Origin of the sequence: Photobacterium marinum (assembly GCF_000331515.1) — a bacterium.
GTDB classification, from domain to species: domain Bacteria; phylum Pseudomonadota; class Gammaproteobacteria; order Enterobacterales; family Vibrionaceae; genus Photobacterium; species Photobacterium marinum.
Genome location: NZ_AMZO01000013.1, coordinates 1 through 98,658, shown reverse-complemented (window position 1 = coordinate 98,658; position 98,658 = coordinate 1). Strand labels below are relative to the sequence as shown.

Here is a 98,658-nt window from a genome sequence, read left to right as displayed (position 1 = left end):
CAACTTATCTCAGGACGGGACAAGGAGTATAAAAAAGCCTGATAATGAATCATCAGGCTTTTTGTTCGCTTAACTGTCTAGGAAGGAAGTTAATCGCGATTATTCTGGCCTCTCGCTCAGGTTAGCTTTTTGCCTGGCGACGCTTCGACACATCTTCAGCAAGCTGGCGCAATACTTTTTCAGTATCTTCCCAACCGATGCAAGCGTCTGTGATGCTCTGACCATACGTTGCGGCTTTACCGTCAACAATATCCTGACGGCCTTCAACCAGGTGGCTTTCTATCATCACACCAAAAATTGCGTCATTTCCGGCAGCAATTTGCTGGCCTACATCTTCAGCTACTAACATCTGACGCTTGAACTGCTTAAGGCTATTCGCATGGCTGAAGTCAATCATCACTTTCTGGCGCAAACTGGCCTTTTCAAGTTGCTGGGTGATCGCATCGACATGCTCAGCGCTATAATTTGGCTCTTTACCACCACGAAGAATGATATGACAGTCATCGTTACCCTCAGTCGAGACAATAGCTGAATGACCAAACTTGGTAACAGACAAAAAGTGGTGTGACGCGCTGGAAGAACCAATGGCATCGGTGGCAATTTTAATATTACCGTCCGTACCATTTTTAAATCCGACCGGGCAAGACAGGCCAGATGCCAGCTCACGGTGAACCTGAGATTCAGTAGTACGGGCACCGATAGCCCCCCAGCTGATCAGATCAGCTGTGTACTGAGGAGAAATCATATCCAGAAACTCAACCGCAGTCGGTACCCCCATATCTGTCAGATCCAGCAACAATTTGCGACCAATTCGCAAACCATCATTCAACTGAAAGCTTCCATCCATGTACGGGTCGTTGATCAGGCCTTTCCAGCCAACGGTGGTACGCGGTTTTTCAAAGTAAACCCGCATCACCACTTCCAGATCCCCTTTCAACTCCTCCCTTAATGCTTTCAGTCGCTTACCGTAATCAAGCGCTGCAACAGGATCGTGAATAGAACAAGGGCCGACAATCACTAATAAGCGATCATCTTCATCATTCAGAATCTTATGAATTGACTGACGAGCTTTATATACTGTTTCAGAAGCAGTTTCTGTTGCCGGGTACTTTTCCAGTACAGCTACTGGTGGCAATAACTCTTTGATTTCGCGAATGCGTACGTCATCTGTTTTGTGCATGCTTATTACTTCCCGTGTTACTCCGCTGGCAACCGTAAATAATTATTTACAAGCTTGGTTGACAGTAAATTTCATATCCAATTGACTTTAACCTACCTCTTAATTTAGGCATGTGCAAACGGTATTTGTAATTTAACTACATATTTTTTCTTCAGAATTCACTTGCGAATCCAAAATCTCTAATAAATTTCACCAAAGTAGTTAACCAATCGCACAATAAAATCCTACAACAGATAGCTATCCATGCATAAATAATGAGCAACAAATTGCACCTTTTGCTCTTTTGTGGGTTGTCGCTTTGAAATACCCCCACGAAAGCAATAACATAAGTTCAACAAGTTATACCTAACGAGGTCAGTATAGTGTCTGACAATGATGTCATTTCATTTAGAAATGTAGATAAATGGTACGGTGAATTCCATGCCCTAAAAAACATAAACCTGACCATAAAGCGTGGAGAACGCCTTGTCATATGTGGCCCTTCCGGCTCTGGCAAGTCCACTTTGATTCGCTGTATTAACGGGCTGGAGAAATACAATACAGGCCAACTTTCTGTTTCCGGCCAACTGCTTGATGATAAGCACCTGCGCACTATTCGCGGCAAAGTCGGCATGGTTTTTCAACATTTCAATCTTTTCCCTCACATGACCGTTCTGGAAAACCTGACTCTTGCTCCCCGCCGTGCGTTAAAAATGCCAGAAGCCGAGGCCGAAAAAATGGCCCGAGAGTTTCTTGATCGTGTCCATATAGGTCATCAGGCCGATAAATATCCAGCACAGCTTTCCGGCGGACAGCAACAACGCGTCGCCATTGCCCGCTCACTCTGTATGAAACCTGATATTTTGCTGTTTGATGAACCGACTTCAGCATTGGATCCAGAAATGATCCGTGAAGTTCTGGATGTGATGAAAGAACTGGCTAACGAAGGCATGACCATGGTGTGCGTAACCCACGAAATGGGGTTTGCCCGTCAGGTTGCCGATCGGGTGGTATTTATGGACGAAGGAGAAATTGTCGAAACCGCCCCACCTGCGCAGCTTTTTGACGCCCCAGAACACCCTCGCACTCGTCAATTCCTAGAACAAATACTGAGCTATTAATTCTGATGTCGAATAAAACTCACTTTCTAAGTTCCGGCACCAAAATTCTCAGGCCTGTTCTATCCGGACTTTTCCAGGTTGGTCTCGTCGGACTCGGTTTGTTCTGGCTGCTGAACAGCGGTGCTGAAGCCATGAACTACCGCTGGCAATGGTATCGGATACCTCAATATCTGTGGTTTGTTGAAGACGGAGAATGGTTTCCGGCCGAACTGCTCGAAGGTCTTATGGTCACCCTACAGATATCAGCTGTTGGCCTGATTTGTACCTTAGCGATTGGCCAGACTACTGCCCTGCTGCGCCTCTCAGATTCTGTTGTCGGTCGATCCCTTGCCCGTGGTTACATCGAGCTGATCCGTAATACACCACTACTAGTACAAATTTACCTGTTGTATTTCGTATTTGGCCCGGTACTTGGTTTAGAGCGATTTACCACTGCGGTTCTGGCACTGTCACTTTTTCAGGGTGCCTACACCGCTGAAATTTTCCGTGCCGGGCTCAATAGCATCGCCAAAGGACAATTCGAAGCCGGGCAAAGCCTGGGGCTGACAAAAACTGACTGCTATCGCTTTGTCATCCTCCCACAGGTAATTCGGCGCATTCTGCCGCCATTGACCAATGAAGCCGTATCACTGGTTAAGAACTCCTCGATCGTCAGTGTAATGGCGATTTTCGACTTAACCACTGAAGGCAGAAACATTGTTGCCGACACTGCCATGCCATTCGAAGTTTGGTTTACTGTTGCCGGCATTTATTTATGCGTAACCCTGGTACTTTCAGGCTTTGCTGCATGGCTTGAGCACAGGCTCAATGTTTCGTCGCATTGATCAAGAATTCATAAATTAAAAACAACACATTACTAATAAGGAGAAAGGACACATGAAACGCCTTTTAGCTACATGCTTGGCTTTACTGTCGTTAGTCATGGGCTCCTCAGCCATCGCCGGAGATACAACCGCTCTTACAGCTATTAAAGAACGCGGCACTTTACGTGTCGGCCTGTCCACTTTCGTCCCATGGGCAATGCGTGATAAACAGGGTGAACTGATTGGTTTTGAGGTTGATGTTGCCCGTCGCCTTGCCGATGATGCGGGCCTGAAAGTTGAGTTCATTCCAACCGCATGGGACGGCATTATTCCAGCCCTGCTGGCGAATAAATTCGACGTGATTATCGGTGGAATGACTATAACAGAACGACGTAAAAAAAGCGTGTTGTTTTCTATACCTTACTCTCACAGCGGTATTCAGCTAGCCGCAAATAAAAAGTTAGCAAAAGATTTAACTACAATTGAGAGCTATAACAGTCGTAGAGTTAAGATTGCTGTTAGACGCGGTGCAACAACTGCAACACTAGCGAAGAAGCTTTTTCCTAGAGCTAAAATTTACCAGTTTGATGATGACAACATGGCCTTCCAAGAAGTGCTAAATGGCAATGCTCATGCTGTTATCGCAAGCACCCCTAAACCTGAACACGAAACACTAAGACATTCATACCTCCTATATATGCCTTTCAAAGATCCACTAGCAAATGGAGATGAGGGATTCGTAATGCGTCTAGGTGATGACGAACTGAAAGCATACTTCGATGGATGGATCGCTGCTCGAACAAATGATGGGTTCTTGCAAGAGCGGTATGATTACTGGTTTAAGACCCTTGAGTGGGAAGACATAGTTGCTGACTATTAACAAAAATTCAACTACCGATATAGTGGATCGCTCTAAGAGCAAATAAAAAAACCGCCTACGGCGGTTTTTTTATTTGCTCTTCATCAGCATCAATTATAACAGTCTCACTTCAGTTCCGAACTTACTGACAGTATCCCGAAGAACAACACCTACATCACAATTTTGAACTACAGCACAGTGATATGCTACCAGCCACCTACGCACCAGCAAGCAAAGCAATAATTGTCAAAGAAGGAATAGTTATGAAATATGGTTATGGCTGGGAAAAACTACACACAGCGGTTCACTCGCTAGCTGCTTCACAAACTCAAAAAGAACGACTGGTTAACGCACTTGTTTTTAACCTCACACATATCACACCTGAAAATGATTTACCTGAACCTATGCATGAAGATTTCAAAAACTTCATATCTGAGATGACTTCTGTTGAGCCGAAAAGTGATGAAGGTAGTTATCAAGCTACTGTGAATACACTTGACCAAATTGGTGTTGATCGAGCTATAGCAAAGATAATTGGTTTCTATGATACTGTATGCCGATACAGTGAACCGTTCTAAGCACAATTGTGAATAGCCTAAAAAAAATCCTGACTACACAAATAGCCAGGATTTAATCTAATCGTTTGAAGCACTGCGCGTAGCTCATCCCTTATCTAACAATTTATCTATCTTGTCACATAAACGATCAACGGTTTGTGTTAGGTGTTTCAAATCGTTTGAAACATCCCGCGCTTCTAATTTTTGTAATTGTAATTCGTTTTCGAACTCATCGGCCTGTAGTTCTAACTTTTCAATAGATGCCATAACTTGATTAATTAGCCAGCCAATAACACTACATCCAACCGTTAGACCAAACAGAATAAAATCACTAACGTCTATATTCATTCTGCCCCCTACTCTTTTGGAAACATAGCTTTTACTGGTTCAACTAAATCTGTTTTCCATGCTTCTATACCGTAGTGATACAGATAATCTAACTGATCTCGAACATCAGGATACGACCACTTACGCATTAATTGACAATGCTCTATCTTCCATTCATCAATACTAAACTCATACGATGGTGGTTTGGGTGCATCCTCAACTCCGCGATAAGTTGCTAACCACGGATAAGCGTCAAACGTTTCAACCTCGATTACTTCAATTTCGTTTCCTTCTGCATCAATAACCGTTGTCTTATGTTCTTGCTTGCCTTCTTCAAGCTTCTTTCGAACACCGTAGCAAGCATCAATAGCACCCTGATTAACTTCATCCCCTGCTAACAGTTCAGATAGTTTCATTTCGTTAGAAATGTATTCTTCCTCTACTTTCGCGTATGGATACAGACCTGTTAGATACATTTCGATAAAGCCGTCAATGACGGCTTTATCTTTACCAGTTTTGATTACTGTTTCTACATCCTTGATTGATTTGGTTTCAAGCTCGGTAGTAACTAAACCTGAAACGCCTTCTCTTTCATTTTTAATATAATTATATCGTTTCATAATTACCCCTTGCTTATAACCAACCAATCGGCATGGTTAAACGTTTTGTTCCAAACAGAACAGAGTTTCCATTGTTATCTGTCATTACAGCCGTTTTGTTACCAATAGGCATTTGATTAGACTCATCACCCCAACTTTTCGAAGTCTCATCCCAAACCAATTCTTTGAAGTGATAATCAAGGTAAGCTTGATCATTAACGGCTGAACGAGTATCCAAGCATTTAACTGCTGGCGAGTTATCCCCTCCTAACATAGACACTTCAACGTGTTGACAGCTATAGATAGAGTCACTGTTTAGTTTATTATCAAGTAATGTTTTGGTTTGTAATGCTAATGTTTGCAGGTAGCGTTTAGCTGCTGTTGCTGTAGGTATTTTAGTAATAAGGGCTTCTGCTAATAACCCGCCTCGCTGAGATAAGTAAGCCTGTGTTGCAAACACATCACCAATACCCGCTATGAAATCCTGAACAGGAGAATTATTACAATCTTCAACTTGATGAGCGAAAGCTTTGTATGGGTAAACACCAATACGCCCAGCCGCATTGTGTCCACCAAGTGTAGTTGCATTTGTTATTGGATCTATATACGGAGTGCTATTTACCCACGTTAAACCGTTGTCTTTGGTGTTAACCCCTGATGATGTTTTCACAAATGATTTTCTTGAAAATTTAAACCAAGTAGCGGGATTCCCATCGGGTATAATTGGATTCCATACACCCAACCAACCATTTTTCAATGTTTCACACTTAACGATATTGTCAGGTGAACCAATCACCTCTGTCATTTGGAACTCACCGGATACAGAGATATCAGCTTCCATTTCGAACACGATATATGTATCAGGTGTGCGTGGATAGCTATCCTTAGTGCGAATATATACCTCGTTAGATGCTCCATCCAGTTTGGCGGTGGTGTAGAACAGCTCATGTCGTTGCAATGAGGCTATAACAGTATTTCCATCAACGATATGCACCTTTGTAAACTCACCGTTATCAACTAACCCTACAAATTTATTATCCAAGAACCAATACGGAGTGGTTGATACTGTGTTTAGTGTTGGGTTTTGACTGATACGGATAAGTTTCAGCTTCTCAGCACCGCGATACGTTCCCGCTTTAACCTTTGCATCAACCCTTGCGTAATCTTCTGCTGTTACTTTATGAGCACTAAGACGCAAATCATTAACACCACCTAAGCCATCTGCGTAGATTGCATTGTGGAATCGGCCATCTGGGCGTTTCGGAGAGTGTCCAATTTGTCCACCCCAATTACCACCACCGCCTTCTTGCGAACCGCTAGGTAAGTATTTAAAACAATCCTTACTTGTTTTTTGGAGATGTGACGATACACCCCACCATGTGTAAGTGTTGCTATCTCCATCCCCTCTCCGCCAGCCAGCAGTCCCCATAGGATTTAGCGAGGGATGATCAGCACCTTGATTAAGTCTAGGAACGGTGCAAATTGGCAATAGGAAGCATAAGCCGTTGTATGCAATAGTTTTATCGTATCCCGTATTGCTTGGGTTAATTGCCCCAAATACACCCGCCCCACCGTTAAACTTAACATTGCTTGATTTAGCGAAATAACCACTAGACCCTTTGTTGTGCTCACCAAAGGGTGACTCAATACCGTCTTTAATACCCTGCGGCTTTACAAAATTAACGTTGTTAAATTTCAAATCCGTAGCTAAGGGCATTGTGTTAAACCAATCGCCATTACCAACGCCTTTAAACGTTCTAGCGCGGATTGACCACTGGCAGATTGTGCCGTCTACCATGCGATAGATATTGTTATCAGGGTCATTAGTTAAAACATCTTGATCATTAGCACTGCAAGCATGGAAATTAACACCTCGCCCACGTAGCCCTACTTGCCCGTCATACATAGCAAAGAATGAATCTGGACGACTAGCATCATCACTAGTCACAATACCGTTCATTTTTGTCGCTAGTGACTGAATACAACCGTTAGGATAAACATGATCGCCTTTATGAATTGGGCGCATAAATGCTTCAATAGCGACTAAATCAACACGCTCTGTAACTACTTGCTCTGATGCTTTTCTAACACTACAATTTCGAAGTTCAACTGTTGCGCCTGTTCCAGAGCAATAGAATAAAAGGCTAAAAGAACCTGTAGTTGTTGCTGTAAACTTAACCTCATGATATCCATTAGAACTAATTGATTTTGCTAATTGATATCCCGATGTATCCCTAACACGAAATTGAACGCTACCAACTAATTCTGAGACATATCCGGCGATGACATATTCTTCACCAGCAACAAATGAAATACGGCTAGATGTCTCAATAAATGCATTTCTACCTGATATTTTCGCCCGTCCACCTGATAGGTCAAAAATGCCACCGCCTTGCTTACTCCAATGACTATCTTCAAACCTGAAGTCACCATTTTTTAATTCAAACTCCCAAGCTCGACTAACCGCTTCGCTAACTGTAGGAGCAACATCCCCATATTTCGGATCAATGTCTGTCAGATAATCAACTGTTTCGCCAGTTTTAGAATTATATGTGCGGGTGCCTTTTTCGGCTTCGGGGAAAACCAACTGCGACTCGTTAATTGAGTTAATATTTGCCAGATTTGAGATGAAACCTGCAATGTTTACATAAGGGGTAACTGTTTTGGATCCACCCAGATGGGCGTTAGGTTTTGATGTTGCTCCGAGGAATAGACGGTTAGGAAATGCTCCGTGTATATACGACCACATGCCATCATTAATTATGCCTGTTGCTGGCGGGTAATTCTGCCCCATATGAACAAAGCCACTTGCTGCGAAACGATCATTATTAGCCGCTAGCATAGCTTCCATTACACCCTGAGTAGGAATATTCTTGCTAACTGTTTCAGTCGTTAATACTTCATCGTTACCAACAAGAATTTTTGTTCCTTCTTTATTTTGTTGGAACTTAATTAAGCCTGAATTAGAATCTTTGCCTTTATCACTAGAACGGCTTTGATCTAGATTACTTAGGTTGAAATTAACAATCTGGCTTTCGTTCTGGTTAACTAGATCTACATTAAGACCACCATCAATTACTTTAAAAGTAGTTGTATTAGCCTTATCTTCATTTTGAGAAATAGTAATATCACCCTTTACAGTTTGATTACTCGTAAAGGTGTTACTGTCTTTTAGATTAGCCTTGTTTAATTGTAGGTTTTCAATATCTTTGTTTACTTCTTCTTTCGTATATACGTTCAAAGAAGAAGGTGAAATTTCTTTAAAATAAACACCTATTTCGTTTTTATCTACAGCAATTACTTTACCTGCTGCACCTGTATACGAATCAGGAAAATCTTTTAGTTCACGTAGAGACTTAGTTTTATCTAGAATCTGTGAACGAACTATAATTGTGCTTCCTGCTTGTTTGCGCACAACATAAGAATCAGACGTTTGGCCTGATAATATTTGTGATTTATCAACTTTAACCACTATCGCCATTTTAATCACTCCTTTGATTAAAACAATTATTGTTTTCTATTCTTTATTTATGATTAAAGTAAGAAACTAGAATCGCCACCCTTCGCTGTATATGTGTAATCATCAACAACGGTTATAGATAGATCCATTAATGTCTCTACATCTTTTTCTTCATCCTGTGGTGCTACTTTTTCTTGAATTTGAATATCACCATAAAAGAAATGTGTTTGGCCTGCCTGACCTAACTCGGTTGTTTTACTAGGTGGGATTTTGATTTGAAATACACCACTTACAGCATTGGTTACTGTAATAAATGGTGTAATATCAATTACAACTGGATCATTAGGTGAAACACGACACTTACAAGTAATATCTACTTGTGATAAATCAATCCGTTTAATTAGATTTTCAGGATTCGTTCCAGCGTATAATTCATATTCTACGAAAAATGTATCTCCCCGTTTAATCGTCCACTCGTCCATTGCTGTCATTAATAGCTCCTTCTTCTTTTAATTTGCCAACAGTTTTATTAAATCCATTTCGTAATTCATTTCGTTGTGTTACTAATGGGTGATCTTGTAAGAACATTTTTTCTAACTCCTTAAGGATTTTAAAATCAGTTTCTTTTAATTGCTGTTGGTATTCGTTTTTGCCTAATGCCTGATATTCAGTTAGATGATATTTAAGAGGAATAAACCTTTCAGGTTCATAATCACAATCAGTTTCAATCTCATATAAAATATCCGGCTGACAAGTGTATTTATTTATGTAAATTTTATAATCTGCTTTAGATACATCATTAACGATATTTGTATGATGCTCTCTATTTATTGTGCCTGTATCCGATTCGACATAAACAGTTTTATCCATAAGTATTACTTTTTTAATAATCCTTACAGCTAAATCAGTTGCGGCAAAATCTTTGCCGCAAACTAACATAGTTTTCGCTATTTGATATTCGAATGGGATCTCGCTACTTTGTAACGTTACCATTTTTAATTACCTGTGATAGTCATATTAAATGTATTTATTTTTGTATTAGAACGCCTTAGCCAATAAAATTTAATTTCCGGCCCTCCTAGATACATACCACTACCATAATAATTAACCATGCCGCTAATAGAAACAGAAGAACGCGCATACATTCCTTTTTGATCTTCTATATTAAAAGAGAAAAGATCATTCAATGGTGTAACCGTAAAAGAAATATTATCAATATAATGGAAATATGTATATTTCGCTTGAAATCCATTGTAATCATGCGCCAACATGAAATGAACATTAAACACCCAACGACAACCATCCCTATCAATGGTGATTGTTTGTGAGGCTAATTGAGATTGTGCTCCTGATGACTTACCAATAAGATTATTAAAGTTAACTGTAATAGTGCCTGAACTAATGGTTTTAAGCTCTCTATCTTTATTGTCATAAATACCTAGCGACAATGTAAATGTATTAGGCGAGCGTGTGCCTTTTATTGGTGATACACTTGGATCAGGCGCACCTAACATGCTTGGAATTAACTCTGTATGCATTGGTGAAAAAGTGCCACTAAAAACAGGCTTTTGACCACACAGTCGATGACGTTGCATGTTCTTCCAAACCCATTCACCACCAGTTTCTTGAATCTTTCCATCACTTGTATAATTAGCCGATACCACATTACTCACACTAGTTTGTGCTGTATCGCTAGTAGCTGGTTTATTTTCGGTGTCGATTGTTCCTAAAGCCCAATCATTAGGCGCATTCACATTAACGTTACTAGTAGGCAAACATAAGTAACGCGGTTCTGCTTCTGTGCCTTTATCACCATCATCAGCTTCAGTTGGAACAGTTACCTTAGATGAACCAATGATTAAAGCACCTTCAATAACTGAGCCTCTAATTTGTGAGGATTCAATCAAACCACGCGCTTTTATGTTCTGGAACTCTGAAGAACCATCTTTATTAATGCACCAACCACTATTATCAGCTTTATAGTTATTCGAGTGAATCACATTACCTATTTTAAGGTTAGTAATTGCACCATTAGCAATATGACCTTCTTCAATACTTGCCTTACCAATCAAAGCTTTTTTGATGAATACTTTATTGTCCTTAACTTCAAAAGCTGTCTGTCTTGCGCTTCCTAAGTATTCCCAATAATCAACATTTGTTAAATCAATAGAACTAGGAACATCTTTCTTAGCCTTATACATAAACTGAATAGCTTTACCGTTTTCAGAAAAAATAACAGGACTATTTACATAAGTTCCTTTTGAATACGTTTTAGATTTATCATGAACCGTATTACCAACACCATTAAAGACTGTAAAACTATTTGCGTTTACTGCAAACTCAGAACCTTTCAATCCTTCATTCATTAAACCAAAACCAGAAAGAACACCGTTTACATCTGTTTGAACTGCATATTTAGTAGTAAGACCATTTAAGCTAGAGTTAATCACATTAAGGCTAGCTGTGTTATCTCCTACCTTTGTTTGTAATGATGATAGTTGATTAACGTTCGCTGTTGTCTTATCTGAAATAGCCTCAACTGAGCTATTCAATGATGCTAAGTTATCACCAACTGAAGTAACTACAGAATCAATTCGTTTACCTAATGAGCTATCAGCATTTGTCCTTGCTGTTTTTTCATCTTTTAGATCTGCAACATTACTATTAGATATACTAGTAAGAGTATTAACCTGATTGCTTATTACTTCAATTTCAGTCTTTCGAGTGGTAGCCTCTGATTCTATAGCTGCTGCTCGTTCGCCTTGTTCTTTCGTAATAGCATTAGCTCTCGCCTTTGCTTCTTCTACAATATTCGTTTTATTCTCATCAATAACGCTAATTTTTGATTGTAAATCTTGTGATAATTTAGACTCATCAATGTTAGTCAAATAATCATCAATTGAATTAAGAGTTACGCTATATTCATCAGAGTAAACAATATTATCACGCCCGAACTTATCATATGAGCCTAGACGGAAATAATAGGTTTCCTTTGTGTCTAATGTTTCAGTGATATTATTGTCTGTTGTATCTTTCCATAAGGTATCAATAAATGGTTTGAAACCTTTCTGTGTTGAACGATGGATTTCAACAGCTTGAAAATCTTGTTGTGTAGGTAGCTGATAGCGAACCATAAGAGAAGTTAAAGATGTATCAACAACAACGCCTGATAGTTGTGGCATCTGTTCGTTTGTAGCTGTAATAGCCGCCCACGGTGAAACACCGCCACTTTTACCAACAATTCGAACCTTTAGCGTAACGTCACGCTCTAGACCATCATCAGCATTTTTATCAAAGCTATATACATAACTGTTGTCAGTTATAAACTCAGTGCGCTTATAAGTGTTACCTGTATAAACCTGGATCTCGTAGTGCCGGATAAACCGCCCTAGATTACCGTTGCCGTCTGCATCCGCACCTTCCCCTTTTATATCAACAGCTTTCATATCATCCCAACTGAAGGAGAAATCAACGCCTTCAATGGTTAGTTTGCTCGTAGCTGAAGTGTTTAACTTCAATCCTGTAACCGCTGGATAGACCATTGGATCAGTCATATTCACATCGTTAAGGTATTCAAAGCTAGAAAGCACACCGAACACATTACGGTTAGCAACACGAAAATCATAACGTGCGTTTCGAGCGTTACGGATAATAATTTCTTGTCCATGTGTTATACCGTAGCGCGACCATGTTTCATCTGTTGAAAGCTTCCAATCAACTAAGGTTTCACGGATAACAATAGAATCAGGGTTAGTCCATGTTAGTTTACCTGCCCCTGTATCCTCTAAAGAAAGCTGTTCCCATTTCAACGCTTTTGGTGTTGGCACTTCGTATTCATTAGGGAATTTATGACTTGGTGATTTTCCGCCTAAGCTCGTTTCGTTACCTGTGTAAATCCAATCTGAATATTCAATACATGAGAATTGAATAACACCAAAGTTTTTAGCATCAAATGATTTAACAGTTTTTACTACACGGAATTTCTTTTTATCCCAACCTTGCTCATTATCAGTAATCGTAACTACATCAAACGGCTTAACCATAAATGCTTCATCATTCGATTTAAAAGAACAATGAACGCGCTTTTGTGCGCGTCTGAATTCTACGTTAGAAATCCATTCAACAACTCTTTTATCTTTTGTAAACTTCAGTTCAATAGATTGCGCTTTAACTTCACCATCCTTAGTAATAATATCGTTTTTCTGTGAAGGAAAAGTTAGATAGTTTTCTGAATAAGGTTCAACACTATCGTTTGCATCATTGAACTTAATCTGAAGTTGATTAAAGTAACTACTAGTAGAACCATATGAAGTAGTGCTAGCACCTATCATATTGCCTTCATTGAAGTGATAAACAACTGGTGAAGGTTTATCAACATAACAATAGAATTTTCCGCCTGTCTCGATTAAGTTACCTTGGAAACTAGAACAGATTTCATCAATATTGTTTCTTAGTGATTGTGCTTGGTTAACAGTCCCATTGCATGTTAAACGAATCTCGTTTAAATCACAGTAGTTAGCCGCTTCAATAAAGCTACGTGTATCAATTGAGCTAACATCTAAACCAACACCCCAACGCTTGTTAGTCAAATAGTCATAAAGGCATAGAGCCGGATTATCACTATATGCAATCTTATTGTTTCGAATGTCTTTGATACGGCGACCGCGAACAATCGCGTTTAATGATGGTTGTGAAAAGATTTCCGTGTCTTCTTCTAGCTCTCTGTGCATTGATACAGCAATACATGCTCGACCACGCACACGGTGATCCTTAGACCACTCGGATGATTGACTATCTACCAGTGATAAAGCTTGCTGATTATCACCACCAAAATTACATTGAATTTTGATTGCCTGACCAAAACCACCATCACTTTTAGAAAGCGTATAGATTTGATTTTCAAGTGGTCGAATCCCTACAGCCTTACCATTCAAATAAATTTCGTCTATGCCGTCTATGCGCCCTTCTGAGACGACATAGACGCAAGTTAACCACTTACCATTAATGTGCTCATAAATTAACGCTGACCCTGTTCTGTTGCATCCATAGACGACAGGAATAACCACATCTGCGCCTGAGTTGGTAATACCTGCACCAAAATCCGAATTAGGAATATCAGGTTTCATAGCATTCATTAGAACGCCTGCTGCAACTGTTCCCGCGATTGCAATACCGATCACTGCCGCTGCTGTTGCCCCGGCTGCTGCTGCGCCTGCTGCGATTGCTACCCCTACTGCTACAGGTGGCATTAATGCACACTCAGTTTCAAAGATTTATTAGATCCTTGAACTGCCGTGTTAATAGAAATATTCATTGCTACTCTCCTTGTATACATAAGAACCACGATCCAAACGAACCGTGGCTCTATTAATTCCTTTCTTTACTATTTGCTTTCTTTTATTCGAAAATAACGCGCAGTCATGCCCTCTATTTCATCCAATGAAATAAAACTGGCCTTTTGTTTTTTATCGCCTGATTGAAACAGCGAATTCCCCATATGAATTAAACAAGCAAAATAATCTTGTTTGATATCAATCAAAACAATATCGCCTGTTGAGGCGTAATTCTTTTCCATTTCAACTGAGTAATCTTTTAAAAGTTCATCAATATTAGAATAACCAACTAGTTTACTAGCTCGTTTCAATCCTGTTTTGAACGTCTTATATTTATTTAGTAATGTTTCATGAAATGATGAACCTGAGACAATATCTACAACTTTCAACGCATTCATGTAGCAATCATTGACACCAGTTTTATATTCTTGTTCTTTTACATCCTCTACGAAATCATGAATAGAAATTAGTTTCTCTATTTTCATTCAGCCCCCTATTTCCATTTACCTACATATCGTTTCTTACCTGCGTATTCCATCCCCTTATCATTAGGAAACCAGAATTGTTGAACACTATTAGCTGTTCGAGTGCCGTTAGTTTGATCAAGTCGTTTAAATTCATTAACTGTCTTACAAGTAATGGTTAGCATTCCTTTATCTGGATCTTTTGTGAAAACAGGTTGATCCAAATATCCAGAATGAATGATTTCATCTGAAGTCACTACACCCTCATTAACTGAAACAAGATAAACTTTAACAGGCTGGTTTAGGTAGTTTTCGTTTTGAATTTCTCGCTGATAAACTGGATCAATACCTACTAGCTTGATTGTCATCCCTTCAGTGCTAATGTTCGCACTACTATTTAGATTAGAGATAGAAAGTAAATCACCATATGACCGATAAAGATCACCCTTATATTCAATATCATAAGGTGCGTTAGTTAATCGAACGTGTAGATTACTATCTTTGAAAAACAGATACGTTAATAGATATGGTGTGCCTAAGCGCGGATTAAACATATTAGCCCCCTAAATCCTCTAATGCTGTGAATTTAACAATAAGAACTTCACCGTTTTTATAATTAAAATCATATTGACCTTTTTCTAGGCGTAGTTTGAATTTAACCTCATCACCAAATACTACAGGTGTATGTAAATCTACAGGTTTACGTAATGATGGTTTAACTTTAAGAACACCATTGTTTTTTGTGTTCGCTGTTAATGTGTATACTTTTGGATCGTTTAAGAATTGGATTAATTGACCTGATAAGAATGAACCAGAAAAACCACTAACATTAATGTTAGATACTCCCGCACCTTCCGCAGTTGTTACAACAGGTGATCCATATAGACCACCTAAAGAAACCGTATCTTTTTTTAACTTCATATAAAAAGGTAAACCGTCACCCTCAATTGAAGCAATAAAGCCTCTTAGCTGTTGAGCATCCATTGCATTTTTACATACAATGGAAAACTCAACTTTAAATTGTTGTAAGTCACGCGAACGCATAAGAGTGCTTTTATTCTGGCTTGTATGTTTCCAATTAAAAAACTCACTTGATACCTTGACGTTAGCCAGCATCAAGTCAGGAAAATTTTCAATAGCCATATTGCCTCTTTATTAATAACCGTGTGATTGTTTTAAATCTGATAGTTCAGCTGCTATTAGTTCTCGATGTTGTGTTAACTGTTCTGAAATCCATTCAGTTTCACCAACAACATTACCTTCGATAGTTAAACTAGCATCAACTTTAAAAGACGACCCCGCTTTTTCTTTCGTCTGATTGTATTTAGTAAGATCGCGTTGTAATGCACTGCCTAACGTGTCTGAACTCTTTTCTAGATAAGTTGATTGCACTTGATCAGCAATGCTGTAGCTCGAATCGTTAGCTGCTTCAGATTGAACAACAGGCTGACTAGGTTGCATTGAAACCGCCTTAACAAGCTGCTCGCTCATTGCTTGCTGTGAAACCTTGCGTGTATCCCATTCATCAAGGAAACGCTTTAGTTTCACGTTCTGTGGCTTCTGAACAACACGCTCACCGCCTTGCAACATCCAAGTTTGATTACCTGTGTTTGGGATTTCATCAATACCGCTGTGTGCTTGTCCTGAGTATTGCTGGCCTGAAATCATAGAGAGCTGAGCCGCGCCCATAGCTGCAACCATACCAGCCAATACAAAGCCTACAGGTGGTGCAACTGTTAGAGCTGAAGTAACACCCGTTGCAATGTTCATTAGAGCTTCAGCCATTTGATACTTTTTCTTTTGTTCAAAGGCTTTCTTACGCTCTTTGTTAATGATTGCGTTTCGTTGTTTTTCTTCCTTCTCTAAAGCTTGTAGCTGTTTCTTTTTCTCTTGATCAGTAATGCTATCGTTTTGCTCGATAGATTCTTTTCGTTTATCTATTTCATCGTCTAAAGCTTTTTTACGTGCATCTAGTTCACGCTCTTTAGATGAGAAATACATATCTGAAATTTGACCAATCAAAGAACCTGCTAACTTCATTGAGTCTTCAAACACTGCGCCCCAATCTTTAAAACCAGCACTGTTTTCATCAAAGAAGTTATTCCATGCATCACCTAGATTAGCTAGATCGTTATTTGTAAAACTATTGATTACTGAACTTTGTTTACCAGCCCATGTAATAAAGGCATCAGTAAGTCGTTTACTATTCTCTCGCTCTACATCTGCTCGTTTATCAGCATACTTTTTCTGAATCTGAGTTTTACGCTTTTCATATTCCTCATAAGATACAAGCTTATCGTTAAGACCATCTTTTAAACTATCTAGCTCTTTCCTTTCATTCTGGTCTACTTGAGCAACAGCTAATTCACCTGACAAACCAAGAATTCTTAAACGTTCCATAGATTCCTTGAATCTTATTTCACGTTGTTTACGTTCTGAATTCAGCTTGATATTTACAATTGCTTTCTCTGATTGCTCAACTAACTTTTTGTATTCTTCTGAATCTGCACCGTAATAGCGTTTCTTTTGAGAAAGGAAGTATTGTATATTCTTCAATTTAGTTTCAGTATTAGTTTTCTCTCGCTCCATGTCTGTGTTGTGAGACTGAGTAAGCAAACTAATGTAATCACCATTAAAAGAAATAACACGTTGTAATTTATCTTCACTAGCTTTGATTTCCAAACCAGCTAATGAAGTATTACGTTTATTTGTGGCAATCAAAATTTCAGTATTAAGCTGTTTTTCTAACTTAACAATAGCTGCATTATTAGCTTTAATGTTTTCTTGTTCAGCCTCAACATCTACACCAGCAGCACTGGAATTGATTTTATTTTCTGACTGTTCAATCATTTGTTTGTTAGCAGCAATCAAATCAGCATATTTACTCTTAGCTTTAGCAACAACAAAAGAATAATAAGCACTAACACGTTGTTTTTCTTTTGCTAGATTTTCATCAGATAACACTAGTGTTGAACTAGTCATATCAGATAAAGCGATTGTTTTAGCCTTCATCTGAATTTTAATATCTTCTAATGATGTGCCTTGTTTCTTATAAAGAGCTGTTAACTTGTCCTCTGCAACTTCAGCTTCCTTTGCAAACTTAATAGCTTGCTGTCGATGCTTCAGATTAGCATTCATTGTGTTATTTGTTTGACGACCATTAGTTAAGATTTCATTGTTCTGTTTTTTTAGCTTAATAGCTGCATCGTCTAGCTTATCTGCTGTTGCTCCTAACAAAGAGTTAGTTTCTTCATAGCTAGCATTAAAAGATCGAATTTCTTTATTAAGCTGATTCTTGTAAATATCAGATACTTCAGTAAGTAAAGCTGCTTGGTTTTCATGATTACCAACAGTTGCAACACTGTGGTTAAGTGCTCTCTCTAATTGTTTATCAATGCCAGTATAACCCTGAAGCATTTCACGAACTATCTTAGCTTGAGCATTAATAGCTTTAGCTTCATCAATACTTGTGAATGCACCAACACCATTTTCTAAATCTTTTAGCTTCTTAATTTCTGCTTGAATCTTCTGATAATTAGCTTGACGCGCTTGTAGTCCTTTACCCTTAGAAATCTTTTCATCTAATGAAGTATATTCAACACCTAAATCTGTTAGCTCTGATTTTAATAGATTAATTTCATCTGCTGATTTACCCGCTGAAATAGCAAGGTTTAGTTCAGTTTCTTTACTAGTATATTTTTGCTGTAAGATATCAAGTTCACTAGTATCAATTTTGGTTCTGAAATTTAATTCTGCTTTATCATCCAACAGACCTAAATCAATCATCTTCTGTTGAATTGTTTTTAAGATACTGACTAGTGAAGTTTTGAAAGTATCAAAGCCACGAACAATATTAGATAGTGCAACTAGGAAATTAGCTACTGTATCTCTTACCAGAATATCAACACCGCCTGACTCTTTCGCTTTCTTGGTGAATCCCTCGATAGCATTAGTCATTGGTTCGTCAAGCATCTTCGATACTTCACCCGCAATGTTGCCAAAGAAACCAACAGCAACACCTTTCAAACGTGCAAGGTTCGCTTGCATCTTCATGATTGCTTCACGGTTATCTAGTGACACTTCGAATAGTTTTGCTTCATCTGTCATCTTACGGAAGTAACTAGCACCTTGACGCAAGATCGGTAGCATTCGATACATGCTATCGTTAATTTCATCAGCCCAGAATTGTGCTTGCTGTAGTGGTAGCTTTGAAAGAACATCTGAAAAACGCTCAAACTCTGTTGCTGCGTCCATCTTCGCCCATTCGCTTGCTGACTCATTAATCTGGATAAAGAAAGGTAGTAATGCACCTGAACCAGCTAACGCGGCGTCTTGTGTCCTTACAGACAAATCTTTCATTGCATCAGTTACTTGTTCCAGTGTTACACCAGACATTGAAGCAATGAGGTTTAGAGCGTTCATCTTCTCGTAACCGATACCAACACGATCACCTAGACGTTGCATTTCTAATGTTGTTTGTGCTGCATGAATGGTGAAAGCCAGTAAGCCAGCTACAGCCGCGCCGCCTGTGATCATAGCGAACTTGCTAAACTTACTAATTAGTGATGTAACAGCTTTCCCTACTCCACTTATTTTGTTTTTCACCTTATCAAGCAATTTGTATAGCTTGATAAAAGGTGCTGACATAACCTTGTAAACTGTTCTAAAAGGTCGCGTTAGGTTTTTAATGCTTTTCTTGAACAGATTGAAAGATACTGTAATAGGTGCAAATGCTTTCTTAACTGCCCTATTCATTTTGATTAAGTTAGAATCGAATTTATCAGCGACCATTCGTGTTTTTCTTTCGAACTCACCAAAGGTTTTAATCATTTTATTGGTGCTTCGAGTAGCATGATTTTCAACCCTTGTTAATGCTTCCTGAAATCGTGCTGAATTAGCTTCGAAATCAACAGACAATCGCGCTACTGTGTAAGTCTTTGCCATTGTTTGAACTCCTTTTCAAACCAAAAAAAAGAGGGCATAAAGCCCCCTTAAACGTTTGGATTTCCAAATCCCCGCATCATTTCGAGAATTTTGTTATTTTTTATTTCGGCTTTTTCTTCTTCTGTTAAATATTCCTCTGGAATTTCTTCCGAAATCCAAGGGTATATATCAACAGGTTTCAATTGATTTTTTGAATCACGATTCTGATTAACTATTGCCGATACAAGATAGCCTTGATATAAAGCCTCTGTTCTTGCTCCGAATGGTTCATATGCGTGATAAATTTGTATTTTTCGATATGTTTGAATAGGTAGCGACTCGATATATTCAAAAGTCCAGCCTGTATGAATGGCAAGCCTGATTTTAAACCATTCATCCCTATTCCTTATTAGTTTCCCGCTTCTTCCTTTTCTTCTTCAGGTGTTAGACCAAAGCCGGATAACTCAAAAATCTTGTTTGTTACTTCTACAATTGGTTCTTGATTCTTTGTTAGAAGTGCTTTTACATCTTTCTCTGTGAATAGATGTTTACCGTTTTCATCAACACAACCGTAAATCATCACATAAACCATTAGATCTAGTTGTGTTCCTTTATTTGCTTTCCGTTGCGCCTTTGCCATTTCACCAACAGACAAACCCTTGACCATTACATCACCGCCCCATGCTGGAACGTGAACTGATTCAGTTGGAAGATCATCTGCTGCTAGAATTGCTTGTTTACTTAGTGCCATTTTATACGCCTCTATATAACTGCCGCCCCCATGTAATAAAAAGAAAGCGTTTCCTTTGGAGGCATTAAGGAAACGACTTACATCTATGTTTATTTATCAATTAGCTTTTATGCTTTGTGAGTGACTTTAAGACCACCTAATACACCAACAGAACATGTTAGAGTTCGAACACCATCAGCAGGTGTTGATAGACTCCAAGAAAGAATATTTGCATTCATTGCAACATATGTTTCCGCTGAACCTGCAATTAGCTTAACTACTAGTGAGATTTGTTCACCGTTATCAAATAGTGCTTTTAGTGGTTCGTGTTCAATCGCTTTGTAGTTCATTACTAGATCAAATGGTGCTACAGACTTAATGCCAGCTAGCGTTACAGTATGACCATCACCGGCATATTGGTTAACAGTTACTGTTGCTGCTGTATCTGCAATATCAGCAATGTTTTGAATATTTGTAATTTCTTTTGTGCATTGAGTTACGCTTTTATCCAGACCCTCAACATAAAAAACTTTTGAGTTATAGCCTGTGGTTAGTTGGTTAATACCAGCCATGTTTTTATCTCCTTATATCAAACCACTTCGAACTCGAATTCGATTGCGATTTCGTGTAGCTTGTTTTCGAATAAATCCTTTTCGTTTACTAGGCGACCTAATAAGATTTGATTTGCTCCTAAGAGTCCTGAGCAACAATGAAAGATTTCAATAATTGACTGAGCTAGTTCCTTAGCTCGCTTGTATTCAACATCAATAACATTGAATTGAATTCGATATATTTTTGTCCCTTGGTTCTGATAACTAATATTTCGTGTAGAGCCTGTATCGGAATAGACTATTGCGGGTTTGATTTCGTCTTGAGGCAAGTAGTTAGGAAAGATTCGATCTTTTACAACTTTTTCAATATTAGATTTAGAAACAAGGTGCGTTCTTAAATCTGTTATAAACATTATTTATTATTTGTTCTCCTTGATTTCTGTCTCATAGCGTTAATGTATTGTTTAGCTACTCGATTTCGATTACTCGAATATTTATCAAGTTCCTTGCTAACGCTTTCTTTGAAATTAGATAAAATAGAATCAACGTTTTCACGTAATGCAGGACGCAGAAACGGACGCGGGTTTAGCATTGTTAGCTTTGCTTTGTAGTTAGGCACTTTAATGCCGAATATTATATTTCTTTCTACTGTGCTTTCCTGTCGTCCGAATTCGAGCCGTGAAGCGTAATCTTCTGTTTTCGCCCCTGTCTTAACCCTTGCCCTAAAGAACGTTCCATATTTACGCGCTCGTTTATTTCTGAGCTTTGTAGTAACAGACAAAGTAATATCATCTCTTATATGAACACCTTCATGATTTGGATCGTAAGGTGCTTTTTCTTTAGCTGCTGCAAGAACAGGTTTCATTGCTTCACGCCCTGCTGTATGAACAGACTTCCGACCTAACACCGTTCCTATATCAAGGATTGATTTTTGTAATTCTTTTAATCCGTGAACACGGAACGTTGATTGTTTGATCATCGTCTTTCCTTAGCAACAATTCGTAATTCCCTATTCAACCAATTAACGTTATCTACGCTTTGAATATCGTATTTCTTATTTTGAAATCTGATATACATATCAGGTGTGTATTGCTCAATAACTCGGGAATACCTTGTTTTAAACTCAACTGTTTGAATAGCTATTTCAATATTCCCGTTTACTACTTCCTGACCATCTAATACTTTGACTTCACAATACGGTTTAGCAATCAATTGCCAGTTGTTAACGTATTCGCCTGATTCGTTTTTTTGTTTTGTTTGCTTATAAACCTGAATAACATGTTTTAATTTACCTGAGCGCATAATCACCCCTCAAATAAACGATATGTTGTTAACAGGTTCTTAGAACCAAATGGAATCATTGCAGCATTAACACCCATAACTGTATCTTCTCGGTTCTCGTATAGATTACCCACGATTAGTAATACAGCTTGCTTAATAGGTGCTGGAACTTCCGAAACATCAGAAAAGCCGACTGTATATTTAACCTCCACATCAAAGTAACTATTTTCAAAGCGAATAGAGTTATTGAATTCATTTACCTTGAAACCATCAGTAATAACAACACCTGAAGCTTTCACTTCTGCATTAGAGATATCACCGAATGGTAAAAAGATAACCTCACCTTTTGAAACTGTTTCCTGATAACCATGAATGTCTGTTGGCAATAACTTACGATGTGTAAAAGCTTCTGCCCATTGTGTTGCTGCTTCGATTTGATTAAGAATTAAATCATTATCGAAATCATCAAAAATACGTAGATGTTGTTTAGCTTCATCAATTGAAATAATAGTTTCTAGGGATTTATTATTAGTTTTATAATCCATTATACCGCTCCATTTTGAAGCGGTATTTTCATACCGCTTTTATTACAATTAGGCTGCTTTAACCTTGATACCAATAACCGCTTTGTTGTCACCAATCATTGAGCCAACACGACGATCAAAATAAACCTTGGTAACACCTGGAGCTGTAACGTTATCTTGTAGCGTTTTCATACCACGGTAATTAATGAACTCGTAACCGCGTTTGAAATCACCAAATAGAATTGGATATTTACCCGCTTCAATATCATCAGCGTAATCATCAATAGTTACAGGGAAACCTAGTAGTGTGCCGTCTGAACCTTCTGATACATCTTTAGTTAGGTAATAACGGCCTTCTGCGTCTTTTAGCTTCGCTAGCTCTGCGAATGTCTTACGGTTGAACATCCAACGCGCATTAGCACGGTAGCCAGTTTTAAGCGCGTAAACAGTATCAATTAGAAAATCAATAATGTTCTGTGACAGAGTTGAACCAGTGCCGGATGCAAGCTTACCTTGTGTGCTAGTAACACGATGAGCAAAGTGTTCTACAGAACGTGCGCCTGCACCCTCATCAGGTTTAACAGATTCAACATCATCAAAGTGTTCTAGGATGCCTTTTGGCTTGTTAGCACCGTCACCACGCCATAGGCTTTCTGAAATAGCGCGACCCATTTGATCAGCAATATCAGTAACCATATAGGATTTAAGGTCTACTGCTGGATCTTCCTGTGCTTCATCAGTAATGAATGAATACGCTTGAACCTTACCAAGAACAGGACGGATAAACTGTAGTGTTGGTGTTTGGGTGAATTGTGGTGCTGCTGCTGCGGTATTCTCACCTACCCAACGCGCACCCGCACGTTGTGCGTCAACTAGTCGCTTGAACTCAGGACTTGATAGAGTTCGAGAACCAACCACGTTTAGAATTGCGTAATCATCTAGCAAACGCTTTAGAATCTGACGTTCCATATCTTCAACGATTGCAACTTTACCTTCTGCATCGTTGGTTACGTTCATATTGCCAGCTTTAACTTTTAGCTCGCCTTCTGCGCCTTCATATTCGAATGACTTCGCATTGATAATTGTTTCTTTTAGAAACTGGTTAGTTTCTTTTACATTAATTTCTTTTGCTTCCATTTCGGATTCCTTTCCAAAAAGTTGAGGACGGTTAGACTTTGCTGAAAGTGTTTCGATTGAGTCTTCAAGTTCTGCAACTGCTTCCTTCAGCTCGATAACTTGAGATTCTGATTGCTCTGATTTTTCTTTTAGTTCTTTAAAAGAAGCTTCAAAGGTTTCAGCTTTTTCTTTGATTTCTTTTACTTCATCAGCGTGAACACTTTCTTTTTCAGAAATAGCCTTAACGCCTTCTAGTAATTCATTTAGTTGTGTTTCAAATTCCATTTGAATATCTCCATTTACAAAACAACACGCCTTCGAACATCCCGTTCGAATGAATGCCTAGAAACAACTTCCCGTATGCTTCGATGTTTTATTTATTTATCTTTTTGATTAATTGCTTTGAATAGCAGAAATGAGGTTTTTGATTTGATTAATCTTTTCTTGCATTTCTTTTTCAAATTCTTCTTTTTGAATTGTTCCACCACCAATTGCTATATAACCACGTGCTAGAAATGCTTTTACTTGCTTTTGGGATAGTCCAAATTGTTCCTTCAGTGCTTTTTCCATTTGTCGCTCTGTTGGAACTTCACCATCACCAATTAGTGATTTAACTGTTTCGACTCGGCTTAATTCATTACAAGGAAAAGTCACTACAGAAATTTCTTTTAGTTCGACTTCTTCTAGATAATTGGTATTAGTAGATGAATCGTATGTTTCCTTTTTGACTACGTAGCCAATAGATAAACCTGAAATAGCACCTGCTTTCATTAATGCATGTGCTTCACACGCTTTCTGAACTTCAAGAACTAGCTGACCTTCAACGTATAAGCCGTGTTCGTCTTCCTTCAGAACGTCATACACACCAATAACTTGATCGCGTTGGTGCTGCCAAAGCATAGGGATTTTTCGCCCTGACTCGGTAATAGCCTTAATGCTATTTAGGAAAGCACCTTTCCGTGTTACATCACCTGCATGATCTTTATAATCAGCAACGTTTGCATAACCAGAAAAACGTCCTTCTTCGTTGATTTCCTTAATAGAGAAATCAACCTTGAATTGTTTATTCTTCATTCTTTGGAATCTCCGTTTCCTTTGGTTTTTCTCCTAACTTGCCGAACGTGTAGTTATTCGTTGCAACAACATGTTGATCACCGCCTTTTTCAAACGGTTCTAATCCAAACATTTCACGAACTTCGTTAAGTGTTAGCGCACCCATTGAAAACAATTCCTTTGTTAATTCAATTTGTGCTTTCGTATCACCCTTAATTAAATGACTGTAATCCAGTTCGAAATGATAATTTTTGTGTTTACCTGTGTTCAGCATTCTATTTATACGTGCTGAAATCTTCTCGATATAAGGAGAAATAGAATCACGGTAAAAACTAATTGATTGTTCTTCGATATTTGAAAATGTTGCTCTTTCAAGATCACCAATCATGTGCAAAGGAACACGGAAAATACCGCATATTTCAGAGCGTTGATATTTTCGAGTTTCTAAGAATTGGCTATCTTTATTCGAAATGCTTACTTGTTGGAACTCTAAGCCGTCTTCTAATACAGCTAGTTTATTGCTGTTAGTAACGCCTTTATGAAGGTTGTTCCAGCCTTGTTTTAGTCGTTTAATTGCTTTTTCTGATAGTGATTTTTCTGTTCGAATGATCCCGTTAGGTGTTGCTGAATTAGTGAAAAATTGCTCACCATGTTTAGCCGCTGCCATTGAAAGCCCAATAGAGCCACGGTTAAATGCAATAGGCGACATACCATGCAACCCGTCAAACGTCATAAAGCGAATATGCAGAATGTTATGCTCTGTCAGTCGCTTAAACTCTGTTGGCTGTTCAGGTTCACCACCAAAAGAACAATCGTAATAAACCGATCCATCAATGGCAGTATTTATAGAAACCTGACTTGGTAAAAAAGGAATTATTTCAACAGGGACACCGCGAGAATTGCGGTTAACATAAGCGTAGAAATTACCATCCACGCATAAATGAATTGCAATTTGTTCAAGAAATTCATTCCACGTTTGAAAGTCGTTTGGTTGTCGCGTTAATACGTTTGATAGTTGTGAGCTTTCATTACTAATCTCTTTTTTAACACCACCATCAATTTTAAATAGTTTCGGTTTTAGCTGTCCAAGTGCTTCAGAAATAACACGAATGCAAGCGTAGACAGTGGAATGACGCATAGATTTACTGCCGGAAACATCCATTCCCGCAACTTGCGTATTTTCACCGTCTGCCAATAATGCTAATAGATTAGGATTGTTAACTGCGTATTCTTGTTTTGTTTCTAAAGACAATGGATTACCGTTATAATCCACAATCATTTATTTACTCCATGTAATTACCACCTATAAAAGAAATAAATCTCTTTCTTCATAAATGGTTTCTTTCGTTCCTTCCTCTAGAACTGTTCTCTGTAGACCTGTTATCAAAGCGATAAGGCTATCAATCTTTTTATATTTAGCCCCTTTCTCTTTATGAACCTTTATATTTCCGTTTAAATCTTCCGTAATAAGTGAATTAGAGCAACACCATTCAAAAACAGGATCACCGTCATATCTGACTTTGTTCATTTTGAATAATGCTTCTAGTAACTTACTAGGTTCAGATAGAGTTAATGCGCCTTGTCGAACTTCAACCATTGGCAACTGATCTTTTGTGATTAATTCAATTGCTAGCTGTGTTCCTGCATATGGATCGTAACCAATTTCCTGAACATCAAACATTGTTGCAAAATCGCGTAAATCTCGTTTAATCCATTCGAAATCAACAACGTTACCTTCTGTTAAAGTTAAATGACCTGAGTTAGCCCATTTTGTATATAACTGTGAAAGTCTTTCAGGAACCAATTGCACCATATCTTCTGGTAAATAATGTCGCTGAAATATACTTATCCCGCCATCCTCATCAGGGAATATCAAAGATATAGCTGTTAAATCGCATTTCTGTGATAAGTCCATGCCTATGTAACACTTGCGGCCTTTAAAGTCTGACAGTTTTAAATTAGTGTCAGTGCAAGCCGTTACCTCGTTCATATCTAGCCATGCTTCAGAACTATTAACGAAAACATTAAGGTGCTTTGTAAAAAAGTTGGCTCGTTCACTTGGAATCTGTTTTGCTTTTTTACAAAGCCGCTCCATATCATCGATTTTTTTAAATTCACCTAATGCCGGATTTGCTTTCATCCAAGCTACAGGATCGTCTATTGAATCCCCTTCATCTATCGTGTAATTAGCTAGAAACCAAGTATCATCATTCTCTATTTGTTCAAGAATCATTTTCCCGTAATCAAGCAAATCTACACAAATTCCATCAAGGATCGTCCCTGCTGTTGTAATACCAAGCATTAATGATTGTTGACGTGCTGCTGTTGCGGTCTCTAATACACCCCATAGATTTCTGTCTTTCCATGCATGTAGTTCATCAGCAATACAAAAGTGAATATTCAAACCATCCAATGAATTAGAATCACTGGCTAATGCTTTGAAATTAGAGAACATTGCGGGGAATTCTAAGCGGTTCTGATAGCTCTTAGTTACTTTCTTGAAAGCTGAACCAGATAACATTTTTGAAGCGTCACGCCATGAAATCATAGCCTGCTCTTTAGTCGTTCCCGCTGATACGATTTGTGCGCCTTCTTCTTTATCAGCAAGTAACCCATACAAGCCAATACCAGCCGCTAGAGTTGATTTACCATTCTTACGCGCTACTAATATTGTTGCTGTTCGAAAACGTCTTAGATGCTTTCCTGTGCGCTTATCCTTTTCCTTTTTAACCCAACCAAAGATCGATGCAAATATCCAAATTTGCCACGGCATTAACTTAATAGGTGTTCTAGCAAGTTCGCCTGTTGTGTGGTCAATATACTGAAAGAAATCTATTACACGTTGTGCGTGTCCAACATCAAACATGTAAGGATAATTATCATTTTCTGACTTTTCTAAATCCTTAAAGTGTCTTTGTGCTGCTAACTTGATCCATTTATTAGCAGGAATATTCCCCTTCAAAACGTCATAACAGTATCTATGACACCATTTGTAACTTTGCTCGTTAGGTTTAAGGTTTGGATAAGAATACTTTTCTATATCCAATTCCATTTTTATTTAATCCTTTAAGCCATATAGCTTTTTCATTTCGTTTATATTGTGCTCCATTGCCTTAATAACTGTGTAGCTTTGATTCGTTCTAGTTCATAAGCTTCTGTTTGTTCATCAAGTGGTAGCCATGCTGACTCTTTATTTTTATAAAGTTCATCCATTTTATTTTTATAGAATTCGTTGCGCATATTATCCCTGTAAAAATTTCTTCAACACCTCGGCATTTTCATCTTCCTTACTACCGTTAATATCTTTAGCGGATTTAGGAGATAAACCGGATTGCTTCACTATTTCCATAATGTTTTTAAATGCTGCTTGCTTTGTTTGAACTGCTGGATTTTGTTTGCAAACAGGATAACCATTAGCACCTTTTACAGTGATTGTTTGCCCGTTAGCCTCAATATCTTTTATTGCACTTATATACTCGTTGTATTCAACTGCAAACAAAGCACCCATATATTTATATTCTGCTGACTCAATACCTTTTGATTCCATCGTATCAACGAAGTCTTTAAAATACTTTGTTGCTGTAGATGGAATCCAATTAGGTTTTTTAGGCTTTGCCATATAACCCCCTGTCTAATTTACTGTTATATTTAGTTCCACACTTTTGGGGTATAAAGGTCTGCGCGTTGTAAAAACTTGTCCAGCGTTGACTGTCCGTGTGAAAACCATAGAAAAGCACATAGCCCCCCTACTTAGGAGCCAACAAGCTGTTTTTCACTGTTTTCTAAGGGGTTTTCGGGGAAAATTGGTTGGTTTTTTTGCTGAAAGGCTAAGTTGTTTACATAGTAGGTAGGAGCGCCTGGTATTTCGTGTTGAGTATATTGTTGTCTACTGCGTTGATTGCTGTTTTACAAAATCTAATACGTAGTGCAGATATTCACTGATGATCGGCAATGGTTCACCTTCTTCATTATGTGTAGGTAGTGTTTCACCTGTTAGAAAGTCCATAAAGGTAATGTTGCATTCATCATCTATCAGTATGAAAACGAATTGATCTTTGTATTCGAATAGAACCTCATTGAGTTGTTGAACTGGTATCATTTCTTGTTATCCTTTCTTTTGATTTGCTTAATTTGTTCGATTAACCAATAGCCTGAAACAGTTTCTTTCTGACGGCGTTTCTTTTCACCGTGTGTCTTTATTGAGTGGCATGAATAGCAAAGGCTTTTAAGATTATCCCAATCTAAGCGCTTGCTATAGTCATCATTAATTTCAATAACATGATCCACTATATTTGCTTGCTTATAGACAGAACGGCTTAGACAGTCCTCACATAAAGGATTAGCTAAGCGTTTCTTATAAGATAGATTCTTCCATGCGCGACTATTGTAAAAGCTAGCGTTCTTATTAGCTGTATGAGGTCGTTTGGGTATTTCCTTTGTGTGTGCTTTACAACGTGTTGTTCCGTCATATACAACAGCCTTACAGCCGGGATAAGTGCATTGTTTAGGTATATGGACTCGCATTACTTTCCACTGTGTTGTTCGTCTATTTCATCTAGCATTGCTTCGTATTGTGCTAGGTGAGCGGCTGGTGATTCCTTCAGGTATTTACATACTTCTGTTACGTAGTGAGTGATAAAGGCTTCACTAGCTGCCTGTTTCATTTTGAGAATTTCTGTTTCTGTATACTGATTTGACTCTGCTTTATCTTTCATTATTTCGCCTCTTTTGAATTGTTACTCTATTTATTCAAGCAGGAGATATTTAAAATCAAATCGAATAACTATTCACGAAAGAGTGCATTGATTAGTCAATCAACGCCGTTCATTTAACACGTAGTTGATACAGAACAGGTGCACATTAGGCAGAATGAAATTCTGATATAATCCCATTTTGATTGCCAGATAAGGAGTAAAATCTGACCATTCACCCAATGGCCATAATAGCAACGAATTGTTAATACTGCTGCTAGACAGTTACCTTTCTTGGCTATCATTAGATAATGATTATTTTGAAATAACCAATGGTGTTTTTCTGAAGTTGAATCTTTTACTTACGACATGGAAGTATGGAAGGAGGAGAAAATGGCTGAAAAGAATAATTATCCCATCATCTTTGTTCATGGAATTCTAGGCTGGGGTGAGCATGAGGCAGGTTTTGGAGATTACTGGGGAAGAGCACATGATGTAGAGGGGTATAAAATAGAGTTTGCATCCGTCGGTCCAATCTCTTCTTATTGGGATCGGGCGAGAGAGTTATTTTATCAAATTAAGGGGTATAAGGAAGACGATTGTGATCGCGATTGTGTTTACAAATGCGATGGATATGAAGAACTTCATATCCATAAGGAAACTTTGACTGACCACCTAAAGGTAGAAAAACTTCCTAATTGGAAAAAAGGGAACAAGCCCTTATACAGTGCTTGGGATAAAGATCACCCTATCCATTTAGTCGGACACTCTCAGGGAGCATGGACCATTCTGCTACTGCAATATATGTTAGCTCAAGGCGATTTATTTCCTCCTTATAAAACGAGTGCCCGCTGGATTCGATCCGTAACAAGTATTTCTGGTGTGCTCAATGGAACTACTGCTCCTTATGCAGTATGCAATTTCGATGAAAAAACAGGTTATTACAAAGGCACATCATATCCTTTCATCCTAAACAGGCGATTGATGTATGATTTTCTCGGACTATCACCTATTAACTTATTGAAGACTAGGTGGCATGCTTTTATATCCCCTTATTCTAACTGGGATAGTTTTATGCATGATGTGAAAGAAATATTAAAGACGGGTGGATATAATTGGGATTTAGATCAATGGAGTGTAACTCGGAAAAACAAATCAAACATTATATATAATGAAAAACTAGAAATGCTGTTAAATATGTTATTTATTTTCAAAGTTAATTTGAAAGATTTTGTTTACGGTAAAGACAATGCTGCTTATTGCTTGTCAGTCATAGGAACGATAGAGTTAAACAAGCTGTTTAAAGTTTATGAAGATACTACTTACTTTAGTTATGTTACACAACAAAAGCCCAAGGATTTCCACTTTTTCCTAAAGCGCTTCGGTAAAGCTATCGGCAATTATTCTATTAAAAAACTCATTAAAACTGAATACTGGCCAGAGAAAAACCGGCGATGGCCAGCTAAGGCTGAGATTGATGAATTGTGGCAAAAAAATGATGGCCTTGTGCCTGTTATCTCACAACAGTATCCGTGGCTTGGTGTTGAAGAGGAAAACTATTTCCCTGTTTCCGAATATAACGATGAAGGAGTCCTTTTCTGGCCTAAATCCCCTAGAGCAGGCAATTGGTATACTATGAATAATGTTCTTAATGGGTGGGATCATACTGATATTGTTTTTTTCCCACAAAAGAAGGGTAGTTTCCAATGGAATGAACAGTATTGGTTTTACTTAACTCTATGTTCAAACCTAAATAAGCTACCTATATTGCACCCCTAAAATAAGTAACATTAAAAGCTATCTGTTGATGTGGTTGGTGCCCCAACAGCCGAGCTATGAAGCTTACACAATAAGTTCTTCATACGTAACTCACAAAGAAAAAGGCCAATTAAAATATATATTTTAATTGGCCTCTTTGTTACCACTAGGATTCTTGTTTTTTATATATGAAACAAGCTTATGTTATATACAAAACTTAAAGTAATCACTATAGCAATAATTCTTCCTCTTTTTCTTTTAGCTTTTCAATATACTTGTTAAACTTTTCAATTTCCTTGACAATTTCAGTGATTTTATCCAACGGAATTCTTTTATCTTGATCCAGAGAAGCTAACATTTCCACCTGATACTCACCATTAACCTTTTTAATTCCATGCTTATCAAATAATAAACTTAGCTTTTTATAAGATGGTTCCCATTTATTTATTACACTATATTTGCCAAAGCTGTTCACTTCCTCTGTAAGCCCATCAATCATATCATTCTGATGCTCTTTGAGCTTTTCTAACTGCTCTATCTTTTTCTCGAATTCTTTTTTTTCGTCTGAATATGATTCTAATTCTTTCTCTGCCAACTTTGATTGATATTCATTACTTGCTTGATGCTTCAGCTTTGCAAGCTCTACATTTTGTTCATGTATTAACTTATCTCTAAAATATCTAGATTTCTTTACCAAATAATCAATCGCGAATTGTAGCCACTCCAAAATAACCACATAGCAAAAAGCCACGAAAAAAAACATAATTAGCTCGTTATAGTTAAACTCAAACTGATGGAGAAGTTGCAGCTTAACTTCCTGCTTGCTCCAAATGAAAACACCGATCTCTTTAATATGATACAAAGCATAAATTAAACAAAATGAACCAAGTATAGGGCTTTTCATTCTTGATAAAATTGCATCAATCAACTCTTTCACTGTGAACCTCTAAAATCATAACAACTAACTCATCTGATAAAAATCTATCACAATCAGTTGAAATAATAAATATTGCCTAATATTCATTATGTTACAACCAGAAGTAACCACATTCCAACTAACATTCATAATTTTCAAATGTGTTATGTGTTACAAGAAGAGGCCGCTTGCGCGGCCTCTTCTTACTGAGTAACTATTGTAAATGTGTTGTCTGGTTTACCAACTAACGATTTACCGCTCGGAGTATCCAGTTTTGACACAAAAATATGGTTTTCCACATAATCAACTGTAATCATACAGCTGTAGCCGCCTACAGCTTCGTATAAGTCTTGGAACATCAAAGTTTGTCCCTCTGAACGCCACCTAGGACGTTGTGAATCTTTTTCAAGTTGGCGCGATTTAAGTATCTTAAACTCAACACCATCAACGCCTAAATGATGAACAGCGTTCGAACAAAGTTTTATAGCCACACCTTCACTATAGATAATATTTTCGACAGAAATTCGTCCTCTATTTTTTTGTTGAACTCTAGCAATAATTTCCCGTGCTTCATTGGCTGACTGATCTAACTGTTTCTGTTGTTCATCTGCTGTTGGTTCAGTGACATCTAAAAAAGAACCGATTACAAAAATCAGTGTGATTACTACACCAATAAAAATAAAGAACACCTTAACTATTTTCATGATTAGTTTATAAAGTTTATAAATCATTGTTTATCCTAGCCTTAGCGAATAAAGAATTATATATAACAGTCACTATCAAACATGTTGACTCTGTAAAATACCACGTTCTCATCTCTCTTTACTGTGACTAATGATTCTTAATGGCTTAAATTGATAAAATAAGGCATCGAATAACAGTGAATATCATACATGTTTGAATGCACCTCCTGAGCTAATAGCGTATCAATAGCAACCACATCATAAACACGCGCTCTTACCTCGCCTACTTGATTAGTGTCTGTTGGCTTAATGGTGTAACCGTCTTTATCGAGTAGCAATATCTCTACAAAAACAACGCCTGTAACATCACTCGCTTTATACTTATCACCCTGTCTTACTGTTACTTGTCCTTGTGGCTGTCCTGCTTGAATGGTCTTTACTTCAAAGCTATGTCTAAACCCGTCATAAATTGCCTGGATATCACAATCAGCATAAACCCTAGCTGTAAGCATACTGAAACGCTCTGTAAGCCCTTCCCATTCGTTTTTAATGTTCTTACTAGTAAAGTGTTTAACGGCTGCTAGCTCGCCTATACAGCCGTTAAAACAAGATATAATAGTATTAGTGTTCTGGCTTCCCTTGCCTTTCTGCTTCTCATAATATTCGAATTCGACTATTGATAGATTTTTGATTGCTTCGATTTCTTCTTTACTAAAAGTAATGTTGTATTTCTGCCGTTGTTTGTCTCGAATAGATTTGCGAATATTTCCAAAAGTCCCTTTCATCATTATTCCCCTTATTGATTATCAACTTTTCTAGTAATAGCTTCTGCTTCCTGCTTAGCCTTTCTTGCTACTATTTCGATATCTGCAACACCATAATACTTGTCTATTTCATTTCGAAATTTATTTTCAATCATACAAACTATTGTGTAATGCGCGTTCTTTGGTCGCTTTATCCATGCTATTTCATCTACTTGTCCTATTGAACATCCGTAGTATTTCGCTATATTTACTTTTGCTTTATACTCACTCCCATGCATCAACACTGGCTTTACATCTAATCTTTTGAAAAAGTCATAAACATCAGACAAAATGTTACATGCGATCAATTTAGGGTATTGCTCTTTTTTTATTTTCTTCAATGGAATACCGCAACATATATATCTACTATTATATAAACTCTTTGAATCCGATAGCTTCGAATATTCCTTATACAACCACTTATGCACTAATTTTATTTGTTCATTCGAAAGCTCTGTTAGCTTATGGTTTGTTGGCGGTAATTGTTCGATTTGGTCTTTCTGGTTTATTGAAAAAGCATACGCCTTGTATGCTTCCTCTGCTGCTCGTTGTGCTTCATACTCTGCGTATGGCTTCAGTAATTGCTGTAATTTATTGTCCATTACCATTCCTCATCATCTTCTAAATCTTGTTCACTATTACGCCATGTTCCTTTAGCTACTAACTTTCCTTTGTTAGCTGCTGTGTTATTGTCAACATAAGCCGTCATTGATATGTCGTATGTGTAATCACCTAAAAAAAGTGTAACCATGCTAGAGCCATCGTTTAGCATCACAAAGACAACACAAGCTTCGTTGAACGTTTTATTGTTCTCTCCTAATTCAGTGCATTGCTTACGGCGTGTCTTTAGTGTCCCGAGCGTTACAATACTTGTTGTATCATTTATATCAGCTAGATATTTCTTTATTTTTTTATAGGCTGTAACACCATTTTTATAGGCTGCTGCATCCTTATTTGCTTTGTTTTCTCGTATGCGATTTTTTAGAGATTTTATAGGTGTGGATGGACTAAGAGGAACGCATTCTATTTCGTTACCTACTTCAAAACTGCGTAGTTGCTGCTTGTAACTACCATCATCTAAGCGAACAGTTTTGATTTTTTCAATCATGCGTTTCTTGTCAGGGTTTGAATGGAACAAACGGAAAATTATTTTATATGCGTTTGTTTTATTGACTGTTGAATTATCGAATACATCAGATTCGATTCGTTCAAAGGTTTCAGAGTGGATATCTTTGATTAGAACGCCTATATGTTTTTGCTGGCGATGTTCATTAGTTACGTTTTGTGCTTCCATTGTTTTTTCCCTCATTGCTGCTGTGAGCATTATCAGTTGTAAATGTTGCTAGATATTCGTTTATACGTGATGTGATGTTGAAATCTTCAGGTAAGTTATCAAGCGTGTAGTTGCTTACTCGAATACGTATTACCGAACTATTATTATTTGTTGATTGGCGCATAAGTCCCCCTTGTCTTTTTCAACAATTGTATTTAGTGTTTTGGTTTTGATTTCTATTCAAATGAGGCTTTAAATTAGCGCAAATAATAAACAGACAAACAATTGTTTGTTCTATGTCAATTTTTAGTAAGTGATAATGATGAAGTGATATTGATAGCTAGCTGTTGTGCTCTTTCTATTACTATTAAATTACTAAAGCACTAAAGATCTAAAATACTAAAGTATTAAATTCCTAATACTCTAATACTCTAATAAGACGTGCTGTTTTTCGCGTTGCTCAAAACAGCCCTTACTTACAAAGAGCTAAGGGATTATGGCAAGGGGGATTTGTTCCTCCTACAAGTCGGGGGTGCTTCGGGGAATAATGCCCTACGGGCTTACAATTTAGGGGGAATAGGAGTGCTCCGCACGACTATTGGTGTTAGTAAGCCCACCACCACGCTTTAACCAAAAAAAGCACCTTAAGGTGCTTTTTGATTAGTAAAAATCTGTAGTTCGTGTTCGATTGCTTTACGACTACTCATGATCAAGTAACAAAGGTAAGCCGTGCTTTTCTAACTCAACTTGTAAGGTATCGCCATACTCACCAGCGATAGAGCGAATGAAATCGTTGTAGCTACTTACAGCACTTTCGAATAGCATTTTCCATTCAAAAATATCATCTTCGTTATTATTCGAATGTGCGCATTCAAGATTTTGCTTGTGCTCATTAGCTAGTGTTTCGAATGCTTTTAGCTGTTGTAGATGTTCATTTTTCATTGTATTGCCTCCAATAATAACAAAGCCGCCTTATTGCGACTTGTATTTATTCAAAATTACTTCATTGGTTGTTTTTTGTTCGATGGCTGATTGCTTTAGCTACTAAAACGTAGATTGATGTCGAATTGTTTTGTTTCCTCATCTTCATCCTTCATTAGCTCTTTCCACTCTAGAATTTCTTCCGTTATATTGACCCCATCTTTGAAATACAAGTATGACTCTTTCTGTTCATCATTTTCATAAAAGATTATTGCTGGTTTTGCGTGGCTACGATGCCAGTAGCCATTTTTACGATATTCTTCACGTTCAATCTTACCGTTTTTGTAACGAATAATTGCTGGCTCATCACCGTCACGATGCCATAGACTGTTTTGATAATATTCTTCACGTTCAAACTGACCATTGCGGTCATACTCCATAACTGCGGGTTTATCTCCGTCACGGTGTAGTTGACCGTTTTGATAATATTTTTTACTTTGAATCTGCCCCTCTTCACTGTAACGAATAGAAGCTGGTTTATCTCCATCACGATGTAGCTGTCCGTTTTTATAGTATTCTTTAGATTCAATCTTGCCTTCATAATAATCAATAGAAGCTGGTTTATCCCCATCACGATGTAGCTGTCCGTTTTTATAATATGCTTCTGTTGGAATCTGACCGCCTGCGTCATGATGAATAAGAGCTGGCTTATCTCCGTCACGGTGTCGCTGACCGTTTTGATAATATTCTTCGTGGTCAATCTGACCACTTTCGTCATACCTAATAAAAGCTGGTTTATCTCCTTCACGATGTAGCTGTCCGTGTTGATAATATTCTTCTGTTGGAATCAGGCCACCTGCGTTATGACGAATTTCTGCGGGCTTATCTCCATCACGGTGTAATTGACCTTTTTGAAAATACCGTTCAATCAAAATCTCTCCGCTCTCACCGTAACGAACATGAGCGGGATTATCTCCATCACGATGTAGCTCATCGTTTTGGTAAAATTTTTCTTCCGAAATCGAACCATAGCTAACATAAGCTGGTTTATCTCCATCACGATGCCATAGACCATTTTGATAGTATTCTTCACGGTCAATCTGACCATCCTTGTCATACCAAATAACTGCTGGTTTATCCCCTTCACGGTGTAGTTGACCGTTTTGATAGTATTCTTCACGGTCAATCTGACCATCCTTGTCATAGTCAATAACTGCTGGCTTATCCCCATCACGGTGTGGCTCATCATTTTTATAGTATTCTTCACTTTGAATCTGACCATTTGAGTAGTATGTGTATTCAGGCTTGTTCATTTCTATCATTTTGTAACTCCAATAAAAAAGCACCTGTTAAGGTGCTTTGTGATTTGTTAATGTTAGTGTCAATTGCTCAACAATTACGAACGGCGTTCAAAATTATGTTGTGGTTGCAGGCTATGATCGTTCTCGTAATGGGTTCTGTCTGCTATCCCTCCCCTCTATCTACTACTATCACAACCAGTTCTGATTTTGTTAAGCTGCGTCTACTCCCTCTCTTACTACCCTGTGGCTCTGCCCTCATCAATTGGCTACATTTCACTATAACAAAACGGAATGCCAGTGTATAAAGAGCCTATCACTTTTCATGACTGATTGAATAGCATAAACAACCACAAAGATAGACCACGAAGGATAATACACTGGATACAAAATTTACGGACGCGGATAAGATGTAGTGGGACGATTGCACACCAGCTTCCAGCCTTCACTTGCAAGCAGATCATAGACGCGCCCTTTTGCATCATTTAAGTCTTGACCAACTTCTATTACTTCACCTACTAGCACCATTTCTAGATCATCGGCCTTTAACAATGGTTGAACTTTCTTTCTATGCTGTAGAGCATCACGAACATGCTCTAATGAACTTTCTGTAGGTCGAGTGCAATAAGCTAAATCAGTTGAGATGAATGCTAGCTTTAAGCTATCAGATTTGAACACGCTTACTTTTCGATCTTGAATTTCATAGTTTTGCTTTTTGCGCGTTTTTCCATCGTCGAACTTACATACGCTTGATCTTGCGTTGTTAGCTTCTGTGATTTCCGCTAGCTGTCGTGGTGGCTCTAACTGTTTAGCCTTCTCTTCATTTTTGGCTACTTGTTTAGCCTTTGCAGCAGCAGCCATTGCAGCCATTTTATTTACTGGAACAGGTGCTTCTTCTTTTACTTCAGTTTCCTGTTGTATCGGTGTAATACTGTTCATTAGTATCTTTGCGCCCTCTCATAACTGTCTATACGTTACTATAACAATCATCAATGAAAGCGTATAAATATGTTCTCTAACAATAAGGCAACCTCTCATAAAAAAGCACCCGTTAAGGTGCTTGTGATTGTTAATGGATTACTGCTTACAGTGCTAACATAACAGCAAAGTATTTTTTTAAGCGTTTTTAGCAAAAAAAAATTAATTTATTTTTTGTGCACTACAGCACACGTTAAGCAAATTAAAAACCTGCTTTGCTAGTAGCTAACCCTGGCTCAGTAGTCAAAACATTTGCTCTATCCAATCTGCATCAAGAAACTCGTTAATAGCTTTAACAAGCCCTCATTGACAACAACATGAAAAGTCATCTCCAGCTCTTTTGCATGCATAAAAAAATCCCTAACCATAATGATGGTTAGGGATTTTCAGTCAACGACAAGATCGTTCAAGCTTTCTTCAACGCTCAACACGCTACCAAAACTTGGGATCTTTATGAACAATTAAATCAAGAAATTATCGAGTGATTTTCCTTCATTCTCGATAGCTTCTTTTAGAGGTGCAGGCATTCGACCTTGACCAGTCCAAGTGCGATCTTCACCATCAACTGTGAATTTATACTTAGCTGGACGAGCTGCACGTTTGGCTTTTGAGGCTTTACCCAGCATAGCTATCAATTCTTCAGGCTCAATGCCATCAGCGATCAGCATTTCTCGATAAGATTTTAACTTCTCTTCATGCTCTTTGTTTTTAGCACGTTCTTCAGCTTCAGTTTCTTCTCTTTCTGTTACCACAGATTGTAGTTTCTGTAAGCCTTCTTGAAGATCTTCTACGGTCATTTCACGAGCAGTTGCACGCAGCGAACGTAAATTTAATAGTGTTTTGAATACGTCAGTCATAATTCTGAATTTTATGTAGATAAGATAGGTATTCTAACTTTAATCAGTTCAGTAAACCAGCTAATGATTGATTTAACTTTTCGTTTAGCCCGTAGCCTTCATCAAGTTGCAAAGAGCTGACTGTCTAATTATTCTCTAAAAAACAATGGATGTATTTCAAACTTTTTATTTAAATCAGTAATGTCTAGCTCTGGTTTTTCGAAGGATGAGAAGATAAGTAGTGTATTGGATTTCTTTATCCCTATAATTCCAACAACAAACCAAACCTTTACTAACTCTTCGAAGTCAAGCAGTCTATTATTATGCTCTTCATCATCTGGGTTAGTATTCGGTCTATTTATTAAGTAGTTAAGAACTCTATTCTTGTCACTTTCAGTTAGTTCAGATATTTTGAAAGACTTATATTTAATGAATGATAAGCTGTCCAAATAGTCTTCTATGTGAGAATAGATGCTTTTCCATTCTTTTACTAATGCTTTTTTACGAACTGAATAAAATTTTTCTTCTGCCTCTAATACAATATCTTCGTTCAGCTCGACCCTACCATCACATTCAGAAAGACATAGATTTACAAAGTTTATTGCATCTCTTGGCCTTAACATTGTTCTGTTTATAATAAATTCATCCGCACTCTCATTGGACACCTTGAAGTTAAATATATCTGAAAAAGTTACACACTTTGATGACTGATATTGATTCTTTATCAAATAATTAATTCTATTATCTAGTATCTGTCTAATTTCACACTTATTCCATGATATGGCATAAATTAATGATTGGTCTTTTTCATCTTGACGCAAGCTATTATGATAAATTCCCATAATGATATCGGTTCTAATTGATATCAGAATTTTAACGGATTTAACATCAAGTAATTCTTTAAATGCCTCAAGCAATGCATTAATAAAATCATACCTTATTGAGCTAGAGCTTAGCCATGACTTATCTAAGTCATCGATGCTTATAATGACTCTAACTTGTTTCTCATTAGAAAACTCAGTTTTTATTATCTTTATTAGCTCTTTTTGTTTTCTTAATAGTTCTTTGCTTACATAACTAGACGTTGCAGATTGAATCTTTTTAAAATTCTCTTCTGAAATTTTGCCAGTCGAATTAAACAAACCAGAACCTATCTTCCCTGAAAGCTCGGCCTGCATCTTGTCACTTATTTCGGTAACAATATTTTCATTAAAGAAATTATCTTTATAACTTTCCAGATATTCATTTGCTATTTCTGGCTTATATGGTCTTTTATTTTTACCATACAAACCTTTTATATATTCAAAAAAGCTCTCATATGTAGATCTATAAAGAAGGTTTATTACTTTTACCAACAATACATGAAGCCATAGGGATTTATAGAATACTCTTAAATCAATCCCTTTCTCCATTAAACCTGAAATGAACACGTTGTTATTAATATGTTCAAACACGGTGTTTTCTGCTTCAATGGTATCATGTATTTTAACGGATTCACTCCCTAGAATCTGTTTTAGAAGAGCAGTTTTACCACTCCCTGTTCTTCCTACAATTATGCGTCGAGTAAAGTCAGGGTTGCTTTCACTATAATCAAAGTTAATCAGCCCCTTAAAAACGTCAGATTCATAAAAACATGAAGATAAGAATGAGTCAGTTTCTGCTTCTAATTTACCTATTTCCGTATTTTTCCGAAATTTATAAGAGCTCATATCAACCAGCTTAAATTGAAAATTCTAAGAATCTAACATTACACCTATTAGTGTATTAATTGAATTACTGGTCAACCTGTTTTTTTTGATCGCAATCTCATTGCTATATTGTAAATAGGTAAAAACGTAAACATAGATGCCTAACGACTACAACTATTGATAGCCTTGAAAGTAATATCCGTTAAAACTTAAACTTGAACATCTAACTGATATCATTGTTAGGTTAGGAGATAAGAGTTAATTTATACACTACTCAGTAACAATAGCCACCTCATATGGAGGTGGCTTCATCATTACAAATTATTTATTAGTAATTTAATCTTTCATGTATTCTCTTGCCATTTCTAGCTGTTTGATTTTCGATTCTATAACAGTTAAATCTGTTGGCGATGATAACAAATCATGTATTTGCTGAACCCTATCAGCCTTAATCGGGTTAAAGATAAAGAAATTCAACAAGTCCTCTATATATTGAGCCAACTTGAAACACTTTATTTCAATATTTGGAGGTGTTACGCCTACGTGTGACAGCTCATTTCTTGAGTTTCTAAGATTGGTTAAAATTATGTTTTCGAGCTCTTTATCCTCATATAAAAATGTTGCTTTCCTAACAAGATCTTTTGTTTGATCAGCTTTAAGTAAAATTTCCAGTGTAGAAGAAAGCCTCATGAACCTATAATCAAGATCAACACAATCAACAGCAGAAACATAATTAGAAAGAACGTTTTCAATAAATTCTTTATATGGGCTTTTGGCGATCTTTCTTAAATAGACGTTTGTATTTCTATTGAAAATAGAAATATCTCTCACACTTGAACTTTGATACGAAATGTGATTTTTAATCTCTAGTAATCCATTATCTAGCATTTTACCATTTTTATCATAAATAATATGATACTTCCCTAATCGAGTAAGAGAACGACTCCAATATTGAGATTCTTTATCTTCTCCCACTAGATTGAAGTTTTTTATAAAAAGCATATGCCAAATAGCACGAACGGTATCTATCGCGGAATCTGCTTTTTCTAATGCAGAATTCCTATTAGGAGCAGACACAGACACCACAGAATACAAAAAATTGCCTTTCTCAAAATAGGAAGCAATATCTTCATTAACTAATACAGCTTTTGCATACTTCTTAGGTGGTGATTTATAAAACGATAGCTTACAACCATTAACAACTCTAGATGATGGTTGATCACAATCCATTTCAAGAGACATTAATATTTTAAATTCTGATTCGTTTTTCGAAAGATTTAAAACTGCTTTATCAAATTCTGAAAGTATGGTTTTAATATCATTTAAACCATTATTCTTATAAGCAGTTACAACTGATTTATGAAAAACGTCAAAAGATGAATTATTGTCTAGCTTTTTATTATGCTTTACATAACCCCAGAGAGTATCTACCACTAATTCAAAGTATGGTTTCTGAGCAACATTTCCATCATCACAAATTTTTAGCATTTTTTTCATTTGCTTTATTAGTGATTTTACCTGTTTCTCATCACGCCATCTGCTACTCAAACTTTTATCTCCAAATTTATTAATTTTTATTCATATATAAAAGCATACTGCCAACCATTTAGTTGGCTGGCGGATTATACTTTTATCTCAGAGGCTTACAATTAAAATAGAGTGCTACATAGCAATACGCTGTATACAGTGTGTAATCATTGCCCTTCTGATTTGCCCCTTCTTCTCGTCAACCCTACGTAATAACGAATACCATAAGCACCTCAATAAGAATTTCACACTATGGCCTCTCATGCAGAAAAACCACCTGAATGGTAAACTACCCCGTCATTAACACCCGCAACATAATCTGAACTGATACCAATCTGACGCTTTTCGTTATGCTTGAAGTTAATCACTAGGAACTGTGAGTTCTTCTTATTGAATGCAATACCTTCCTTAAACAGATTAGGGTCATAGTTAGGGATCTTTCTAAAGTCCAACATCTCACCGCATGTATACAGCTCAATGTGATCCACCAGCATTCTGAGTTTCACCGCAGCTTTTGCACGTAAATCATGATCATCAAGCAAAGCATCCACATCAAAATCGAAGTCCGGATGAACTTCTAACATGCTATCTAGTTCTTTTTGTAAGTTGTTTATTTTTTGGGATTGTGACGCAACAGCTTCGCCTAGTTTTACGTTGAAACCAGAACGTTCAAACAGTTCTTCAAGCTTAACTAGCTCCTTCTTCGCGTTGTCTAAATCAGATATCAACTTATCTTTATCAAAACCATCATTTTTAAATATCGTGCTCCAATCCAGATCACTCAGGTATTTGAATAAGAGTGGTTCAAGCTTTTTCAATGAAATAGATGGAGCAAAACACGCACTACCAGCGTTACAACGCAGTGCATAATATCGCTTCCCTCGATTAGTGGTGTAATTCAAGATGAATCCATGACCACAATATGGACATACAACCAGACCTGACAACATGTTTACGAAGTGTGATTTATGTTTACTTTGGTGCGAGCTGCTTAGCCTTATTGAAGTTGCTAAATCGAATGTATCTTTGCTTGTAACCGCAGGATAATAGTCATGTTTGACGAACTTGCCATCATAAGACTTAAACGTTCCGTAAGTCGATGGGTTTTTAAGCACCTGTAAGACTTTATGCCTATCCCATGAATTTTCGTGCTTTTGAACATGCCGATCATCCAATGGGTAATTGTGTTCATTCAAGTAACGAACAACTTCCATTAAACCAACGCCATTGGTATACAGCTCAAATATTTTCTCAATGCCTTTCGCATACTCATTAAGCTCAAAGCGCTTAGCTTCGATGTTTGAAGTTATCCAGTAGGCAACTTTTACGCGTGTGAACTTGCCAGCTCGAATGTCAGCATATTTCCGCTTCCAGTTATCTTTTGCCCTAGCCGCTTTCTTATCTGACTCTTCAAAAGCTAACTGTGATTTAACAATAGCTTGGAGTAGCAACATCGGGTTTTCTGAATTGTATTTACACAACGAACCGTTGAGATAAGTCCATATCTCAATGCCCTTTTCTAAAATGCTTGTTAACTGCTTTTGTGCTTTGAACAGATGCTGACGCGATAGCCTATCAAGTTCTTCAACAAGTAAAATATAGCCAGAAGCAATAACTCCGTTTTCGATATCCTTTAGCAAAACACCAAGCTCACCATCAAGGTTCGCCCCGTGATAACCTGATTTGCCTTCATCGAAGTAAACCTTTATTATTTCAAGGTTTTCTTGTTGTGCTATTGCTTGAGCTAGTTCTTTTTGACGTTCACTGCTATTACCATCTTCTTGGGCTAATGTGCTGTAACGTCCATATAGCACTGCTTTTCTTGGCATGATCACGCTCCTACTTTCTGTTAAGGGATTTATAATGGTATTTAGTAGTTCTGTTAGGGACAGTGGATTGTCGATCACTCCGGCCAGAAATATGAGCGTGCTGTTTACCGCTCCGTATGCTCACTCAGGTGTTCAGCTTGCAGCGAACAAAGACAAAGCAGCCGAGAAAATAAATATCGCCGATTACAACAAGCGCAGTGTGACACTCGCTGTCCGCCGTGGTGCTTTCACTGTTCAAACCGCCAAGAAGTATTTCCCGAAAGCAAAACTTCGCCAGTTTGATGACGATGCCCAGGCATTCCAGGAAGTATTAAACGGTAATGCTCATGCCGTTCTTGCTTCGTCACCTAAACCAGAGCAAATGTCTATTCAGTACAATGACAAACTGTTTGTTCCACTGACTGAACGCCTGAGTCGTGGTTCTGAGGGTTTTGCAATCCGTCATGGTGAATTTGATCTACTGAACTTTTTCAACAACTGGATCATGCTACGCACTGAAGACGGCTGGCTGCAGGAACGCCATGATTACTGGTTCAAGACATTGGACTGGCAAGATCAGATCGCGAAAGGACAGTAAATTTTGTCTCAGAGTCAAACTCAAACATTACCGGGAAAGCCCTTCCCGGAAATATCCCGTTTAAACAAACTGGATTGGTTGCTGATTGCACTGCTCAGCAGCTTTCTCGGCTGGTTGGTTTATCGCTCTTCTGTCGGCATTCATTACCATTGGAACTGGGATAAAGCATTCAGCCTGATCTTTACACCAAGCAAAGCAGATGAGTTGCCCTATTTCTTCCAGGGATTCATCGCAACCATCCGTCTAAGCATGTGGGGAATGCTTTTTGCGGCAATTCTGGGCGTGTTACTCGGTCTGGCTCGTCGTTCTCCACTCACACTGCTTCGATTGCCGGCACAAGCTTATATCCAACTGGTTCGTAATATCCCACCACTGGTTTTCGTCTTCATTTTTTACTTTTTCATTTCAAGCCAACTCGTTCCTGCGCTTGGATTGGAAAACATACTGCGAAATTACAGCCATGATATTAACTGGCTTCAAGACTTTCTCTTTGGCCCGGCTCAGCTATGGGAAAACCTGTTCTCCGGCGTACTTTGTGTTGGGCTGATTGCAGCAGCTTATATTGCAGAAATAGTCCGCTCAGGTATTGATGCCATTGCGAGAGGACAATGGGAAGCAGCAGATTCTTTGGGGCTTTCCCGCTGGGACCGCTTCCGTTTTATCATTTTCCCACAAGCGCTGACCGGGATTGTTCCACCGCTGGCCGGACAATTCATCTCACTGGTAAAAGATTCTTCGATTATCTCTCTGATCTCAATCCAGGAATTGACATTTGTCGGCAGTGAAATCGCCAACTCATCCGGTCTGATTTTTGAAATCTGGCTACTGGTTGGTGTTGGTTACCTGATCCTTTGCCTTGGTTTGTCTGTTCTATTCAGTCGACTGGAACTACACAGTCAAAAACACCTACAGCGTTAAACCGTCGCTTCCCAGAAGCCTATCTCAGGACGAAAATAAAGCATAAAAAACGGCTCATCGTGAGCCGTTTTTCTTTTAAATTATTCCTACGGAGCAAACATCTCTGCCCATTCCGGCCAGAGTTTCTCAAGATCCATATACTGTTCTATTGTATCAGCAACACGATCGATGCCCTTTTCGCGCATCTCATCAAAATCCGGTGTCTGTGTGGCTTCCAAACCAACCCAGGACAAAATCGCATCGCAGGCTTCTTTCTGCTCAAAAATACCATGTAGATAAGTACCAAACACCTGGTCATCACAACCTAACTGACCATCCGGGCCATCAGTCAGTTGCAGCGGGGCATCAGCTCTGACACCTTCAGTTACACCAGCATGGATCTCATAACCTCTGACAGAAACAGTATCCTGATCAGGCAGCTTTAGCTTACCTGTCACCTGTTTCAGTTGCTTTTCAGGTGCCAGCACTGTTGATGTATTCAGGTAACCAAGCCCCCGACTTTCTCCGGCATCACCTTCAATGCCGTCAGGATCAGCAATGGTTTCGCCTAACATCTGATAGCCGCCGCAAATACCCATTAACTTACCGCCAAGACGAACATGACGGGCAATTTGTTGATCCCATCCCTGCTCGCGAAGGAAATCCAAATCACTTCTGACACTTTTTGTGCCCGGAATAATAATAAGATCTGCTGGCGGAAGCGGCTGCCCTTTACCTACAAACTGCAAATTCACCTGAGGGTGCATTCGAAGCGGGTCAAAATCAGTATGGTTACTCACGCGAGTAAGAACAGGCACCACCACTGTCAGTTGCTCTTCTGCTGCTTCAACCTGCTGAACATTGATTGCATCTTCAGCTTCAAGCATCAAACCATGAAGGTAAGGCAATACACCAAGTACCGGCTTTCCGGTTTTCTCCTCAAGCCAGTCAAGCCCTGACTCGAGCAATTTGATATCACCACGGAAACGGTTAATAACGAAACCTTTCACCCGTGCTTGTTCTGATTCAGAGAGCAAAGCAAGCGTGCCGAACAAATGAGCAAAAACTCCGCCACGATCGATATCAGCAACAATGATCACCGGGATATCGGCTTTTTCAGCAAAGCCCATGTTGGCGACATCATTTTCACGTAAGTTGATTTCCGCCGGACTTCCAGCACCTTCAACAATGACGGTCTGATATTCCTGCTGCAACACCGAAAATGATTCCATAATCGGCCCCATCACCACTTTTTTATAGTTGTGATAGCCGACTGCATCCATATCCGCCAGCGCCTTACCCTGGACGATAACCTGCGCACCAATATCAGTGTTCGGCTTTAACAACACCGGATTCATATGTACCGTTGGCTCTACACCACAGGCCTGCGCCTGAACGGCCTGAGCCCGGCCAATCTCACCGCCATCACGGGTAACTGCGCTATTAAGCGCCATATTCTGCGACTTGAAGGGCGCAACTTTGATACCTTTTCTGGCCAAGACCCGGCACAAACCAGCAGCCAGAACACTTTTACCGGCATCCGATGTTGTTCCCTGCACCATCAGGGCTTCAATTGTTGATTGCATTTAAATCTCACTAAAATTGCTGCTGTACCGGCCATTGAAGCTGAGGCCAGTTTTTACCATTTTCATCATGAAAAACAGTGACACGGTAACGCGCCGCATAAGGCAGTTCCATTCGATGGAGGTAGCTGGCGTTCTCTGGCATATCTAAAAGAATACGTAAAAACTGCTTCATCACCCCGGCATGGGTAACAAGCAACAATCGCTTACCACTATTTTGTGTTAGAAGTGCTTCCCATGCCTGCTGTATCCGGTAATCAAACTCACGAAGACTTTCACCACCATGAGGATTTGACTGCCATGGGTTTTGCCAGTACTGACTCAGAGTCTCGCCATAGTTTTCCCACAAACTGTCACGACTCTGTCCGTCCCAGTGACCAAAATTCATTTCTTTCCAGTGTTCGACCGGTTCTATCGGCAATTCAAAACGTCCTGCGAATTGTTCGGCAAACTCCCGACAGCGCACAAGCGGTGACGTCACTACTTTTTCAACGTCGGATAAGCCTTCAACCGCACACCACATTTGCTCCAGCCCCTGCGGCGTAATCGGGAAATCAGTATGACCACGTAAACATCCGTCACCTTCAGGAAGACCATGACGAAGAAAATCAATGCGCGTGATTTTAGTTTGATCCATCATCTATCCCTCTTTTGTTATAACTTTGGCCCTTTTAAGACCTGAGGAATCCCCGCCGTCACAAATACTACCCGCTCTGACTGTTTGGCTATCGCCTGATGTAGCCAACCACTCTCATCGACAAATCGACGGGATATTTCTCCCATGGGCACAATTCCCTGCCCGACTTCATTACTCACCATAATAATACGACCGGGTGCCGCTAAAAGTGCCTGAAGAAAATCGCTTTTACATGATGACCAGTCAGTTTCGTTAGCTTCGTCACCAAACAGGCAGTTAGTCAGCCATAATGTTAAGCAGTCAATCAACAGGCAATTGTTTTCCCGACTGTTCTTGCGAATGACTTCAGCCAAATTAAGTGGTTCTTCAACGAGATGCCATTGTGAAGGTCGCTGCTCCTGATGCCGCGCAATACGCTCCACCATTTCATCATCGCCAGCCGTTGCAGTAGCAACATAAATCACATCCAGCCCAGACTTATCTGCCAGCGATTCTGCAAGGCTGCTTTTTCCTGAACGAGCTCCACCCAAAATCAGCTCTTTTCCTAAAAAATCCATAATGGCTTTAACTCATGAACAAATTACTGATTATTTCTATTCATCCATTGTATGGCAGTTAACGGCCTTTACCAATCAATAACTCATTATCACCAATGATTAATATCAAGTACTTAGCTCAAGTGATTTACCAGATGTATCACATCAAAAAAAATGATAACCAGTTAAAATTAAACCTATTTTAAAGATGAACGAATTCTGAATGACCAACTCATTATTAGTTCAGAACAACTGTTGTTTAATGGAACCATCAACTACAGAGGAGACCGAATCATGATTAAGAAAACTATTATCGCTATCGCAACCATCGCAGTTATGGCTCCGACTATGGCTCTTGCCAAAGACCATGACAGAAACAACGCTGCTATTTCTTACTCAGGTCCGGTAGATACTGTGACCGTGGCAGAACTACTTGAAAACACCAGCATGTTCACAGAACGTAACGCTGTTGTAGAAGGCAAACTAATTAAGCAAATCGACGCTGAAACCTTCATCTTCAGTGACGGTACAAAGGAAATCCAGGTGGAACTTGATGATGATATCCACATGCCGCAGACCATAGATGCAACCACTAAAGTTCGCCTGTTCGGTGAATATGAAGGCGGTAATACCCCTGAAATTGAAGTCGACCGTATCCAGTTACTATAAACATTTCCCCATTCCACTGCTTGCCCCGAGTTTCGGGGCTTTTTTTTAAGTCCTCCGATCTCATCTTACTGATTAGTAATTAATCCTGATTTGATAAAAAGTCATGTTAAACTCCGGTTCAGCTGCGGCTTGCCAGGGTGAGTTCCTGATTATGTTGCAGCAGTCTGTAAATAGAGGTCATGATGTCAGATACGCTGTTGTTTCATAAAACTTACCGTCACCCTTCCAGTAAAGAATGGGTAGTATTTGTCCACGGTGCTGGAGGCAGTTCCTCCGTCTGGTTTAAGCAAATTAAAGCCTATAAACAACATTTCAATTTGCTATTGCTTGATCTGCGGGGACACGGTCGCTCTAACAATATGTTCAGGGATATGATGAAAAATCCCTATTCATTTAAAAGCGTCACCCTCGATATCCTGGATTTACTCAATCACCTCAAAATTCAGTCCGCACATTTTGTCGGCGTCTCATTAGGCACAATTATCATCCGCAACCTGGCCGAACTAGCACCGGAACGGGTAAAAACATTAATCATGGGTGGTGCAGTTACTCGCTTAGATGCCCGCTCACAATTTCTGGTTCAGTTGGGCAACTTCTGTAAGCACGTCATTCCTTACATGTGGCTATATAGCCTGTTTGCCTACATTGTGATGCCTCAAAAAACACAGAAGGAATCTCGCCTGTTGTTTATCCGTGAGGCGAAAAAATTATGCCAGAAAGAATTTAAACGCTGGTTTAAGCTTGCAGCTGATGTGAATCCATTAATGGGTTACTTCAAAGAGAAAGAGATTCCTATCCCAACCCTTTATTTGATGGGCAGCAACGACTACATGTTCATTAAGCCGGTGAAGGAAATGGTTAAAGAGCACAAGCACAGCTACTTAACTGAATTTGAAAATTGCGGCCATGTTTGCAACGTTGAACGCCCGGATGAGTTCAATGAACACTCTATTCAATTTATTCAGCAGCATCAAAGCAGCTTATGACCTACTGATACCTAATCACTGACGCAGATTAGGGCAAATCACGAGTATTAAAAAAGCCAGCAGGGATTACCTACTGGCTTCATAAAAAAAGCGTCAACCTATTTTAGGACTAGACATACAGAGAAGTTATCTGTCAGATTGCTTTTGCCAGAAACTCAACCAGTTTTTCTGTGACAGCTTCCGGCTTCTCTAGGTTACTGATGTGACCTGCGCCTGGAATTACAAGGTATTCACTGCCGTCAATCGCATCATGCATCAACTGAGCTTCAAGCGGCGGGCGAGGAATATCTTCAGCACCCACAACGATCAACGTCGGTAGCACCAGTTTTTCGATATCATCAAAAGTATCACGACGACCAAAGATCATTCGGCCAATTCGAGCTACTTCCACAGCCTGTTCGCCTTTCAGGCTCATCAGATTATTGCGGAAATGTGAGACAAGCTCAGGGTTCTCAGTCTCAGCATTACGTGCAAAAAACATTGGTGTAATCACATCTACCATCGGGGCCGGTACAAGTTTCACTTCACTAATGGTATCCAGCATAGCGAAATACTTAGCGTGAGTGACCTGTGGCTCATAACCGATAAAGGTATCCATCATCACCAGAGACTTCACTCGGGCCGGAACCTTAATTGCCAGCTCTGCTGCCCACATACCGCCCACAGACAGGCCGATAACGGAAAACTCATCAACATTAAGATGATCAAGCAAAGCCAGAATGTCATCCGCATAGTCACGTAGGTTGCGAGTCTTCTCCGGAGCTGCATCTGATTTACCGTGAGCCCATAAATCCGGCACAATACAACGGTAATGCTGGCTCAGCACTTCAATCTGTGGATCCCACATTGCGCTGTCCCACAGATAGCTATGACCAAAAACAAGCACTGGCCCTTCACCTTTATCAAGGTAGTGCATCGTTTTATTATCAACGGTAAATGTAGCCATTGACTCTTTTCCTTATTACTAGTTGCGTTTTGGCGCGATAATAACAACTATTGTTAATTAACAACACGCTTCAAACACTTATAAGACCAGTGAATACAAAATGCCTTTGTATCAGCCCATTCAGCTTAAACGTTTCTAAGCGACAATCACTGGCCATGATTTCTACATAGCCGAATATTTGCAGCTGATTGTTTCCATCCCCTTTTTGTACAGAACCCAGGCAATGGCACCAGCGGCAAAGTTGCCAATCATTGCGCCAATAAACAACCCCGGTAATCCTGCAACTTGAGAACCAAGCCCTATCGCAGGCAAGAAACAGGCAAACAAACGAAGACCTGAAATCAATAGTGCTCGCATTGATAGCGTCAAAGCATTACAGATCGAAACCATCAGCATGCACACACCAAGCGGACCGAGACTTAACGGTACCCAGGTAAGATGGATCATCAATACATCCCTAACTGAGTCCTCACTGGTCATTAACTCCGTCAAAATTGGAGCAGCAAAAAGCAGTACCACCGCAATAACGAACTGCCAAGCAAGCACAAATTTCACCGCCAGCTGAATCAGCGCTCTGATTTTGCAGATATCTTTAGCACCCAACAACCTGCCCACCATAGGCGGCATTGACATAGTCAGCGCCAAAATCACGACAATAGAGAAAAACTCCATCCGCGACCCCAGAGCCCAGGCAGCAACTGCTGCAGCGCCAAAACCCGCAACCAACTTTGTTGCCAACATTGAAGACAATGGCGGCAATAACTGACTGAGCATTGCCGGAGCCATAATATGAACCAGCTCTTTAAGCGAGTTCATCACATTCAGCCCTTGCCAGTTGAAACTCATCCAGTGACGTTTAATCACCAGTGGGTAAACAACCAATATACCAAGGGAAAACGCCGTCACTGTTGCCCAGGCAGCACCGACCAGGCCCATGTCCAGCGTAAAGATATAGATAGGATCCAACACCATGTTAGTCAGGCTGGTGACAACCATCATACTACCCGGCAACATAGTGTTCCCGTTAGCTCGGCAGAGACTGTAAGCAAAATAAAGCATTGCACCGGACCATGAACTCGCCAGCCAGACAGGCCAGTAGTCATCGACAACAGGCATAACCTCAGCCGGTGCGCTCAACAGGCCCAATATTGGCCCACGCAGAAACCAGATACACAAGCAGATCAGAAAAACACTGATAGCACCAGTCAGTACAACCAAACCACCCAGCTGTTTTGCTCGTTGCAGCTCTTCAGCACCAAGAACACGTGAAATCAGTGAAGTGGTCGCGATACCTAAACCAACCTGCAAGCCGATAATGACCATTTGCATGGGTAAGGTAAAGCCCTGCGCAGCAAGGGGTAAAACGCCAAGCTGGCCGATAAAAGCACTATCAACAAGCTGGAAGCTCATTAATGAAAGTACGCCAAACAGCATAGGCCAGGTCATGGTAAATAACTGTCGTCCAAGACCCGGATACGACGTACGCGATTTTTCCGATATTTGAGAATCCATTCAGTGCGCTCTTATCGTGTTACCAGAGATACCAAATTTGCAGGACGGTAATAGACAGACTTTAACACCTTGCCCTGACGAATAATTTTACCTTCCAGATCAACATCTTTTGCACACTTGGCAATAATGAACTCACCTTTTTGGCTACCGGTAATTTCCACACCCTGACCAGCATAATGGGCAACAGTATCGGTAAATTCCTGTTCATTACGACAAACCTTGCTCATATTGCTAGAGTGAACCTCATCCCAACATGGTACAAAATCAATATTTAAGCGCTGAGCAATCTGTAACAACAAATCAATCAAATAGCTGATCCCAAGGTTTGACTCTACCTGCTTATCGCCCAAATGCACCAAGCGTCCCATCAACACATAAACAGAATCAACAATCGCATCAGCTTGTTCTACCAAAGAGTCTGCTTCTGCCAGCTCAGTCAGTTCCTCAACAGCCAAAGAGGTATGGAGTGCATCATTCTTCTCATTAAGCGTCGCCGGGGTCTCAATATCCAGATCAAACGTTGTACGAAACTCATGAATATCGCGGTACAGGTGATCAAATAACGTCTGATCTAAAACAGCAAGCTTCATTTACGATTCCTTTTAGGTAACCAAGTAAAAAAAACAGCGCCAACAGCTACAGCCTAAGGCACCGATAGGTTTATCACAATTCACATCTGGCTGATGTAACCCACCAGCAACAAATAATTTGGCCAGCATTATATACCCAACTGACTTCAAGGTAAGTCCCACAGAACAGGTTCAATCCATGAACAAAGAACGGGCGAGCCCCTAAAATCAACCCTACACGCTTAAAATCCCTTGGGGATATAATCAATGCTGTATACCCCCATCCATAAGCATCAGCTGCTTAACACCATTTTTCCTTAAATGTCTTCATCCTTCTACATTTATGCGACAAACGTCACAGAAACAAAAAGTAGAGCAACTATACTCATCCGCTCAATTGGCTTAGGTAAAAACAATTTCGTTATGTGCGAAAATTGCAATAAAAAAACTAAAACATATCGTGTGAAGAGAAGCTTCCTAGAGAGAGCACTCACACACAAGAACCATCAGAAATACAAATGTGAGGAGTGCAAAACACACTTTTTCATCAAGATTGGTTCCCAAACCGTTACCCAGTAACGACAGGATTCATTTCCGAGCAGTTATAAAAAAACAAGGCCACATCAAGTGGCCTTATTTTCTTCTACCCACACTCTCTTCCCTGTCACTCCTCGCTTGTTTATAACATTATCTTTTTCCACACTTTTAATGTGAACATATGTGCTTTTGAGCCTTCAGGCTTGCTCCTTTCGATCCCTTCCCATAGAAATTAAAGGTGAAATATTAACTCTGACATAGAATAATGCGCAAAAAACGGTCAAACACATAAGTTTGACATCACAGAGGCGCATTATTCCTCTATAATCTGCGACCGTATATTTGGTCAGGCTATGCCGTCTGCTTTAGGAACAAAGAATGTCATTTTCATCACAAAGTTTTTCTCAAGAAATCGTGCGTGCTCTAACTGAGTGCGGGTACGAGAAGTTAACACCCATCCAGCAACAAGCGATTCCACAAGCTCGTCGCGGTCACGATATTCTTGCGAACGCGCAAACAGGTACAGGTAAGACTGCAGCCTTTTCTTTGCCGATCATCCAGAAAATTTGTGACAATCCAAAGCCAAACAGCCGCTTTAATGTTCGTGCCCTAATCCTGGCACCAACCAGAGAACTTGCTGCTCAGATCGCCAAAAATATTGAAGACTACACCAAATATGTATCTGCCAGCGTTGCCGCTATCTATGGTGGTACCAAAATGGGGACTCAGGAGAAAAAGCTGGAACAAGGTCTGGACATCCTTGTAGCCACTCCTGGCCGACTAATTGAACATATGGAATTAAACAACGTTTCTCTGGCGAACCTTGAATTTCTGGTGTTCGATGAAGCAGACCGTATGCTGGACATGGGCTTTATTGCAGATATGCGCACCATTATGGGCGATATCCGTAGCCAGCCTCAAACAATGCTGTTCTCTGCAACCATCTCAAGCCAGATGAACAAACTGGCTAATGAAATTCTTCGCAAGCCTAAACGTATTTCTGTCAGCCCGGAGAACGCTACAGCCGATACCGTTGCCCACGTTGTTTACCCTGTCGATCAAGAACGTAAGCGTGAACTGCTATCAGAACTGATTGGTAAGAAGAACTGGCAACAAGTGCTGGTTTTCGTTAACTACAAAGAGACGGCTAACGAACTGGTTAAAGAGTTGAAGCTTGATGGCATCAAGGCGGTTCTTTGCCACGGCGATAAAGCACAAAGTGCACGCCGACGCGCACTTGACGAATTTAAAGAAGGTAAGGCTCGCGTCATGGTTGCAACTGAAGTTGCTGCCCGTGGCCTGGATATTCAAGGCCTGCCGCACGTTGTTAACTATGATATGCCATTCCTGGCAGAAGACTATGTACACCGTATCGGTCGTACCGGCCGTGCTGGCCAGAAAGGCCATGCTGTTTCTTTTGTCAGCCGTGATGAAGAGCTGACTCTGGTTCAGGTTGAAAATCTGATCCAACAGCGTATTCGCCGTATCCAACTTGCAGGTTATGAACCAGCTAACCGAGATGCTCTGCTGACTAAGATGCACACTAAACCGGCTTTCAAAGACCGCCGTGGCCGCCAGAATAACCCTACGGCTCAGTCTGATGCCGAGCGCCGCGTTCGCCTGCATCGTGCGATCAAAAACCGCGCAAAAATCACTAAGCTGAAAAAATAATTTCAGTCTGAACTATTAGCCGCTGCCATTAATATCAAAATGACATCGGCTATAAAAACAAAAAGCGCAGGCGATGTTTTTGCGGCCTGCGCTTTCTTTATCTGTTCATATAGCGCTAAGACGCAATTAGCTCAAATACTGCTTTAATGCATCGCCGGGTATAGAACTCTGAGTTGCAACAGCAAATGACGCCCACTTGGCACCTTCTGCCATTGCATCTTCGATAGGTAACTGATTGACAAATCCATTGATCAGACCGGATGCAAAAGCATCGCCAGCACCTGTCGTATCCACTACTTTACAATTGACCGCCGGAATACTGAAACAACCATCAGCAGTATAAGCGACAGCTCCTTCAGCGCCATCAGTTACAACAAAATAACGTAACGCATCACCCGCGATAGTTAACGCATAGTCCCACGCCTCAAGCTCACTACGCCCTTCCAGATCTGATTTTGAAGTGATCAGTACATGACAAGGTCGCTTTCGTTCATCTTTAGCCAGTTGTGCAATCACTAACGTTTTCTCAAGAGCCTCTCTAGCCCATTCAGCACAACCTTCAGCTGATGAATTAATATAAAGAGCATCCCAGCGAGAAAAATCCGGAGGTGTACCAAGAACAAACTTCGGACGCTCCGGACGTATAATGGTGCGCTCTCCGTCCGGTGTCATGATTAATAGCAATTCAGGAGTCGCCACATCGTTACGGCGTAACAAACCACAATTTAATCCATGCAAACCAGCTTCGGCCAACAACCAGTCAGCTGTTTTATCACAACCGACCTGGCTCACAAGAGATACATTATGGCCTGCCCATACCAAACCCAGGCCGGTATTAGCGCCTCCGCCACCAAGACGTCGACCGCAATCTTTATAGTGATGGCGCCCTCCTGTAGTAAGAGGTTTATCCAACTGTACAACCCGATCACAATTCAGGTTTGCAATCAGCATAATATTTGCCAAGCGATCTCTCCTGTCCAGACTAACTCTGCTCACAGCTTATAATTCTGAATAACCATAATATGTAAATGATATAAAGAATGATTCACCATTAAAAAATGCAGAGCCAATAAAGTTAGTAAGATCACATAAAAAAACGTGAAGTGGTTAAAACAACCACTTCACGCTTATTTATTCGAAAGAACTAAATGTACTTAGCAGTAATCAGCGTATGGATTTGCTTGCGGCAACTCAATCGCCTGATCAAACTCGGAAAGCGTCATTGCTTCCTGAGTCATAGACACTGAACTATCATCCATTACACTCTCACCGAAGTGATAACGAATTGTCTCTGCGCCTTTGCTGGCCGCGACATCATTTTGTTCTGCTACATTTCGAATCTGAACATTCTTATCGTGATAAGCCAGCATCGCTTTTTCACCGTGCTTATTACTTAGCATTGCCAGAGTTTGTGCCGGAGACAGCACCAATCCTGTCGCATTGTTACCGCCGAAACCTTTTGCATTCAACAGTACTGCTTTATAGTCTTCGCCATTTTCACCGGCAAACTTATGTTCAGTCAGAATATCCAGGTTAGACTGATGAACATCATCAGAAATGTGATCAATTGTCTTGATTGCCGGAATCCAGCCATATTGCCATACACCCAGAGAAGCAATCAGCTGATCGCCTGCCGCGGCACCCATTGAGTGCCCGACATAAGACTTAATCGCTGTTACAGGCCAGCTATCAATAGCAAATGTTTTAGCTACTTCATTCAAAATATGGCTTTCTGTAACACGGTTTTGTGGTGTGCCTGTGCCGTGAGCCTGAACATAAGTCTGCTTTACTCCCTCTTCGCCAAGAATCGCTTTTGCCAGTGCCGTGGCCTTCGCCATAGTGACATAGTTGCCCACACCCGGCGCAGAGATAGACTTCTTATTAGCATCGGCGTTTACAAACACATCTGCAACTGAACCATAAACCGTCGCACCCAGCTCAAGAGCCAGCTCATCATCCATAAGCACAACAAACTGTGAAGACTCAGCCATCGTAAAGCCTGCGTTAGCAGAAAACGGACGGCAAGCACGGCGATTATCTACCACATCGCTGCTATCCAGTGCCTTAAGCTGTTCATCCTCAGCCAGTGCTCCCATAACACGGAAGCCTTCCATAATTTCAGCAACAACCGGAGCTTCCGCATTACCGACAATCACCACCTTCGATTTACCATGCTGAATGTCATACATGCCCTGGCGCAGGTTATACAGGAAAGTGGCACACGCCCCCATATTGGTACCCGTTGTACCAACACTGTTGATGACGTAGCTGTTTACAAAATCCGCAGGCATTTCCGCTAGCGATAATGCCATCATCTTCGAGCTGACACGTCCACCTGTCAGAGGAGCAGCCAACATACCTGAAAGAGACTGGTCATCCACCTGAGCAAGTGCACTGCCGGCATAAACTGAAACCTCATCAGGCTTAACGTGTTTCATTACCTCAGCCCAGTCGAAACCAAGAGAGTTCAACGCATCAGATGCGCCGTAAACAGTCAGCTTCAGGCCGCGAGGATGGAAACGTGAGTTATAAAGCTTACCCGGGTCGAAACCGGCTGGGATATTACCACCACTGGATACAGGGAATGACACACGATCTTCAAGCAAAGCATCCAGCGCACCATTTACGGTGATTTGTACCTTGCTACCCTGCTCTTCAACGGTCCAGTTATCCGGAATCTTTGTAGGCAGTTTAGACTTACGCAAAGTAAAAGTGATTTGCTCACTTTCAGTGTTAAGATTCGCTTTGTACTGATAAAGCAAGTTGTCAGGGTCGAACGAATCGATGCGTCGAACTAAAGTACCCGCCTTAATTGCTTCAATAAGTTCAGAATCCAACTCGCTACTGCTTGCCAAACCCATTCGGTGCGCTAAATCCTGCCACGTGCTTTCCATCTCTTTTTCAGACAGTGCATCGGCAACCATTCGCTTGTAGCTGTGAAATCCGGAGCTACGACCTGCAGCATTAACGCCACCAAATCCGACAATCAGTGGTAACTTTGTCATCCTAAACCTATTTCTTTTTATTGCGATGGCGCATAGGTTACCAATTTACGCTGTTCATTCACCTAAAATATATGCCAAAATCACTGCCAATCAGGCCAAACACCCATAAGTGATTCTAAATATGAAAGTTGCTTTTGCCCTTTATCATCGCGCCTTAGTGACCGGTGTCTCGCTGGCAGCAGAGATGTTGAGCAGCGCAGCAAGCCTTCGCCCTCGCCAACAACAAAAATCAGCCCCCTTTGAAATCAAACTGGTTGCTCCTACGTTAGAGCCACCTAAGGTTCCCGCCGGTCTCAAACTTCAACCGGATATTACTTTCAGCGACGAGCAGACTTTCGACACCATCATTCTGCCACCAATGTGGGGGAACCCAATGTCAGCCCTTCACCAAGCACCGGAGATCATTCCCTGGCTGAAGAAGCAATATCAGCAAGGTGCACAACTGGTAGCAACTGGAACAGGCGTTATTTGGCTGGCAGAAAGCGGTTTACTGGACAACCAGGTTGCCACAACTCATTGGTATTACTACGATAAATTCGCAACACGCTATCCTAAAATCCGACTGAACAGACAAGCATCTATTACCGCTGCCAATGGCCTGTTCTGCACCGGAAGTATCAACTCCCAGTCTGAAATGATCCTCTATCTGATTGCAGAAAACTTCGGCCAAAAAACGGCAAATACCATTGAAACTCACTTTGGTCATGAGATATCCAAATCCACCCAGCAGCCGTTTTACCAGATCGGTGGCCAAGTGCAGTTTGATGAGTCGATAGCACTGGCGCAGGACTGGATGAAGCGAAACCTTTCAACCCCCATTACTACTCAGGTCATCGCTGATCATTGTGGCCTGCCGCTACGTACCTTTAATCGTAAATTTAAAGATCAGGTCGGAGAATCGCCGCACCAATATCTGCAAAAAATACGGATGGAAGTTGCTCAACAATTGCTTCGTGATTTTGGTATGTCAGTTCAGGATGTTGCTGAACAAGTGGGCTACAAGGATGCTTATCACTTTTCAACCCGTTTTCAAAAACAGTTCAGCATGACACCAATTCAATACAGAAGGATGGTAAAAGCAAAGATATACAACCCTTAAAACTTAAATCGAGCTTAATACAGACTATTCTTAAAATTATCAAAGGTGTTTATGAAGTGAGACACATACAACTCAAATTCAATCACTATCATAGGGAGTAAGCCTGTGGAGGAAATGTGTCGTATGTATAAAATCAATTTTTTGCTTCGTGTTATCAGTGCCTTATTACTTATATTCTGCTTACCATTACAAGCAGCCCTACACCCTGTCAGCTCAACAGAAATCAACGAAAACCAATGTCGTCTGGATATCTTTCATCTTTTTAAAAATGATCAGAAAAAGTTCGAGAGCAATATGCAGTTGGCAATGATCACTGACGTCCGGCACAGACACCGTTACATCGCAATCAAAGCAGATATCAATCATCCCGCAGGGTTTGAAAATATCAGCTATTACCGTTCCGGACAGCCAGTTGAAGTTTTCACAGCAAACTGGCGCAAGAATGGAAACAAACATAGTGTGACCCGGCTGGTTATGTTGGGAGGAACCAGCGACAAGCAGGCATTTGATGTGTTCACTAAGCTTGTACATCAGGACGAAGGACACTTCGAAATTAAAAGATCCGGAAACCGTTATCGCTTCAATGCTGACAGCCGAGATTTAGATGACTTTTTCAATTGTCTGCAAAGAAACCGCTGATAGCATTCCGGTTGCTTCTGGAGTTAGGCTCTAGAATTAATGAGCCAAACAAAAACGCCGCCAGTGAAATTACTGGCGGCGTTTTTTACTATTTAGCTATAAATTTGATGCATTACAAAACTGACGTGAATGTGACTGCTTCACTCTATCTGTAATGTCATCATACTCACCGTCAATAACAGTGCCATTCATACTCTGGGAGAAAGGCTGCCCCTGCTGCCTTACTGCTTCTTCATAGGCGGCAGTCATCTTCTTTTTAATAAACGGACGAGCAATCAAAGCTGCGATGCTAACAAATAGCCCCATTACTGCTGCCAGTGTTAATGTGAAAAAACCGACAATCAAAGCAACGACACTCGCAACAAAATTCTTCATACACCAGCCTCTTTTCATCTGTTGATATATCTATCTTCATCTCTATGACTTGCAGTCTATCGGAACAAACATGAATCAATCATGAACAAGAAGCAAAAAAGAGCCCTCAATGATTGAACAATACCGACCAATTAGCATTAATACTCATATCTAAATGAATAGCGGCAAGGTACATGTAACACCGAACTCCAAAGCGTTAACGACTGAGCAACAGAAGATCCAATAACTAGAGGCGCGCATTAATCTCGTCTAGAGCGAGAAAAAACCATTCTAAAAAAGCCACAATTCTCTTAATGTCGAACGAACTCGAACGTACACGCTGATAGACCAGTTGAGGGAGCATAATACGGTTGAAATGGTCGGTTCAGAAGCTTGAATCTCGCCCAAAAATAATTTCCGCATAACTTCTCTCTAATATGCGGAAATTTATTAAAGATCCATATTGCCGTTCGCCCTTTCAATACACCCATCAGAGTTAAAGTCGATACCTTTGGAGGAATTATCGCAACAAGATGAACATGGTCTAGCTGGATATTTAACTCCATAACCTCGCAATCCTTCATGTTCCAGATAATGTAGATTGAACGATAAAGCTCTTTACCTACATTCTCTTAAATCAGAATTCTTTGATAAATTGATTTCGCATCAGCCCATGAAAATTACAAGCCAAACAGCTTGCAGGGCTGGTAACCGGCGCCGCCGGATACTAACTTTGTCTGTTGCTAAAAGGAATTGCTCTATCCAATCAGCATCGAATGAATTAATAACGGATTCAAATGAGCCATTTTCTTCTACAAACTCAAAAGCTAATTCAAGCTCTTACGTAAACAAAAAAATCCCTAACCAACAAATGATTAGGGATTATCTATCAACCCGAGGATCATTCAAGTCTTCTTAAACGATCAGCACTAATGAACAATCATCGGCTTTTTGTTGAACTCGTTATAGCAATTAACAATTAGTAACCAACACCTGCACAATACGAAGAAACCAGACTCAGAATCAGCGCAAAAGACATTACATTCAGGGCCGGCTTACTCTTTGTCAGAGTTGGCATCAACCATACTCCGACTGAAGCTAGCAGTAATCCCAGGCTGAAGACATGCGCGACGAAAGGCCCAACTTCATTCAGCACTTCTGCACGTTGTGCAAGGTCAGCCAATTGTGGAATACCCGTCAGGAAACAAACCACTGCGATAACAGCACCCAATGCAGGCAGGTACTTATTTACTTCTTCCACTTTATGTTCTGCTCGCACCAAAGCGGTGTGAGCCAATAACGTTCCACCACATAGTGTTGTCGCAATAAAGTGGGCAGCCACCAGCCAGTGTTCACTTCGTTGAATCAGGCCATGTCCCAAATAAAGCAGACCACTCAATACAACAACCGCCAGCATCACTTTTCTTAGTTTATCGTTACCCAGTAAGGCTTTCTCTGCGAACCAGTACAACAGTGCCAGAACAAAGAAAACAGTCACCAGCATAGCTTCTGTACTAAAACTATAAACAGAATGAACTTGTGACAGCATCAGATTGACTTCACGCAAGATCAGCGAAGTAAACAACAGAAGCCATAATACAGGCATTGTCCGGTGCAGGCGGTCACTCTGACCAAAGCATAGTTTGCCGCTGAAAATCACAGCGCTTAAAATCAGAAATGCACCAATCGACAATTGGGCAAAAACACTAGATAAGATGAATGGCCAATCGAACCAAGCCATGTGTTACCTCTTCTCTCAAACTTCAGAATAAACCTGAAATCAGATAATTATTATTTAATACGAAACCGCGTATTTTGCCTCAAGCCGAATCGTTCTGCCAGACGGATACCAAATACAAATGAAAACCTGTTTTTGCCCGCTGATAAAGAGTGCAGGTACGCCAGCAAAGATCGAACAGTTCGGTTGACTGTGACACCTAACAACACTATCTTATTTTTGAACAAAAAATAAGCAAGAAGTAATAAATCACAAGATTAGAAAAATTCCAGACAACTCCAGCAGAGACGCCTATGTTTGCAATTATCCATGTAGATGTATTTGATGGCCAAACTACCAAAGCTAACCAGGCTATCCTAGTCGAAGGCGATACCATTCAGAATATCCTCCCGATGAACGAAATCAGCCTGCCAGAGCAAACATTCAATGCCAGCGGGCTGACAGCAACAGCCGGTTTTATAGACATTCAGCTAAACGGTTGTGGCGGCGTGATGCTAAATACGGATATTCAGAAAAAGACCCTGGATATCATGAATCACACCAACCTCAAATTTGGTACAACTCAATATCTGCCGACTTTCATTACCAGTGGCGACCATGACATGAGAAAAGTCCTGGAGCTTATTGGTGATATCGAAAACAGAGAAGCAGAAGGCATCCTGGGGTTGCACCTTGAAGGCCCTTTTATCAGCAAAGAGAAAAAAGGCGCACATGATCCCATCCACATCCGGCATCTCGACGAAATGACAGCCTACTTCCTGGCTGATCATGCCGATAAAATCAGTGTCATTACTTTAGCCCCGGAAAATACTGCTCAATCTGTTATCGACATCCTTACAAATGCAGGCATTACTGTTTCTTTAGGCCATACCAATGCAACCTACGACGAGCTAGAAGCCAAAAGCGGCTTCCATATGGCAACCCATCTGTTCAACGCAATGTCACCGTTCGGCTCAAGAGAACCCGGTGCCGTTGGTTACATCTTCGATAAAAAACCTTATGCAGGGATCATTGTTGATGGTATCCACTCTGCATTTCCCTCTGTACGAGTTGCCCATGAAATCCTTGGTGAAAAGCTTTTCTTAATCACAGATGCGGTCACCCCTGCCGGTACGGATATCACCGAATATGACATGGCCGGGATTACAGCTTATGTCACAGATGGTAAATGCCATTACGCAGACGGCACAATTGCGGGCTCAACAATCACTATGCTTGATGGTATCCGTAACTTAATAAAATATGTCGGATTAAACCGTGAAGAAGCCCTGCGTATGGCAACTCTATATCCAGCAAAAGCATTAAATATTGATGACTGCTACGGAAGGCTGGCTCCCGGTTATAAAGCAAATATCACTTTACTTACCAATGAGAATGAGATTGGCGCTGTTTTCCAAATGGGAGTTTATTGCAATTAAACTGGTTGTCACCTTCTGCTCCAAACCCGCAGAATGCAAATAGCAAAACAATTTCGACAAGACAAACCATTTGGTAAGTGCTTAACAAGAAAACAAAAATGCCTGGCAGAATATCTGACTGGCATTTTTTATAACTATCGCTAAATTTGATTTATAAACATACGAAAGCGGGCTTTACACCCGCTTTTAAAAATTAAACCAATTAATTATACGGTTTTTGCTTTCAGGCTATCTTGACCCTTAGTACTAACAGCCCTGGCCATTTGAAACTCACGCAGTTTTGAATACAGGTAAGTAACAACGATAGAGAAAAACAGATATGAAAGCGAAAATACAATCGGTGAATTGATCACATTGGCTTCTAGTCCCCACATAACACCGGCGATGGTCACCCCCATCTTAGCCATCATGCCCATTAGCAACATCAACAATGCTAGCTGCGGGTAACGTGTTGAACAACGAAATGCCAACCAGTAACCTGTACCTACAGCTACAGCCGCAACACCAAAGCCGGCCATAAATGAGTGGAAGTGTTCACCAGAAAGCACTCCGCCAAGAGACGAAATCAGAAAAATCAGAGCGAACTTCATAAGCACACCTCAGTATAACTAATGAGAAAAGGTCATTTCTTTCCATACCATAGTCAGCAGTTTCATTTTCCCACCTTTTGTGCTTATTTCATACTTGTATAATATTCACGCAGCAAATAATTAACAGCACCCGCCCTTGAATTTACATTTTGAAAAGACTTAAGATCATGAATTTAAAAATAAAATCAAATAAAAAGCCAACCGATTGTTACACCTGTAAATAATTGTAAGAAATCTTTTCAAGCGCCACATCTGTAAATGTTTGTGTTAAAAAAAGCACAAAGCGAACGTCAAAATCAGAATGAGAAATCACGATTTATAAATCTTGACATATTAAATGTGGAATTTGGGTTTTAATATGCGATGTTATCAAGATCAGGCAAAAAGCCATTCACAACACCAAAAACGGTTCAGGATAATAGTGAACATAAAAAAACACCCGGTAAAATACCGGGTGTTTTCATCATTATCTAGCAGTATTAAAGCTCTGCCTATGCTGTCAGCACATCTTCCAACTTCTCAATTTTCACTGCTGCTACTTTGAACTCAGGGATCTTGGCATGAGGGTCTGTCGCCGTGATAGTCAGACGGTTAGCCGGAGATTCCGCAAAGTGGAATGGTACAAACACAACGCCCTGCTGCATTCGCTTGGTAACAAATGCCGGCGTGTCGATATAGCCTCGGCGGGTTGATACCCGTAGCATTTCACCATTACCGATACCCAAACGCTCAGCGTCGTCAACCGAAATCATAGCGCGCGGACCAGCCAGCTTATCAAGGCCTTTCGTCTTACGGGTCATAGTACCAGTATGGAACTGCTCCAACAGACGGCCTGTTGTCAGAACCAGCGGATACTCATCATCAGGCAGCTCGGCGGCATATCGGAATGGGATAGCCACCATCTCAGCTTTACCACGCACGAACTGCTTCTCGTGCATGATACGAGTTCCCGGATGCTTGTCATCTCGGCATGGCCACTGAACACCTTCACTTCCGATGCGCTCCCAGTGGATACCGGCATATTGCGGAGTCAACTGAGTGATCTCTTCTGTAATATCCTGAACGGACTGATAATCCCAGTCACTGCCCATTGCATTAGCAATACTCTGAATGATCCACCAGTCTTCTTTCGCTTCTCCCGGAGCCTTAACCACTGGTGAGATGCGCTGAACACGACGTTCAGTGTTAGTAAAGTTACCGAACTTCTCTGCAAATGAGCATGACGGCAGAACCACATCAGCATACTGAGCAGTTTCCGTTAAGAAAATGTCCTGAACTACAAGAAAGTCCAGCTTTTCAAGACCTTCAATCACATGCGCCTGATTAGGATCACTCAGTACCGGGTTTTCACCCATTACATAGAGACCTTTTACCTTATGGTGGCAAGCTGCATCGATAATTTCAGTCAGGGTCAAACCAGCTTCTGATGGCAGATCCGGCTTATTCCACGCCTTGGCAAACTTGGCATGTACATCCGGGTTATAAACTTTCTGATAACCAGGAAGATTGTTAGGCAGCGCCCCCATGTCACAGGCACCCTGTACATTCGACTGACCACGAAGCGGGTTAATGCCAGCCCCCTCAATACCAAGGTTTCCGCAAAGCAGCTGCAGGTTGGCAATTGAGCGAACATTGTCATGACCTGTCGTGTGCTGAGTAATACCCATCGAGTAGTACACTGCTGTGCGGTCAGCCGTACCAATCATTTCAGCAATCTTAACCACGTCGCTGGCTTTTACGCCAGTGATCAATTCGACTTTATCCGGGGTATAAGCATCAGACATCACTTCCGCTTTCAACTGCTCATAACCTTCAACGCGCTCGGCAATATATTGCTCGTCCTGCCAACCGTTCTTGATGATCTGCTGCATGATACCGTTGATCAGCATTACATCCGTACCCGGACGTTGAGCAACATAAAGCTCGGCATGTTCAACCATATCAATACGCTTCGGATCGGCAACAATCAGACGTGCTGTTCCTTTACGAATAGCCTGCTTAATATGCGAAGCAATAATCGGGTGAGCCGATGTGGTATCAGAACCAATAATAAACACCAGGTCAGAATGTTTAATACCCGGAATATCATTGGTCATTGCCCCACTACCCAGCGATGCTTCCAGGCCGGTTACGGTTGATGCGTGACACAGACGGGCGCAGTGGTCGACGTTATTGGTACCCAATTCACGACGAACAAACTTCTGAAATGCGAAGTTATCCTCGTTAGTGGTTTTCGCAGAAGAGAAACCGGCAAGTGCATCAGAACCATGTTGTTCTTTTATATCACCAAGTTTTTCTGCCACCAGCGACAGTGCTTCGTCCCAACTTGCAGGTAGCAGTTCGCCATCTTTACGGATCAGCGGCGTAGTCAGACGCTCAGAACTATGAACGAAGTCGAAGCCGAAGCGACCTTTCACACACAGCATGCCATCATTAACCGGAGAGTCTTTAGCACCCTGCACGTAGCGAATCTGGTTGCGGCTTTCATCGACATACATGGTGACCTTACAGCCAACACCACAGTAGGTACAGATAGTATCTACCGGCTTAAGCATTTCGATACGGCCCTGCGATTTATCACGCGCATCAACCAATGCGCCGGTCGGACATACCTGAACACAGGCACCACACTGAACACAGTTGGAGTCACCCATGTTATAACCGTTTTCAAAACCCGGACGACACTCTGGACGGTTAGCACTGCCACCATCCGGATTTTTCATGAAGCTCAATGCGCCATGAACAGCATTTTCGTTACAGGCCTGAACACACTGACCACAACTAATACAACGGTTAGCATCGAAAACAATAAATTCAGACGAAGTATCGACACAGAATTTCTGACGACTTTCCGTGTCAAAGTCGTTGTTATCGACTTTGTATTCAGTTGCGTAGTCACGCAGCTTACAGTCGGTATTGGCCTGACAGCCACACTCCAGACAACGCTCAGCTTCGCGAATAGCCTCTTCATTCATGAAGCCTTTTTCAACTTCATCAAAGCTCAATTCACGCGCTTCAAGACTCAGTTCCGGCATTACCGCACGCATCACTTTTTTAATGTTAGTGAAATGCTCAGGATCAACCTGCTTGAGTTTGGCTTCTTTGTGTGAGTTAAACGGTTTAACTGGAATATTTTCCATATCACCGTTAAAGAAACGATCAATCGCTTGTGCTGCCACTCGACCATCGGCTACCGCCTCAATCGCTGTAGCCGGGCCACGGCGGAAATCGCCAATACTGAAGATATTTTCGACACCGGAATGCATAGTGCCAGCTTCAGACTCCAGCGTTGCCCAGCGTGTCAGCGGCAGCTCGATGTTGTCATTATCAAGGAAAGTTAAATCCGGTTTTTGCGATACCGCAGCAACGACTGTATCGAAAGCTTCAGTGAAGTATTCGCCGGTTGACTGTGGACGACGGCGACCCGATGAGTCCGGTTCACCCAATGCCATTTTCTCCAGCTTCACTTCACAGACCCGGCCATTATCACCAGCAATATTCTCAACCGGGTTAGTCAGGAAGTGGAACTTTACGCCCTCATGTTCAGCTTCTTCGATTTCATAATCTTCAGCCGGCATTTCGTCGCGGGTACGACGATAAATCAAGGTTGTATCCGCGCCGTCACGAACAGCGGTACGGGCACAGTCGATTGCGGTGTTACCACCACCAATTACAGCCACCTTCTTACCAGTGGTGTACTGCTTCTCGGTGACATAATCTTTAAGGTAATCAACACCCAAGTAGCAACCATCAAGATCACTACCTTCATAATTCATTTCAACCGCTTTCGATGCACCAACAGCTAGACAAACAGCATCGAAACCGTTCACCAGTTCAGAAAGCAGGAAGTCTTTACCCAGCTCTTTGCCGGTTTCGATCTTCATACCGTTACGGCACATCAAATCAACTTCTTTGTCGAGGATTGCTTTTGGCAAACGGTATTCTGGAATACCATAACGGAGCCAACCACCAGTTTCCGGCATCGCCTCATAGACGGTGACGTTGTAACCTTCGTTGCTCAGGTAATACCCACAAGTCAAACCACCCGGACCACTACCGATAATAGCGACAGACTTATTCTTAGCAGGCTTACGTTCAGGAACATACTGCTCCTGCGCTTCCAAGTCCGCATCAGCAGCATGACGCTTCAGCTGACGAATAGCCAATGGTTCATCCACCAAGCCACGACGACACTCTGCTTCACAGAAGGCAGGACACACACGACCAATAGAAAGCGGCATAGGCAGAGTGCGTTTGATCACTTCAATAGCTTTTTGGTGATCATTCTGGGAAATGTGGTAAAGGTAAGACTGAATATCAACCCCGGCCGGACAAGCTGTCTGACACGGAGCCTCACAGTCGGCATAGTGATCTGACAGAATGCGGTTCAGTGCTTTGCGACGAGATTCCGCCAAAGCTTCACTTTGGGTGGTGACCTTCATTCCTTCAACTGGTTTGATTTCACATGCGCGTTGTATGCCTTGTCCTTCAACTTCGACCACACACAAACCGCACGGTACTTTTTCACCATCTTTATTCAAACCACATAAGGATGGTATTTCTATCTGGCATTGCGTCGCGGCTTCAAGCAGTGTCTGCTGACTGTCAACAGCCACTACCTGTCCGTCTATTGTGACATTGTTCATAAATTGCCTCATTTAGTAACTCGGCACTGACTCATGGCGATTGATAATACGGTGGGGAGCAAATAAATGCTTATTCACTTGTATTAGCTAACTTCTTGTTCATAGGGGAAAGCCAGGTACAGTACTCAAGGATGATTGAGAGAAAATCATCATTTTTGTTATCGTCCCAACGTACCAGAACCAGAATAAAATTCCTTGATTTGGAGCACTGTAGAGAATTATTTTTTGGACAAAATAAAGTAATCAATATGTTCTATCTATATAATTATCTACACGTATATTGAAATTAGTTTAAACTTTCTATCACTTTATTTCATAATTAACCCTTAAGGGTTAAAAGCAACAATCAAAGCAATTTTTCGTCACCATTTTGCACGTCATTAGTCCCCATACCATCTATGAAACCGGTATAACTACAGTGAAATTCAGCCAGCTCATAGATAAAACAAATAAATCGATAAGTATCACATAGTTATTTGACGGAACCATCTTTAGCCCTATATAACGCGTGACTTTTGCCCTTTATCCAGCATATAATTCGATGATAATTTTAATAATTTCTTGAATTACCGGGCAAATTATGGCCAATATCCTTGATTCTGTTGATCTGCGCACCCAGCTTGTTGGTGAAAACCGACTTGAGTTGCTTATCTTCAAACTACATACATCCCAATTATTTGCCATCAACGTGTTCAAAGTTAAGGAAGTTGTAAAACTGCCTAAACTAAACAGCCTACCCGGTTCACACCCGAATATTACCGGTGTTGCGAATATTCGCGGGCTTTCAATTCCTGTCATCAACCTTCGCCAGGCCATCAGCATGCGCCACGGTGAGGAAGAAGGTGAATGTAACCTGATCATCACTGAATATAACCGCTCTGTTCAGGGCTTTCTGGTCGGTGAAGTGATGAACATCGAAAACCTGACCTGGCGTGACATTCAGCCACCTCCAAGTCAGGTTGGCCGCAACAACTACCTGACAGCACTAACCAAGCTTAACCGTGACGGCGCTGAACGTCTGGTCAGTATCATTGACGTTGAAAAAGTTCTGTCGGAAATCATCGAATATAACGTTCATATTTCTGATGACGTACTGGACCAGAACATTGTTGATCACTTGCATGGTCGCAAGATCCTGATTGTTGATGATTCATCAACGGCTCGCGCCCAAATCCGCGATACACTTTCTCAATTGGGTCTTGAAATCATCGAGGCGACAAACGGCCTGATGGCTCTGAACATGCTGAAGAAATGGTGTGATGAAGGAAAAAACATCAACGATGAGATTCTGATGATGTTTACTGATGCCGAAATGCCAGAAATGGATGGTTATAAGCTGACGCATGAGATCCGTAATGATCCGCGTATGAACGACATCCATATTGCACTGAATACGTCGTTGAGTGGCAGCTTTAACGAAGCGATGGTGAAAAAAGTAGGCTGTGACCGCTTCATTTCCAAGTTCCAGCCAGACCTGCTGGTTGAAGTGGTTCAGGATCGCCTGCGCGACATTCTGTAATTCAACAGTTCGCCAAACAGATCAAAAGAACTCGCCTCTTGGCGAGTTTTTTCTTTTGGTATCTTTAAGACCCACTATTTGCCCTCGCTTCTTTTGCACCAATTCCTAGCAATAAATCAAGCTGAAATGAAGCACAGTAATTTTCAGTAAAATCATCAGCCAATAACTGTCATCCCTGACCATTTTCTGCCTCCGTAACAAAATCGGTTTCCAGCTCATTCCATGCTTTCAGAGTTTCACCGTGTAAAATGTCAATCCGCTGTGCCCGTGCATCTTCAGATATTGTTGCCAACTGCACAGTTAGCAACAGCATGATGAAGAGGGGGAGCACCCAGCCGGGAGCTCCGCTGTTATTGTTTGTCGTCATTATTCGATTACCTGCCAGTTGTGCTGACTATTAAGCCAAACTACTCACCTGGTTAATGAGTGTTCGCAGTCTGAACACTGCTCTGGCTGCTGCGCAAAGTTACACGGCGGTCAAAGAAATCACCTTCGAAGTTCTGCTCGGCTTTCAACGGCGCCTGATCACCATAGGCTGCAACAACAATCTGATTAGCATCAATGCCATGTTGTTCAAGATAATTACGAACCGCATCAACGCGACGTTGTGAAAGTGCCATATTCTTCTCACTGCTACCGCGGCGGTCGGCGAAACCTGCCAGTTCCCACTTAACCTCAGGAGCCTGCTTCATCATCTCGGCCAGTTCATCAAGCTGACTTTGGAAATGTGGTTCGATAGAGGCAGAACCGGTACGGAAATGAACATTCATCTCCAGAGCCAAATCAATCTGACGTTGCTCTTCCATCATTCTGTCCTGCTGAATTGCTTGTTGTTGCAGGCGGGCAATCTCAATCTGGGCCTGGTTGTAACGGTGGCTTATGCGCTCTAATTCTGCGTTGCGGGACGCAATTTCCTGCATTTCTTCATCCTGCGCCTTAATGTAATCCTCTTGTCCGACTGTGGTACCGATAATGCCGCCGATAATACCGCCGACAACCACACCAGCAGGGCCGGCAACCAGTGCACCGAATGCCGCACCAGACCCCATACCAATCAGTTGTTCCTCCTGACCGACTTTATAAGCATCATCAGCAGGCTCAACGGTGTTGGCCTGAGCGACCGGAGCAATTACAGAAGTCATCAGAGTGGTAGCGATAAGAGTAGAAATTAGCTGCTTTTTCATTTTGGAATCCTCATTCGTTATAAACGTTTGACGTTGTTGTTTGTGTCGTTGCGTTTCGATGAGGTAATTAAAACAAGCAGATCTGGCATTATCGGGGAGAAAAAGAGGCAATGTGCTGATCAATTGTGGCAAAAAAATGGCAATCGCCACACACCACTTTTATCTGCACTTTTTTATTGTATAGTCACAACCAGAAAGCAATTTGCTCTAGTAACGCAGCAGTAAATGAAGGTAATAAATGAAGAAAATAGTTATTGTCGAAGATGAAGCGGCGATTCGCGAAAACTATATAGATGTCCTTAAAAAGCATGGCTATAGTGTGCAGGGTTATGACAACCGTCCGGATGCACAGGCGGCTTTCGAACAGGAGCTACCGGATCTCGCTATTATTGATATCGGCCTTCAGAATGAGATTGATGGCGGTTTCTCTTTATGCCAGTCGCTTCGTGCCCTGTCGCCAACTATCCCTATCATTTTCCTGACCGCCCGCGACAGTGACTTTGATACCGTTTGCGGCCTGCGAATGGGTGCCGATGATTACCTGACTAAAGACATCAGCCTGCCACATTTAATGGCTCGCATTGCTGCCCTGTTCCGCCGGAGTGATCTGCTGGCAGCCCCAACTGAGCAGGAAACACTAATTGAACGCGGCCCGCTAACCATTGATAAAAACAAAATGCAGATATTCTGGAACAGACAGCTTATTGAGCTTACCGTGACGGAATTTTGGATGGTCTATGCCCTTGCCAAGCGTCCCGGTCATGTAAAGAGCCGCCATGATCTGATGGATGAAGCCCAGGTGGTTGTCGATGACAGCACCATTACTTCCCATATAAAACGTATCCGCAAAAAATTCATGCAATATGACAACAATTTTGACTGCATTAACACTGTCTATGGCATGGGCTACCGCTGGGGCGCATAACGGATTCAGATGAAGAAACTACCGAAATTACCTGTTGGCCTCAGAGTCAAAGTTATTCTGATCTCCAGCTTTCTGCTCTTACTGCCATGGCTGGGTTACAAATACATCCTGGAGATGGAAAAACTGCTGCGCCAGGGTCAGGAGCAAACCCTGATTGGTACTACGCGAGCTGTCGCTACAGCACTGAATGAGCGCCCTAACCTGTTCAGCGATCAGGCCAGTTTCCTGCAATCGGTACAGAAAGGCCGAGACTTGTATGCCTATGAATTACAAAGTCCGATCACATTAGACGGCCAGCTTAATGACTGGACTGATTACGACGATAAAATGGTTCGCTACGGTCGCGATTATGTCCAGTTCGGCCGCCGTCCATACGACAATAACAGCATCAGCTTCCGCCATATTGTCGGAAAATACGATGGTTACCTTTACGCGGCCTTTGAAGTTTCTGACCTCAGCCCAGTTATGCGTCGTAAAGACTCCCTGCGCGTAGACCGCAATGATCACCTGATCATTGCCATGACATCACCTGACGGTGAGTTTTCCCGCTATGTTGTTTCCGCTTATGAAGATGGCTGGATCAACGCATGGCAAATCACAGATGACATCTCGAACCCATCGACACTCATTCAGCAAAAGCAAATTCAAGGCTTCTGGAAATCAACTGAAAATGGCTACAACATTGAATTAAGATTGCCGCTTTCCACCCTTGGCAATAAGTTAGGCTTTGCCTTTTACGATATCAATAACAACCAGAACCGCGAAATCGATACTATCATCGGCACTTCCAACACCACGCGACTCAGCAGACTGGGAACAGTTCTGGTGCCATCTCCTGAAATAGAAAAAATCCTGAAAGGAATGGGACACACCAGTTCCCGTATCTGGGTGATTGATCGCCACCAGCGCGTGTTAGCACAAACCGGCGATATTCAGGATTCTAACGGCGTATGGTCGTCATCGGTTAAATACGCAGATAATGACGTTTCCTGGTGGTCTGCGATTGAGAAGAAACTGCTGCACCCGTTTTACTACCGTTATCTTATTACCGAGCCAACAGAATTCAGCGACTTCAAACAAGATGAAGCACTGGTAAAAGGGGTTCATGTTTCTCAAGCGTTACAAGGGCGAGGCTACTCCCAATGGCGTCGCTCGGAAGACGGAAAGGTTATGATTCTGTCTGCTGCCTACCCTATCTGGCTTGATAACAATGTGATGGGAGCTGTAGTGGCAGAAGAGTCGACTATCGGTATTCAAACCCTACGGAACCAGGCACTGGAAAAGCTGTTTAATGCCATTCTGGCCATAATCGCCATCGGCACAATTACCCTGTTCTTATTCGCTTCAAAGATATCTTCTCGGATTCGTCGCCTGCGTGACGAAGCAGAGCAAGCCATCGATAGTCAGGGCCGCATCCGACAACCGATTTCGCCAACTACCGATACCGACGAAATCGGCGATCTGTCACGTAGCCTAGCCGGAATGGTGAACCGCCTCGGCCAATACAACCACTACCTGGAAAATCTGTCCTCGCGTCTATCACACGAATTGCGGACGCCGGTTGCAGTGGTTCGTTCTTCACTTGAAAACCTGTCGATGCAAGATCAGGACGAGGATTCCCAACGCTATATTGACCGTGCGCAAGACGGTGTTAAGCGTTTGAGCACCATTTTGTCGAGCATGACGGAAGCCACCCGCATAGAGCAAAGCCTGCAAGGTGCAGAAAAAGAACGATTCCCGCTTAACGAATTGGTTTCAGGCTGCATGCAGGGTTACCAAATGGCCTTCCCTGAGCAGGCATTTAAGGTTCATAGCGGCAGTAAAGACATTTTCATTAACGGTGCGCCGGATTATCTGGCCCAACTTCTGGATAAACTGATCGCCAATGCGGAAGACTTCAGTGACAACCAGAATCCGATTGAAGTGATTCTGACTCAAAACGGTCCGCAGGCTAACCTTTCAGTCAGTAACTACGGGCCGTTATTGCCGGAAAATATGTCTGATCAACTACTCAACTCCATGGTGTCAGTGCGAAGCCAGAATAAGCAAAGCAAACCTCACCTTGGCCTTGGGCTGTTCATTGCCAGACTCATTACAGAGTTTCATGAAGGGGAAATCAGACTAAAAAATCGTGCAGATCAAAAAGGTGTCGAAGTCATAATTACCCTTCCTATTGCCTCGGAGGACAATTAAGTGCTGCAAAACTCACCCTAGGCCGATATTGGTACAAAATAATCACCACTCTTCCCCCAAGCTGTGAACTCGATACTTAGAGTCCCGAGCATATTCAGCTACATTTTATATGGTTATATACCAAACTGAATCATAGTTCGGCGCTCCTTCAACCCGCTATACCCGAGCTCCGGCACTCTGTTGACTCAGATTATTGTTTAGTTTGGTATTAAACGGAGGATCATGTATGAAAAGGATAATTATATGTTCCGATGGTACCTGGAACCGCCCCGAGCAGTATGGTGAAGAAGACTTCCCGACCAATGTGCTAAAACTTGCCAGAGGGATTCGCCCTACCAGTTCTGAAGGTATCAGCCAAATCGTATTTTACGATTGGGGGATCGGCTCTTACCACGACAAATTTACCGGAGGCGGTATCGGTAAAGGGCTGGAAAAAAACATCATGGATGCGTATCGCTTCCTGGTTCATAACTATGAAGCAGGTGATGAAATCTACCTATTTGGCTTCAGCCGAGGCGCTTATACCGTGCGCAGCTTATGCGGAATGATCAATAACTGCAGCATATTGAAAAGTATGCACGGCAGCCGGATAGAAGAAGCATTCGAACTTTATAAAAACAAGGATAACAAACCGCAAAGCCCCTACTCTGTCAGCTGGCGGCAAAACTACACCATCGAAAGTAAAGTGAAAATTCATTTTATCGGCGTATGGGATACAGTAGGAGCAATGGGTCTGCCATTCAGTATTTTCAGCGATATTGACGACAGACACCTATTCTATGATCGCAAGCTCGGCAGCAATATCGTTAAAGCTCGTCATGCCCTGTCACTTGATGAACAGCGAGATGATTTCAAACCAACCATCTGGGAGCCTCGTGAAGGTGTCGACCTTGAGCAGGTATGGTTTTCCGGTGTTCACTGTGATGTCGGTGGTAGTTATAAACCGGATGCTGACGGTACAGTCTTGTCCGATATTCCTATGCTCTGGCTACTGAACGAAGCTGAACAAAGTGGGTTAGAGTTTGAACCTGCATTGAAACCTGTCAATACGAATGCACTGGCCAGCCAGCACAATGAGTACAAACGTAAATATCTACTGCTTGGTAAACATGTACGTGAAATCCCGGCTCAAGACCAGACACCGACCTGGGTTCACAAAAGTGTTCGGGAACGGTACGACAGCAAGTACCGCAGTAAACCCATCGACTCATACATCAATAAACATGGTGAATGGCCACCAATTTGGGAAGACTGATTCTTCAGGCTCCTTGAACTAAATATCAATCATAAGAGCAGGTCCTCCCTGCTCTTTCCCCCGACATTACCCATTTCTATTAATACCATCACAATATTGCTTTTTAGAGTAAAATCTCAGTTTTTATTCTCCCTCTCCCTTAGGATATGAGTTATGTAACACATAATACTCAGGGCATATCGCTATGTATCAAGACAACTTTATTGATGCTATTCAACACAAGAAAAAAATCCGTTTAACTTTTATCGCTAAAGAAAACGGAACAGAGACAACAAAGATCTGCGCCCCCATCGATTTTGGCCCTAAGCGCATTTCAGAAAACCAGTGCAACCGGTATCACTTGTGGGATTTTGACAGTGATCCTCGCCACCACATTCTCTCTGTTCTTCCTGAACGGATCGTAAAAATGGAAGTACTAACGGAAAAATTTTCTCCGGAAGATTTTGTTGCCTGGCCAACGAATTGGTTCGTGAAGCGCGATTGGGGCAAATACAGCTAAATTGACGGTCCTTCCCCTCGTCCTATAGTTAATAGGTGATTCACCCAAAGACAACGGAGGGAAGGAAATATGACCGCTCAAATTTCATACTCCAAGCTTGAGAAAAACTACACTCCTGATTTTCGCAACCGAATTAACATGGCCAGAAATACCAACGATGTTTATGACGTTTTCTGTCATACCGTGGCCTGCATGTTTAATGAAATCACCGAAACAAAAAAGTACAGGGAGAGTGATATAGACTTTTACCCCGAACGGGAGAGTCATTACGAGTTAGGATCTAATTTGAAGCGTGACCCCGCTGTCCTCGAATGCCTACATACTTCAGATCTTGGCCGGATTCTTGATGATATGGCTCAAACAGCAACAAACAGGCATACGCACCTGATGAAACACCCGGAGAAAACCAACTCGAAAATAATGCGTCATTAATTTCGAACGCATAACGTGAATCAGGCACTTATTTTTTATAAGTGCCTGATTTAGTTTCAAGTGACGTCAGCTAGCCATCAGGGAGTCATTGCCTCATTGGTTGAATCCACCACATCATGAATAAACTCAGAGATATCTTCACGGTTCAGCCAGTCAGGTTTTAGCCTAAAGCTGTTCCAGTCAGACAGTGATTCCCAACTATCACTCCATGGCGGACTGTTAACAGCAAGAATACCAATCAGTAAAAACTGCAGAGTACTGATCACCGGATTTCGGTTTGAACACAGTTTCAATGCCGAACCGAATGACATCTTGATTTTCCGGTTAGCCAAATCGACGCTGTAAACCTCATCAAGCAGTAAGTGAACCAATCCGCCACCAAACAAAAACAACCCTGACAACCAACTGGCAATATCACTGTAGCCAAGCAGATAAATCAGATACACCACCGCCAACGCTGACAACGCAATAAAAGCCAGAGAATGGCAACAGCCGCGGTGAACAGTTATTTTTTCCAACAAAGATTTGAAGTTGTATCGAATCGTAAAGTAACAGAACGAGGCATAAACCATCAGTTCCAGCATCGAAACGGCACGATAAATATGTCCGACGAAACTAAAGGTAAGCAGGCCGCCAAACAGCCGGAAAAGCGCACTCATTGAGGTTGAGTTGTCTGAATCAATATCAGGTAGCAATCCACCCATGGTGCCGACAAACATCAGCCACAGGGCGGTTATCGGGGCAATATGCCCCGCTGAAAGCAATGCGGTAGCCGCCAAACTACTGGTTAGCGCGGCTGATCCAAGATGCATTTTGAAATTAGCCACAAATATTCACACTGAACAAGACTGTTTTCTTCTGTTTCAGGGTAGCAACTGTGAAAACAGCCATTGTCTCTTTAACTGGATAAATAAACAGTATTATGTATCAATTCTTTGTGACATCAATAAAAATCAATAACTTCCCACAAATATGGCGTTAAGTGAATATTATTTATACATAATTGACCCGCTTCTGACAGGCATTCATGTGAGCAGATAAGCTGAGCCTGCTGAAGCACCCTACTGAGCCGCAGCTTCGCGAAGAAAATCCAGTCTCTGCTGCTCCTCCGGACTTGGCGTATAAGGTTCCTGGCTCAATGACGCTGGGTCAAAAGGCTCCAATATAATCGCATCTTGTTCACTTACCCCGAAACTGGCTTTTTCACCGGGAAACCCCGACATCTTTTCTATTACCCAGTTACGGAGCTGATAATGCCCGTCCGTACCACTCAACACGCTGTTATGAACTTTAAGCTCAAATGATTCTTGCCCCTGACCCAAGCGTGATTTGCTGTTCAGTGCAGCAATGACTTTACCGTCATTGGAATACAGATTCGCCCGAACGCGGTAAATTCCTGCCTGTTTTACATCAATCACCAGAGGGATAACCATATCCGCTCCCTGTGAAATCGGCGCACCAGCAGATAACAAATAAGCAGCCGGAACAAAGAAATTAAAATCAGTCAGCAAAATATCACTGCCCTGCTCAAAATCGACCATCGCTTTCACTCTTATTTCCTGAGGCCAGTTTTCATCAGGCGTGACAATGACAGACTTTTCTCCTGTCTGCTGAGATGCAAATACCTCCTTCGTCGTTGGCTCATAAAACTCGAAGTGAATGTTGCTAACTACCAGCTTTGTATTCAAAGTAACAGTTATCGGCTCCGGATAAAAAAACCGGAACTTATCCAACGACAAAGATGCAGTGCTGTTGCCATCCAACACCGGGACATCGACAACATTAAAACGATTAGGCTCCAGATAGCTCAGGTTGTTCTCAGAAATGGGTTGCGAATAAGGCGGAAACTTCACTTCATTTTCGTAATATTCTGATATGGCTTTAAATTGCTTGCTGACAACTTCAAGTTCAAGTTGCTTATCATTCTCTTGAGTTGCAGGAGTTTTACCCACTGCCGAATGCGGTTTAACTGCGCTAACTTCCGACTGAGCCATTGTGTTTATTTTATGCCCGGAATCCTTTAAGTCTGCTTGAGCAACAACTTCGTGTTGAGGGCTGCTATCCTCTTTGCTGTCCAAATACCAATAAGAAACTGCGGCACTGGCCAGCAATACCAAAGCCACACGAAACACAACAGGTTTTTGATCACTCATAAATTTTCTGTAATTGGTTTTATCGCCAAAAGATACTTTCTTCAAATAAGATTAGCTCTTACGAATACAGGCCAGGAAACAGAGTGCTCCCTGACCCGTATTTATGACAGTAAGTTACAGAAGCAACCCAGCTGCCAGTTGAGACATTGTCTGGTTGTCTGAACCATCGACATAGCGATAGTAATTACCTGTCAGCCAGTATTTTTCGTCAGTTGTGTTAACGTTCAATCTTGTTCCGTCAGTCAACAGAGCTTGTTGGTTAGCAGCCGTTACCTGACCACTGTGTGCACTCTTAATCAAACCACTGTGACTATAACCATCACCCATCAATAACGGGAAATGATTCGGCATAAAATCACTGACACCTTTCGCCTGTGTGCCCAGCTTACCGTCATAGTCAACACTGACTGAACAACTGCTGAAATCTCCTGCTACGCTGGCTCCACAAGATGAATGGCTAGCCACCACACCATCATCATGGCCCGGTAGGAATCCTCCGGTCAGTTTGAAATAATCTGAACCGTCACCGGTAAAACGGATCCGCGGAATACGACCGTCTGGCATCGGTGCTAACTGGCGGGCATTAGCGACCTTCAAATCGTTTAACACACCAGTATTATTACTGTCTGGAATTTCACCAAGCCACAATTTGATTGCAGATTTAAGTGCTGCGTTCATCCAGCCACTGCCTTCAGCAACACCAACGGCCAAGTCGCCTAACTCAGAACCACCACCAGCACCGGCAAAATCAAAAGTTGCCACAATATTCAGCGGCGCCATCCCAGCGTTTTCCAGCCAGTTTGCCTGATTATCCAGAACATATCTTGCAACAAGGTCACCGGTAGAATGAGTAACAAAAATACAGCCGTTGGCGCATGTCTTGTTTCGGGATAATTCCTGTAGCTTTGGCCATACATAATCAGTCGAGATCTTACCGGCAATACGTTCCTGAGATGGCCAGTCGATCCGATCATCCGCTTTCGCCAGCCAAAAATCACGCCAGTAATCCGCTCCATTTTGTTCAACCGCTTTACTGTCCGGTTTAGACTGGAGCTGGCCGGGTTGAAAACCATGAATCAGAATTATTGGATGTTCACCTATTGCTGCATTTGCAGAAAATGAGAAAGCCGCTAACGCAGTAACGATTCCCTTAGTCAGTAATTTCATTTTTGTTATTTCCGTTGTTATTGGACAAAAAAAGAGTAGAAGCTCTAATACTCTCCGGCAAATAAGAAATAACAGCAAATGACAACTTTTATAAAAAGATCACATTATCAATATCATTATGGAGTATATATTCATACCCGAATGTACAATGACCGCTTATAAACCCATCACAATAATTCCAAAATCACATTTTCAACAATATTAATTACTATCCTTTTTTATCCCTCTTCCGGTTTTTTCGGCGTTTTTAGTATCTTCTGAAATAAGCCTAAATCCAACCAACGGCCAAATTTATAACCAGCTTGGTTAATTGTCCCACTATGAATAAAGCCTAACTTCTGATGCAGGGCTATACTACCGCAGTTTTCCATATCAATCGCACCAATCATGACATGATAATCCTGCCTGTTAGCCTGTTGGATTAGCTGTTCCACCAATAACGTTGCTATGCCCTGGCCTCTGAAGTCACGGTGCAGATAAACACTATGCTCAACAGTATATTTAAACGCTGGCTGCATCCTGAAACGACCATAGGTGGCAAAACCCATTAACTGTTCTTCTTCATTCACAAGACCAATCACTGGATAATGACCTTTCTCTTTTTCCTCAAACCATAGAATCATATTTTCCATTGTTCTTAGTTTGTAATCATACAATGCGGTTGAGTTAATAATCGCATCATTAAAGATAGCTAAAATAGCTTCAGCGTGATTTTCAAAACTACAGTTTACGAATTTCATTATGTTAACAATGGCTCCTTCCATTAATGATTGCACTCAAAATTTCATACCAACTATTCACTTCTTACTACCTTGATTGAAACCTGATAATCCTGAAGCTCACCTCCAAGATACTTTATTAACAACTTTAAAGATAAAAGTGAACAATTTTCAGCCTAGATCACATCCTCAAAGTAAATAATTGCTCGCCCAACTTAAATCTACCATTCTAATAACAATAAACATGATAATCACAAAACAGCCAGGTTGATTTCATGGACAGAACGCAAATCTGGGTCAAGGCGCTACTGGAAGCAGGCAAGACCGAAATTGAACTGAACAAGATAGTTAAACAAATCGGTGAACATCTTGGTGCTGATTTAAGCCTGTTATTTTGGGGAAGCCCTCCTAATGCCGGAAAATTCTGGACACTGCGACATGGTATCGAAGAAGGTGATTACCAGTTTTATCTACGTCACAGCAATGATGATGCCTATTTGAAGCATTACATCAGCCAATCCCTGACCGGAAAAATGATACAGTTACAAGAAATGCTGCCACTAAAACATATTTATGACGGCTGGTTTCGGGAGGAAATGGTTCCACGCCTTGGTATTCGTTATTCAATCAGTGGGCTCTACCCTGTTGCTCCCGGCCAAATGCTGGCAATTACCTTTCACCGATATCAACAACCGTTCAGCCATAGAAGTAAAATGATGATGCAGCAGCTTCTGGAACAACTGGTTCCGTGGTGTCAGTATTTTATCGCCCGTGACAAACTCGAAAGCCTCTATGGCTCCTCTCCGATAACCCGAAGCATGATGAAACTACCGGAAACACTTACGCAAGCTGAGCACCATGTCGTATCCCTGCTCGCACAGGGTTATGACGGCAGTGAAATAACCGAAATGCGGGGGGTATCCAAAGAAACCACCAAATCGCAAATCAAAAGTATTTTGCGTAAAACCGATTGCAGGCATCAGAACCAGCTACTGCATAAAATTTACAGCGGCGACTGATCCAACCTCACTTTTTTTGCTGTCAAAAGCCGAGTAAATCAACCTTAAAGGGCTGAATATAAAAGCATCCGCTTATTATTCAGGGTATACTTATACCCACTAAATCCACATATTCTTGACCCAAATACGGATCGCGTCATGGAAGCAGAACAACTTGAAATACTTGGTTTTATCAGCCAGTACCCTCCTTTTGAAAGCCTGCCCGAAGAAACACAACAGCATATAGCCCTGCAGATTGAAGTTTCTTACTACCGAGCCGGTACTATGATTCTGAATTTCGGAGATGAAATCCATGACCTTTTTCTGATCCGCAGCGGCGCGGTTGAAATTTACCGCCGTAAAGGGGAACTCTACAACCGTATTGATGAAGGCGCCCTGTTCGGACAAATGGGGCTGCTGATGAACAATCGCGTCCGCATGCCGGCAAAGGCCATTGAAGACACCCTTGTTTACTGTATTCCAGAAGACTTATTTAACAGCCTTTATGACGAATTCGATAGTTTTGCCGACTTTGTCGAGGTCGAAGAAAGTGCAAGATTAAGAAACGTCGTTTCGAACCAGAGCGATGCCAACGACCTGACAACATCGAAAGTCCGCACCCTGCTGACCCGAGATCCGCTGATGATTGCTCGCGATGAATCTATTCAGGTTGCCGCGCAAACCATGGCGGAGGACAGTAGTTCATGTCTTCTAGTGGTTGATCCTGAAGCTAACAATGATGACGACGACGGTGATCATCTTGTAGGGATTATTACCGACCGTGACTTATGTACCCGGGTTCTTGCCTGCGGCATTGATGTGTCGACGCCTGTTTCTGAAGTGATGACCAACGAGGTCATTTCATTGGACTATAACGCATATGTTTTTGAAGCTATGCTGACCATGCTGCGTTATAACGTCCATCACCTTCCCGTCCTTAAAAACAGACGCCCGATAGGTATCATCGGCCTTACTGATATCGTTCGTTATGAGTCACAAAGCAGCCTGTTGCTGGTTAGTGCCATCTTCCAGCAGCAAACCGTAGAAGATCTTAAGTCTCTGTCTGAGCAGGTTAAAGACTGCTTTGTGCGCATGGTCAATGAAGATGCCAACTCCCATATGGTCGGCAGCGCAATGTCGGTTATCGGCCGTAGTTTCAAACAACGACTGGCGGAATTGGCAGAAGAAGAGCTCGGTCCTCCTCCGATCCAGTATTGCCTTGTAGCAATGGGCTCAATGGCCCGTGACGAGCAATTGATTGTTACCGATCAGGACAATGCCCTGATCCTGGATAACAGTTATGACGAGCGCATACACGGCGAGTACTTCAGTAAGCTGGCAACATTTGTCTGTGACGGCCTGGCTGCATGCGGATACAGCTATTGCGACGGCGAAGTCATGGCAACCAACCCAGAATGGCGCAAAACCCGCCAGCAATGGGAAGAATGTTTTGCCGATTGGATAGACAATCCAAAACCACAAGCGCTTCTGAACAGCTCGATCTTCTTCGACCTTGACGGTGTTTGGGGACGGGAGAAATGGGCAGAACAACTGAACAGCTTCATTGTTCGCCGTGCCCGAAGAAATAACCGATTCCTGGCTTGTCTCGCTCGTAACGCCATTCGCCGGACACCGCCGCTGGGCTTTTTCAAAGACTTCGTGATGGAGAAAGACGGACGCCACAATAACTCGATCAACCTTAAACGACGTGGCACAGCACCGCTTGCCGACTTGATCAGGGTTCATGCCCTTGCTGTCGGTTCCCGTTCTCAGAACTCCTTTGAGCGGCTGGATGATGTTATTGAAGCCGGTATTCTACCTAAAGGACGTGGACAAGATTTACGTGATGCGATGGAGTTTATCTATATGGTTCGCATCCGCCACCAAGCATTGGATATTGAAGCCGGCATTGAAGCAGACAACAGTATCGAGCCGGAAAATATGTCTGACTTCGAGCGCAGAAACCTGAAGGCGGCATTTCAAATTCTAAGTAATGCACAGAACTTCATTAAGTTCCGCTATCAGGGCAACAGACGTTAATGAACAAAGAAAATTTTGATAAGACCCGGTCACTGATTAATACCCGGAATACACCGGACTGGCCGACATTCTTTTCTACACTGCATGATAAAGCTAAGGATGCGCGATTAAAGCGTTACTACAACACAGAACTTGTCAGCGGAGATACGCCGTTAAAGGATGTCGAATTTGTTGCTCTCGATTTTGAGACTACCGGTTTGGATCCAAAGAAAGATGAAATAATCAGTATCGGGTTAGTACCGTTCGATATTAATCGCATCCGCTGCCGAGAATCAGCACACTGGGTCGTGAATCCACACCGCCCACTTAAAGAAGAATCTGTAGTAATTCATGGCATCACAGATTCAGAAGTAAGCGAAGCCCCGGACTTACTCAGAATTCTTGAAGGTGTACTTGATGCGCTGGCTGGCAAAATTGTTGTCGTTCATTATCAAAGAATCGAACGGGAATTCATGGACCAGGCACTTAAAACAAGGATTAATGAAGGTATTCGCTTCCCGGTTATTGATACACTTGCCATTGAAGCCGCTATACAACAGCGTCTCTATGGCGGTGTCTGGAACCGTTTAAAAGGAAGGAAACCGGGATCTGTACGTTTAGGCAAAGCACGCCAACGGTATGGTCTACCAGCTTACCAGCCACATCACGCGCTAACCGATGCTCTGGCGACCGCTGAACTATTACAAGCGCAAATTGCTCATTACTTTTCACCGGAAACGCCGTTATCTGAAATCTGGCAATAGCATTGTCATTGATGATACTTACCAAGATAAAAAAACGCCGCTGTAAACAGCGGCGTTTTTATTGTTATCTGATGATTGAAAAATTAATCACGAAAACGTTCAGTACTAAAGCCCATTAACAGACTAACGCACATCAGCAACAGAATGATAGTGAACGGCAATGCGGTGGAGATAGCACCGGCCTGCAAGGCTTCGATCGCTTCTGTACCACCAACGTAAAGCAGCACTGCGGCAATTGCACCTTCAATGGCAGCCCAGAATACACGCTGAGGCATTGGTGAATCCATTTTACCGCCAGCGGTAATATTATCGATCACTAGGGAGCCAGAATCTGAAGAGGTAATGAAGAATACCATGACCAATACGATCGCAATCACAGACAGTACGTTACTGAAAGGCAAAGCTTCAAACATTTCAAACATCGCCAACGAAACTGATGTCAAGCCATTCTCACCTAAACTACCAACACCATCGACAACCTGCTCAATCGCCTGACCACCAAATACAGACATCCAAATCACAGTGATCAATGTCGGAACAATCAGCACTGCAACCATAAACTCACGAATAGTACGGCCTTTAGATACACGAGCGATAAACATACCTACAAATGGTGACCATGAAATCCACCACGCCCAGTAGAATACAGTCCAACCGTGCATCCAGGTCTGATCTTCTCGTCCATGCGGGTTACTCAACGCAAAGAAGTTTTCCGCATAACCAGCCAGTGTTGTCGGGATCGAGCCCATAGAGATAGCAAAACCGACCAAAGCAACAAACACCAACAAAGCAAGTGCTACCAGCATGTTGATGTTACTTAGCAGTTTAACGCCACCGTCAATACCACGAGCAACAGAAATAACAGCCAGTAAAGTAACAACCACGATTACAGCAACTTGCAGGGAAATGCCACCCTGGAAGTTAAAGACATGCTCGATACCACTTGCAGCTTGCTGTGCCCCCAGCCCCAAAGAAGTTGCCAGACCGAACAGCGTCGCAAGAACCGCGAAGATATCAACGATATGACCAGGCCAACCCCATACACGGTCACCAAGCAGCGGATAAAAAATAGAACGAATAGAAAGAGGCAGGCCTTTATTGTAGGCAAAGAAGGCAAGAGAAAGTGCTACAACGCCATAAATGGCCCAAGGGTGGAAACCCCAGTGATACATGGTGGCACCAAGAGCAACTTTAATTGCTTCCGGTGTATTCGGCGCAACATTCAGTGGCGTTTCATACCAACCGGTGTAATAAGCAACAGGCTCGGCCACACTCCAGAACATCAAACCGATGCCCATGCCGGCAGCAAACAACATCGCCAGCCATGAAGTACGAGAATAATCAGCTTCAGCCCCTTTACCGCCAATTCTGATTTTTCCATAAGGTGAGAAAATAAGTGCCAGGCAAAAAATAACAAAAATATTTCCTGACCAAATAAAAAGAACATCGAAGCTATTAATTATGCTGTTTTTCACCCCGTTCAAGGCTGCTTTAGCCGTAACAGGATCACTAATTAATGCCGCAATCAGAAACAAAACAATCAAGCCAGCACTTGTACCAAAAACCGGATTATGAACATCAAACCCCCATTTCTGGATGTTATCCTGCCCAACCGTATAGTCAGTATTATCTATACTGTACTTATCAACTTTTTTCATCATTGAACCCTACTTGGCAAACCCTCAGCCAAGAATATTTAGCTCTATAAATAATTTTCGAACGCGCAGATCAAACCATTTCTGTAGTCAAAGTGTCAAGTTTAATTGGAAATATGCCTCTTTTGTGCACAACTCGAGCACTAAAAGCCAATTTAACCCACTTTTCAGTAATAAATTTACAAACTAATGTTTCGCACTCTAACAAAATAAGTGTAATTCAAAATAATTACGACTCTAACGATTCACTTCATCAGTTCGACTTTTACCCCAAAAAAACGCACAAAAATCTTATCCTCCTCAACAACAAACCTTGTAAAATACGGGGCAAAGAGTCACATTGAATGAATCGACATATAAAAAGCAACTAGGAAAATGATACACTGCAGAAATGTCCATATTTCCTGCAAGAAAGAACAAGAGCCATTAAGTTTGGCCTGACTGACTCAGCATTGAAATTTCCAACACGATGCATTCCTGCTCACACAGAAATGGGCCGTGTGGCTCACCAGGCGGGCGATTAGCGTAATGCCCCTGTTCCAGCCAGATATTATTGGTTTGATCGTACAATCGACCAGAGATAATAAAAACTTCCTCAGGATAGGTATGCTGATAAACACCGAAAGGTGTAGTGTCAGCTCCTGCCTTAAATCGAGTGAGACGTGTATAGTCCCCCGTTTCATTGTCCATACTCAGGGTCACCTGCTCAATCATACCGTCAGTCCCATCAACGGCATGCCAACGATTATGGCTCGCTCCTGATAATGCATTCCAATAATTGACCGCATACTTTGCCATCGGCTCGCCTCCCCGGAGCGAGATAAGTAACACCTTTATATGTCTTAAAAATAATGTAGAGCAAAACCCACCCTTCCGCCGACAAAGTTTGCTTTATCTATGAGAGTAAAGTCATCAAACAATGACATGCAGAAAAGTTTCACCACAAATTCACCAACTTTAATACTCAACGAATAGCATCTAAAACAAACCACAACAAATAAGAAATAGTCAGTACTACATAAAGGACCCCTTGTTATGAGCCAATTTGATCAAAATGTTCAAAAAACACACTTTCGCCATGAAGAGCCTGAGTTCAATAAACTATTAATACATCACTTAACCGTCGCGATTCCTGCAGTCAGCAACCGCCGGAAGTACCATTGCTTTCTTTGCAACGACTCCGATAGCCAAAGCAATTGCAGCCCAAAACAAAAATGCCTTACTCGGATTTAAAGCTGTATCTGCTTCTACCGCAGATACCATCATTGTCCTGGAAGGCTATGATTATGAAGTTCTGATTTCATGGGGTGATCCTGCCTTCAATGGCGCCCCTTCATTCAATCAAAACAATGACAGCAAAGCTCTGGCTCGTCAGTTCGGTGATAACAACGATGGCATGACTTTCTTTCAGATCAGCAAAGATCGCGCGGTATTATCAGTTAATGATGAGTACACGAACTATGAGTACCTTTTTGCCCATCAGGGGAAAAAGATGACGACCGATGATGTAAGGAAAGCTAAAGCCACTCATGGTGTGTCAATTATCGAACCGGCAAATATGAACAGTAACGGGATAGTCAATAAGAATGGTCACCTTAACTGCCGTATTACAACCAATACAGAGATGGAAATAACAGGTCCAGCTGCTGGTCACCAACTACTGAAAACCACAGACGATCCAACAGCGAACCGGCACTTGACAGTAATTACGCCCGATACGGCATTTCAGCACAAGATGCAGGTTAGCAATGGTACAAGTTCGATAAGCGATTCGATTTGGGTGAGAACATTAATTAGCCACACCGCTTTGATTGAGTTGTGGAAATCGATCCGATGAACCCAAATTCAACCCCGAAGAAGCGCACCGTGCTTGGCCATTTCAAACATGAAAATGCTGCATTGCCCCTGAATAACGACGGTCATGTAATTGTGTACCTCGGCAATGATGAGCGTGGTGAACATCTGTATAAATTCGTCTCGAAGAATAAATATGACACTTCAAAGCCACAAGCGAACCGTAACTTACTGGAAGACGGCACCCTTTATGTCGCGAAGTTTGAAGCAATAGAAGACGAACTGAAAGGAAGTGGTAAATGGGTTGAGCTGACTTGGGGTAAAAACGGCCTGACCAAAGAAAATGGCTTTGTCGATCAAGGAGAAGAGCTAATATTTGCACGTAAAGCCGCCACACTGGTTGGAGCAACAACAATGGATCGTCCGGAATGGGTAGCCGTTCATCCCCAAAACCGACATGTCGTCTGCACTCTGATTAACAATAAATACCGTGGCATAAAAGCCAACCAACCGGTTGATGCCGTCAACCCCAGGGAGAAAAAAACCTTATGGTCATATTGTTCGCTGGCAACCTTCTGGAGGCGACCATACATCCGAAAACTTTGAATGGGATTTTTACCTTATTGCTAGTAACCCGGCCGTTCCTTCTTAAAGGAGCCTCATGGGCTTTAGTTACACAAAAATTATGTAACACTATCACCCGCCAGCTAAATACTAGGCCACGTAAGCGAATTGACGTCAAAACAACACAGGAGTTCATCAATGAATACCTACCGATTTAGTCGCACTTCAAACTTGATAGTAAGAGTAGAATGTAACTGAAGTAAAGCTCAATGTTAAGTCGTTCTAAATTGTCAAGCATTAGATATCAAGTCAGTTGACCTCAACGCACAAAAATAGAAGCATTAAAGCAAATTTGATGTAGCAAAGAATCAACATGACTAACGTAACCATCAAAGATTTACCTTATCGGCTGCCAAAAACGACACAAGAACAACTAACAAAACTGGCCCAGATAACATCTATTCCTAAAAATTTATTGGTTGGCGCTGGCGAAAAAGAAGTAGAAGCTATTTGCTATATGATTCTATATCGGCACCTTAATCAACATCAACGCGGAGATGGAATGAAAGCTATTCGCTCTGTAAAGAAACGTGCCTTAGTTGGAGAGTTAATAAATCGAACTCTCGACACAACCTTTGTTAACCCACAATGGGGAATATGGTCATTAACAAATGACGAACTTAAAGCAGATATAAAATCTCATTCTCAATTAAATACTATGGCAAGTATGTTAGGACTTGGAGCATCAGCAACTAGCATTAAAGATATAGTAAAAAAACCACCAAAAAAAAGAAAATCAGCAGTGACAACTGGATCACTTTTGTAATTTTGAGATGTATTTACTTCAATGCTAAGGAACTTGAAAAGGCTACCACTGAAAAAGACCATCGCTCAACATTAAACACATCAAGGTTTTTTCAATCATGAAAAATCAGATAATTGGAATAACCACCTTGATTGCAATATTGTCAGCAATGATCTGGCGCTGGGAAACAGCTGACAATGAATTAAAAAATCTAATATTTTACCTTTTACTCGTTATTACTATCGGACAAAACATCTGGCATTCACTTAAAGATTTAAAGAAATAAAATCATCAAATAATTTGATTACACTGCTCATGAATTTCTGTAAATCATGAGCAGTTTCAGATATAGCGACGGTACTGCTAACGCCTGCGATAAGGTGTGCCCCACTGAGCCAGCAAAGCACATTTAACTCCACACCAAAACCGCCGAGTGTAACGGTCACCTTGATTGCCTTGTTACATTCGTCCGGTTTGAATTAGCTTCATGAGTTACGTTTAGGTTTCATTTTGCTTAAAACTCGCCCAATTACAGAAAGTATAAATACTTGAAGTGACGATATATACCCATGATAAAAATACCACTCTCCTTTTTCATCCATTACAGAATTTCTAAAAGATGGTTCTGAGTACAGATCATAAACACCCAAAAACATAAAAATAGTCACAAGCAGGCCAAAATAATGGAAGTATCGCAACTTATATGATGCTACAAGAAACAATAACCCAATAATGATACTTGTTAACCAAAAGCTTCCGTAAGATGGAGTCTTATCTGACAACTCACCAAAAGTAACACTTGGAAAAATAACGAACAAAAGATATAAATACTTTTTCATTCAATCACTTCCACGTCAATTTTGACTTTACTAGATTTTATATAACTAAGTATCTTATCTGTATTTTGATTACCTAAAACGCCCCCGCCAATATCAATACATCCCGCAGACCCTTTCATATCACCACCATGAAGGAAAAAGTTATCTCTACCGAATGTCTTCGTTGTCGGTTTTGGATGAAGTCGTATACGCCAATCTCCCCAATCACCTTGAGTGCGTCTAGCTAAATCCCGATCAAATGAGGGTCACTCAATTCTTTTGGATTGATATAATACATTCCAACTGGCAATGATCCTTCATAAGACTTAGCCTGACATGCCTTCGAAGCCTTATTTAAACAAGCACCACGCCCACTAGTTGCATTTACAACCATTAAGAAACACGGTGTTGCTAATGATAATTTTCCTTTTTCGATACTAAAGATAATTTTCATAGATTCACCTACGAAATACTAAAACTAACAGATGAAAATACTCATTAATAGAGAAAGGTAAAGCTGTGTGGCGATATAAATAAATATCTTGAGAGTCACTTCGCATGTAACGCCTGGCACTCAGTAGTAATCCCCAAAAAATTCCTTTACTGTTCAATAAGTAGACACGCTCCTTGCCTTCTGATCTAATGGATTCACCACAATAAAAAGAAGAAAACAAGATGCGTGATATTCAAATACTACACGACTCCCTTAGTGAACAATGCCCGAACATTCACAAAAAGCGACTCCACTCACTGATGGATTCGGTGAAAGCTCTGCTAAATAACGATGCGCTGACCCTAACCTCGCTTGGCAGATCTCTTCCTTCTAAAGCCAAAGCCAAGCACTGTATAAAGCGGGTTGATCGTTTATTGGGTAATTGTCATCTACACCGAGACAAGCTAGATATTTATCGCTGGCACTGCCACACAGTTTGCTCAGTTAACCCGCAGCCAATCGTCCTCGTCGACTGGGCTGATATCCGGGAATATAAACGCCTCATGGTACTCAGGGCATCCGTTGCTGTAGATGGTCGTTCGGTCACCCTATTTGAGCAATCATTTACCTTTAAACAGTACAACTCTCCCCGCAGTCACCAAACATTTCTTGATAACTTTAAAGCCGTTTTACCCTCGCATGTCATACCAATTATTGTCACTGATGCTGGTTTTCGGAACACCTGATTTCGGCAGGTAGAGGCGATGGGGTGGTGCTATCCTGGACACGTTCGCACAGATGTAAATACATTTTATAACAAACAGTGACATCACATTAAGCAACAGTTTAAAAGGCAAATAATAAACCCAAGTACATTGGATTGACCCAACTGGCCAAACGAAAACCATTACTCTGCCACCTGCATCTCTTCAAGAAACAAACGGTTAAAAAACGCAAAAACAGGCACAGAGACCGAGAGCACTTCACTGCACAAGCCGTTCATAGAAAATCAGCAAAGGAACCTTGGCTACTCGCCACTAACATCCCAACTGACATCTTCTCCTCCCGCTGTATCGTCCGAATCTATGAAAAGCGCATGCAAATTGAAGAGACTTTCCGGGATCTACGAAGCCTGCAATACGGCTTCGATCCGCGTCAAAGCCGAACCAACGACACAAAGCGTCTCGATATCCTATTACTGATCGGCCTTCTCTCTTTGCATGGTCTATTGGTGGTTCGGCATTGCTGCCGAACATGCTGGTTGGCACCGCCACTTCCAGGCTAATACGCTAAAAAAACGACGCGTATTATCGTTCGTCAGGCTCGGCAAAGAAGTCTTTCGAAGGCTGGAATATCACATTACAGATTCAACATTACGTTGGGCACAACAAGAATTAACTATGATGGCGAGGAGCAATTATCATGCGTGAAATTTATGGGGATCCTACAGCGCCGGGCATAAGGTGCGCCACGACTAACCAACCAAGCGCACCAAACTCCATACCAAAACTGCCGAGTGTAACAAGTCACCTTGATGCCTTTGTTAGGCATTTCCATGTGCGCTGTCCTAACATGGGTGGTGAACGATCAACGCATCCCGTCCTCGAACCAGTTATATCGCCCGAGAAGTTCGGCTAAATAGCCGCTAAGCTTGATCCGCAGACATTAAAGCGAACACCACGTTGCCTGTGCTTTTAAGCCATAACGCCTGCCATAAGTTGCCCGCTCCATAACAAAACCGACCACCATAAACACAAAAGCCAAATCATACCCAAAATGCCACGAGGAAAGGGTCGACTTGATGGCCTTGTTATGCGAGAGTTGTCTAAATTAAACACTAAACAGCTCCAGGTAATCAGCTAATGCGAGTAAAGGTAATGAGACCCCAGTAAACATTAATAACCAGTAAAAGACAAAAGCCAACAATCGATCAAACCTAGTAGTATTTTCAATTAAAACTTTTCGATCCGCATATAAAGGTGATAAAGAACTACGTCTTAATTTACGTATGACGTACGTAGGTAAAGATAAAGCCTGAGCTACATTTATAATATCCCAGCCGCTAGCGTATTCGATGCCTAAACTATCTTTTGTATTTTTGTTCCGCCTCAATTTTCTAACCGTTATCTGGCCAAATGCAATGTAAAGCACCATACAAATAAAACTATTCAATAATAATACAGCAAATATTAATGATTCGATTGAACTCATAAACCTAACCATCTCATAATTTGATCATAGGTGTCACCAGAGTTTTCTTTCACATAGCTATTAACACCCATTGATACACCTGCTGAAACTCCTGCAACAGCAACACCACCAACGATCAATCCAACCCAACCGATAGGAGTCGCGACAACCAAGAAACCTAGTGCAGCTGTTCCAACATTTACTGCAGCAGTACCAGCTATGGCACTAGTAGCAAAACTAGTAGACTCAATAAATAGCTCTCTCTCCCAATTGTCTCCAGCCACATAACTAGTATGAATATTACCAACCCTACTGCCAAAATCGATCACAGCTAACCCATTACCCAATAGTTTTGTATGCTTGGTAAATCGAATTAGATTGTTAGCTTGTACATCATTAACAAGGTTTAATTTAGCTACATTGCGGCTGCTACGTATTATATTTGCAGCTCGTACTGGATTAGTTAAAGGAGTTCCTTTTCTTGAACGAGATTTTGCCGAAACAACAGATAATTCATGTTGAAAACTTTTTTGCATTTTATTAAATGCACGGTAAGCTTTTTGCTTTGCTGTATTTCTTAAAACCGAATGTGATTTTAATGTTTTTTGATACTCCATAAGTGCATTTTGATAACTTTTAACATCGCCAACAAAGCCGCCAACTCTATTAGCATATACACTGGTTGAAGCGCCAAGCAACCCGACATTATATTCAGACAATTTAGCTGTAACATCAGATACATTGACTACATTTGTCACTACCTAACGATAATGACAAATGAGTTAAGTTACGTGAAATAGTTTTTGGCCTTAAGTAAGTCAGTAGCTTTTTGCTAGTTGCGGATAACTCACCTAAAGCATATGGTGAATAGGCTTCAATATTCTTAATTTCATTACTATGACCATTTGCCGTAATATCAATGCCGCAGTTCTTCTCTAAAGCTTCCAAACTTAGAGGTTGATTACAAAGGATTATTTCACTCATTTAACACCCATAATTCGTATTGGTTAATATCTAGAAATCACACTACCCAATAGTAATACCAGTGCATAAAAACAATCCTCAACTCCTTTCAATTTTCGCATTCACAACTCAATTTTTGAAAGGTAATTTCATTGCTTACATTCACCTCGCATAACGCTGGGCATAAGGTGCGCCACGGCCAACTCACCAAGCCCACTAAACTCCATACTAAAAATGCTGAGTGATGCCTTTGTTATGCCGCACCAAGAATACTTCCCTAACCTGGCAGCAAAACAAGCAACGCGCAACGTGCTTGCGACAGAACTCACAGCAATCACCAACTTCAATATTCCTACTGAATTATCTGCGACTTTAAGCACACAGGATTTGCATGACAACAAATGCGGAGTTACACAGGCTGCAAGCACTAAACTGATAGCCGAGGGAGTCACCGCTTCAAACAAAGGACATCGCGTGTTGAACTGAAGCCAAACAACTCGATGCTGATGGCAACAAATACACTAACAACTGACATTTCGACGCCCCCAAGGAGCAGCCGGTTGATGAACGAAATTGCCTGAGGGTTGGTGTTCTTGAACACCGAAGCATTTGAGTGAAAAACACTTAGCTTTTAGGGGCATAAGGTACGCCACGACTAACCTACCAAGCGCACCAAACTCCTTACCAAAACCGCCGAGTGTAACAAAGTCACCTTGATGCCTTTGTTATGTGATTACTCGTAAATTACTTCCCGTTTAGATACCAAACAAATATCCCCCCTCTTGAGAGGATAAATACGCATATATCGAACCATCATCATTTGTCAATGAAATACTGTTGTTTTGCATATTGCCCACATACGTCCAATCTGAAAAGGATTCTTCACGTAACTTTTTACATGTCTCTACGTACGTTGCATCACATTTACCTAATGACGTAGGAGCGACTACAACACTGACATGAGAGTCTCCAACTGTGTATACCTCTGTACTAAAAGTTGCATACAATCGACTGTCAGGCTGATCGATATTATAATTAGCGAGCGTACTATGAAGACCATCTTCAAGAACAAAGTCTCCCACAGCTTTAAGAAGGGCTTCACACTTTTCTATACCGTGTTCGGCAGCCTGTTTAACGAGAGCAGTTGGTTCTGCTAACGCAGCATTAGAAGCTAACAAAAAAGAAAGCACCATGGCATTCTTTAGATACATAAGTCACATCCATTAAAATAAGAATTATTATTTTAAATCGATAATGTTAACCTTATCAACATAATTGACTCACATAACGCCTGCAATAAGGTGTGCCCCACTGAGCCAGCAGAGCACACTTAACTCCATACCAAAACCGCTGAGTGTCCAGAATCACCTTGATTGCTTTGTTAAATTTCTAAAGTCGCCTTCTCAAAACGAACACTGCTACACCTCCTACGATGGTCTCTATAATGATGAATATACTAAACCAATAAGTTGTATAGTCATCTGGATTTAAAGAAACATGAAACAAGTTTAAAGCTGCATCAATTATGAATAGATAAATAACCCATACAGCAGAACAAATGACTATCAAACAAATTAAAATTTTCATCCACTTTTTCATTTTATAGACCAAAACCATATTTCTTTAGATTTACCGTAATTCTCACCTGCATTAAACATTGGGGAAATAACAAACCATGTTCGCCAATCGGTTAAACGCGAACCATTCCATAGATCAATATGATCACCCGTTCTATTTCTAAACAATTCATGGTTACGCGCCCAGAAATCCTTAAAGAAAACAATTCCGGTCTTTCCAGAAAGTTCTCGTGAAAAATTACTAAATAGCTGCTCGTAATAGTAGATCACCAGAAATAAGGGAACTCAGTCCAATTTGTGCGATCTGATCAGTTGTCAGACATAAACAAATCCACGAAGAGGACTGAGCCATGCAAATCATAGCACCGATCCCTCGACCAGAACGTCGAAGAATGCACAAAGCGATTCAATCGACATCCGATAAAGGTTTTGCTCGACGTCTAATCGCTCTTCTTGCTCTCCATGAAGGAAAAAATATCGTCGAAGTTCATAAGATTATTGGCGCTGCTCGTTCTTCCATCGGTCGATGGATTAACTGGTATACCAAGTGTGGAATCGACGGACTAAAATCGTTACCTGTTGGTCGACCCAGCCATCTACCTATGAATGAAATGCTTATCATGCTCACAGTACTCATTCAGTTATCACCTCAAGATTTGGGCTACCAACGGAGTCGTTGGAGCACTGAGTTGCTGACCATAGAACTCAACCGACTTTTCAGCTCGTCAGTCGCGGCTTCAACTGTTCGTCGATGGTTGCCAAAGGCTGGTATTGTCTGGCGACGTGCAGCACCAACTCTTTGTATATGCGACCCACATCGTGCTGAAAAGCTGGAAAAAATCACTCAAGCATTAGAAAACTGCTCAGCAAGAAACCCCGTCTTTTATGACGATGAAGCCGATATCGACTTAAACCCAAAAATAGGAGCAGACTGGTGTATGAAAGGCCAACAAAAGCGAGTTGTAACACCTGGCTGCAATGAGAAACATTACCTTGCTGGAGCACTGAATGCCACAACAGGTAAAGTCCTATATGTGAGTAGCCTCAGAAAAAACTCGAAACTATTTATAGCCATGCTGTAAAAGCTTAAGCGACACTATCGTGGCGCTAAAACCATTACCTTAATACTGGATAATTACATCATCCATAAAAGCCGAGAAACACTGGCGTGGTTAAGCAAAAATCCGAAGTTCATTCTGCTGTTCCAGCCCGTGTATTCACCTTGGATAAACGTAATCGAACGCTTGTGGAATGCACTTCATGAAACGGTGACGCGCAATCACAGATGCAAATACATGTGGGCACTTTTACAACGAGTAAAACGCTTTATGGATAACGTATCACCATTTCCTGGAGGTGGGCATGGGCTTCAAAAAATGTAGCAGTATTAGGATCAGCTATTTAGCTATTGCAAACCAAAACACCAACATCGCCACTGTATTTGATCTCATTTCTTTCATCCTTGAATACTACTTTCTTTAAATTGTGGCATAACGCCTGCGATAAGGTGCGCCCCGCTTAACCAGCAAAACACACTAAACCCCTGACCAAAACCGCCGAGTGTAACGCGTCACCTTGATGCCTTTGTTATGTGGCTGATTTTTAAAGACTATAGATAAACGGAAGCACCTAAGATTATTAGCCTTAAGTGCTTCTTCTGACAAACACGATTACAAGAAACCGAGTTTTATAACTTCATATGTAAGATAGGAAATGGTTTACCCATATCATCTAAAGGTGAGCGCGAGACTACTTTAAACCCCACGTGTTGGTAGAAACCAACGGCTTGAGGATTTTGTTCATTTACGTCAACACTAGTAGCTGCAAGTTTATTAACTGCATATGATAACAGTAGCTTTCCAACACCCTGTCCTCTAGCCTCGTTTAGAATGAATAGCATCTCGATTTTTTGCTCATGTACGCCAAGAAAACCGATAATTGCACCAAATTCATTCTTAACACAACGTAGAGTTACTGCAGGGAACGCATGCTCAATGATAATAGGTTTGAAAAACTCTATGTCCTCATCAGTGATGAAGTCATGGGTTGCTCGGACTGAATTTTCCCAAACCTTAAGCATTTCTGCATAATTTTCAGAAAGCACATTTTCAACAATCATAAAATTCTCATTTAAGTCTTATATTACTGACATGTGCAGCCGCGAAACCGCATTTTACGCAATCAATGCTGAATGTACACTAACTTGTGGGCCACATAACGCCTGCGATAAGGTGCCCCTCACTAAACCAGCAAAGCGTACCGAACTTCATACCAAAACTGCCGAATGTCCAGCATCACCTTGATTGCTTTGTTAACTGCCAAACCACATTGATATGTATGGAGAAATCAGTGAAGCAACAATCAAACACAAAACAGTTAAGGAAATAATGATTCTTTGCTTTTTTATAAGATCTCTTATTGATACATAGGTGGCAAGAGCTAAAAGCATTACATGTATGTAATCTCCAAAATATCTCCATGACACCAACACAAGAACTGAGCAACTAACACCTGTTTACAGAAGCAATATACGGTCTTTTAACCAATTAATATCCATACAATAAATTCCATTGACATGAACAGGTTACATAGTTCCAGTTCATTTTCCTTATCATAATGGTAGTTTCTTTGAATGTGCTTACGTTTGTTTCGATTAATCTTGATTAGCTGTCACTTTCACTCAGGCAGTTAACGCCAGCCATAAGGTGCGCCCCACTGAACTCACCAAGCCAACTGAACTTCAAACCAAAACTGCCGAGTGTAAAGCGTCACACTTGATGGCCTTGTTAGCTCTTGCTATACGCTTTCATTGCTTGAAGACACTTCAATTGATGGAATGACGTATTTTACAAATAACACAGATGCTAAGAGTGCGGCGAGGTTAACCCCAATAACAATCACTTGCCCACCGTCCAGGAAACCTAAGCTGAACTTAGACCCAATCTTGACGGAAAAATAAAAGTTCTGCAGGGTGCTGTAGATAAAATCAAGGTGAAATCCAGATGCTACTTGATAGGTAATTACTGGCAAAGAAACTACTGGTATCTGAAGCAATTGAATAGTTAATGCTTGATACATCACCTTTCTAGATCTTTTACCTTCTAAAACGAGAACTCCTATGATTGTTGACCATATATAAAAAATACAGATAGCTAAAAGAAGAGCCCATTGCGCTAATTCTAGTTGTTGAGAGAAGTAGCCAACAACTGTAGCTAATCCAAGCACCCCACCACCAACCAAGGCAATACCAATGTATCTTCTAATCCATAGTTCCAAAACAAAATTCCTATTTACTACAAAAATAAAAATTTAACTCGGTGAGCTAACGCCTGCAATAAGGTGTGCCCCACTGAACCAACAAA

General features: G+C 41.2%; 92 protein-coding genes and 6 pseudogenes. 28 read left to right on the top strand and 70 right to left on the bottom strand.

The genetic code is table 11. The features are described 5' to 3' along the window. Positions 1-121: 121 nt before the first annotated feature. Positions 122-1,180 carry a 3-deoxy-7-phosphoheptulonate synthase AroG gene (aroG, locus tag C942_RS09690; protein ID WP_007465150.1) on the bottom strand — a complete coding sequence of 353 codons (1,059 nt, stop codon included), beginning with the start codon at positions 1,178-1,180 and terminating at the stop codon, positions 122-124. Positions 1,181-1,542: 362 nt separating this feature from the next. Between aroG and C942_RS09685 the strand changes: the two genes are divergently transcribed. From C942_RS09685 to C942_RS09670, 4 genes are all read left to right on the top strand, one after another. Beyond that, positions 1,543-2,280: an amino acid ABC transporter ATP-binding protein gene (locus tag C942_RS09685; protein WP_007465148.1), complete on the top strand. Its 738-nt coding sequence runs from the start codon at positions 1,543-1,545 to the stop codon at positions 2,278-2,280. A 5-nt stretch (positions 2,281-2,285) separates the two neighbouring features. Further along, entirely contained in the window at positions 2,286-3,104 is an 819-nt protein-coding gene (locus C942_RS09680) for an amino acid ABC transporter permease (protein WP_007465146.1), read from the top strand. Between the two features lie 52 nt (positions 3,105-3,156). After that, positions 3,157-3,963, top strand: coding sequence for a transporter substrate-binding domain-containing protein (locus tag C942_RS09675; protein ID WP_007465145.1), 807 nt, complete (start codon positions 3,157-3,159; stop codon positions 3,961-3,963). Positions 3,964-4,145: 182 nt separating this feature from the next. After that, positions 4,146-4,520, top strand: coding sequence for a hypothetical protein (locus C942_RS09670; protein ID WP_198287480.1), 375 nt, complete (start codon positions 4,146-4,148; stop codon positions 4,518-4,520). Between the two features lie 84 nt (positions 4,521-4,604). Here the strand turns inward: C942_RS09670 and C942_RS09665 are convergent, their stop codons facing one another. From C942_RS09665 to C942_RS09550, 24 genes are all read right to left on the bottom strand, one after another. Next, positions 4,605-4,847 carry a hypothetical protein gene (locus C942_RS09665; RefSeq protein WP_007465141.1) on the bottom strand — a complete coding sequence of 81 codons (243 nt, stop codon included), beginning with the start codon at positions 4,845-4,847 and terminating at the stop codon, positions 4,605-4,607. Between the two features lie 8 nt (positions 4,848-4,855). Beyond that, positions 4,856-5,446 (bottom strand): hypothetical protein, encoded by a 591-nt coding sequence (locus tag C942_RS09660; protein ID WP_007465140.1) that lies wholly within the window; start codon positions 5,444-5,446, stop codon positions 4,856-4,858. A gap of 13 nt (positions 5,447-5,459) precedes the next feature. Next, a complete protein-coding gene (locus tag C942_RS09655; protein WP_007465138.1) occupies positions 5,460-8,906 on the bottom strand; it encodes a hypothetical protein in 3,447 nt (1,148 codons plus the stop codon). 53 nt (positions 8,907-8,959) lie between these two features. Continuing rightward, complete coding sequence (locus C942_RS09650) at positions 8,960-9,376, bottom strand: hypothetical protein (RefSeq protein WP_007465136.1); 417 nt, start codon at positions 9,374-9,376, stop codon at positions 8,960-8,962. Continuing rightward, on the bottom strand, positions 9,348-9,878 hold the full coding sequence (locus tag C942_RS09645) for a hypothetical protein (protein ID WP_036799479.1): 531 nt from the start codon (positions 9,876-9,878) through the stop codon (positions 9,348-9,350). The genes C942_RS09650 and C942_RS09645 overlap by 29 nt, the downstream gene beginning before the upstream one ends. 2 nt (positions 9,879-9,880) lie before the next feature. Further along, positions 9,881-14,134 (bottom strand): phage tail tip fiber protein, encoded by a 4,254-nt coding sequence (locus C942_RS09640; protein ID WP_007465132.1) that lies wholly within the window; start codon positions 14,132-14,134, stop codon positions 9,881-9,883. A 134-nt stretch (positions 14,135-14,268) separates the two neighbouring features. Next, positions 14,269-14,703: a DUF6950 family protein gene (locus tag C942_RS09635; RefSeq protein ID WP_007465129.1), complete on the bottom strand. Its 435-nt coding sequence runs from the start codon at positions 14,701-14,703 to the stop codon at positions 14,269-14,271. Positions 14,704-14,711: 8 nt separating this feature from the next. Continuing rightward, positions 14,712-15,236, bottom strand: coding sequence for a DUF2163 domain-containing protein (locus C942_RS09630; RefSeq protein ID WP_051035780.1), 525 nt, complete (start codon positions 15,234-15,236; stop codon positions 14,712-14,714). A gap of 1 nt (position 15,237) precedes the next feature. Further along, the gene (locus C942_RS09625) at positions 15,238-15,825 is read right to left on the bottom strand and encodes a hypothetical protein (protein WP_007465125.1); all 588 of its coding nucleotides are present in this window, start codon (positions 15,823-15,825) and stop codon (positions 15,238-15,240) included. Positions 15,826-15,837: 12 nt separating this feature from the next. After that, positions 15,838-19,626, bottom strand: coding sequence for a hypothetical protein (locus tag C942_RS09620; RefSeq protein WP_007465123.1), 3,789 nt, complete (start codon positions 19,624-19,626; stop codon positions 15,838-15,840). 47 nt (positions 19,627-19,673) lie between these two features. Next, positions 19,674-19,808 (bottom strand): hypothetical protein, encoded by a 135-nt coding sequence (locus tag C942_RS25625; protein ID WP_007465122.1) that lies wholly within the window; start codon positions 19,806-19,808, stop codon positions 19,674-19,676. Between the two features lie 206 nt (positions 19,809-20,014). After that, entirely contained in the window at positions 20,015-20,356 is a 342-nt protein-coding gene (locus tag C942_RS09615) for a hypothetical protein (RefSeq protein ID WP_007465120.1), read from the bottom strand. A 107-nt stretch (positions 20,357-20,463) separates the two neighbouring features. After that, positions 20,464-20,907 carry a hypothetical protein gene (locus tag C942_RS09610; RefSeq protein ID WP_007465118.1) on the bottom strand — a complete coding sequence of 148 codons (444 nt, stop codon included), beginning with the start codon at positions 20,905-20,907 and terminating at the stop codon, positions 20,464-20,466. A gap of 391 nt (positions 20,908-21,298) precedes the next feature. Further along, positions 21,299-21,865, bottom strand: coding sequence for an HK97-gp10 family putative phage morphogenesis protein (locus C942_RS09600; RefSeq protein WP_036799474.1), 567 nt, complete (start codon positions 21,863-21,865; stop codon positions 21,299-21,301). Next, positions 21,862-22,188, bottom strand: a complete 327-nt coding sequence (locus C942_RS09595) for a phage head closure protein (RefSeq protein WP_007465116.1) — start codon at positions 22,186-22,188, stop codon at positions 21,862-21,864. The genes C942_RS09600 and C942_RS09595 overlap by 4 nt, the downstream gene beginning before the upstream one ends. A gap of 2 nt (positions 22,189-22,190) precedes the next feature. After that, positions 22,191-22,712 carry a head-tail connector protein gene (locus tag C942_RS09590; RefSeq protein WP_007465115.1) on the bottom strand — a complete coding sequence of 174 codons (522 nt, stop codon included), beginning with the start codon at positions 22,710-22,712 and terminating at the stop codon, positions 22,191-22,193. 48 nt (positions 22,713-22,760) lie between these two features. Then, on the bottom strand, positions 22,761-24,092 hold the full coding sequence (locus C942_RS09585; protein WP_007465112.1) for a phage major capsid protein: 1,332 nt from the start codon (positions 24,090-24,092) through the stop codon (positions 22,761-22,763). A gap of 108 nt (positions 24,093-24,200) precedes the next feature. After that, on the bottom strand, positions 24,201-24,881 hold the full coding sequence (locus tag C942_RS09580) for an HK97 family phage prohead protease (RefSeq protein WP_007465111.1): 681 nt from the start codon (positions 24,879-24,881) through the stop codon (positions 24,201-24,203). Further along, positions 24,871-26,139, bottom strand: coding sequence for a phage portal protein (locus C942_RS09575; RefSeq protein WP_007465109.1), 1,269 nt, complete (start codon positions 26,137-26,139; stop codon positions 24,871-24,873). Before C942_RS09575 ends, C942_RS09580 begins: the two co-directional genes overlap by 11 nt. Before the next feature lie 24 nt (positions 26,140-26,163). Then, positions 26,164-27,912 (bottom strand): terminase large subunit, encoded by a 1,749-nt coding sequence (locus C942_RS09570; protein WP_007465107.1) that lies wholly within the window; start codon positions 27,910-27,912, stop codon positions 26,164-26,166. A 41-nt stretch (positions 27,913-27,953) separates the two neighbouring features. Beyond that, complete coding sequence (locus C942_RS25060) at positions 27,954-28,100, bottom strand: hypothetical protein (protein WP_007465106.1); 147 nt, start codon at positions 28,098-28,100, stop codon at positions 27,954-27,956. A 1-nt stretch (position 28,101) separates the two neighbouring features. After that, the gene (locus C942_RS24365) at positions 28,102-28,479 is read right to left on the bottom strand and encodes a P27 family phage terminase small subunit (protein WP_051035778.1); all 378 of its coding nucleotides are present in this window, start codon (positions 28,477-28,479) and stop codon (positions 28,102-28,104) included. A 476-nt stretch (positions 28,480-28,955) separates the two neighbouring features. Continuing rightward, positions 28,956-29,384, bottom strand: coding sequence for an HNH endonuclease signature motif containing protein (locus C942_RS25620; RefSeq protein WP_051035777.1), 429 nt, complete (start codon positions 29,382-29,384; stop codon positions 28,956-28,958). After that, positions 29,384-29,575, bottom strand: a complete 192-nt coding sequence (locus tag C942_RS09550) for a hypothetical protein (RefSeq protein ID WP_007465098.1) — start codon at positions 29,573-29,575, stop codon at positions 29,384-29,386. The genes C942_RS25620 and C942_RS09550 overlap by 1 nt, the downstream gene beginning before the upstream one ends. A gap of 369 nt (positions 29,576-29,944) precedes the next feature. On the opposite strand from C942_RS09550, the gene C942_RS24360 reads away from it, so the two are divergent. Then, positions 29,945-31,330, top strand: coding sequence for an esterase/lipase family protein (locus C942_RS24360; protein ID WP_007465095.1), 1,386 nt, complete (start codon positions 29,945-29,947; stop codon positions 31,328-31,330). 208 nt (positions 31,331-31,538) lie between these two features. Here C942_RS24360 and C942_RS09540 read toward each other — a convergent pair whose 3' ends face one another. The 12 genes from C942_RS09540 to C942_RS09485 form a co-directional block, all read right to left on the bottom strand. Then, positions 31,539-32,246, bottom strand: a complete 708-nt coding sequence (locus C942_RS09540) for a hypothetical protein (protein WP_007465093.1) — start codon at positions 32,244-32,246, stop codon at positions 31,539-31,541. A 182-nt stretch (positions 32,247-32,428) separates the two neighbouring features. Beyond that, on the bottom strand, positions 32,429-32,956 hold the full coding sequence (locus C942_RS09535; RefSeq protein WP_007465091.1) for a hypothetical protein: 528 nt from the start codon (positions 32,954-32,956) through the stop codon (positions 32,429-32,431). Between the two features lie 110 nt (positions 32,957-33,066). Then, positions 33,067-33,696 (bottom strand): hypothetical protein, encoded by a 630-nt coding sequence (locus C942_RS09530; RefSeq protein ID WP_157372599.1) that lies wholly within the window; start codon positions 33,694-33,696, stop codon positions 33,067-33,069. Positions 33,697-33,704: 8 nt separating this feature from the next. Next, a complete protein-coding gene (locus C942_RS09525; RefSeq protein ID WP_036799468.1) occupies positions 33,705-34,313 on the bottom strand; it encodes a hypothetical protein in 609 nt (202 codons plus the stop codon). After that, positions 34,313-35,005, bottom strand: a complete 693-nt coding sequence (locus C942_RS09520; protein WP_007465085.1) for a hypothetical protein — start codon at positions 35,003-35,005, stop codon at positions 34,313-34,315. The genes C942_RS09525 and C942_RS09520 overlap by 1 nt, the downstream gene beginning before the upstream one ends. Before the next feature lie 678 nt (positions 35,006-35,683). Next, positions 35,684-35,926, bottom strand: coding sequence for a hypothetical protein (locus C942_RS09515; protein WP_007465083.1), 243 nt, complete (start codon positions 35,924-35,926; stop codon positions 35,684-35,686). A gap of 95 nt (positions 35,927-36,021) precedes the next feature. Continuing rightward, positions 36,022-37,227 (bottom strand): toxin-antitoxin system YwqK family antitoxin, encoded by a 1,206-nt coding sequence (locus C942_RS24355; RefSeq protein WP_007465081.1) that lies wholly within the window; start codon positions 37,225-37,227, stop codon positions 36,022-36,024. 369 nt (positions 37,228-37,596) lie between these two features. Next, complete coding sequence (locus C942_RS09505; RefSeq protein WP_007465079.1) at positions 37,597-38,142, bottom strand: hypothetical protein; 546 nt, start codon at positions 38,140-38,142, stop codon at positions 37,597-37,599. 500 nt (positions 38,143-38,642) lie between these two features. Next, positions 38,643-39,038 (bottom strand): H-NS family histone-like protein, encoded by a 396-nt coding sequence (locus tag C942_RS09500; protein ID WP_007465077.1) that lies wholly within the window; start codon positions 39,036-39,038, stop codon positions 38,643-38,645. A gap of 128 nt (positions 39,039-39,166) precedes the next feature. Continuing rightward, on the bottom strand, positions 39,167-40,726 hold the full coding sequence (locus C942_RS09495; protein WP_007465074.1) for a P-loop ATPase, Sll1717 family: 1,560 nt from the start codon (positions 40,724-40,726) through the stop codon (positions 39,167-39,169). A 315-nt stretch (positions 40,727-41,041) separates the two neighbouring features. After that, positions 41,042-42,253, bottom strand: a complete 1,212-nt coding sequence (locus C942_RS09490; RefSeq protein WP_007465072.1) for a hypothetical protein — start codon at positions 42,251-42,253, stop codon at positions 41,042-41,044. Between the two features lie 239 nt (positions 42,254-42,492). After that, positions 42,493-44,061 (bottom strand): recombinase family protein, encoded by a 1,569-nt coding sequence (locus C942_RS09485; protein ID WP_007465070.1) that lies wholly within the window; start codon positions 44,059-44,061, stop codon positions 42,493-42,495. On the opposite strand from C942_RS09485, the pseudogene C942_RS09480 reads away from it, so the two are divergent. Both C942_RS09480 and C942_RS09475 read left to right on the top strand, forming a co-directional pair. Then, positions 44,045-44,638: pseudogene (locus C942_RS09480) on the top strand (transporter substrate-binding domain-containing protein); the annotation flags it as partial. The gene C942_RS09485 and the pseudogene C942_RS09480 overlap by 17 nt on opposite strands. Positions 44,639-44,641: 3 nt before the next feature. After that, entirely contained in the window at positions 44,642-45,556 is a 915-nt protein-coding gene (locus C942_RS09475; RefSeq protein WP_007465065.1) for an amino acid ABC transporter permease, read from the top strand. 86 nt (positions 45,557-45,642) lie between these two features. Here the strand turns inward: C942_RS09475 and C942_RS09470 are convergent, their stop codons facing one another. From C942_RS09470 to cobU, 3 genes are read right to left on the bottom strand one after another with little or no spacing between them, the layout of a single operon-like run. Beyond that, positions 45,643-47,121, bottom strand: coding sequence for a cobyric acid synthase (locus C942_RS09470; protein ID WP_007465063.1), 1,479 nt, complete (start codon positions 47,119-47,121; stop codon positions 45,643-45,645). A gap of 10 nt (positions 47,122-47,131) precedes the next feature. Further along, positions 47,132-47,758, bottom strand: a complete 627-nt coding sequence (locus C942_RS09465; RefSeq protein ID WP_232428159.1) for a histidine phosphatase family protein — start codon at positions 47,756-47,758, stop codon at positions 47,132-47,134. Positions 47,759-47,772: 14 nt separating this feature from the next. Continuing rightward, positions 47,773-48,312, bottom strand: a complete 540-nt coding sequence (cobU, locus tag C942_RS09460) for a bifunctional adenosylcobinamide kinase/adenosylcobinamide-phosphate guanylyltransferase (RefSeq protein WP_007465059.1) — start codon at positions 48,310-48,312, stop codon at positions 47,773-47,775. Between the two features lie 276 nt (positions 48,313-48,588). On the opposite strand from cobU, the gene C942_RS09455 reads away from it, so the two are divergent. Both C942_RS09455 and C942_RS09450 read left to right on the top strand, forming a co-directional pair. Beyond that, positions 48,589-48,960, top strand: coding sequence for a YgiW/YdeI family stress tolerance OB fold protein (locus tag C942_RS09455; protein WP_036799487.1), 372 nt, complete (start codon positions 48,589-48,591; stop codon positions 48,958-48,960). A gap of 182 nt (positions 48,961-49,142) precedes the next feature. Further along, entirely contained in the window at positions 49,143-49,946 is an 804-nt protein-coding gene (locus tag C942_RS09450; RefSeq protein ID WP_007465055.1) for an alpha/beta fold hydrolase, read from the top strand. Between the two features lie 133 nt (positions 49,947-50,079). Here the strand turns inward: C942_RS09450 and C942_RS09445 are convergent, their stop codons facing one another. From C942_RS09445 to C942_RS09435, 3 genes are all read right to left on the bottom strand, one after another. After that, the gene (locus C942_RS09445; protein WP_007465054.1) at positions 50,080-50,892 is read right to left on the bottom strand and encodes an alpha/beta fold hydrolase; all 813 of its coding nucleotides are present in this window, start codon (positions 50,890-50,892) and stop codon (positions 50,080-50,082) included. A 162-nt stretch (positions 50,893-51,054) separates the two neighbouring features. Continuing rightward, on the bottom strand, positions 51,055-52,404 hold the full coding sequence (locus C942_RS09440; protein ID WP_036799464.1) for an MATE family efflux transporter: 1,350 nt from the start codon (positions 52,402-52,404) through the stop codon (positions 51,055-51,057). Positions 52,405-52,415: 11 nt separating this feature from the next. Further along, positions 52,416-52,994 (bottom strand): nucleoside triphosphate pyrophosphohydrolase family protein, encoded by a 579-nt coding sequence (locus C942_RS09435; protein WP_007465052.1) that lies wholly within the window; start codon positions 52,992-52,994, stop codon positions 52,416-52,418. Positions 52,995-53,888: 894 nt separating this feature from the next. Here C942_RS09435 and C942_RS09430 point away from each other — a divergent pair. Beyond that, entirely contained in the window at positions 53,889-55,181 is a 1,293-nt protein-coding gene (locus C942_RS09430; RefSeq protein ID WP_007465050.1) for a DEAD/DEAH box helicase, read from the top strand. Between the two features lie 126 nt (positions 55,182-55,307). Here C942_RS09430 and C942_RS09425 read toward each other — a convergent pair whose 3' ends face one another. Beyond that, positions 55,308-56,144, bottom strand: a complete 837-nt coding sequence (locus C942_RS09425; protein ID WP_007465049.1) for a PfkB family carbohydrate kinase — start codon at positions 56,142-56,144, stop codon at positions 55,308-55,310. 191 nt (positions 56,145-56,335) lie between these two features. Continuing rightward, positions 56,336-58,186, bottom strand: coding sequence for a beta-ketoacyl synthase (locus C942_RS09420; protein WP_007465048.1), 1,851 nt, complete (start codon positions 58,184-58,186; stop codon positions 56,336-56,338). A gap of 121 nt (positions 58,187-58,307) precedes the next feature. Between C942_RS09420 and C942_RS09415 the strand changes: the two genes are divergently transcribed. Together C942_RS09415 and C942_RS09410 are read left to right on the top strand one after the other, a co-directional pair. Next, on the top strand, positions 58,308-59,285 hold the full coding sequence (locus C942_RS09415) for a GlxA family transcriptional regulator (protein ID WP_007465047.1): 978 nt from the start codon (positions 58,308-58,310) through the stop codon (positions 59,283-59,285). A gap of 123 nt (positions 59,286-59,408) precedes the next feature. Continuing rightward, entirely contained in the window at positions 59,409-59,924 is a 516-nt protein-coding gene (locus C942_RS09410) for a hypothetical protein (protein ID WP_007465046.1), read from the top strand. 96 nt (positions 59,925-60,020) lie between these two features. Here the strand turns inward: C942_RS09410 and C942_RS09405 are convergent, their stop codons facing one another. Beyond that, positions 60,021-60,299, bottom strand: coding sequence for a hypothetical protein (locus tag C942_RS09405; protein ID WP_007465044.1), 279 nt, complete (start codon positions 60,297-60,299; stop codon positions 60,021-60,023). Between the two features lie 175 nt (positions 60,300-60,474). On the opposite strand from C942_RS09405, the pseudogene C942_RS25745 reads away from it, so the two are divergent. Further along, a pseudogene (locus C942_RS25745) lies at positions 60,475-60,666 on the top strand (IS3 family transposase); the annotation flags it as partial. On the opposite strand, the pseudogene tnpA reads toward C942_RS25745, so the two are convergent. From tnpA to C942_RS09395, 3 genes and pseudogenes are all read right to left on the bottom strand, one after another. After that, positions 60,590-60,907, bottom strand: a pseudogene (gene tnpA, locus C942_RS09400) (IS200/IS605 family transposase); the annotation flags it as partial. The pseudogenes C942_RS25745 and tnpA sit on opposite strands and share 77 nt — an antisense overlap. Positions 60,908-60,944: 37 nt before the next feature. Then, the gene (locus C942_RS24640; RefSeq protein WP_232428160.1) at positions 60,945-61,040 is read right to left on the bottom strand and encodes a transposase domain-containing protein; all 96 of its coding nucleotides are present in this window, start codon (positions 61,038-61,040) and stop codon (positions 60,945-60,947) included. A 217-nt stretch (positions 61,041-61,257) separates the two neighbouring features. Beyond that, complete coding sequence (locus C942_RS09395) at positions 61,258-62,019, bottom strand: DmsC/YnfH family molybdoenzyme membrane anchor subunit (RefSeq protein WP_007465042.1); 762 nt, start codon at positions 62,017-62,019, stop codon at positions 61,258-61,260. Positions 62,020-62,309: 290 nt separating this feature from the next. On the opposite strand from C942_RS09395, the gene nagA reads away from it, so the two are divergent. Further along, positions 62,310-63,434 (top strand): N-acetylglucosamine-6-phosphate deacetylase, encoded by a 1,125-nt coding sequence (gene nagA, locus C942_RS09390; protein ID WP_007465040.1) that lies wholly within the window; start codon positions 62,310-62,312, stop codon positions 63,432-63,434. 206 nt (positions 63,435-63,640) lie between these two features. On the opposite strand, the gene C942_RS09385 is transcribed toward nagA, so the two are convergent. Together C942_RS09385 and fdhF are read right to left on the bottom strand one after the other, a co-directional pair. Beyond that, positions 63,641-64,024, bottom strand: coding sequence for a hypothetical protein (locus C942_RS09385; RefSeq protein ID WP_007465038.1), 384 nt, complete (start codon positions 64,022-64,024; stop codon positions 63,641-63,643). A gap of 491 nt (positions 64,025-64,515) precedes the next feature. After that, positions 64,516-68,670, bottom strand: coding sequence for a formate dehydrogenase subunit alpha (gene fdhF, locus C942_RS09380; protein ID WP_007465036.1), 4,155 nt, complete (start codon positions 68,668-68,670; stop codon positions 64,516-64,518). A gap of 580 nt (positions 68,671-69,250) precedes the next feature. On the opposite strand from fdhF, the gene C942_RS09375 reads away from it, so the two are divergent. After that, positions 69,251-70,189, top strand: coding sequence for a chemotaxis protein CheV (locus C942_RS09375; protein WP_007465033.1), 939 nt, complete (start codon positions 69,251-69,253; stop codon positions 70,187-70,189). A 169-nt stretch (positions 70,190-70,358) separates the two neighbouring features. Here the strand turns inward: C942_RS09375 and C942_RS09370 are convergent, their stop codons facing one another. Continuing rightward, positions 70,359-70,556: a hypothetical protein gene (locus C942_RS09370; RefSeq protein ID WP_007465031.1), complete on the bottom strand. Its 198-nt coding sequence runs from the start codon at positions 70,554-70,556 to the stop codon at positions 70,359-70,361. A 52-nt stretch (positions 70,557-70,608) separates the two neighbouring features. Further along, entirely contained in the window at positions 70,609-71,373 is a 765-nt protein-coding gene (gene pdsO, locus C942_RS09365) for a sortase-associated OmpA-like protein PdsO (RefSeq protein WP_007465028.1), read from the bottom strand. A gap of 238 nt (positions 71,374-71,611) precedes the next feature. Between pdsO and pdsR the strand changes: the two genes are divergently transcribed. From pdsR to C942_RS09340, 5 genes are all read left to right on the top strand, one after another. Continuing rightward, positions 71,612-72,298 carry a proteobacterial dedicated sortase system response regulator gene (pdsR, locus tag C942_RS09360; RefSeq protein WP_007465026.1) on the top strand — a complete coding sequence of 229 codons (687 nt, stop codon included), beginning with the start codon at positions 71,612-71,614 and terminating at the stop codon, positions 72,296-72,298. 9 nt (positions 72,299-72,307) lie between these two features. After that, positions 72,308-74,491 carry a proteobacterial dedicated sortase system histidine kinase gene (gene pdsS / locus C942_RS09355; protein WP_007465024.1) on the top strand — a complete coding sequence of 728 codons (2,184 nt, stop codon included), beginning with the start codon at positions 72,308-72,310 and terminating at the stop codon, positions 74,489-74,491. A 226-nt stretch (positions 74,492-74,717) separates the two neighbouring features. Next, on the top strand, positions 74,718-75,746 hold the full coding sequence (locus C942_RS09350; RefSeq protein ID WP_007465022.1) for a DUF2235 domain-containing protein: 1,029 nt from the start codon (positions 74,718-74,720) through the stop codon (positions 75,744-75,746). A 184-nt stretch (positions 75,747-75,930) separates the two neighbouring features. Then, the gene (locus tag C942_RS09345; protein WP_007465021.1) at positions 75,931-76,245 is read left to right on the top strand and encodes a hypothetical protein; all 315 of its coding nucleotides are present in this window, start codon (positions 75,931-75,933) and stop codon (positions 76,243-76,245) included. A 69-nt stretch (positions 76,246-76,314) separates the two neighbouring features. Further along, the gene (locus C942_RS09340) at positions 76,315-76,677 is read left to right on the top strand and encodes a hypothetical protein (RefSeq protein WP_036799461.1); all 363 of its coding nucleotides are present in this window, start codon (positions 76,315-76,317) and stop codon (positions 76,675-76,677) included. A gap of 77 nt (positions 76,678-76,754) precedes the next feature. Here the strand turns inward: C942_RS09340 and C942_RS09335 are convergent, their stop codons facing one another. The 4 genes from C942_RS09335 to C942_RS09320 form a co-directional block, all read right to left on the bottom strand. Beyond that, positions 76,755-77,504, bottom strand: coding sequence for a metal-dependent hydrolase (locus C942_RS09335; RefSeq protein WP_036799458.1), 750 nt, complete (start codon positions 77,502-77,504; stop codon positions 76,755-76,757). A 234-nt stretch (positions 77,505-77,738) separates the two neighbouring features. After that, a complete protein-coding gene (locus C942_RS09330; RefSeq protein WP_007465018.1) occupies positions 77,739-78,830 on the bottom strand; it encodes a hypothetical protein in 1,092 nt (363 codons plus the stop codon). Between the two features lie 114 nt (positions 78,831-78,944). Continuing rightward, positions 78,945-79,997 carry a hypothetical protein gene (locus tag C942_RS09325; protein ID WP_007465016.1) on the bottom strand — a complete coding sequence of 351 codons (1,053 nt, stop codon included), beginning with the start codon at positions 79,995-79,997 and terminating at the stop codon, positions 78,945-78,947. A gap of 218 nt (positions 79,998-80,215) precedes the next feature. Further along, positions 80,216-80,737 (bottom strand): GNAT family N-acetyltransferase, encoded by a 522-nt coding sequence (locus C942_RS09320; RefSeq protein ID WP_036799455.1) that lies wholly within the window; start codon positions 80,735-80,737, stop codon positions 80,216-80,218. 254 nt (positions 80,738-80,991) lie between these two features. Between C942_RS09320 and C942_RS09315 the strand changes: the two genes are divergently transcribed. The 3 genes from C942_RS09315 to C942_RS09305 all read left to right on the top strand — a co-directional run bounded on the left by C942_RS09315 (position 80,992) and on the right by C942_RS09305 (position 84,497). Next, positions 80,992-81,735 carry a helix-turn-helix transcriptional regulator gene (locus tag C942_RS09315; RefSeq protein WP_007465011.1) on the top strand — a complete coding sequence of 248 codons (744 nt, stop codon included), beginning with the start codon at positions 80,992-80,994 and terminating at the stop codon, positions 81,733-81,735. 138 nt (positions 81,736-81,873) lie between these two features. Then, the gene (locus C942_RS09310) at positions 81,874-83,754 is read left to right on the top strand and encodes a DUF294 nucleotidyltransferase-like domain-containing protein (protein ID WP_007465009.1); all 1,881 of its coding nucleotides are present in this window, start codon (positions 81,874-81,876) and stop codon (positions 83,752-83,754) included. Next, positions 83,754-84,497, top strand: coding sequence for a 3'-5' exonuclease (locus C942_RS09305; protein ID WP_007465007.1), 744 nt, complete (start codon positions 83,754-83,756; stop codon positions 84,495-84,497). Before C942_RS09310 ends, C942_RS09305 begins: the two co-directional genes overlap by 1 nt. Positions 84,498-84,580: 83 nt before the next feature. Here C942_RS09305 and C942_RS09300 read toward each other — a convergent pair whose 3' ends face one another. Both C942_RS09300 and C942_RS09295 read right to left on the bottom strand, forming a co-directional pair. Continuing rightward, positions 84,581-86,158: a BCCT family transporter gene (locus C942_RS09300; protein WP_036799451.1), complete on the bottom strand. Its 1,578-nt coding sequence runs from the start codon at positions 86,156-86,158 to the stop codon at positions 84,581-84,583. 420 nt (positions 86,159-86,578) lie between these two features. Next, on the bottom strand, positions 86,579-86,950 hold the full coding sequence (locus C942_RS09295) for a cupin domain-containing protein (protein WP_007465002.1): 372 nt from the start codon (positions 86,948-86,950) through the stop codon (positions 86,579-86,581). Between the two features lie 237 nt (positions 86,951-87,187). Here C942_RS09295 and C942_RS24635 point away from each other — a divergent pair. Next, positions 87,188-88,589 (top strand): annotated as a pseudogene (locus C942_RS24635) (PhoX family protein); the annotation flags it as partial. Positions 88,590-88,883: 294 nt separating this feature from the next. After that, positions 88,884-89,336: a hypothetical protein gene (locus tag C942_RS09285; protein ID WP_036799448.1), complete on the top strand. Its 453-nt coding sequence runs from the start codon at positions 88,884-88,886 to the stop codon at positions 89,334-89,336. A 245-nt stretch (positions 89,337-89,581) separates the two neighbouring features. Here C942_RS09285 and C942_RS25055 read toward each other — a convergent pair whose 3' ends face one another. From C942_RS25055 to C942_RS25050, 4 genes are all read right to left on the bottom strand, one after another. Further along, positions 89,582-89,761 (bottom strand): hypothetical protein, encoded by a 180-nt coding sequence (locus tag C942_RS25055; RefSeq protein WP_157372598.1) that lies wholly within the window; start codon positions 89,759-89,761, stop codon positions 89,582-89,584. 39 nt (positions 89,762-89,800) lie between these two features. Continuing rightward, positions 89,801-90,154: a hypothetical protein gene (locus tag C942_RS09280; protein WP_036799446.1), complete on the bottom strand. Its 354-nt coding sequence runs from the start codon at positions 90,152-90,154 to the stop codon at positions 89,801-89,803. Next, a complete protein-coding gene (locus C942_RS25615) occupies positions 90,151-90,273 on the bottom strand; it encodes a hypothetical protein (RefSeq protein ID WP_269744764.1) in 123 nt (40 codons plus the stop codon). Before C942_RS25615 ends, C942_RS09280 begins: the two co-directional genes overlap by 4 nt. 104 nt (positions 90,274-90,377) lie before the next feature. Beyond that, complete coding sequence (locus C942_RS25050; RefSeq protein ID WP_157372597.1) at positions 90,378-90,587, bottom strand: hypothetical protein; 210 nt, start codon at positions 90,585-90,587, stop codon at positions 90,378-90,380. A 221-nt stretch (positions 90,588-90,808) separates the two neighbouring features. Here C942_RS25050 and C942_RS09275 point away from each other — a divergent pair. Then, positions 90,809-91,996: pseudogene (locus tag C942_RS09275) on the top strand (IS4 family transposase). Positions 91,997-92,396: 400 nt separating this feature from the next. Here C942_RS09275 and C942_RS09270 read toward each other — a convergent pair. Genes C942_RS09270 through C942_RS25500 form a run of 3 tightly spaced genes read right to left on the bottom strand, consistent with a single transcriptional unit; the run spans position 92,397 to position 93,740 of the window. Beyond that, positions 92,397-92,777 carry a hypothetical protein gene (locus tag C942_RS09270; RefSeq protein ID WP_036799485.1) on the bottom strand — a complete coding sequence of 127 codons (381 nt, stop codon included), beginning with the start codon at positions 92,775-92,777 and terminating at the stop codon, positions 92,397-92,399. Next, complete coding sequence (locus tag C942_RS25320; RefSeq protein ID WP_007464996.1) at positions 92,774-93,514, bottom strand: hypothetical protein; 741 nt, start codon at positions 93,512-93,514, stop codon at positions 92,774-92,776. The genes C942_RS09270 and C942_RS25320 overlap by 4 nt, the downstream gene beginning before the upstream one ends. Then, positions 93,489-93,740 (bottom strand): hypothetical protein, encoded by a 252-nt coding sequence (locus C942_RS25500; protein WP_157372596.1) that lies wholly within the window; start codon positions 93,738-93,740, stop codon positions 93,489-93,491. The genes C942_RS25320 and C942_RS25500 overlap by 26 nt, the downstream gene beginning before the upstream one ends. Before the next feature lie 234 nt (positions 93,741-93,974). On the opposite strand from C942_RS25500, the gene C942_RS09260 reads away from it, so the two are divergent. After that, entirely contained in the window at positions 93,975-94,205 is a 231-nt protein-coding gene (locus C942_RS09260) for a hypothetical protein (RefSeq protein ID WP_157372595.1), read from the top strand. Positions 94,206-94,474: 269 nt separating this feature from the next. On the opposite strand, the gene C942_RS09255 is transcribed toward C942_RS09260, so the two are convergent. Both C942_RS09255 and C942_RS25740 read right to left on the bottom strand, forming a co-directional pair. Further along, positions 94,475-94,930, bottom strand: a complete 456-nt coding sequence (locus C942_RS09255) for a hypothetical protein (RefSeq protein ID WP_036799443.1) — start codon at positions 94,928-94,930, stop codon at positions 94,475-94,477. A 384-nt stretch (positions 94,931-95,314) separates the two neighbouring features. Beyond that, positions 95,315-95,566: a T6SS effector amidase Tae4 family protein gene (locus C942_RS25740; RefSeq protein ID WP_157372594.1), complete on the bottom strand. Its 252-nt coding sequence runs from the start codon at positions 95,564-95,566 to the stop codon at positions 95,315-95,317. Between the two features lie 80 nt (positions 95,567-95,646). Between C942_RS25740 and C942_RS09245 the strand changes: the two are divergent. Beyond that, positions 95,647-96,678 (top strand): annotated as a pseudogene (locus tag C942_RS09245) (IS630 family transposase). Positions 96,679-96,983: 305 nt separating this feature from the next. On the opposite strand, the gene C942_RS09240 reads toward C942_RS09245, so the two are convergent. Both C942_RS09240 and C942_RS09235 read right to left on the bottom strand, forming a co-directional pair. Beyond that, positions 96,984-97,415: a GNAT family N-acetyltransferase gene (locus C942_RS09240; RefSeq protein WP_007464985.1), complete on the bottom strand. Its 432-nt coding sequence runs from the start codon at positions 97,413-97,415 to the stop codon at positions 96,984-96,986. Between the two features lie 677 nt (positions 97,416-98,092). Continuing rightward, the gene (locus tag C942_RS09235; protein ID WP_036799437.1) at positions 98,093-98,572 is read right to left on the bottom strand and encodes a hypothetical protein; all 480 of its coding nucleotides are present in this window, start codon (positions 98,570-98,572) and stop codon (positions 98,093-98,095) included. Positions 98,573-98,658: the final 86 nt, after the last annotated feature.

Bases quoted from the DNA above. Each gene is read 5' to 3' on its own strand.
- aroG (WP_007465150.1), bottom strand. From the start codon at position 1,180: ATGCACAAAACAGATGACGTACGCATTCGCGAAATCAAAGAGTTATTG.
- C942_RS09680 (WP_007465146.1), top strand. From the start codon at position 2,286: ATGTCGAATAAAACTCACTTTCTAAGTTCCGGCACCAAAATTCTCAGG.
- C942_RS09675 (WP_007465145.1), top strand. From the start codon at position 3,157: ATGAAACGCCTTTTAGCTACATGCTTGGCTTTACTGTCGTTAGTCATG.
- C942_RS09670 (WP_198287480.1), top strand. From the start codon at position 4,146: ATGCTACCAGCCACCTACGCACCAGCAAGCAAAGCAATAATTGTCAAA.
- C942_RS09665 (WP_007465141.1), bottom strand. From the start codon at position 4,847: ATGAATATAGACGTTAGTGATTTTATTCTGTTTGGTCTAACGGTTGGA.
- C942_RS09660 (WP_007465140.1), bottom strand. From the start codon at position 5,446: ATGAAACGATATAATTATATTAAAAATGAAAGAGAAGGCGTTTCAGGT.
- C942_RS09655 (WP_007465138.1), bottom strand. From the start codon at position 8,906: ATGGCGATAGTGGTTAAAGTTGATAAATCACAAATATTATCAGGCCAA.
- C942_RS09650 (WP_007465136.1), bottom strand. From the start codon at position 9,376: ATGACAGCAATGGACGAGTGGACGATTAAACGGGGAGATACATTTTTC.
- C942_RS09645 (WP_036799479.1), bottom strand. From the start codon at position 9,878: ATGGTAACGTTACAAAGTAGCGAGATCCCATTCGAATATCAAATAGCG.
- C942_RS09640 (WP_007465132.1), bottom strand. From the start codon at position 14,134: ATGCCACCTGTAGCAGTAGGGGTAGCAATCGCAGCAGGCGCAGCAGCA.
- C942_RS09635 (WP_007465129.1), bottom strand. From the start codon at position 14,703: ATGAAAATAGAGAAACTAATTTCTATTCATGATTTCGTAGAGGATGTA.
- C942_RS09630 (WP_051035780.1), bottom strand. From the start codon at position 15,236: ATGTTTAATCCGCGCTTAGGCACACCATATCTATTAACGTATCTGTTT.
- C942_RS09625 (WP_007465125.1), bottom strand. From the start codon at position 15,825: ATGGCTATTGAAAATTTTCCTGACTTGATGCTGGCTAACGTCAAGGTA.
- C942_RS09620 (WP_007465123.1), bottom strand. From the start codon at position 19,626: ATGGCAAAGACTTACACAGTAGCGCGATTGTCTGTTGATTTCGAAGCT.
- C942_RS09615 (WP_007465120.1), bottom strand. From the start codon at position 20,356: ATGGCACTAAGTAAACAAGCAATTCTAGCAGCAGATGATCTTCCAACT.
- C942_RS09610 (WP_007465118.1), bottom strand. From the start codon at position 20,907: ATGGCTGGTATTAACCAACTAACCACAGGCTATAACTCAAAAGTTTTT.
- C942_RS09600 (WP_036799474.1), bottom strand. From the start codon at position 21,865: ATGATCAAACAATCAACGTTCCGTGTTCACGGATTAAAAGAATTACAA.
- C942_RS09595 (WP_007465116.1), bottom strand. From the start codon at position 22,188: ATGCGCTCAGGTAAATTAAAACATGTTATTCAGGTTTATAAGCAAACA.
- C942_RS09590 (WP_007465115.1), bottom strand. From the start codon at position 22,712: ATGGATTATAAAACTAATAATAAATCCCTAGAAACTATTATTTCAATT.
- C942_RS09585 (WP_007465112.1), bottom strand. From the start codon at position 24,092: ATGGAATTTGAAACACAACTAAATGAATTACTAGAAGGCGTTAAGGCT.
- C942_RS09580 (WP_007465111.1), bottom strand. From the start codon at position 24,881: ATGAAGAATAAACAATTCAAGGTTGATTTCTCTATTAAGGAAATCAAC.
- C942_RS09575 (WP_007465109.1), bottom strand. From the start codon at position 26,139: ATGATTGTGGATTATAACGGTAATCCATTGTCTTTAGAAACAAAACAA.
- C942_RS09570 (WP_007465107.1), bottom strand. From the start codon at position 27,912: ATGGAATTGGATATAGAAAAGTATTCTTATCCAAACCTTAAACCTAAC.
- C942_RS25060 (WP_007465106.1), bottom strand. From the start codon at position 28,100: ATGCGCAACGAATTCTATAAAAATAAAATGGATGAACTTTATAAAAAT.
- C942_RS24365 (WP_051035778.1), bottom strand. From the start codon at position 28,479: ATGGCAAAGCCTAAAAAACCTAATTGGATTCCATCTACAGCAACAAAG.
- C942_RS25620 (WP_051035777.1), bottom strand. From the start codon at position 29,384: ATGCGAGTCCATATACCTAAACAATGCACTTATCCCGGCTGTAAGGCT.
- C942_RS09550 (WP_007465098.1), bottom strand. From the start codon at position 29,575: ATGAAAGATAAAGCAGAGTCAAATCAGTATACAGAAACAGAAATTCTC.
- C942_RS24360 (WP_007465095.1), top strand. From the start codon at position 29,945: ATGGCTGAAAAGAATAATTATCCCATCATCTTTGTTCATGGAATTCTA.
- C942_RS09535 (WP_007465091.1), bottom strand. From the start codon at position 32,956: ATGATTTATAAACTTTATAAACTAATCATGAAAATAGTTAAGGTGTTC.
- C942_RS09530 (WP_157372599.1), bottom strand. From the start codon at position 33,696: ATGATGAAAGGGACTTTTGGAAATATTCGCAAATCTATTCGAGACAAA.
- C942_RS09525 (WP_036799468.1), bottom strand. From the start codon at position 34,313: ATGGACAATAAATTACAGCAATTACTGAAGCCATACGCAGAGTATGAA.
- C942_RS09520 (WP_007465085.1), bottom strand. From the start codon at position 35,005: ATGGAAGCACAAAACGTAACTAATGAACATCGCCAGCAAAAACATATA.
- C942_RS09515 (WP_007465083.1), bottom strand. From the start codon at position 35,926: ATGAAAAATGAACATCTACAACAGCTAAAAGCATTCGAAACACTAGCT.
- C942_RS24355 (WP_007465081.1), bottom strand. From the start codon at position 37,227: ATGATAGAAATGAACAAGCCTGAATACACATACTACTCAAATGGTCAG.
- C942_RS09505 (WP_007465079.1), bottom strand. From the start codon at position 38,142: ATGAACAGTATTACACCGATACAACAGGAAACTGAAGTAAAAGAAGAA.
- C942_RS09500 (WP_007465077.1), bottom strand. From the start codon at position 39,038: ATGACTGACGTATTCAAAACACTATTAAATTTACGTTCGCTGCGTGCA.
- C942_RS09495 (WP_007465074.1), bottom strand. From the start codon at position 40,726: ATGAGCTCTTATAAATTTCGGAAAAATACGGAAATAGGTAAATTAGAA.
- C942_RS09485 (WP_007465070.1), bottom strand. From the start codon at position 44,061: ATGCCAAGAAAAGCAGTGCTATATGGACGTTACAGCACATTAGCCCAA.
- C942_RS09470 (WP_007465063.1), bottom strand. From the start codon at position 47,121: ATGCAATCAACAATTGAAGCCCTGATGGTGCAGGGAACAACATCGGAT.
- C942_RS09465 (WP_232428159.1), bottom strand. From the start codon at position 47,758: ATGATGGATCAAACTAAAATCACGCGCATTGATTTTCTTCGTCATGGT.
- cobU (WP_007465059.1), bottom strand. From the start codon at position 48,312: ATGGATTTTTTAGGAAAAGAGCTGATTTTGGGTGGAGCTCGTTCAGGA.
- C942_RS09450 (WP_007465055.1), top strand. From the start codon at position 49,143: ATGTCAGATACGCTGTTGTTTCATAAAACTTACCGTCACCCTTCCAGT.
- C942_RS09445 (WP_007465054.1), bottom strand. From the start codon at position 50,892: ATGGCTACATTTACCGTTGATAATAAAACGATGCACTACCTTGATAAA.
- C942_RS09440 (WP_036799464.1), bottom strand. From the start codon at position 52,404: ATGGATTCTCAAATATCGGAAAAATCGCGTACGTCGTATCCGGGTCTT.
- C942_RS09435 (WP_007465052.1), bottom strand. From the start codon at position 52,994: ATGAAGCTTGCTGTTTTAGATCAGACGTTATTTGATCACCTGTACCGC.
- C942_RS09430 (WP_007465050.1), top strand. From the start codon at position 53,889: ATGTCATTTTCATCACAAAGTTTTTCTCAAGAAATCGTGCGTGCTCTA.
- C942_RS09420 (WP_007465048.1), bottom strand. From the start codon at position 58,186: ATGACAAAGTTACCACTGATTGTCGGATTTGGTGGCGTTAATGCTGCA.
- C942_RS09415 (WP_007465047.1), top strand. From the start codon at position 58,308: ATGAAAGTTGCTTTTGCCCTTTATCATCGCGCCTTAGTGACCGGTGTC.
- C942_RS09410 (WP_007465046.1), top strand. From the start codon at position 59,409: ATGTATAAAATCAATTTTTTGCTTCGTGTTATCAGTGCCTTATTACTT.
- C942_RS09405 (WP_007465044.1), bottom strand. From the start codon at position 60,299: ATGAAGAATTTTGTTGCGAGTGTCGTTGCTTTGATTGTCGGTTTTTTC.
- C942_RS09395 (WP_007465042.1), bottom strand. From the start codon at position 62,019: ATGGCTTGGTTCGATTGGCCATTCATCTTATCTAGTGTTTTTGCCCAA.
- nagA (WP_007465040.1), top strand. From the start codon at position 62,310: ATGTTTGCAATTATCCATGTAGATGTATTTGATGGCCAAACTACCAAA.
- C942_RS09385 (WP_007465038.1), bottom strand. From the start codon at position 64,024: ATGAAGTTCGCTCTGATTTTTCTGATTTCGTCTCTTGGCGGAGTGCTT.
- fdhF (WP_007465036.1), bottom strand. From the start codon at position 68,670: ATGAACAATGTCACAATAGACGGACAGGTAGTGGCTGTTGACAGTCAG.
- C942_RS09375 (WP_007465033.1), top strand. From the start codon at position 69,251: ATGGCCAATATCCTTGATTCTGTTGATCTGCGCACCCAGCTTGTTGGT.
- C942_RS09370 (WP_007465031.1), bottom strand. From the start codon at position 70,556: ATGACGACAAACAATAACAGCGGAGCTCCCGGCTGGGTGCTCCCCCTC.
- pdsO (WP_007465028.1), bottom strand. From the start codon at position 71,373: ATGAAAAAGCAGCTAATTTCTACTCTTATCGCTACCACTCTGATGACT.
- pdsR (WP_007465026.1), top strand. From the start codon at position 71,612: ATGAAGAAAATAGTTATTGTCGAAGATGAAGCGGCGATTCGCGAAAAC.
- pdsS (WP_007465024.1), top strand. From the start codon at position 72,308: ATGAAGAAACTACCGAAATTACCTGTTGGCCTCAGAGTCAAAGTTATT.
- C942_RS09350 (WP_007465022.1), top strand. From the start codon at position 74,718: ATGAAAAGGATAATTATATGTTCCGATGGTACCTGGAACCGCCCCGAG.
- C942_RS09345 (WP_007465021.1), top strand. From the start codon at position 75,931: ATGTATCAAGACAACTTTATTGATGCTATTCAACACAAGAAAAAAATC.
- C942_RS09340 (WP_036799461.1), top strand. From the start codon at position 76,315: ATGACCGCTCAAATTTCATACTCCAAGCTTGAGAAAAACTACACTCCT.
- C942_RS09330 (WP_007465018.1), bottom strand. From the start codon at position 78,830: ATGAGTGATCAAAAACCTGTTGTGTTTCGTGTGGCTTTGGTATTGCTG.
- C942_RS09325 (WP_007465016.1), bottom strand. From the start codon at position 79,997: ATGAAATTACTGACTAAGGGAATCGTTACTGCGTTAGCGGCTTTCTCA.
- C942_RS09320 (WP_036799455.1), bottom strand. From the start codon at position 80,737: ATGAAATTCGTAAACTGTAGTTTTGAAAATCACGCTGAAGCTATTTTA.
- C942_RS09315 (WP_007465011.1), top strand. From the start codon at position 80,992: ATGGACAGAACGCAAATCTGGGTCAAGGCGCTACTGGAAGCAGGCAAG.
- C942_RS09310 (WP_007465009.1), top strand. From the start codon at position 81,874: ATGGAAGCAGAACAACTTGAAATACTTGGTTTTATCAGCCAGTACCCT.
- C942_RS09305 (WP_007465007.1), top strand. From the start codon at position 83,754: ATGAACAAAGAAAATTTTGATAAGACCCGGTCACTGATTAATACCCGG.
- C942_RS09300 (WP_036799451.1), bottom strand. From the start codon at position 86,158: ATGATGAAAAAAGTTGATAAGTACAGTATAGATAATACTGACTATACG.
- C942_RS09295 (WP_007465002.1), bottom strand. From the start codon at position 86,950: ATGGCAAAGTATGCGGTCAATTATTGGAATGCATTATCAGGAGCGAGC.
- C942_RS09285 (WP_036799448.1), top strand. From the start codon at position 88,884: ATGACTAACGTAACCATCAAAGATTTACCTTATCGGCTGCCAAAAACG.
- C942_RS09280 (WP_036799446.1), bottom strand. From the start codon at position 90,154: ATGAAAAAGTATTTATATCTTTTGTTCGTTATTTTTCCAAGTGTTACT.
- C942_RS25615 (WP_269744764.1), bottom strand. From the start codon at position 90,273: ATGAAAGGGTCTGCGGGATGTATTGATATTGGCGGGGGCGTTTTAGGT.
- C942_RS25050 (WP_157372597.1), bottom strand. From the start codon at position 90,587: ATGAAAATTATCTTTAGTATCGAAAAAGGAAAATTATCATTAGCAACA.
- C942_RS09270 (WP_036799485.1), bottom strand. From the start codon at position 92,777: ATGAGTTCAATCGAATCATTAATATTTGCTGTATTATTATTGAATAGT.
- C942_RS25500 (WP_157372596.1), bottom strand. From the start codon at position 93,740: ATGAGTGAAATAATCCTTTGTAATCAACCTCTAAGTTTGGAAGCTTTA.
- C942_RS09260 (WP_157372595.1), top strand. From the start codon at position 93,975: ATGCCGCACCAAGAATACTTCCCTAACCTGGCAGCAAAACAAGCAACG.
- C942_RS09255 (WP_036799443.1), bottom strand. From the start codon at position 94,930: ATGTATCTAAAGAATGCCATGGTGCTTTCTTTTTTGTTAGCTTCTAAT.
- C942_RS09240 (WP_007464985.1), bottom strand. From the start codon at position 97,415: ATGATTGTTGAAAATGTGCTTTCTGAAAATTATGCAGAAATGCTTAAG.